The following is an 87875-nucleotide window of genomic DNA, read 5'->3' on the forward strand; positions in this document are numbered from 1 at the left end:
GACAAAACAAACCACAAGATTCAGGAAATGATAGATACTCACGAGATGATAGAGGTTCAAGATCTTCCCCTAGACGGGAATCTGGTAGAGAAAATAATAGAACTAGAAAACCAAGAAATGATAAATTTTTGAGAAAACAAGAGAGTTTCTTTTCAAATGGTTCTGAGAAATTTTATGAAACTATCAAAGAGAAATTATATGAAATTTTAGGTGGAAAAATCTGTTCTAATTGTGGTTTTAAGGATGAAAGAGCTTTAGGAATCAGTCCAATTTCTGAAAATGTAACTTCTGATAATTCCGGTCGTGGTGGTGATGCTGCATCTTGGGGAAAATATATTTCAGCACCAGATCTTGCTAGAGAAGAATTAAAGGTCTTTTGTTTAAATTGTAATCAAATTCGAGAACCTGTACCAAAACAAAAAGACAGAGCAAGACCAAAATCTAAAAAGAGTAAATACTTTCCTAGATAATCCTAGAATCATTTTTGAGAATTTATTAACACTTTAATTATAATTATTTTAGAATAATATTATGGATGGAGATCAAAAGGCTTTGGGAATCGCTATGATCATAATGGTGGGAATAGCTGCTCTATATACTGCATTTGGTTCCTAGATTACCCCTTTACAATTTCTACATTGACATCATTAACTGAGGTAGAAATAATCTTATGTTCCTTGTCAAGTACTGATTGAATAAAATCTGCAAATTCTTCTACATGTCCTTCCTCTTTGAACATAATACTATGAGCTGATTTATCTTTCAACGAAATGACCAACTCATTTTTTATAATGTTGAGAATTGCTGTAATGTATGTCTCTTTTCCTTCTTTAATGAAAATTAAACTAGCAAATTTTTGAGCCTCATAATTATCATCAAATGTGATGCTGAACTTCATTTATTCTCCAAAAGAAATCTGTGAATCTTATCTTTTGCTTTTTCTCTTTTTTCTTGATGAATTAAAAGAAAATTATTAATTTTTTCAATTAGTATTGCTTTTAATTCACCTGATAGTAATTTTCCAGATTTATAATCTTCATAAATTGTTTTTAATTTATTATCATCTGGCTCAAAAAATATTCTTAAATATTGAAATGAAACATCAATGTCTGGATTCCCCCCAATCTTTCTATGCTCCTCAATATCTGGTTGACCTCCAGAAAATGCATGTTTGTTGATTTTCTTCTTTACGACATTTGGTGAATCAGTAGTGTAAATCGTTCCATTTTCATCTGATGCTGACATTTTTCCTCCAGGACCTTTTAATGCAGGAATCATGATGTTGTGAATCAATGCGGGTTTTGGTTTACCAATTTTTGGAGCTATATCTCTTGTTAATCTAAAATGAGGATCTTGATCTACACCTAATGGAATCAAAACCGGTTTATCTTCAATGAAACATGGGGCAGATTGTAATGATGTATAAAAAATCATTCCGATGTTTGTCTCATTTGTAAAACCAAATGTTGCTTTTGTATTAGAAAAATTAATTTTCTTTGCAACTTGAGCTGCAATAGGATAAAGTGTTTGAATATTTTTTGTATTAATAATAATTTTTGTCTTGTCTGGTTTGAAACCTAATGCAATAAAATCAAGAGCATTTTCAAAAGCAAATTTGTTTGTCTCTTCTAAAGTAATATTAGGTTTTGAAAAAAATTTCTCATCATCTGTAAGCTGAAAATACATGTTAACATCAAATTTTTCTTGTAACCATTTTGCAAATACCCATGGAACCAAATGTCCAATATGAGTATGTCCAGATGGGCCCCTTCCAGTATATAGAAAGAATTTGTTCCCTTTTTCATATTCATCAAGAATTCTGCCCATTTCTCTATGAGAGAAGAAAATTCCTCTTCTAAGCATAAAATTGTCTTCTCCTGTAATTTTCTTGATTCTCTCCAAAAGATCTGATGAAATCTTTTCTGTACCAAATTGCTTGATTAATTTGTCATAATCGATATCGCCTTCAACATGCCAAGGAGTTACAATAAAGTCATCAGCTGACATTCATCTTGACTTAGGTTAAGGTTTAAAAAGTCTTTTTCAGATTCTTTGCTGTTGTCGCAAGTTTTTCATGAAATTGAAAAAAAAATTATCATGTCTCTTAGAGATAATCCAAAACAATCTCCTGAAACCCTTGAAAAATCTACACATCTTTCCCCTGATCAAATCCGACGAGGTATTGAATGGCTTCGATTAAAGGATCTAGCAATTGTCACTGAATCAAAATCAAGTATTCTTAGATTAGGAAAAAATGGAATTGAATCATTTCAAAAAGGATTACCTGAAAGAAGACTGTTAAATTTACTTAAGACAGGTCCTAAAAAATTATCTGATTTACAAAAAGAATTGGGATTTGTTTTTGGACCTTCCATGGGTTTAGCAAGAAAAAATAATTGGGTTGAAGCATCATCAGATCAAATCTCGATCAAAAATATTCCTTCAGAACTTCCAGGAGAAAAAACCATCAAACTTGTAGGAGAAAATAAAATATCTAAAGATAAAGTTGACATTAATGATTTATCTGCTCTATTAAAAAGGCCTGATTTTATTATTGAGGATACTATAATTTCTAAAGAGATTAGTTTATCTGATTCTTCAAAATCCATCAAACTCACAGATTCTAGTGGCGAAATTGATGTTGAAGCAAAAGTTCCAGAAACTTTTGTTGCCAGAACTCACCCTCTAAAAGATACTATTGATGAAATTCGTGAAATTTTTGTAACATTAGGGTTTTCTGAAATTCTTGGAAATATGACTCAATCCAGCTTTTGGAATTTTGATGCCTTGTTTACTCCACAAGATCATCCTGCAAGAGAATTACAAGATACATTTTATCTGGAAAAAATAAATGCTAAAAAAATTGGAACACCAGAACAAATTAGAAAAGTTTCTGAATCACACAAAAAAAATTGGCGATATCAGTGGGATATTAATGAAGCAAGAAAAATGGTTCTGAGAACTCACACTACTTGTGTGACAATCAAGCATCTTGCTGAAAATAAACCTGATGAGGCACGTTTTTTCTCCTTAGGACGTGTATTCCGTAATGAAAAGGTAAGTTACAAACATCTTGTCGAATTTAATCAAATTGAAGGGGTTGTTGTTGGAAAAGATGCATCTTTAAGAAATTTAATGGGAATTCAACGAGAGTTTTACAAACGAATTGGTATTACTAAAATAAAATTTTGGCCAACCTTTTTTCCATACACTGAACCATCTCTTCAAACAATGGTATACAATGAAAAATTAGATAAATGGATTGAATTATTTGGAATGGGAATTTTTAGACCTGAAGTAACAAAGCCATTAGGAATTACGAAACCTGTTTTAGCTTGGGGTGGTGGAATTGAAAGAATTGCTATGCTAAAATATGATTTAGATGATGTTAGAGAATTTTACAATAATAATCTTGGTTGGTTAAGGAGTACAACAAAATGCCAGTAGTAGAATTATCTTATTCACGACTTCAAAAATTAGTTGGTAAAGTTTCAAAAAAACAAATTGCTGATTCCTTACCTTTTCTTGGATTGGATATAGAATCTGAAAATAAAGATCTAGTTCGAATTGAATACAGTCCAAATAGACCTGATTATTCAACGGATTTTGGAATTGCACTTGGACTGCAAGGATTACTCGGAATTAAAACCGGTATTGTGAAACTTAATGTGAAAAAATCTAGCAAATACCCAATTATTGTAAAATCTAGCGTATCTAAAATTAGACCGTTTGTAACTGGTATTGTTGCAAAAAATGGAAAAATTGATGATAAAACAATCAAACAATTAATGACTATGCAAGAAGATCTTCATTTTGGGATAGGGAGAAAAAGAAAAAAATCATCCATCGGCATTCATGATTTAGATAAAATTTTATTCCCTTTAGTTTACACCGCTACTAACAGAGATCATAAATTCATTCCACTAAATTCTGAAAAGGAAATTACGATAACTGAAATTCTTTCTAACACAATTGTTGGGAAAGATTATGGTTCTTTACTGGGACAATCCTCTCAAGTACCTCTAATTTTAGATAATAATCAAAAAACTGTATCTTTTCCTCCGATTATTAATGCTGCAGTCACTACAGTTACTACAAAAACAAAAAATCTCTTTGTTGAGGTAACTGGAATCAACAAGGAAGATGCAGAAGATATGCTTTCAGTAGTAGCAACTATTTTACAAACCGCAGGGTTTTCCTTGGAATCTGTAAAAATTTCTGGATCAAATAATTCTACTCCAAAACTAGAACAAAAGAAAATCAAAGTCAGTTCTTCACTGATTAATCAGATTCTTGGCTTGAATTTAACAACATCAAAAATTATTTCATCTTTGAAAAAGTCTAGATTGGATGCATTATCAAAAGGTCCAAACATTACTTGTACTGTTCCTGCATACCGCTTTGACATTTTTGGTCCTATGGATTTGGTAGAAGAAGTAGCTTTGGGATATGGAATTCAAAATCTTGAACCTGCAATCTCTCCATCTCAAACTATAGGAAAAATCAATCCAGTATCAATTCAATTAAAATCATTAGATCAAACTATGATTGGACTAGGATTTCTTGAAGCATTGAATTCTAGTTTGAGTAGTAAACGTGTACTATATGATATGACAAATAGGGATTCTTCAAAAATTATTTCTGTGCTTGATTCAAAAAGTCAGGAGCATACAATACTTAGAGACTCTATACTGCCTGAATTATTGGAAAATCTTTCAAGAAACATTCATGAAACATATCCTCAAAAAATATTTGAAACTGGAACTGTTTTTGGTCTTGATAATCCTATTTCTGAAAAAATTAATTTTTCAGGAATTAGTGCTCATAAAGATGCAAACTTTACTGAAATTAAATCAATATTGCAATCTGCATTAAAAATTAGATTTGGAATAAATATTGAAACTAAGACTACTACAAACCCCACTTTTGAAAATGGCCATTGTGCATCAGTAGTTCTTGATAATTCTCAAATTGGAATTATAGGAAAAATTGATTCAAAAATTATTGAAAATTATAAAATCCGTGTACCTGTTGTGGGATTTGAAATATCCTTATCTGAATCAATCCTAAAACATCGAACTTAATTTATTAAAATTACTATTGTTCATAAATAATTCCTCAATGGTTTTTAGTAGGAGTAGTCCTATAATTAATCGCCCAAGAGCAGGCATGCAGACGGATTAGGATGAGTCGATCGTAATGATACCAGTGATTTCTAATTCACCCAGGTGTGCTACATTATGGGCAACCCCGGTTTCCGAACGCGAGGAGGCGTATGGCTATGTACCAATGATTTTGTGCGAGTCAGAACCGGGGAACATTATTTTTTAAAAAGATAAAACAACCATTGATTCAGAGAAATTGCATGGTAAACTATTGGTTAGCAAAACAAGAACCCAGTGGTCCTAGAGGATATAACTTTGAACAATTAAAGAAAGAAAAAACTACTGTGTGGGATGGAGTTCATAACAATCTTGCATTAAAACATATGAGAGAAATGAGATCTGGTGATCTGGTTTTATTTTATCATACAGGTGATGAGAGGCAAGCTGTTGGAATTATGCAAATTACATCAAAGCCATACCCTAACCCAAAAGAGGATAATGAACGTTTTATTGTAGTTGATGTAAAATATAAAAAAACATTGAAACGTCCTGTTACGCTTGATGAAATGAAAAAAGATAAAAAATTCAAAGACTGGGAATTAATTCGAATATCTAGATTGTCTGTAATGCCTGTTCCAAAGCCACTCTGGGATACTATCTTAAATATTTCTGAAAAGTAACTGTAATCGGTTTATTGATATAGTCGATTTGTTTAATGAAAACATGGCAACAGCTTATGTTTTAATAAACTGTGAACTAGGCTCTGAGGAAGCTATTATTCAGCAACTCAAAGGCTTAGAAGGTGTAAAAGAAGTTCATGGAACTTTTGGTGCATATGATATTTTGGCCAAAATTGAATCTGACACTGTAGAAAAACTAAGAGAAACAATTACTTGGAAGATCAGAAAAATTGAAAAAATTCGTTCAACTCTTACCCTAATGGGTATTGAAGGCCAAACATAAACACCCTTTTTTCTTATTATGATTTTACATTTTATTTTTGTAATAAAAGAAGAAGATCGTGAAAAACGAAAATTCGAATTTGAATATATCAAAAAAATGGGCCAATTTTACAAATTATGGATTAAAGAAAAATTTGGTATTAATTATGAAATTCAATGCGACGAATTAATTACAAAACCAACAAGTATTCTTCAAAGATTAGACACTCATACATTTGTTAGAGATCACAATCAAAGGGGAAAAGACATTTATCACTTTTACCTCACTCATTTCAAACCCTTGTGGACCGATTGCACATGTGACGGATACCATGCTGAAAATTTTGGATTGGTATTTTGGCAACCTCCAAAACAAGCTGATGATACTTTGTTTCTCGCTGAAAAAAACTGTACAACTGTATCGCATATTTTACTGCATGAGTTTTTACGAAAACTTGGACACAAAAAGTTCATTCAAGAGGTTCATGATATTTGGACAAAACATCTCTTTGAACAGTTAGAATTTGAACAATATGGAGATGATTTTCAAAAAACAAATGAAAAGCCTATGTTTTTAACAATTGATACTTCTCAGGTAAATTTGTAAAAATTAACACTTTGTAACTGAATAAATATTATTTTCAAAGTTTGCTGTTTTAAAATCTAATTTATTTTCGGGATCATTTGTTCTTGATTTACTCAAATTCTCAAGCTCAACTAATGCATCTCCTCTAAATCCTACTGAAGAACCATAAATTGCATCAGTTAACATTGTTCCATGATCACCTTTTTTAATATCATCTACCATTTCATAAAATCTAATTGTTTCTTTTTTATTAACTGGGTTTCCAGTTGCTTTGTTATATGCTACTGAAATATACATTCCGTTATTTTTTACTGCAACAGGAATTTTGTGATTCTTACCTGATTCACCTGGAATTGTCTCGTTAACTAAAACTTCACATTTGTGATACATACTTGATACATATGCATAGAATCTATACTGTGCATATTTTCCTGCATCATCTTCTTCGCAACCTACAAAGACTTTGTGTAGTAATTCTAATGCATCATCATTCATACTTTGTAATCTATCATCTATTCTGCCTCTTTCTAGAAGATCTGATTTACACTCTTTAGCAATTAAAACTAGAATAAAATCTGGTAAATTATAATTCTTCAAAGCTGCAACAAAGGCTCCAGCTTGCGACATTCCAAATTTTGGGAAACCTTTATTGACCATTTTTGAAAATCACCCCAAAAAACATACTACTCCCCAACAATGTAGTAAAACATGCCTTTGGCTTATAATTGTTAAGGATTTTGTATGCCTATATTACTATTTTTTCTAAATTTTAAATTGTAAATAATAAATTCAGGAGAAATTCACTGCTTTCTATGGAGATTGATTCCACCCCTGAATTAGTTTCAAATGTTTATTCAAAAATCAAAGAGAATATTGTAAAATATAGAAACGTAGTTGAAAGACCACTTACTCTTACTGAGAAAATTTTATCTGGTCATCTTTATGAGGTTCCTGATAAAACCCTTAATGGCGGAAAAGATTATGTTTTTCTTAAACCTGACAGAGTTGCACTACAAGATGTAACCGGTCAAATGGTAATGCTTCAATTCATGCAAGCTGGATTAAAACAATCTGCCTTACCAACAACTGTACATTGTGATCATCTGATTAGAGCTGAAGTTCAAGGTGATGTTGACATGAAAGTTTCTCTTAATGAAAATAGTGAGGTTTTCAAATTCTTGCAATCCGCATCTGCAAAACATGGATGTGGTTTTTGGAAACCTGGTGCTGGAATCATTCATCAAGTGGTTCTTGAAAATTATGCATTTCCAGGAGGTTTGATGATAGGTACTGATTCTCATACTCCAAATGCTGGTGGTTTGGGAATGATTGCAGTTGGTGTAGGTGGATTAGATGCTGCTGAAACTATGGCTGGACTTCCTTGGGAATTGCTATATCCAAAAAAAATTGGTGTTAAATTAACTGGAGAACTTAATGGTTGGACTGCACCTAAAGATATTATTCTGAAAGTTGCAGAAGAACTAACGGTTTCTGGTGGAACTAATTCTATTGTTGAATACTTTGGACCTGGTACACAATCTATCAGTTGTACTGGTAAAGCAACTATTACAAATATGGGTGCAGAAATTGGTGCAACTTGTTCAATATTCCCATATGATGAGAGAATGGAAACTTATCTAAAATATACAAACAGAGAAAAAATCGCTGAATTAGCAAATCAAAATAAAGAATTACTTGTAGCAGATCCTGAAATTGAATCAAATCCTGAAATCTTTTTTGATAAAGTAATTGAAATCAATTTATCTACATTAGAGCCACATATTGTTGGACCCCATACTCCTGATTTAGCTAGAACAATTTCTGAATTAGGTGAAGATGTAAAATCAAATGATTACATTGATCCAATATCTGTTGCATTGATTGGAAGTTGTACAAATTCATCTTATGAAGACATGTCTAGAGTTGCAAGTATTGCTCTACAAGCAAAAGAAAAAGGAATAAAATCTAAAATCCCTTTGTTAATCACTCCTGGTTCTGAACAAATCCGTGGAACTATAGAAAGAGATGGTCAGATGGATTCTCTTAAAGAAATTGGTGCAACTGTTCTAGCAAATGCATGTGGACCTTGTATAGGACAATGGAACAGACCTGAATTACAAAATGAAGAGAAAAATACAATCGTTACCACATTTAACAGAAATTTCCCAGGAAGAAATGACGGTCATCGTTCTACTTTGAATTTTATTGGTAGTCCTGAGATGATTATAGCGCTAGCATTAGGAGGTCGTTTGTCCTTTAATCCATTAAAAGATGAACTTACTGCTTCAGACGGTACAAAATTTAAACTGCAACCACCTAAACCTGCACCGGAAGTTCCTGAGAGTGGGTTTATGATTCCTGAAGGAATTTACATTGCACCTCCAGAAAACTCTGCAGATGTTGAAGTAATTATTGATCCTAACAGTAAAAGGCTACAACTCTTAGAACCATTTTCAAAATGGGATGGAAAAGACTTTGTTGATTTACCAATTCTGGTAAAAGCTAAAGGAAAATGTACTACTGATCATATCTCACCAGCTGGTGCTTGGTTGTCTCTTAGAGGTCATTTAGATAATTTGAGTGATAACATGCTTTTAGGAGCAGTTAATTCATTTAATGATGAAGTAGGTAAAGGAAAAAATATACTGAATAATCAACTTGAAGGATTTTCAAATATTGCAAGACAGTATAAAGAAAAACAGATGAGATGGGTTATCGTCGGTGATAATAATTACGGTGAAGGTAGCAGCAGAGAACACGCTGCAATGTCCCCTAGATATTTAGGATGTGCAGCGGTAATCACTAAAAGTCTTGCTAGAATTCATGAAACCAATTTGAAAAAACAAGGAATTTTGGCATTAACTTTTAGCAATCCCGATGATTATGAAAAAATTTTAGAAGATGATAAAATCAGTCTTTTAGAATTAAATGAGTTGGAACCCAATAAACAAGTAAAATGTGTTTTAACTCATAAGGATGGAGGTAAAGATGACATTTTACTAAATCATTCTTACAATAAAGCTCAGATTGAGTGGTTTAAAGCTGGTTCGGCACTTAATGTTTTAAGAAATAGATAGTCTCTTTTTACTTAGAACATCTACTATGATTAGAAAGTGGGCTCGGACGGATTTGAACCGACGACCGATGGTTTTGGAGACCATCGTCCTACCTGGCTAGACTACGAACCCACAAGAATCAAAATATTCTGCTTAAATTTTAAGTTACTTTTAATCAAGATTTATTTGAGAATGGTGAAAATTTGTATTTGTTCATAAATCATGGTAAAACCAATCTACTTAGCAATTGGAGCAATTCCTGTAATTGTGGCACTTTTAATTTCTATTCCGCTACTTACTAAAAATGAAATTCCAATGTCTGCAGCAAATTCTGTTGATAAAATTGAAATTGAATATACAAAACATCAATTAAAGAAAATTTCTTATGGAATTACAGAAAGAACTGGATCACAAAAAACTGAAATTCTTTTCATAAAAAATAATGGTGAACTTAAATATTCTGTCACTGAACAAGGATATCTTCAACCTGATATTCGCTCAAAACTAGATGATAAAAAACTAGAAAAACTAAAGGCACTAATTAAAGAAACTGGTTTTATTGCTATTCCCTCAGAATCTTTTTCCATTCTAGAAAATGCAACTGATTATCAGAAATCAAATGTAAAAATTACTCTTAATGGTCGTGTAAATCAAATTCATTGGCCTGAACAAAATGCTACTTCGGATTTCATTCCTCCAATTATTACCATGGTTGAATCTGAACTTGATAAGATTATTTCTGAAATAGGTGAATAGGTACAAATAGTCATTAGTGAAAATTAGAATATGCTTCCATTATCTGGTGAACGATTAGATGCTAAAGGAATAGTTTCTGATTCAATAAACTCTATTGATACTTTACGTGGTTCGTCTACTGTTAAACGAGGATTTGCTCATATGCTTAAAAATGGAGTTGTTATGGATGTAACAACTGTAGAACAAGCTCAAATTGCTGAAGAAGCGGGTGCAGTCTCTGTTATGGTTTTAGATAAACTACCATCTGAAGTGCGCAAAGCTGGTGGTGTTGCCCGTACTGCTAGTATTAGAATTATTGAAGATATTATGGATAATGTTACTATTCCTGTCATGGCTAAATGTAGAATTGGACATGTCAATGAAGCCCTAGTTCTTCAAGAAACTGATGTTGATATGATAGATGAATCTGAAGTTCTTACACCAGCTGATGAATTCCATCATATTTGGAAATGGGATTTTACAACACCTGTTGTAAACGGATCTCGATCTCTTGCAGAAGCTTTGAGAAGAATTGAGGAAGGTGCATCAATGATCCGAACAAAAGGAGAACCCGGAACTGGAAATGTTGCAGAAGCAGTAACTCATATTAAAAAACTAAATGATGAATTAAGAACGATAAAGGCAATTTATGATTCTGGTGATAATCAAGATTTAGTTAGAATTGCACGTGAATTCAAAGTATCTTATGATATTGTTCATCAAACTGCTAAACTTGGAAGACTTCCTGTTGTAAATTTTGCAGCTGGTGGAATTGCAACACCAGCTGACGCTGCATATTTAATGTCTCTTGGATGTGATGGAATTTTTGTAGGTTCTGGAATTTTTAATGCAGATGATGCAAAAGAAAGAGCAAGAGCAATTGTTTTAGCTACAACTTTTTGGAATGAAACTGACAAAGTAAAAGAAGCACAAAAAATGATTGATGAAAGACAATCTATGATAGGTTTGGATGTTAAAACACTAGAATTGCGTATGCAAGATCGTGGTGGTTCATCATGAGCCTTAACGTTGGCGTTTTATCAATCCAAGGAGACGTTCAAGAAAATCTCCTATCTGCCAAAACTGCACTAGAAGAATTAGGTTTAGATGGTAAAGTTAGTGATGTTAAAACTCCCGAGGAAATATCTCATTTAGATGGTTTGATAATTCCTGGCGGTGAAAGTACTACCATAGGGCAACTTTCTTTGGTAAATGGTTCACTTAAAGTTCTAAAGGAAAGAATTGAAAATGGAATGCCCGTACTTGGAATATGTGCTGGGATGATTATGTTATCTAATACTGCTAATGATCGTGTTATGGGTAAAACTGATCAACCTCTTTTGAATATTCTTGATATTAAATTAGAGAGAAATTCATTTGGAAGACAAAAAAAATCCTTCGAAGCTGATATCTCTTTAGATTCCATTGATATTCCAAAATTCAATGGAGTGTTTATCCGAGCACCCTCTGTATCTGATGTAGGTTCAGATGTTGAAGTCTTATCAAAATTCAATAATCGTATTGTTGCAATAAAAAAGGGTAATGTGATTGGAACTGCATTTCATCCTGAACTTACTACTGATACCTCAGTACACAAATATTTCATAAATCTAGTAAAATCTTTTAAAAATTAACTCAAAGTGATGATTCGTAAGCAATTCTTTTTAATCATTATCTAGCCGAGCTTATAAAATGGACAAAAAATTTGTGTTATTTGGCATTTTGACCTCAATATTGTTAGGAGGTATTTTTGGACTATTTTCAATTAACGAATCATTTGCTGATGATAATCTTTCTGTAAGTAGAGAAAATTCTGAAGCATATCAAAAACAAATAACATCTGAAGAAGAAAAACAAAAAGCTGAAGAACGACAACAAAAACTAGATGAAAAAGAACAAGAGAGAAAACAAAAAGCTGAAGAACGACAACAAAAACTAGATGAAAAAGAACAAGAGAGAAAACAAAAAGCTGAAGAACGACAACAAAAACTAGATTCAGATAGAAAAAAACTTGAGGAAAGATTATCTAAGAAAATAAACAAATATGAAGAGAAATTAAAAGAGATTAAAGAAAAATATCAAAATAGAATTGAATCTGAATTTTCAGGAGATGCAGAAAATCTTTCAAATGATATTTCAAAATTACAAGATAAATTAACTAAAAAATCAGAAGATATTCGTAAAAAACTAGAGGCAAAACAACAAACACTAGATTCTAGAACCCAGAAAATTCTTGAAAAAATTAACAATGGAAATTATTTAGGCGATAAAATTGGAACTTCTAACATAATTGAAACATATAGTCTTGTTTTTGATTCCGTTCAGGCTATCGGAATTCACGATAAAACTCAATTATCTACTCTTGAGGGTATTATGAATTTCAATACATTTGATAAGAGTAAATCTAATCTAAAATTGGAATTACAAGATTGTAAAATTTCTGTGGATGGCATTCCTTACAATTGTGGATTTGGAAAAGCTCGATCAACCTCTTCGGGAAATACTGAAGCAAAAGATTCGCTTGTGATTATTGCATTCCTTGAAGATGATGTTATTGAAGAGGTACACTCTACGCTTAAAATTTCATTAAATGCTGATTTTCCTATTGGTGATATCGATGGATCAAGCCAAGTTTCAATTTTGGGACCTCAAAGTAAAATTTCCGGTTTGTGGTTTTTAGATGGAACTGGAACTTTGACTAGAACCGTATCATTAACTGATGATTCAACAGTTGTTTCTAACGGTGATGAAATTACTGTTGAGTTGGATGAAGACATTGGTGTAAGTGGTAATTAATATTGCTAATGAAAAATTTATTTTTCTTATTTGGCTTTGTTTTACCAATTTTTTTAATTTCTTCATCTCCGTCATCTTTTGGTGATGTAGGTTCTGTTTCTGTTGAATCATTTGATGTTGATTATAATATTGAAAATGGAGTTCTTGATTCGATTTTCTTAGATCCTGATTTTATTGAATTAATCATAATGATGGATACTACATCTGATGGAACTATTGAACTTACAATTCCCAGAAATTTGTTAGATGCAAAATTTGATACAACCGATGATGTTTTCTTTATCTTAGTTGATGGTTTTGAAACCGATTATGCAGAAATTAATTCTGATTCTGATTCTAGAACACTTGTAATTCCTTTCTTTTCTGGAGATTCAGTAATTGATATTATTGGAACTGATGCATTAACCACCTTTTCAACAGAATCTCAAATCCCATCATGGATTAAGAACAATGCAGGTTGGTGGGCTGATGGACAAATAGATGATGTTGCATTCATTCAAGGAATACAATATTTGATTACTGAAAATATTATGTTTATTCCTGAAACAGAACCTGGAGAATCCTCTGCAAGTGGAATCCCATCATGGATTAAGAACAATGCAGGTTGGTGGGCTGATGGACAAATAGATGATGTTGCTTTCATTCAAGGAATACAATATTTGATCACAAATGGAATTTTAGAGGTCTAATAGGCTCAATCTATCAGATTGTGCATTGATTTCAAATCTTTTTTGTATGGTTCTAACATAGAAGGAATTTCAATTTTTATTGAATCTTTTAATGATAATCCTTGATCTTTTTTCTCATTCCAAACTTTAGAATTAAATTCAGTGATCTCTTTAGTGATGTTACTTTGTTCTTCAAGATTTTCGGAATCAACTTGTTTTTCTTTATGAATACTTTCTTCTGAATACAAAATCTTCCAAAGATGTTCAGTAATAAAAGGTGTAATTGGCGCTAAAAGTTTTAAAACTGTTGACAATGTTTTATGAAGCGTAAATATTGCACCATCTCTTTCTTCATCAGTAAACTCAATTCCATATGCTCTAGCTTTTACCATCTCAATATAATGTGCTGCAAACAAATTCCAAGTAAATTCTCTTATTGCAATAGCAGGAATGAAAAAGTTGTATTCATCATATCCTTTTTTACATTCTTTTACTAAATTATCTAATTCTGATAAAATCCATTTATCTGATGCTGTAAGATCCCCTGATTTAATCACAGGGAAACTAGACAAAAATCTTGACACATTCCATAACTTACTAAGGAATTTTTTACTTGACTCAATTTTTTGTTCATTACATCTAAAATCATATCCGTGATTAATTTCACTTGCACTCCAGAATCTAAAAGTGTCAGCTCCTAATTTCTCAATTACTGGCAATGGATCTATTGCATTTCCTTTACTCTTACTCATCTTCATTCCTTTTTCGTCTAAACCATATCCCATTATCCATGCTTCAGACCATGGTTTTTCTCCCGTTAATTGCTCACATCTTAATAGAGTGTAGTATAACCATGTTCTAACAATATCTTTTGCTTGAGGTCTAATCGAAGCTGGATACACTTTTTTAAAAAATTCCTCATCTCTGTTAAATTTGCTGATGAAAAGTGGGGATACACTTGAATCCATCCATGTATCAAATGTTCGTTCCTCACCAACAAATTCTGTTGAATTACATTTGGAACAATTACTGATTGGACATTTTTCCTTCCATGGTCTATAGTACTTTCCAGGCTCAGGAACATGAGGTTCTGAGCAGTTTTTGCAGTACCAAATTGGGATTTCAGTACCATAAAATCTTCTTCTTGAAATTGGCCAGTCGATATTGATAGATTCTAACCAATTCATCAAAATCTGTTTATGCATTGATGGGTGGAATGTAATTTCTTGCCCTAAATTTTTGATTTTTACAATTGCGTCTTTTTGTTTTAGATAATATTCTTCCATTGGAATAATTTCAATTGGAATCTTACTTCTCTCTGAAATCGGTGTTCTGTGATTAATTTCTTCAATTTTTTCTAAAAATCCATTTGTTTCTAAATCTTCAATGATTTTTGTTCTTGCTTGTTTTGGTTTTAATCCCACATATTCACCTGCAACCTCAGTCATTCTTCCATCTAATCCAATTGCAACAATCTCTTCTAGTTCTAATTCTCTAAATAATGCTACATCGTTTTGATCACCGTAACTACATACCATAACAGCTCCTGAACCAAATTCTTCTTTTGCAGAATGGTGTGTTTTTAATTCCACTTCCACATTTGTTATTGGAACAATTATTTTTTTTCCAATGTATTTTGTATATCTCTCATCTTCAGGATTGACAATAATAGTTCTACATGCACAAAGTAATTCTGGTCTAGTACTTGCAATAATTATTTCTTGATCCGTATCTTTGATTTTAAATTTCATGTAAACTAGTTTTGTGGGTAAGTCTTGGTATGTAATTTCTGCATCTGCAATAGTTGTACCTGAAACCCAATCATAGTTATTGGGTCGATTTGCTAGATAGACTTGTCCTTTTTTCCATAACTCTATGAATGTTGATTGTGTGAGACTCCTATATTCTTCTGAGTCTGTTCTGTAGTAATTTGCAAAATCCCCACTAATTCCCAAACTTTTCATTATCACAATCATCTCAGCCTCTAAATCATCTAGTGCTTCTCTGCAGAGATTTAGAAATTCACCTCTTTCTGTTTCTCTCATTCTAATATTGTGTTTTTTCTCTGTGTACAGTTCAACTGGTAATCCGTTTCTATCTATTCCAATTGGAAAATACACATTTTTCCCACTCATTCTTGCAGTTCGTGCAATCATGTCTATTTGTGAATAATGAGCAGCTGCTCCAATATGCCATGGTCTTCCTGAAGGATATGGAGGTGGAGTGTCTATTGTATAATTGTCATCTTGTGGTGTAAAATCATAAATCTTTTCATCTTCCCATTTTTTTAGAATTTCTTTCTCTAATTCTGGATTCCATGCTTTTTCTGAAATTTTAGGTTCCATTTCTTAACTATCTTGAAATATTTGAAATAATATGTGAACCCTTGTTGTAGCCTTCATAGATGTATACACCAACTGCTTCTACATTTGATGGCATTTTTGGTGCTAATAATTTTATAATTTCACTTGATAGATTTTCTACGGTAGCTTCTCCTTCTAAAAGATATGTTGTATTTTTGGGAACTTGTAATTCAAACATCCCTTTAGGACCTTCAAATTTAATTTGAAAATGTGAATCATCTTCTTGTTTGAGATATTTTCTATTGATGAAAAATTTATGATCAAATACGTTTACAACTTCTTTGATAATTTTTTTAGCTTCTCCAAAATCCAATAGCAAATTATCTTTCATTTGTCCTACAAGCTCTACCATTACAGAAGATGTATGTCCATGTAATATTGAGCATTTTTCAACTAAAGGCAGTATGTGTGCATAATCAAATGAGAATGATGCATCTTCTAGAAATATTGAACCTGTTTGTGGTGTTTTATCATAAAATACAACATCTTGTAATTCTTTAATTTGTGCGACGTATTTTGCATGCCCTATTGCCATTACTTTATCTTGAGGAAAATCTTCTTTGATTTGTTTATATTTTTCAATATCTCCATCATTATCAATAACTTCGATTAACCCCTTCGCTGTTTTAAAATCAACACTTACTTCATTTCCATTTTTCAATGTGATCTTGTGATTGTATTGATATTCTTGTTCAAGAAATGTTAGCATTTGTGCTACTGTCAATTCTGTTCTGGTTTTGAGTAAATTTCCCTTTTTATCGATATATCTAAAATCTGAATCTAGAATTGTTGGACTTGTTGCCATTTGAAGTCATCTAACTTTGGATATAATATAAATTCTGTAATGAATATGCCTGATTTTTTATTTACAATTATTCCAGAGAATTTAGAATTTTGGCAAGATTGACATCGTTTTTTGTAATGCCTCCAGCGTCGTGAGTTGTCAGCTCTACTGTGATTCTATTGTAAACATTAAACCACTCTGGGTGATGATTCATTTTTTCAATCTCCATAGCTGCTCTGGTCATAAAGCCAAAAGCTTGATTAAAGCTTTCAAATTGAAATTCTTTGTGTAGTTTTTGATTCATAACACTCCAACCTTCCAAGTTCTTTAACTCTTCATCAATATCTGCATCTGATAATTTCATCATATTCATTAAGAAATAGTGTTAAATTAAAAGATTGATTCATTACATTTCTATGGGAATTATGTCGTGAATAATCATGGATAAGGCAAATGAGAAACTGCTTGAAAATATTAAAAATTCTATTTTAGATACAATAAACGAAAAGAAAATTGGAATTGCTTTTTCTGGAGGAGTAGATAGTACATTAATTTCAAAAATATGCTCTGACATGAATTTCGATATTACTTTGTTGACAATTGGATTTCCAGATTCACATGATATTTTGTTTGCAAAACAAGTAAATGAATATCTAAAATACCCTCATCATGTATTAGAGATTGACTCTGAGACTTTTCCTACAATTTCCTCAAAAATAAATGAGAAAATACAAACTGAAAATCTATCTTGGAATGAAAACTGTATTGCATTTTATTATGTTTCTAAACTTGCTAGTAGCTTGGAACTTGATACAGTAATCACAGCTAATGGAATTGATGAATTATTTTGTGGTTATAATGCATACAGAGAAGCATTTTCTGGAGGTGAATCTCAAATTATTGAAGTAATGAAATCTAAATTAGATAATGAATTGAAAATGATGAAGGCCGTTAATCTTATTGCATCAGAATTTGAAGTAAAAATTCTACAACCTCTATTGTCTGAAAAATTTATTGAATATGCAAAAACTATTCCAATATCTGAAAAAATTCATGATTCTGAAGATTTGTATCGTAAGCACATTATACGTAAATTAGCTAGTGACATTAACGTTCCAGAACTTTCATGTACAAAACGAAAGAAGGCGTTACAATATGGTTCTAAAATTCACAAGGCTTTTCTGAAAACTAGATGAATTTTTTTATTGTATTTTGAACAGATTTTTGTACATTTTTAATTATTGCTGAAGATGCACCAAGATGTTTTTCTGGAGAAAATATTGCGCTGATTTCTATATCAGTCAAGTTTGAAGAGAATGCTTTATCATTTTTGATTGCATCGATGTATTGAATTCCTTTATCATTTGCCTCAAATGCAACTCGTTGAACATCTTTGTATGCTACGAATCTTGGGATGCCTTTTTTGATTAGAGCTTCTAAGACGAATTCTGCAAATATCTGTCCCTTTGTAATGTATAGATTCTCTACAATTCTTTTTTCATTTACCATCAAATTTGAAACAATTCTGGTCATGGTTTCAAGCATTTCATCAACTAAAATCGATACTGTTGGGATTACGAATCTCTCGTTAGCTGAATTTGAAAGATCCCGTTCGTGCCATAATGGAATATTTTCAAAGGAAACTGCAACTTGACTTCTTACTAATTTAGATAATGATGATACTCGCTCACTTTTGATTGGGTTTCTTTTAACAGGAACTGCACTACTACCCATTTGTCCTTTCTTAAATTGTTCAGCTACTTCCCCAATTTCAGTTCTTTGCAAGTTTCTAATCTCTATGGCAATCTTTTCTAAAGTAGAACCAATTAATGCCAATTCAAATACGTACTCTGCGTATCTTTCTCTTGGTACCACTTGAGTTGTCACTTCGGCAGGAAATAATTTTAATCGTTTTGATGCTCTTTTTTGCACTTCTAGTGATTTTGCACCCATTAGTGAACCAGTACCTACAACACCTAATGTTTTACAAATTAAAATCCTCTTCTTAATTTCCTCTATTCTTTCTACATGCTTTGCCATTTCAGCTGCCCAATTAGCAAATTTTAATCCAAATGATATGATGCTTGCATGTTGTCCATGAGTTCTACCAACAGCTGGAATCTTTTCATACTTTACAGCTTTTTTTGCAAGAATTGATGCCATCTTTGCAACTTTGGGTTCAATGATTTGTAATGCATCTCTCATTTGCATTGAGTTACTTGTATCTACTAAATCGTTACTTGTTAATCCATAATGAATCCATGGTCTGGCACTTTTACTACATTTCTCACTTAATGATTCTACAAGAGCTGCCGTATCGTGATCACTTTTAGCTTCTAATTGTTTTATTCTTTTAGCAGTAATTTTTCCAGACATTGCTGCTCTGAAGATTTCCTTTCCAACACTTTTTGAGATCATTCCTATCTCGCTTTGAGAAATTGCAGCAGCTCCTTCAATCTCTAATTGATAATCTACTTTTCTCTGCTCACTAAAAATATCCATCATTTCTTTAGTTCCATAACGACCATTATCAATAGGTAAAATTGCCAACATTCTCTCTCTTTTTACACAGAAAATAAATCTACTTGTGAAATTTTAATTAATTCTGTCTCGTAACTCGTGACAATCACATAGACATCCCTTCTGACAATTCATTCTCTTACAGTCTGAGCACACTTTTTTGTTCCAATATGGAGCGGTATTCATACTAGTATCTCTGATTTACCTTGAATGTACCTTTCTTTACTTGAAGAAGAATTTTGATCAAATACAACGTCCAAATCCCTATCAAAATATAATACAAAAAACTAACATCTGGTTTATCTAGAATTTTTTCTGGTTCTTCTTCTACAGGTATGTCAAATGGTGGCATGTACACAATTCCAAGGAAAATTGGAATTCCAACTAGTAAAATAATTGGCATTACCATGACTTTTTAATTATATGGACTATAATTAGAATAAATTTTTGCTACAGAATGAAAGTACATATCTCTAATGTCTTCTTCTACGCTAACTGCCAGTAAATTAACAATATCTGTTGCGGTAATCATTCCAACTACTTTATCATCTTCTAGAACTGGAAGCTTCCTTACTCCACGTTCAAACATTAAATCAGCTGCATTTCTTACTGATTCATCTGAATTTATTGATAATAATGGAGATGACATTATTTGTTTAATTGATGTTGAAATTTCATATGCATGTGCTGCTACTTTTACTGCAAAATCTCTATCTGTGACAATCCCTATTGGAAAATTTTTTTCCATAATGATAACTGCTCCTACTTTAGCATCTTCCATCATTTTTGCAGTTTCATTAATTGTCATTGATGCATCTACAGAAATAACAGATTTTGTCATTACATCTTTAATTGTGATGGTTTTAGCATTACTCATTTTAATATTCAATGTTTTCTTAAATATTTTAGAGTCTTTTAGAATATCAAACTTGAAAATCATATTAGATAATCTAAATCGGCTTTAAATTGAAATTTGATTGATTTTTAACATGACTTTCAAAATTAAGAAAATTCTTGTACCCCTAGATGGCTCACCTAATTCATTTCGAGGTTTTGATGTTGCAGTACAAATGGCAAGAGAGTCACATTCTACAATTACTGGTCTGTATGTTTTAGGAATTGTTAAACCAAGAGCTAGTGACCCAATTACTCCTTTAGAGAAAATTTTATTGGAACATGCTCAAAAAATCATGAAAAAAGCAAAATTACTAGCAGCTAAAAAAGGAATTTTGTTTTTTGATAGAATATCTTATGGCGATGATGGAAAAAGAATTGTTGAAGTGGCAGAAAAACAAAATTTTGATCTAATTGTAATTGGTTCAAGGGGAATGGGTGCTGCAAAAGAGCTATTTCTTGGTAGTACTTCAAATTATGTACTTCATAAATCAAAGAAACCCGTACTGATTGTAAAATAAAGAAAAAACATAGAATTTCCTTGGATTCTAAACATCTGTGCCTGTTGTTACCCATTCTAGCGCCCTGAGAACTCCTTGATAATACTTTATTGCATCCATTGATTTAGTTTCTGTAAGTCTTTTTTCAATCCCTTTTCTGTATTCTTCTATTTCTTTTTCAGTTTTCATGAATAACTAAACAAAATTTAGTAGATTCATTAATCTTTAGATGATGTAGTAGGAATCCATTAAATATTGAATTTTTTTAACTTCTTGATCTTTTTCGTACAGTTGCAATCTTTTTTGATGATCTGGCTTCTTTTGTTTTTGCATTTGATTTTGCTACTTTACCTTCAGTTTTCATACTTTTTCCACTTCTTCTAGCAGCTCTAGATGCATCTGCTCTAATTTTCTGTTCTTCTTTTTGCTTTTCTATTTCTTTATCAGTTAACTTTTTTCTTACCATGTTTGATAAAACTATTTTATCCTAGATAAATTAGATGATAAATTTCTTGTTTGGTAATATTCTGCCAATTTCTTTTTCTATTCTTCTGATGATTTAAATTGGATTGAAGGGATTTTTTACTCATGTCATCTTCTAACCCAAAAAAAATCGGAGAAAACCAATACCAAATTGATGCTGATTCTAGTCTTGGAATGAAGGTACCTGTGAAAATTTATGCTGATGAACCGTTATTACAAAAAATGCTATCTGATAGAACAATTATGCAAGCACGAAATGTTGCATCAATTCCAGGAATAGTCAGTCATAGCGTTGTTTTGCCTGATGGGCATGAGGGTTATGGTTTTCCAGTAGGCGGTGTTGCAGCAATGGATGCTGAAGAAGGAATGATTAGTCCAGGTGGTGTAGGATATGATATCAATTGTGGTGTGAGATTACTTCGTTCAAATTTAGATGAACAAACAGTTCGTTCCAAACTTAAAGAATTAGTCAATGATCTATTTAGCTCAATTCCTTCAGGGGTTGGTTCTAAGGGTGCAGTAAAACTTAGTCATTCAGAACTAGATGAAGTTTTAGTTGAAGGTGTAAACTGGGCAATTGATCATGGATATGGCTCATCAAATGATTCAGATGTTTGTGAGGAAAATGGTCAAATTCAAAACGCTGATCCAAACAAAGTTTCTGATAAAGCAAGAAAGAGAGGTGCTCCTCAACTAGGAAGTTTGGGTTCTGGAAATCATTTTCTAGAAGTACAAAAGGTTGCAGAAATCCATGATGAAGAAGCAGCAAACAGAATGGGAATTAAAGAAGGAACTATTACTGTTTTAATTCACTGTGGCTCCCGAGGTTTTGGTCATCAAGTATGTAGTGATTATCTTAGAGTTTCCGAACAAGCAATGCAAAAATATGATATTGACTTGCCTGATAGAGAACTTGCATGTGTGCCAAACAATTCTGAAGAAGGTGAATCTTATAGAAAAGCAATGTTTGCTGCATTAAATTTTGCATGGAGTAATAGACAAATGCTAACGCATTGGACTAGGAATTCTTTTGAACGTGTTTTTAATCAATCGGAATCTGATCTTGATATGAAATTAGTTTATGATGTTGCCCATAACATTGCCAAAGTAGAAAAACACAAAGTTGATGGTGCAGAAAGAAAATTAGTAGTTCATAGAAAAGGAGCTACTAGAGCATTTCCTGCAAATCGTGATGAAATCCCATCTAAATACCGTGATTTAGGTCAACCTGTCTTGGTACCCGGTTCAATGGGTACTGCAAGCTGGATTTTACTTGGTAAACCCAACTCAATGAATTTGAGTTTTGGCTCTACTGCTCATGGTGCTGGAAGAACAATGTCTAGATCTAAAGCCAGAAGGAATTATTCTGAAAATGATGTAAAAAAATCTCTCAATGATCAAGGAATATTTATCAAAGCATTAACACGGGACGGTGTTGTCGAAGAAACCCCTCAAGCTTACAAAGATGTAGATGCTGTAGTAAATGTGTCTCATAATTTGGGAATAGCCACAAAAGTAGCAAAACTAGTGCCTATTGGTGTGATTAAAGGTTGAGCGAAGAAGATTCTGAACTTGAAAGATTAAAAGCAAAGCGACTAGCTGAAATGCAAAAAAATATTTCTACACGAGAAGAAATCAAAGAATCTACAAAATCTCAAAAAGAAAAAATTCCTGAAAATCCTCGTGCTTCAGTTGTAAAGATTCTTGGATTTCGAGGATTAGAAGTTTTAGAAAATGCTGAATCACAATTTCCAAATGAAACTAAAATAATTATAGACAAAATATTTGAATTAATTAAAACTGGTGAAATTAATGAAACTCTTGATGGGGGGAAGTTGCTGACTCTGTTTCGATCAGTTGGACTCAATGTTCGAATGGAAACTAAAATTAATGTTGAACAAGATGGAAAATTTGTATCCTTAAGTGATAAACTCAGTAAGGGCTCATCTGAAAATAGTGATGAAGAATGAGTATTGTATTAGAAGTTGGGACAAAAAATTATGCTGATGATCTACTATCCATAAAAAAATCACTCTCACATATGGAAAGTCTTCTAGGATGTTATAGTGGATATACTGTTAGTGAACCTTCAACAAAATTTGGATGGACTTTTTTTAAATTATCCTTTAAGCCTGAATTACAGGCCGGAATTGAAGAAAAGTTTTCAGGCATGATAGAGAAATATCGATGGAGTGATCAAACACAAAAATTTGTTAAATTTATGACAGATTATTTCCTTTCTAGAGGTTGTGATGTTAAAATAAAATTGTCTGATTAGACTCTTCTTCCTCTTTTTCCACCTTTCTTTCTAGTGGTGTCATGAGGGATAGGTGTTACATCATCAATTCTTCCAATCTTGAATCCGCCTCTTGCCAAAGCTCTGATTGCAGCTTGTGCTCCTGGACCTGGAACTCTAGAGCCAACTCCTCCTACTGCACGAACTCTGATGTGAAATCCTGTGAATCCTTTTGTTCTTGCAGATTCTACAACTGCATTTGCAGCTTTCATTGCAGCAAATGGTGATGACTCATATCTGTCAGCATTAACGTGGATTCCACCTGAACTAATTGATACAGTCTCTGCACCAGTAAGATCAGTCATATGAATAATTGTATTATTGTAACTACTGTAAATGTGGGCAATTCCCCATTTGTCAGGTCCTTCTTTTTTTGCCTCTGGTTGAGCCTTGGATTCTACTTTAGCTTCAGTTTCTACTTCTTCAACTGGTGTTTCTACCACTTCTGGAACTTCCTTGATTTGGGCTTCAGTTTCTGACAATATCTACTCACACCTTAAAGGGTTTAAAAAACATTGATTTTCTAATTTTGCCTAAATTTGATCACTTGACTTTAAAATGCTGATTGTTCATATACTATTTTAAACTGAATTTCTTTAATGACCTCCATTCTTTTCTTGGCAATTGGAATTGCAGTAGCTGTTGCTTTAGTGGGGTCTGTAGCATTTCAATCTCTATCCCCTACCAATGATGACGTTTTATCTCCACTAGAAAAAAAATGTCAAGAAATTGCTAATGAGGGATACAGAATTCATTCACTTTATCCGGATTCAAACCCTGAAGAACTTCTAGAAGATGATATGAATAGATTACTGTATCTTGATAATTTGTGGATCAAAGATTGTGTTTCTGTACTTCCTGCAGAATCAATTTTTAGTATTGTAAATAATGTAGAGCGTGATTTTTCTTATGGTGAATAATTATCTAAAATGTTTCCATCCCAAGTCTCTAATTTTATTATAATTTCTACCTTCTTTAAGAAATACTCCATTACCTGATTCTACCTGTCCTATTTCTATAATGGGTGTTTTAAGACGTCTAGCATTTTTTTTAATTATTTCTTTATATTTTGGATGTACTGTAAAAACAAATTCATACTCCTCCCCTCCATGAAAAACCAAAGAAATCAAATCAAGCTTATGGATTTTTGCATATTTTTCTAAATCCCTTTTTACAGGCATGTTGCTAATAATGAATTTCTTCTTACTTTGTTTTGACATTTCATTCAGTGTTGTTGATAATCCATCACTCGAATCCATTGATGATGAAAAATATTTTTTATTTTTTAACCCAAAACCAATCTTTGGTTTAGGATTGGTCATTGATTTAATTGATTTTTCAGCAAATTTTCCTTTTTCTTTTCGTTTACCGAGAAGTAAATCTAATCCTATTTTTGTATAGCCGAATGGACCTGTCACAAATATGATGTCCCCTATTTTGGAATCTTTTCTTGTTACTATTTTGTTTGAATTGCCAAAAATACTTACGTTAAAGACTATCTCTTTACCTGAATTAGTATCACCACCTAAAATTGCAATTCCGTACTCTTTAGCAGCTTTTTTGAATCCTTTTGCGATAGATGTGATTTTTGAGTGTGAAATATTATTTGGTAGATTTACTGATATGATACCAAATTCTGGTCTTATCCCTTTTGAAGCAAAATCACTTACACATGCAACAATACTTTTTCTTGCAGCTTCTTCTAACCCCATTTTCTTTGGAATGTCTGTACTTTCTACAAGTGTATCTGTTTTAGCAACAATTTTGATTTTTCCTACATTGAATGTCTCTACATCTTCAGAAACAAATTTCTTATTTCCAAATTCCTTTTGAAAAATTTTGATTATAGTGAATTCATCTAACTTTGTCATAACTTTGTTTCACTACTTCTAAAGTGTCCTTTGTAATTTTTTTACATTTTTCTATGTCATTTGATTCTGCTGAAACTCTAATGATGTCTTCAGTGTTTGATTTCCTAATCAAAACCCAACTGTCATCGTCAATGATTCCTTTAATTCCATCTTGAGAATCGATCTCTGAATATTCTTTTGAAAATTTATTTTTTATCTCTTCTATTACTTTGTCATGAAAATTAGAATTAATTTTAGTTTTCTCTCTAATTTGGAAAAAACTTTTCATGTAATTTAGAATCTCATCAAATTTTGATGTACCTAACATGGATGCAATTAATCCACTGCTAAGAATACCTTCTCTACAATAATTAAACTCAGGTAAAATAAAACCACCACTACTTCCCTCTCCGCCTGCTTGAGCATTTGTCTGAAGCATGAGTTCTATTACATTTGCCTCACCCACCTTTGATCTTTTGATGGTCCCTCCCTTTTCTTTGATGTATTTTTCAATTGATATGCTTGTATCTGCACTCAGAACAAATTTTTTGTAACCTAATTCTAGAGATTTTGCAACTCCTAATCCCAATGTTACATCAGGAGTTTGTTTTTCACCTTTTCTTACCACTACTAAGCGATCTCCATCTAAATCAAATGCAAATCCGATTTCCTTTTTGATTGATGCTGCTCTTAATTCAGATAATTCATCAGATGTAGGATCTGGACCTCTAGAACATTGCGAAAGTTCTTCATTTAATACTTCTACATTACATCCTGATTCTCTCAACAATTCTGGCGCAAATCCCTTTGCAGATCCACCACCAATATCTACTACTATATCTGGATTATTTTGAATATCTCCTATGATTTTTTTTGCATCTTCTATGTATGTTGATGTAATATTAGATTCAGAACCAATTTTTGATTTAATATTTTCTTGATGTTCAACAATTCTGGGTAATTCTTGCTCGTTAATTCCTCTTCCTTCAATTATGAATTTCATCCCATTCCACTCTATTGGATTATGTGAAGAAGATATTACTAATCCTGCTCCATATTTTCTGGCCTCTCTAAAAACTACTGGAGTTGGTACCGTTCCTAAATTAAATACATCTATGCCATTTTTCATTAATTCTGCACTTGCAACATTTTTAATCATATCTCCTGATGGCCTAGTGTCTTTCCCAATTACACATTTTTGTGATTTGATTAAACTCGAAAAATTATTACAAAACTCTAACACGTCTTTTAGGTTTAGATCTTCTCCAAATACTCCTCTAACTCCTGAAATAGTTTTCTTCAATTAATCCAACTCGGAAAGGCTTTTTATTAACTCTGATGGATTTATCCAAAAGTGCCTTGGTAGCTCAGCCTGGTAGAGCGAACGCCTCGTAAGCGTTAGGTCGTGGGTTCGTACCCCATCCAGGGCTTTGATTTGTAAAAATTTTAAAATTATTTAGATTTTTTATTCATCGAAGGTTTCAATATCTATTTCTAATTCTTTTCCTAAACCTTGCCACCATTCTTTTGTTTGATCTGTCATACTCCCCTCATAAATTACCTTGAATCGTCCTTTATAGATCTGTCGGTTCAATGATGATTGATCATTTCATAACAATTTCTAAAAAATCTTTATTCTTCTTTTTCTTCTTGCTTCCTTTTCATTTTTCGGTAAATAATTATCAATAATGTACCTCCTGCACAACCCCAAAATAATTCTGATGTACCATTTCTAATTCCATATGGTTCAAGTAGACCTACAAATCCTAGAGTCATAATTGCTACAAGAACTAAACCTACCATCTCAAGTATTTTTGCCATGATTCTCTATTGCCATCATCTAATTTCAAAAAGATATATGGTTTTGTAAATTAGTTCATTTATGGATAAATATCTTTTAATAATTTTGATTTTTATGGTCGTGACTATTCCTATAGCATTTGTTGAACCCTCATCAGGCGAATTTCGAGATCCTCCACTTATTCCACTATTTTATGCTGCAATTGCAGGAATAATCATCATTTTAGTTTACAGTTCATACAAAGAAAAGAAAGAACGACAGAAAGCAAATGCTAAAAGAAGATCTAGAAAATAGATTTTAAAGTTCTAATCCAAATGATTCTGCAATACTTGAAAAGTTTGCATAAGATTCCAAATACTGTCTTCCTTTTGGTGTAATTACAAAAGTATTCTTTCCATCAAATTCAATTTTGTTAATTAATCCTGCACCGGTTAAATTCTGCAAGAATTTTGATAGTCTTGAATGTGATAAATTAGCCTTTGTTAGAAGTGAAGTTGTTTTGATGCCTTCCTGTCCAGACTGTTCAGTAGCAGTAAGCAAGTCTGCAACTATTTGCATGCTAGTTCTATAGGAAACCATACGTATGATATTTTCAAACTCAGATATAAGGGTATTACCATTCATTCAGATCAGATAAATATGCTCTAGGCTGATCTGTCTGCGTTGTCTTCTCAATCTTCAATTCCTTGGTTTGATGACTTCGTAGGTGTTGCCTACAGATATTATGACCTTAGAATGAATGTGGTTCCTTTGTTTACTGAGCAAAAAGAATCGGCTTCTATTTGGCATGATACTATTCATTGGTGGGTAGATCCATCTATCAAAATCCGATTTGTAGAAATTGATGATAGTTATTGGTTCATCATGGGATCGGATTCCCAAAAACCTGATACCAACTTGTCATTTTTCAAAGTCTTGCCAAAGTCTGAAAATTATGAACGGTTTAAGAAAGGGCATGGTGGAGAAGCATATCTTAGATTAGGAGTGTATACAAAAAAATCACTTAATGATGTAAAAAAAGATGCCTTATGTGATTGTACTCATGAAGCACAAGATCATGATGAAAACGATAATGATGAATGTCTTTTCAAAAGTTGTGATTGCAAACAATTTTCTAGTTTTCAAATAAATTTATTGAAAAGAAAAAAAACTACAACTGACATTAAATTTTTACAAGAAAAAGATGTAAAAGATGATCCGCTTGCATGGAATTGTCTTAATGCAAACAAGTATTCAAAATCAGAAAAACTCTAGTCTAAATGTTTGTTTACTCTTACGTGTTCTCCTGGATAATGTTCATTGATTTTTTTTGAATAACAATCTCCACAAATCGAACCTTTGATTCCCCATTCATCCATTGGATTGTAATGAAGTTTGATTTTTTCACTACAAATAACACATTTTTCTTTTGAAACCAAACTGCTTTTGGTCTTTTTAATCAATATAAAAAACATTCTCGTAGAAAATCAAAATCATAATAATTATGTTAAATATCACTGGGTTTTACTAATTTTGGGTAAGATAGTCTGACCAATGTAAACCTCCTGCAAGATTTTTACTTGGTTGGACTTCTGCCTTTAAAATTAAAATAAACTATTTGCCAGTTTTTTTAAGGATACAATTTCATCATCTTCCTGTCTAATTTTTTTATCAATTACACGCAGCATTGTATCATTCCAAACATGTTGAGAGAAGAAATTGTGCTTTGTGTTTGCCATCTCAATTTCATCATCTACGACTGTATCTTCAAGGAATTTTGTCACAATAATGTCTGTTATCTTTAAAATTCTGGAATTTAATTTGAAACTACGAAAAATAGGCTCTAATTTTCTAATGTCTCCTTTGTAGTCTCCTTTTGATTCGAGAATTTTCTTATGTAATATTCTAAAGTATACTGCAACAAAAAATAATGTTGCATATCTTTTTGTTTTATGTCCTCCTTGTTTTCCATACTTTAATGATTTTTTGGCAAATTCTTTGACAAGATATGGATATAGTAAAAGTCTGTAATCATCTTTTAGATTGTCGTTGAAAATGTCGTCGTATTTACTTCCTCTTGGAAGAAATTGAGCTGGTGAACTATATGCCTCTGTTGGTCTTTGTTCAATTCCTGCAACTAGTGATTGAATTGCATCTTTGGCAACAATTACTTTTTTATGATTATCTGGGAGATAATTATTGTAAATTAAATCACCTTCATATTCACATTGTTTAGATTTTGATTTACTGTCAAAAGAGCCTGCTTGAATTTCATAAAAATAACCACAATTTCTTAACTGTGATTTAATTGATTTGTGAAAATCCATTAAAGAAACAAGATCTTTTCCTCTAACTGAATTTTGAGAATTTCTATATTTAGTAATGTTATTTTGTTCTTGCTCATCATCAGCTTTGATAATAGTAACTGTCATGGAACCGTCCATATTTTTTGTTCTCTTTGAGTGATCAAGAATTGAATTTGATGTTTGAGCACCATTAACTATTTGAGGTGCATGAAGTTCAATCAAATTCTCTCCCAATTCTGTAAAGTCACTAACTACAATTGTAATTCCATTATTATAAAAAAAGAATTTATTTGGATTACTTTGTAATGTTTCTCTTAATCCTTTGTTGACTGTAGTCTTAAACTGCATCCATTGCCTAATGTTTGATTCAAAAACATAATCTCTACTCTTACTTACAAATTCTGTTAATTCTCGTAGTTTTAAAATACCTAGAATGGTATTTTCATGCCTAAGCATTCTCTCTAGTTTGATTGACGATTTTTTTCCTGCAGCTGGTTTTTTGATTCTATCCCATAATTTTTGAATGATTTTTTCTTCATCAATGATTTCAACCATTTCATCTTTGTAATCTACTTTCTGATCAGTTACATAGCAGCATTTTATCTTTAGATTTTTTTCTTTAATTTTTGTAACAAGCTGAGCCAATTCTGGCCTCATTTTTTTAACATCTTTTGCTAGTAATCTCTTTGCATCTTCTTTGAATTTTGCTATTGCTTCTAATGAGTGAGATGTTCCATATTTTGATTGAAATAATCTAATCGTGTTATCTGAAAAATCTACTGGTAAATATGCGTCAATTCCTAGATCGTTTGCACCATCCACAATTGCATCAGCTGCATCGTCTTCAGTGGCCTCAAAAACTCTTGTTAAAACCCATTGAAGAAAATTATTTCCTTTTTCAACCTCACTTTTAGAATTTTCAGCATATTCATGAATACTCCCTCTGATATTCTCAGCAAATCCTTCTAGTGGGGGACTAGAGTTTTTTTGTACTAAAAGTGTATGAGAGCCTGGAATGTACTCTAGCAACCCATTTTCATTTTGCGCCAATCAAAATTTCTGGTATGTTATATATTTAGAGAATTTGGTAATTATGTAATAACTTTGTTGTGGATGTGATATGTTTTGATAAAAAAAATTTCTATTTTAAGCGCAGTCGTAGTAACTGTTATTGTAATTTTGACATTCTCATTAACAAATACTTCTGAAAATAAAACAACAGAAAAAGATGATTTGATTGTTGAAGGTGATGTCATAATGCCTACAAAAGTTTCCCGTCCCGGATGTGAGGTGCAAGATATTTGTTACATTCCATCTTCAATTGTTACGGAAAAAGGGAAACCAGTAACATGGGTAAACCACGATTCTGCATTTCATAGTGTAACTTCTGGCTTTTACGAAGAGCCTACGGATCTTTTTGATAGTGGTCATTTAGATCCGTTTGAATCCTATTCTGTTAGGTTTGATGAATCCGGAACATATGATTATTTTTGCACTCTTCATCCTTGGATGAAGGGCCAAGTGATTGTAAAATAAGGTACCCGAGGGAGTCGAACCCCCTTGTATAAGCTTTGCAGGCTCACGCATAACCGTTCTGCCAGAGTACCGTTTTAAAAAACACAAAATGAACAATTAAACTCTTTAGATTAGAATTTGTTAAATGGTTTTGAAGCCAACTTTACATCTTCTCCTTTTACTGTTTTCCTACCTGCATGAGAAGCCATATCTACTGCACTTTTTGCAATACTGTCTGCAACCTCTTCAATTATTCTTCTTAATTCATCTGCTGATTCATCGCTGACTCTTTCAGCACCAGCTTTTTTCAAAATTCTATACATTGCAGATAATCCAAGTTCTGATGATCTCATGAAATCTATTTTAATTTTTTCCGAAAAAAGATAATGAGTGAAAAAATATCACCAAGGAATCGATTTATACAGACTATTTTAAGAATTGATAAAGAAATGACATGGTATTTTGATTCCCACATACATTTGTCTGATCCTGAATATATCTCTGATATGGAATTTATTTTAAAAGAAATGGAGTATTTGCAAATTAAAGCATGTTGCGTATCTATGGATGTACAAAATTCATTAGAAACTCTAAAGTTAGCAAAAGACAGTGATCTTGTTTTACCATTTATTGGAATTCATCCAGAATGTGCCAATGACAATCTTGAAAATATGATTGCCTTGATAGAAGACAATCATACACATCTTTCAGGAATTGGAGAAATTGGATTAGATCCAACATATGTGAATAATACTGATGATGCTAAAAGACAACGACATGTTTTTGAAACATTATTATCATATGGGGAAAAATTTAACAAACCCGTTTCAATCCATTCAAGAAAAAGTCTTGATGATATTTTTGAAATAATGACATCCTATAGTACTAAACATGCATTGCTTCACTGGTTTGATGGAAGTAAAAAACAGCTACGAAAAGCAATGGATATGGGATTTTTTGTATCTTATGGACCTGTAATGGTTTATGCAAATGATAAACAAACTTTAGTCTCTGTTACAGATGAATCAAAAATCCTTGTTGAAACCGATGGTCCTGTAAAATTTTCTAGATGCTTTGAAATGAAGTCTGGACAAATTACCTTTATCCCTAGTGTGATCTTCTGTGCCTCAAAAATTCTAGGAAAAACGTTTGATGAAATGGCTTTTTCGCTAGAAAAAAACACAAATTCGTTCCTTGGAATATAGGTATAAAATACCCCCATTCTTAAATTGAATATTGGATAGAATCAAGCGTCTTTCATACGAGGTTTTAGTAGATCATAAATCTAAATTTGGTGAAGACTTTGCTAATAACAAAAAAGCCCTTGATCAAATTTCTATAATCCGTTCTAAAGGTTTGAAAAACGAAATAGCTGGATATATCACAAAATTCATTAAAAAAGAGATTCGAGAAGAAAAATTCAAGCAATCTAGAATTGAATCTTCACGAATTGAAGAACAAAGAAATGAAGAGAATCAAGTAACAACACCTGAAACTGTTACAGAAGCAACACCTGAAACTGTTACAGAAGCAACACCTGAAGAAGAGAAAGCAGAATAGAAAATTAAATATTAATTTTATAATTTACAATTAGATTAGAATGATTACTGTAAAACTAGTAGGTGGTGCTAAAAAATCTTTTTTGACTGAAAACTTACAAATTGACAAATCTGATATCCCTATAAAAGAACTATTGAAACTTTTGTTAGAACTAAAACCTGTTGACTCACCAAAATTGGATATTGAAAATATCTTAATTGCAATAAATGGTGTAGATTCGTCTGCAATGGATGGTAAATCTACGATAATAAAAAATAATGATCTTGTAAGTATAATTCCTGTTATTCATGGAGGAGCATCGAAAAAAATTACTTTCAAAATATCCTCAAAACAAATCCAAGTAATTGAAATAAAAGGTCAGCCATCAATAGATGTAAAATTCATTGATAATTTAAGAAACAAATATCCGAAAATTCAGATTCAAGCTGTTTCCAGTAGTTTTATTATGAATTCATATCATTTGAAAAAAATCATATCATTGTCTTTTGAATCTAAAAAAAATAATATTCTGCTATCAAATAAGCTTGAAATAGATATTTTGATGCGTTTTGCATTGACAAAGCAAATATCTGATGCAATATTGACCGTTGGAATAAAACCTAAATCAAATTTTATTCTAATTACCATTGGAGATAAAAAATCCCTAAATTCATTGTATGAAGATTTACTACCTTTATCTGTAAATTTATTTGTAAAGAAAAATGATTCTTTTCTTAAAAAATATTTTAAAATTTCTCAAAAACAATTAGATGTTGTTTATTCTAAAAACCCTTTAGAAGATATTTTGATAGAAAAAGCTGCAATTCTAGTCTGACATACTACGCTTAGTTTTTTCAACACTCAGTATATCTGATTTTTTTAATATGGATACTCCAGTCTTATTTCCTAGTATCTCAATTAAAATAATTTTATCTGGAAATTCTAGTGACACTTTGTTTTTTATTTTATCTGCAATTTTTGCAATTATTTCTTGACTAGATATGTCTGAATTTCTTTTTTCTATTGAAATTCTATATGTCTCATTATCCAAAATCTGATTGGAATTTTCAGCAATTATTTTCTCAATTTCTTCAATATTAGTTTCGACAATATTCTGAATTGGTATCACTCTTAAGCAGTATCTTATACTCCAAGGCTCATCGAGCAACATTTCTTTCATTTTAATTACTACATTGACAGGATCTAGTTTTGTTTTGGCAGTCAAAATCCCTGACATATTAGTAATTATGATATCTGCATCTGAATCTCCAAATTCTTCTAAAATATCTCTTAATTCATCTTCAGTTTCTGGCTCAAGATGTCTAGCACATGTAATGATCAAATTCATCCTTCTAAAATCTCCTCTTTTGTCAAAGAACCTTCTCGAATAATGTTGATCTTTTCATTTTCTATTTCAATAATCGTTGATTCTGCTTTACTTGTTATTGTTCCTCCATCAACAAAAATATCATAATTTTCTAAATTTCTAACACATTCATCCGGATTTGTAAATGATGGATGTCCTGAAATATTTGCACTTGTTCCCACTAGAAAGTTACAACCTTTCAAAATTTCTAAAGTACATTTATGATTTGGCACTCTTATAGCAATTTTCTCATTTAATAATAATGATTTTTTTAAATCATCATCGATTAACTTTAAAATTATTGTAAGTTGCCCTGGCCAAAACTTTGAAACAATTTTTTTTGTAAAATCATCAATATCCACAATTTTTTCTGCAATTTCTGTGGAGTAAGTCAAAACTGGTAATGGTTTGGAACTATCTCTGGATTTTATATCATAAATTTTTTTTACTGCTTCATTATCGTATGGATTACAACCTATTCCATATACGGTATCAGTTGGATAAACTGCAATCCCCCCATGATTGATAACTCCTATAGCTTTTTCAATTCCTCTTTTATCACATTTTACTTTCATAATTGATTCTGCATTTTTTGTTTAATTATCATTTACTTTTGAATACATTTTTAATACTATGATGATTTTTTTGTGAGATATGTCCACTCCTTCTGATTATGAAGACACAGAATTCGAAGATGACTTTGATGATGAATTTGATGATGAATTTGATGAAGAAGACTAGATATTCAATCCAAAATTATCTGCAAAATTTGTAAATGTATTATATGCTTGAAGAAATTCTCTACCTGTTGGACTAATTCTATATTTGTTTGAGCCTTGTGTATCTACTTGTTCTAAAAGTCCTTGCGATACTAAGGTTTTTAGAATTCTAGAAATTCTTGAATGTGAAATATTTGCTTTTCTAATGAGATATGTTACTGTTGCTCCATCTTCATCTTGTAGATCATCTCTAGTTGTTGATAAAATATCGCCAATTATTTTCATATGTGTTCTATACTCTGCCATTTCCTCAATAGAATATCTTTCTAATTTCTATGAGAGTACGTTGATATTTTCCAATATACTAAAAAGACAAAAGAATTTGACACTTTTTTAATTCACAAATTTTTGTGCCTATATCTAAATTATTCAAAATCATCATCAAATTTTATCTTAGTTAATGGGACTTTGCTCACTGGAATGAATAGTGCTATCAATCCTCCAATTTTGATTGTCATCGAAGCTGTGTATAGTACTGATTCTGGAAAAACAAAAGAATACCATCCTAAAAATTCACCCAATGCTAAAAGCCCTAGGCCCACCGCAACAGAAATAGCTCCTTTATTCTTATTTTCAAAATATGATAACATTGTTTCAATTGCACCATACGCTAACAAAATAAATGAAACAGATCTGAAAATATGTTCTAACTGAACTGACGAAACTAAGAATAATGGTAAAATTCCAACTGATCTAAAATAACTTGATTTTGGAAAAAATGATTTTATGCTATGAGAAAATGCAATGAAAAAATAACCTACTGTTTGAATTGCTATTCCTAATGTTTGCACCCATCTTTCTATACTTCCAGATTTTATTACAAAATCTTCTATTGTATATCCCATCCATATGACAAAAAATCCTAAACTGATTGATAAAAATGCAATTGATAATCTAAATAGAGTTGGACTGCCAGTATTTCTAAACCCTATGATTGACATTACTCCAATTGCCAATCCTACTAAAAATCCTACAAGATTAAGTATATTTTCTAATAAAAATTCCAATGATGTTTAGAAACTCTTTGAACTAATTATTTTAATCTGATGAATGATTTCACCATGTTGTTAATCCCATTCATCCAACGATCCTGAAGTGTGACCTTCAGTACTTCCTGTATAATCTCCAAGAATATCAGAATATTTTGATTCATTATGTGCTACAAATTTTACATATTCCCCATAACTCATATCAAAATCACATGAGCCACATTTTACCTCAGAAAAATCCATTGCCAATTCTGCATCTTCTTTACACTTGGGGCATTTTATCTTCATAATGCCATAAAGTCTTTGTTAACTATTATTACTTTAGATTCGAAAAAAGATAAAAGGAGTTCAATATTGATATTTTCTATGACTCGAACATGTACCAAATGTAAAAACTCTATTCCTGATACTGAACAACTTAGTGTTGTAGCTGAAAAATACCCTACATGTAACAAATGTTGGGCTGAATGGAAAGAATATCAAATTATGGTGATGAATGAAATGAAATTAGATATGTCAATGCTTGATCATAGGAAATTATTGAAAAAACATGAGAAGATCTTTGTAGGTGTACTGTCTCCTGAAGGGGAAGTTATAGATTACACAAATGAAGATAATAGAAAACCTGATGAGCCTACAAGCGTCTAAAATTTCAAGTGTTTTTTAGCATTATCTGGTATAATTAACAAAATCCTTCTTTTTGAATTTTCATCCAAATTGTGGATTATTTTTTTTATAGTATCAGCCAGTATTGTTTTTTCATTTTCGTCTAATGTCAAATATACTTCCAAAATTCCATCTAAATTAAATTCAATTAATTTTTGAGGTGACTTTGAGACTTCTATGATATAAGCTGAGAATAATCCCGCCCTTTGTTCTTCTGAAAGTGTGGTTAAAATTTTTAGCCATGTTTTAAAAAGCTTGGAAAAATTAGGAAATGGAATAGTTGGCCCTGCTTCTAGTGCATTGTTTATTACTTCTTTTTGTTCTGGTTCAGATAACGTAAAAAATTCCATCATTCTTTTTTTAAGAATTGGATTTCTAAGAAAATCTGGAAGATTAGCTAAATTAATTATGATATTTCCTGCAAAATTTTCTCCTACCATCGATCTAACCGAATCCATGTTGAATATAAAATCATGTGATAATACTTTAGCTTAAATAAACGAAATAGAAATTGCAATACATGACATCTACTGTAGTTGTTGGAGGATTTTTTGGTGATGAAGGTAAGGGTAAAATTATTTCATATTTGGCAATAAAAGATAATCCTACAATAATAGTTAGAGGTGGAGCTGGTCCAAACGCTGGTCATACAATTAGAGATGGCGATAAAGTGTACAAAGTAAGAATGCTTCCAAGTGGTTTCTTGAATAAAAATTCCAAAGTGATGATTGGACCCGGTGTTGTAATTAATCCTGAAGTTCTTAAAAAAGAAATTAATGATTTTGAAGTTTCCGGACGCGCATTTATTGATAAGCATTGTGGAATTATTGAGGAGACTCATCTGTTAAGAGATTCTAAAGGAGAATTAAAAGAAAAAATTGGTAGCACTGGTTCTGGTACAGGACCTGCTAATGCTGATAGGGCAATGAGAGTTTTAAAACTTGCAAAAGATTTTGATTCACTATCCTCTCTTGTTATCGACGTACCTCTAGAAATTAACAAAGCATTATCTAAAAATGAACATGTTTTAGTAGAGGGTACACAGGGAACCTTCCTTTCTTTGTGGCATGGAACTTATCCTTTTGTTACCTCTAAGGATGTCACCGCTTCTGGAATTTGTGCTGATATTGGACTTGGACCTACAAAGGTGGATGAAGTAATTATTGTCTTCAAATCATATGTTACGCGTGTAGGTACCGGGCCTCTTGAAAAAGAATTATCCATTGAAGAAGCAGAAAAAAAAGGTTGGTCTGAGTTTGGTACTGTCACAGGCCGTCAAAGACGTGCTGCAGATTTTGATTTTGATTTAGCTAGGCGTGCAATCATGCTTAATGGAGCAACACAAATTTCCATTACAAAATTAGATGTTCTTTATTCAGATTGTGCAGGCAAAACTTCCTATGATGACTTGTCTGATGATGCAAAATCATTCATAAAAAATATTGAAACTGAATTGAACACGCCTGTTACAATAATTGGAACAGGTCCAGCTGTTAATGATGTTATTGATAGAAGAAACTAGGCTCCAAAATTTAGGATAAGTTTAATTTGATAATCTACTACAAACATCTGTGGATAAATTACAAGCAACTACAATTGACAAATTCCCACGTTATATTCAGGTACATTCAACTTTAGAATTCACTAGGCTCGTTTGTGCACTTGAGCGTGCACCGCGTGTATCCTTCTTGCATGATCACTTTGGAAAAAAAATATTATCTGTACAAATGGATATTTTAAAAGATAAGCCAATTGTATATTATACTCCATTAGAGCATAATGGACATTATCTTTGTTATGGACTAAAAGGTGGAAAGGAAGAATCTGCAATTGTAGATACTACTTCTGATGCAAGCAAACTTTATTCTCCAATTGTACGAATTAAATCTCTTCCAAAGTCTTTACAACCTGGAAATGGCACTCTAGATAGATATCAGCCCATTGAATTAGAAGACATGTCTAGTCTTGCAAAACTTACTTGGGGTTTTGAAGAAACACCGTTCCCCCTATTCTTATTCCCATGTAATAACAAATGGTTAATTGGAGTTTTTATGAATTTCAACGATGAAGGCACCTCTTATTTCTGTCATGTGGTATTGGATTCTGATCCCCAAAAACCATTTCTAAAATTTTCAACAAGTAATGGGATATTGCCTACCTTTGTAGAAGATCCTTCAGAACACGGTTATTCATATATCAAAATTATAAAATTAAAAGACACACATCCTTTAGTAGATTATGGCCACCTTCAAAACTAGACTTTCCAAGATCGCAAAAACCAATGGAAAAGTAATTCTTGCAAATGATTATGATGGAACTATAAAGAATTTAGAATCTAAAACCATTCAAAATATTCAAAAATTACACCCATATTTATGCGGAATCAAGTTAAATTTCCACTTACTTTTACCTCTTGGAGCTAAAGAGATTCTCAAAATCAATAAAACAGCTCATAGATATGGTTTACAAACAATTGCTGATATCAAACTAAATGATATTGGAAATACAAATCGTGTTACAACTGAACATCTTTGGAATTTAGGATTTGACGCTGTAATTGCCAACCCAATAATGGGTCTTGATAGTTTAAAAAATCTAGTTAAATCATCTCACAAAAATCAAAAGGGTGTTATCACTTTATGCCACATGAGTGCTCCTGAAGCAAAATTATCTTATGATATGGAGATCAAAATGGGAAAGAAACAACAACTTTACCAATTATTTTTGAATTGGGCTGTGACTTCAAAGGTTGATGGGATTGTGGTTGGAGCTACTTTTCCAAAAATTATACAATATTGCTCAAAAAAAGCTGGAAAAAAATTAGACATATTTTCTCCTGGAGTTGGTACTCAAGGCGGTAGTGCAAACCAAGTAATTTCATCTGGAACTGATTATTTGATTGTGGGTAGGACTATCCTAAACTCTAAAAACCCTGTAAGTGTTGCAAAAGAATTACAACTACAAAGTTTTGGAAAGTAGCATTTGGGCTTTTGTTAATACTGTTTTCGCGTTATCAAATGTTGTTTTTTCCATGGCTGTGTTATAATCCATCCATGCGAAGTTTTGATGCTCGTGAGAAATTTCCACATCTTTAGTTTTAGTTTCTGCCAAGAAAAATACAACTTTTTTATGAATTAATTCCCCCTGATATTGAAAATTATATTCAATCCATTCTTCAAAATTTTCTACAAATAAAATATCCGTTATTCCTGTTTCTTCTTTTGTTTCCCTTATTGCTGTTTGATGCGTTGTTTCGTCTTTCTCCATTTTCCCTTTTACAAAATCCCAATGTCCAGATGGATAATGTAATAATAAAAATAATTTTTTTGAATCTTCTTTTCTAAATATTACAATTCCTGCTGATGTCTCTTCAATCATTTTCCTAACCGCCTCTTCCTTTCTTGATATGTTCTGATGGCTCTCATCAAATCAATTTTTCTAAACTCTGGCCAAAAAATATCCATAAACACTAATTCGCTGTATGCACTTTGCCACATAAGGAATCCACTCAATCTTTGTTCACCAGATGTTCTTAGTATCATATCTGGAGATGATTGTGGTAAATGTGATGTATATAGATTTGATTCAATTTCTTTTTTGTTAATATCCTCCACCTTTATTGAACCATCTTTGATTTTTTCTCCTATTTTTTTAACTGCATCTAATAATTCGTATTGTCCACCATATGCTAATGCAATGTTTAGAAAATGATTGTCATAATTTTTTGTAGCATCATCTAATTTTTGTAGAATATCTTTGATAGAATCTGGAAGCAGTTCAATTCTACCAATTCCCTTGACTCTCATTTTACATCGATGAATTCTAGGATCATTGTATAATTTTTCTAATCTCATACGAATTAATTCATAAAGATATTCTAGTTCATCGTCTTTTCTATTCAAATTCTCTGCTGATAATGCATATAGTGTTACAATCTTGATGTCAAATTCCTCACACCAGTCAAGAAGATTTTCAACTGCATCTGCTCCTTTCCAATGTCCTTTTTTTGGCATTGTTAGGTGCCTTTTAGCCCATCTTCTATTACCATCTAAAATTAAGGCAACATGATTTGGAATGTCTCCATTCTGAATTTCTTTTTCTAATCTTTTACCGTATATTTTGTATAGTCCCGATAATTGAAAAACCACTTCTTTTATTTTACTAATATTTGATCACCTTACCATTTTCAAGCAATTGAAGATATCAGTGTTATTCAGAAATTTGACTTTAAAGATACTAAAAATAAGAATTTAGTCTGAAATCATCTCTTGTTCTTTATGCTTTCTATATTTTTTAAAGAGAATTGTGGCTGATACCAAAGTTGCTGCCAACCCTCCCAACAAAGGTGGGATCAGAGTAAATGAACTCTCATCATAAATCATAATGTTGGTAAATTGGGCTACTGTAGGATACAATGCAATTAGAACAATGATTCGCAAACTATCACTAATTTGCCTTGGAATTCCCCCAATCCAATTACTAAGCAAAGTTCCAGCAAAAATTGCTCCAAGACCAATCCATAAAATTGGAAGTGCTCCGGCAACAAATTGTCCAATGATCATCTTGTCTGTAATCTTTGAAATAATTTGTGTATCTGCTTCAATTAACTCTAAATCAACAGCACTTATCCCTGCAGGAATTGATGAAAGCATCAATAGTATTCCAGCAACCATTGTAAACATTCTGATAAAACCCATCGGAGTTGGTTTAGACCAATTTGATAACGCTCTATCAATATCAAATGCTCTGATTAAAAACGCACCTCCCAAAATACTTACAAGAACTGCAAAGATTTCTGCAGTATAGCCAAATGCAGTTGCAATTCCACCAATTAACAAAAGAATTCCTGGAACTCCTAAAAAGAATTTTGAATATTTTGAATCATAAGCAAGCATTTTTAGATATTTTCCAAAAACTGCATAAGAATATTCTACACTTCTACTTACTTTCATAACCACACGTTGAACAGATACAACTGGTAGTACATTTTGAATTACTGGAATTACACTCTCGTCATCTTCACCATCAGAAACAATTACTGCACCATTTGCAGCAAAATTTTCTAAAACTTTTCTTGTCTCAGAAAGGATTTTTTCATCTGCTTGAACTCCTCTATCTTTTACTCCTGCAACAGTTATTACTTCAACTTGATACCCTTTACTGATTAAATCTTCATATGTTTTGATAGCAGCAAAAATTGAATTTGAATCTGCATCTTCAGGATCTTCTAATGCTAATCTTTGAGCTGCTTCTATACATGCATCTCTACCTATGACTGGAGTAGAAATACCTGCTTTTTCTCCTACATCGTTATCTCTATCTATACAAATTACAAGTAATCTGTTGGCTGAAGATGCATTGACATCTTTTTCAACCTTATCTGATTGCTGAGACATTCTTTTTCTATTACAGAATTACTTTTTAACGATTTCCAACAACTATGAATAGTAAAATTGGGTTTTGAGCCTAGTTGGGTCTTTGCTCTTCAGAATTTTTAGCATGTTCTAAAGATTCTTTTTTCATTAATTCAATTTTCTCTATAACTTCATTCAATTCTGTATCTGTGCTTCCTTTTTCAATCAAATTTGCTAGAACTTTTGTTTCACCGATATACGAATTAAATTTCTTTAATGCCTCCATATAGCTAATGTAACTATCTTGCCATATTTCTGGAGGTTTTGATGTAACAAATTCACTTATTTGAGAAGTAACCTGTGATGATGTTACATCAGCTATCACAATATAGTCTTGTGGAGAAATTTTACCGCTGCGGAGATTTTGATACTCTATCTCCATCGATTCCTGTAATACTTCATGGATGTTTTTTACTCCATCAAGATAATTTTCATAATCTGTCACTATGAAAGTTGCATCCTCTTCTTGTGGAACCAACCATAACAAAAAACTTGCACCTGTAATTACTGATAAAATTATGATAGTTGTAACAATTCCTTTTTTTGATGCCATTTTGTAATTTTATCTTCAAGGTGTTTATAATTGGTAATATCTTAAATAATTATGATTTTTATCCAAACGTTTGAAAAAAAATGTAATTACGATAAATTTGACATAATTTTTTTATTAATTTGTTACATTCGATGAATTTTTTAATAATTTTGTCTTTTTGATGCCTAAAAAAATTTACGCACATCTAGTCTATAGTTAAATAAATTTCACAGCCTCTTCCTAAATACCCGTAAGATTGACAAATTTTAGAATGGTTCAAGCATATTGCGTAAAATGCAGAGCAAAAAGGGATATCAAAGATCCCAAAGAAACTAAACTAAAGAATGGACGTCCTGCTGTAAAAGGTACATGTCCTACTTGTGGAACTAATGTATTCCGTATTGGTGCAATGCCAAAAGAATAACTTCTAACAAAAGTCCACACGATTTCTCTTTTTCAAAACCCATATAGGGTCCAGCATTCATAATTTTTTAGTGACTAAAGCAGAATATGAGGGTCTACTGAAACGTATTCAAGATAAACTTGGAGATAATGATGAAGACTCATCAACTAGATTTGAGCTTCCTGTTGTAGATGTAATGTGGGAAGGACAAAAAACTTTTCTACGTAATTTTTCAGAATTCCCAAAAGTTCTTCGTAGGGATCCTGATAAAGTCCTCCAGTATCTATCTAAAGAATTTGCAGTTCCTGCAGAAAGACTAGGTGATAAAGCAATGTTTGTAGGTAGAAGAGCTCCTGATGATTTCACAAGATTATTTCAAATTTATGTAAAAGATTACCTTGAATGTCCAACATGTAAAAGCCCTGATACTAAAATCCTTAAAGAAAATCGTATCTCATTTTTAATTTGCGAAGCATGTGGTGCAAAATCTACTTTAAAGGGTAAATATGCGTAATGAAGTTTTCAGTACGTGTAACTGAATATCAAAAAAATATGATGCTAAATATTTGTGATGCTGAATTATTAGGTAAAAAAATCACTCAAGATGAATTAAACATGCATATCAGTGAGAGCTATTATGGTGAAAGATTTGTTGAGAAAGAAGAAGCACAAGATTTACTAAAACAGTCGTCAATCATTAATATGGTTGGGAAGGAAACCATTTCATTATCCATTGAACTTGGAGTAGGGTCTGAAAATGGAATTAAAACAATTTCAGGTATTCCATTTCTAATTGTTTTTAATATGTAATATTTTGATTATCTTAATTTTTAATTCTTTGATTGTTTTTGATAAAAGAAATCTCTTTTATCTAGTATCTTCAACAAAATCTATTGCGCAATGATATGAATTCTGATGATATTATGTCTGACGATTTACTTTTTGATGATTTAAGTAGAAAGATAGAATCAAAAATTGATAAAAAATTAATTTTCAAATCAAAACGTGGAGGTTTGAAAGATGGATTCAAAAAAGGCAAAGTCATCAATGAAGTTTTGGATAAACCTACTGTCATGACTTTGTATAAAATGATAAAAGATCATATTATTTCATATGTTAATGGGGCAATTAGTGCTGGAAAAGAATCTGTACTTTTTTGGGGTGTTGATAACGACGATGTTGATGTGGCCCTTAAAATTTATCTAATTAGTACCTCTAATTTCAAAAAGAGGGAACCCTATATCTTAGGTGATCCTAGATTCTCTCATATCAAAAAAGGTACAAAAAATTTAGTTCATCTATGGGCCAAAAAAGAATTTCGTAACCTAACTCAATGTTATGAGGCTGGAATCCCTGTTCCCAGACCGCTTCATCTTACAAAAAATGTTCTTGTTATGGAGTTTATTGGTCAAGGCGGAGCTCCTTCAAAATCATTACTAACATCAGAAGTAAACGAAGGTGATTATATTCAAGCAATTACTATCGTCAAGGATCTTTACAATAAAGCAAAATTGGTACATGGTGATTTTTCTGAATATAATATTTTTAAAACAGATAATGGATTGATAGTTTTTGATTTAGGATCTGGAGTTGATCTGAGACATCCTAATGCTCAAGAATTTCTTAAAAGAGATATTAATAACATTACAAAATTCTTTCATAAAAGAGGAATTTCTGTTGAAGATCCAGATGAAATATTTGAGGAAATAGTAAAATGAGTTTTGAAAAACTAATTCGTATTCCAAATGATAGAATAGCCGTTCTAATTGGAAAAGCAGGTAGTGTAAAAACAAAAATTGAAACTACTTGCAATGTATCTTTAGACATTGATGGTGAAACTGGAGAAGTTTTCATAAAAACTCAAGGTGATGTTGAAAAAATTCAACCATTCAAAGCAATGGAAATTGTTACAGCTATTGGTAGGGGTTTCTCACCTGAAAATGCTTTGACTTTACTACAAGGTGAAAATGCATTACATGTAATTGATCTAAGAGAATTTACTGGAAAATCTAATGCAAATGTTGAAAGGATAAAAGGGAGGATCATTGGAGAAGGTGGTAGAGCTAGACGAAACATGGAAAATCTTAGTGGTACTCATATCTCAGTTTATGGAAAAACTGTTTCAATTATTGGTGATTCAAGTAAATTACGATTAGCAGTAGATGCCATATCTTCTATTTCAAGTGGAAGTATGCATGGAGCTGTATACACTAAGTTGGAAGCTGCCAACCGCAGAGATAAACAAGAAAAAATGAAATTATGGGAAGATCAAGATGTCTTTGATTAAAGAAAAATTCAATCAAATATCGCCTAGTGAGTTCTTTTACAGCAATCGTGATTTGGCTGGATTTAGTAACCCTACACGCTCACTATATACTGCTGTTAGAGAATTTGTTGAAAATGCACTAGATGCCTGTGATCAAAAAGGAATTCTTCCAGATGTTCATTTAACAATAAAGGCAGTTGATCCTGATAAATCAGATCCTAAACCTTACATCTTAACTGTAAAAGATAATGGACCTGGAATAGACCCTGAACACATCCCTCTTGCATTTGGAACCGTATTGTATGGTTCAAAATTTGGATTAAAACAAGCTAGAGGAATGTTTGGATTGGGTGCAACCATGGCAATTTTATATGGACAAATTACAACTAACAAACCTGTTACTGTAAAGAGTTCTATCGATGGACAAACTCAAGATGAATTTGAATTGTTACTTGACATTCAAAAAAATAAACCCGTAATTGTAAAGCATAATACGAAACAAGTATCTAAAAAAGGTCTTTCAGTAAGTATTTGTTTAGAAGGTGATTATTCAAAAGCAGGAAATAAAATTAGAGATTATGTCTATGAGACTTCTTTGATTACTCCATATGCATCAATAACTTTTGATGATCCAAAAGGGGAAAAATTCTCACATCCGCGTTTTGTAAAAGATATTCCTCCACCTCCAACAATCATCCGACCTCATCCACATGGAATTGATGTGGAACGAATTCGAAGAATGATTGTTGAATCGCAATTTGAAATTCCTAACATTGATGACGCAATGATTGAAAAAGTTAGAAAAGATTTGGGTCTATCTGTAAAGAATCTAAGTTTTACCTCAATAATGGATAAAGCAAAGAAAAAATGGAAAACACTTTCACGTCAAGTTAGAGTGGTGATTGCTTTGATGTCATTTTTAAAAATGGATTTTGAAAAACTAAACAAAATTAAAATTGAAGACATTGATATGCCAAACAAAAAATTATTCTATTGGGATTTTGGAGATTCTCAATCAAAATCTGTAGAGATGGATCCTGAAAGTCAATATTTTAAACAATTAACCAATACTGTTCAGGGTGAACCCCTTACAACATTTTTGACTAAACGATTTCAAAGAATAGGTCCAACTACTGCACTAAAATTTGCAGAATTTTCAGGATTTAAACCTGAAAAACGAATGGGAACAATGACCAATCAAGAATTAGTTAATCTTAGTGATTCACTTCAAAAATTTGAAGATTTTCTTGCTCCTGATCCTAGTTGCCTTGCACCTTTAGGAGAAGGACCTTTGGAAAAAGGAATTCAAAAATTCTTTAATCCTGATTTTGCTGCTGTAGTTCAGCGTCCTGCATCTGCATATTCTGGATTTCCTTTCATTATTGAGATGGGGATTGCATATGGTGGTGATATTAAGACTGGTGGACCACATGTGTATCGATATGCAAATAGAATTCCATTACTCTATGATGAAGGAAGTGATGTTGTTCTCAAAGTTGTCAATGACACTGATTGGGGTAGATACAAGATTAAAGGTGATCCTCCATTCATCATTGTATCTCATATTTGTTCTACTAGAATTCCGTATAAAACCGCTGGAAAAGAAAATGTTGCAGATAGACCTGAAATAGAAAGAGAATTGAGATTGGGATTACAATACTTGTCTAGAAAATTAGCAGCATACATGTCCAAACGAGGTCAAGCTGACATGGCAAAAAAGAGAGCAAATCTTTATGCAAAATATATTCCATTGATTGCTGAGTTTTGTACAGAGCTATCTGGTAAGAAAAAAGAACCTGATTATAAGAAAGTATTAGAAATTGAAAGTATAGATGAAACTAAAAAACCCGTAGAGGAGGAAAATAAAGTTGAAAACAAATAAAGAAAAAACTAAGATTAAAGAACGAAGCAAAAAAGCTGATGCAAAACAAAAGAACATTCTTGAGATGCTTAAAAGTCATGGTGCAAAAATATATGATGATTTAGATAATGGACAATTTCCAAAATTCTCTATTCCAAGTAGATCTGTGAGTAACATTGTTTATGATAAAAAATTAAGACAATACATTCTAGGAAGTAATTCAGCTATTAGAAGTTCTAGGAACTCCTCTCAGTTACGATCTTTTACACAATTGATGTGGCTTGCATTCTTTGCAAATAGACTTACTAAAGAAAAAAAATCATCTACCTTAAGAGATGTCTATTACTCATCTCAAGCTTTCGCAATTGAATTTGAAGATCAGTCAGAATCTGATAACATTATTGTTGATTTAGAAGCAGTAACTTCAAAACCACGAGAAGATTTTCACATCTTTCCAGAGGAAAGAAGCTCCATCTTTGGTGATTTGAATATTGAATATACTATTCCTGGATATGAAGGAAAAACTATGAACTTATCAAACCACCCTGATGGATATTCAATTGGTCCTAGTTTGACTACTGCAGAATTAGTGGATACTAGTGCTGAAATTGTAATTGCAATTGAAAAAGGTGGTCTCTTTACTAGATTTGTTGAAGAACAAGTTGATAAAAAATTCAAATCCATTATAATTAACACTGGTGGTCAAGCTCCCCGTTCAACTAGAACTTTGCTAAAAAGACTTCATGAAGAAATGAACTTACCTGTAATTGTACTTACAGATGGTGATGTGTATGGGGAACATATTGCAATGGTCATTAAATCTGGTTCTGCAAATGCAGCACATCTAAGAGAGCTAACTGTTCCTGATGCTAAATGGGTTGGTGTTTGGGCTACTGATATTGAAAAATACAAATTACCAACAATTCCTATGACTGAATCTGACATTAAACGATGTTATGATTTGCAAAAAGATCCTAGATATGAAGATGGAATTTGGAAAAAAGAACTTGATGTCTTTTTAAGACTAAAACGAAAAGCAGAATTAGAAGCTTTCTCAAAATACGGTCTTACCAATATTACTGAAAAATATCTGCCACAAAAATTAGAATTAGCAAAAAGTCTATAGCTATTTTATTCGAAGTGTTAACACACCATTTCTATATTTGAAATCAAATATCTGCATGTCGTTTGCTCCTTCAATTGGAACTTCTTTTGAGAATCCTGCAGTTCCGCGAATATATAGAATTCCATCTACTAATCTTACAGCAATTTTATCTTCTGGACCTGGTACTTCTGCAACAAAAACAAATTCTCCTTCTCCTTTTATCAAATCATATACCCAATTCTTTGTTTCTTGTTCTCTTGCTTGAGTGTAAAGTGGTTTTTGATCCTTTGTCATTCTCTTTAGTACTTTAACCCAATAAAACATTGTTAAAGCAGCAGCACCAATTAGGATGAAACTTACAAAACCTGAATCTGCTCTTTGTGTCATGATGTAGATAATTCCCAAAAATAAAATCACAATAATTGGAATAACAAAATTTAATGATTGTTCATTTGAATATGCTCCCTTATAGCTTGCCAAACAGTAAAAATTTGACTTTACCAAATATAAAGTATCTTTGGTATTGCGACAACCATGTCCTTTATCTGTACTTTAATTGTATATCATTCATGGAAATACATCCTGATGAAATCACAAAATCAAAGAACAATCCATTGGAATTATTCTACTCTTCAATGAGGGCTGAGGCTACAAGAGTCGATTATGATAGAAAATTGCGCAAGGTTCTCTGTGAGTTCTTCAAACCCATCCTAAAAGGTGATCCAGAATTAGTCAAAAGAACAGAATCTGAATATCAAACCAAGAAAAGAGGTGTCAAACGAAAGTTTTCAGACGCTGATTTTGAAGTACGTGCTGCAGAGTTTGTCAAAAGAGCAAAAGAAGACACTGATTGGGCAGAAAATGTTTTGATGAAGCTTGGTGAAAAGTTCAAGGAACGTGCAAATTTACCAAAGACTGATCCTAATTACATTAATCCTGTATCTCTAAAGAACTACTTTGTCCCAGTCCAGAAATTACTTGAAATGAATCGTGTAAATCTTGCATGGAAGATGATTCGCTCAACATTTCCTGAAATAGATGGTAAGGATGACACCAGAGAATACACCTATGATGAGATCAGAAAGATGTTAAACCATTGCAAAGTTATGGATAAGGTTCTAGTATTACTTGCAGCATCATCTGGAATCAGAGCAGGTGCCTTTACATTCCAATGGAAACATGTCATTCCAATCTATCTTCATAATGAGAGATATGTTTGGGAAGAACAAGATGTTACTGAATCCGTTACTCAAAATGCACCAATAGTTGCTGCAATGATTAGAATTTATGCTAATTCCAATTCTGAATACATTGCATTTACAACACCTGAATGCTGGAATGCCATACAAGGATATAGACAGCAATGGATTCAAGAAATAAGACATGAACCAAAGCCTGATGATCCTTTCTTTAAGAAAAGCGGACCTTTTGTCAGAGTACTATCTGAGATGGGATTACGAAAAAGACTAGAGAGAATACTAAAGGAATCAGGTATTCGTCCACCATTACCTACTGGAGTGAGACGACATAAGGTTCCTGCATTTAATGGATTTAGAAGGTTCTTCAACAAGGCAAACAAGAAATCACTATCAAACAATTCCCTTTTGGCATCTTTAATTTTCAAGGAAACTATGATGGGACATGGCGGATTAATCCAACTAGACAAGAACTATTTCAAATCCCATATCTACGAGTTAATTGAAGAATACGTTGATGCAGTACCCAACTTGACCATATCTACAGAATTAAGGCTACAAGCAGAAAACAACAAGCTTTCAGAGGAAAAATCAGAACTAGAAGAAAAACTTGAAGTAGATAACAAGCAATTACGAGAAGACAATGCTGACATTAGAGAGAAATTCCAAGAGTTCAAGAAAGAGACTAGTGTGATAATAGATTGGATTCAAAAACAAAAGGACGACAAAGAATAACATCATCATAAAGAATAATCCTTTGAATCTAATTGTTTTAATGAAATTCCCTTATGGCCTTTCATGAACATTACATGCATGTTCTGTACAATGAGATAAAGTAAACTCAAAAAATAGCCTTTTGATTTTTTATAATTTTTAGACTAGTTCCCAATCCTCATTTTCACAAGTGGCCAAATAATATAGGGTTTTGAGGAAAGTGACGATTTTGAGGATTAGTCGTAATTCGTGCCTAAAACCATCTCCTCAGTCCTCACAAATCGTCAAAATGAGGATTAAAGTGGTCAAAATGAGGACAAAATCGTCAAAACGAGGACCATTTTGAGGAATCAAATGACGACATAACGATTTTCCCTTTTGGCATTTTTATTCTGAAATTTTCCCTTATGCTTGATTAATTTTTTAAATTGTATAACGTTTGGACATTAGGGTTTTGAACTCATAAGGAAAATCTCTATGAGAGAATTGAAAAAATATACAGTTACGTATCTATTTTGAAGATATAGGGGGATTTTGCTTTCTTTTTTGAACTTCATGTTTCAAACACATCTCTGCAAAAGCGTTTTCATCAAAATTAATATTTTTTAAAGAATTTCTCTTGTTGATTTCAGGATATTCACTATATTTTCGTCTGTTGATAGTTCTTCCGCCAGATTTAGGTCTAAAGCCTCCCCATTGTTTAAAAAATACTGGTACTTCTTGTTCCTTACATTGATCAATAATTTCTTCAATCCATTCTTTCTTTACTTCTCGGTAATGATGTCCACTTTCTCCTCCAATTATAGCCCAATCAATTCCTTTTAGATTCACTTTTCCAACTGAACCAATTAGTGGTTCAAAACTAATGAATCTTGTATGGCATTTGACTTTTCGTAAGTCTTTGATTCTTGATGCATATTGTTTATTTTCAATACTTGTGCCCATCCACATGAAATTTGGTATTTTATGACCAAAATACTCAAAAAATATCTCTGAAAACTCTGCCATTCTTTTTGGACGCTTAGTTAAGATTTGATAATCATGACGATCTGCTTGGATCATTGTTGCAAAGCATTTCCCTGTGAATTCAAATATTGAATTTTCGTGGAATAAATCGGACATACTATTTACAAAAATTTTCTTAGGTTTTTTCCACGTTAATGGAAGATTGATGTCTGATGGGTGTTCTACATATTGAAATCCTTTCTTGTATTTTTGCTGGCCCATAGCCTTCAATCTTTTTGTTAATGTCTCTGCATAGCAGTTTTTACATCCTGGAGAAATTTTAGTACAACCACTAGTGGGATTCCACGTTGCTTCAGTCCATTCTATTTCCGATCCAATTGCCATGTTCTTAACCAGAATTTCATCCTTAAAATCTTTAAACCTCCCTTTTCATAAAGTATTAACAATTAGTATGCCATGACTCATAAAAAATTACCCACAATATGGCCAATTGGCCCACACACCATAGCCAAACATCAAATCCTTGAAGAGTATCTTAAAGCATGGTTTCCAATTGTTGGGCGGTGGACTGGAAGAATTGTTTATTTGGATGGATTTGCAGGTCCTGGAAAATACAAAGATGGTGAAGATGGGTCTCCCATAATTGCTATGCGAACTGCAGTTGAACATACTATGATAAAACCCACAACAGAAATTGTGTTTGGTTTTATTGAAAATGACAAAAAACGTTCTGAAGTTTTAAAACAAACTTTAGAAGAAAGATTTGAACAATTACCTCAAAATGTAAAGTACAATGTTATTGATTCTAATTTTGAAAAAAGCGTATGTGATATGCTAGATTCCCTAGAAGAAAACGAACAAGTGCTTGCTCCAACTTTTGCATTTATAGATCCGTTTGGTTACTCTGATTTTTCTATGAATCTTGTTAAACGTTTATTGAATTATGATAAATCTGAAGTTCTGATTACGTTTATGACTGGATTCGTAAATAGGTTTTTAGATCCAGTTCATGAAGAAGCAGTTAGTAAATTATACGGTTCTAAAGATTTTCTTGAAGCTAAAGATATCCCAAACACAGAAGAAAGAATTAACTTTTTGTTAAAATTATATGAAAAAAAATTAAAAGAAAACAATGGAGCAAAATATGTTCGTTCGTTCGAAATGGTTGGACATGACAACAATGTTGTTTATCATTTAATTTTTGGTACCAAACATTGGAAAGGTTTGGAAGTTATCAAAAGAGCGATGTTGAAAGTTGATAGTCGTGGAATGTATTCTTTTTCAGATAGAATTGGGTTTGGTCAAACCTTTTTTGTGAATATAAAAGAGGGTGATGATTGGATGCCTGATGCTGCTGAATTAATCTTCAAACACTTTAGAGGCCAATCAATCGAGATTGACAAAATTCATCGCTTTGTAATTACTGACACTCCTTATATGTTCAAGAAAAAAATTCTAACCTGTTTAGAAAAGAAAATACCTTCACAAATACTTCGTGTAACTAACAGAAAAACCAAGACATTGTCTTATCCTGATAGATGTGTTGTAACATTTTCTAAATGATTAATATCAAGAGAGTGTTTAACCAAACAAAAAATTCCCCTTCAGAGATTTAGATATAATTTCAACCAAATTAAAGTACAAAATTGTGACATTCTATTATCAAGTATTAACAAACTGCAAATATTTTATTAAAAATATGGCTGGCCCGATAAGAAAACCAAATATTCTCCTACTGGTAAATTCCATGTTTTTTAATACTTACTTTACCAACAAAATTGGTATCTTGGATTTATGGATTAAATAATTTGAAGTACTGCCAAGAAAAATCTCTTTAATGGAACTCATTCCTCTTGAACCAATAACAATTAGATCAAAGTTTTTGTCTTGTGCAAATTTCAGAATTTTTGGACCTTCGTCTCCATGAAGTATTTTCTTGTATAGCAAAACTCCTTTTTTTGCAGCATCTGTCTCTGCTTTTTTCAAAAAATTGTTTGCATTTTTTAAAAGATGATTTTTGATGTATGCCATTTGTTCCTTTGACATTGGAGGGCTCAGTGGCGTAACATATACTGCAGTAATTATGGCTTGACAATTTCTTGCTATTGTGATAGCTTGATTTAACCCTCTAAATGAATTCCCTGATCCATCTAATGCCACAAGAATTTTCCTGATTTCTGTTTTTATCATAATACTCGATTTAGAATTTTAACCACTTATCATTAAAATAAGAATATCAAAATTGACAATTGAATCATGAAATTAAATACTATATTTTTGTGAATTACCCATGGCTAATTTTCAAAGAATCAAAGAAGAATTGGATAAAAGTGGTGAACTAATGTTAAAACTAGGTTCTGGTGAAAAACTAGAACTTCACAAACACAATGTTTCCTTTGATGAATCCACCCAAGAAATCAAAGTTGATGCGTCCTCTGAGACATATTGGATTTCAGCAGATTCTATAGCATATTACTGGATTCATAGAGAAGGAGTTGAAAAAGAGTAGTTTATTTTGTGAATCAAAATAAAACCTTCCTGCCTATAATCCTGTCTTTGAATCATCTCATCTTTTTTGATTTTTTTACTTGTTATAATATATGGAAAAGTTATAGTAATTGAAAATCATGAATAAAATTATGCAAATCGAAATTAAAGACAAGTAAATGATTTTCAAATTGACTTTTGTGAAGATAATACCAAAATCAAGAATCGTAATTTCATATTTTATATCAAATTAACATATGTAGCCTCATGACAGCCAAAAAAATCACCAATGGGTGATCATCTGAAGAAATAATTTACAAAGATAATTAATTATGATATTATTTCATGATGAAAAGGAATCTTGGGTATAATACTGCATATGTAATTTTTGAATAATATTTTGTATTTTTTGGATGTTGATTATTGTGGGTAATATAATAACAAAATTACTGTGTTCGAGTTTTGTTTCTCTAACATAATTTCAATAGATCATATTCTTCTTTTTCATCTCTGATAATTTCACTTAATGTTAAATCCTTTGAAACATATTGTATGATACTTGCAAAACTCAAATTTCTATACTATTGGTTTATTTTCGGTGTTTGTTGTATCTCTTCTAACAATTATGCAAGATGTGTCTGCAGAGACCTTCGATATAGTTATTCCTGTAGGGTCTGTTGATCCTAAAAGCCCATTTCATTTTATTCCTTCTGAATTAACAGTCTCAGTTGGGGATAAGATAAGATGGATAAACTTTGATGATGTATCACACACCGCTACTTCTGGATCCTTTCAGGGTGGGCCTAATGGGATATTTAATAGCGGATTATTGGAAAATAGCGAGGTGTTCTCCTACCAAACCAAGTCATCAGATATTGGCACTTTGACATATTATTGTACATTGCATCCCTGGATGAACGGAATACTTTGTGTTGGATCCTGAAGGGTTGCCTGTTGGAAGAATATCTGAATCAGGATCAATTAATGCAGCCCACAAATATGCTGAACAAGCAAAATCATCCAAACTGATTGCAGAAGAATTTGTCATATCTTCCAAAAATATGGAATCAGGCGATAGTTTTTCTCTGTCTGCTCACTACTACCATCAGGCAGCAATAGAGTATTCCTTGTTATCCTCCCATGAAAAATCTGCTTTTTATCACCAGGAATCTGCAACTCAACATCACAATGCAGCAATTCAGTATGAAAAATCAGGAAACTTTGAAAAATCCATTACAGAACATTTTGCCGCAGGTGTTCAACATCATTTTGCCGCGCTTCAATACGAAGTCATAGATGATCCAAAAAACATGAGAAAACAACTTTCTGAATCTTTATTGCATAAAAGAATGGCAAAATTTGGCTCAGATTATGTTCTACCTCCAAAACATCAATCAAGATATCTTGATGTGTCTGATATTGTGTGCAAAGAAGGTTTTGAGCTTTTGTTAAAAAATACAACAAAAGAACCAACCTGTATCAAATCATCTCATGTTGCAGAGTTAATTGAACGTGGTTGGGCAAGCCGGATGTTAAATGATTAGTTGTTTCTTACTTTTTTAATTCTGTTTTTTATTTTTAGAATACTGAATAATATGAAATAAATTTGCTTTGACCCTCTATTCTAAGTTAAAACTTTAGAATGAGATAATAGATAACAGTCTTCCAGACATAGAATGATCCAAAGATCAAACGCTGATCCGATTGCTCAAATCATTTTCATTCTGGTTGGCTATTATCCAAATTACACTACGTAAAAATGATATAAACATATGATCAAAATTATCATGTCTGATACTAGGATCAATGATTGAAAATTTTTCAATTATATTGGAATGTCTTAAAAATTATTACATAAATTAAATAATGAAATTTTATTTATTTTCATTAGTGATATTGTCCATAGTTTTATTAGATTAAATGATCATATTGTTTTGGAAGCTGGATAACATCTGAAACTAGATATTCACAATTGATTATTCCCTGACCAAGACATCCTACTCCAAGGAAGGATAATCAATCTGGCTTCCAAAAATAGATAATGTTTTTCTATCTTCAATTCAGATATTTTATTTAATGTTTTTTTATTATGTCTAAATCAAATATTTTTTCCACAATGAGGACATGTTTTTGACATTTCAAGTTTAGCTTCCGATGTCTGGATATCCTCTGATGACAAAGCCAAGCAAATGTCCCATGGACTAACAACAATATCTTTGTATATTACATAAGGATGTTCCATCCTGTCCATCACTGAGCAAAGTTTGTCAAATGAAATATCTTCTGTAAGAACTTTGATATGATCAAATGTAAACTTGTTAATTGGAACATCTAGTAAATTATCTACATCTTTTTGAAATTTAGTGATTCTTGATAATCCTTCAAGAATTGTTCTGTCACTGATAAATTGATTTGATGTTCCCAGTAATAGTTTTCTTGTCTTGTTATCAAACATTAGATCAAGTATGTCCCTTAATGGTTCATCCCCTTGAAATGTAATGATCTTCTTTTTTGGCATTGAAGACACTGAGAGATCCGTTTTGTACTTTTTCCCTACTTCGAGCATTTTTCTTGCAGAAACTGGGGAATAACTTCCAGACTTGTTTTGTATAACTGCAAATGCCCTTCTGCTATTCTTCCAAGTGTCCATAAGATCTTTGAATTTTGTCTGACTACTAACTTGAGGAACGTCTTTGAACATTATCTCTTGAGTTGTATGCTGATATAGGGAATCCCTAGTGGGATTCTTTCGCAAGTGGTCTAAAATGTCATATCCTCCTATAATTCCAATGGATTTACCATTGTCTTGAACCACAAGTGCGTCTATTGTAGATTCTAGATATTGAGCACACATCTCAGTAGCTAACCAAACTTCCCTGTCTTTATCCACAAAGACACAATTTGTATCAGTTAATGTCTCTGGGAATAGTTGCTCTAAAGTTAATTCCAAAATCCCTTCTTTACTTACAGATTCCATTTGTTCTCACTGTCTATGAATGAATTTACTATTTTAACAGATTCTTGATTATTAGATTAGAAAATCATAAAAATTTTAGGTTACTCATTTCATGTCAAATATTTTAGTAAATAATTGGATGCATCTTATCATTTTTGAGAATTGAATATGGTTGCTTTATGCAATATAATCAATAGTAGAATATGTCACAAGACACTCCGATAGCAGAGAGGACTCTGGGTGAACTATTTCCAGAAAGACTGACGTGGTCACTATGCATCCATATTGACAAAGGAAAAGAAGTTTGGGTTGTCACTGGAATGCTAGTGCAATACTTGGAATCTGCAACTGATTCAGTCATGGTGAGAGATGAGAATCATAACCCAATAGGCACAATCGGTGGCAAAGAAATCATGGAGAATCTGTTAAAGAATCCTACTTCGAGTTTGTTCTATGGAACTAAAGTAGAAGACATCATGGAGCCAAACCCTGTAAGAGTTTCCAAGAATACAAGGTACAAGGATCTGATGAATTTTTGGAAAGAGAAGGGTAGAGCATATGCCATAATCCCTAACGAGTGGGGATTTTATTCTGCAATATCTGCACAAAAGATTCTAGAAATTGGCAAGGAATGTAAAACTGATCTTACAATCGAGGATTTGCCAAAAAAGAAACAGGTTACATTCAGGAAAGGAGATACGTTTGGTGATTTGATTAATTCAATGTTCGATAACAAAGCTAGAAAGGTTTTGCTTGAAGGGACTAACAAATATCTTAGTGACAGATTAATTATTGAAGCAATATCAGAAAAAATGAAGCATCTAAAAGAAACAGATGATTTTCTAAATGAATCATCTAATATTGTAGAGTTGGAAGAGGCCAAAATTGTATCAGATAATTTGAAAATTAACGAAATATCATCTATGATGTATGATATGGCTCACCCATTTGTTATTTACAAGGATTGGCTTGTAACGCCTTGGGATATCTGTAATGTGTTGTTATCTAAAGATATTACAAAATATGCTGCAAAATGAAACTTTTTTTATCTTGATTCAAAAAATAAACAAAACTTAGTAAATTGGATCTTAAGACCAAAACCGAATCAGGTACTTGGTGAAAGTTCCAATTGAAAAAATTATTCCATTTTAGTATTTAGGGAATACTGATCATTGTTATGGACCATTTGTTCGTTAGTGTTTTAAGTAAATTTTGTAAATGAAAATCATGTCAACTGATAAAACTGAACCATGGGAGCAAGTACTGGGATTGTCTTGGACAATTCTTGATGAGGAATAATACCTTCATATAGTAAGTATAATTGCATTTTTCTAATTATGGGACAAAATAACTGCAAAAATAAATGCAACACACACGAATCTATCTCAAAGCACAGAGCCTATGAAGAAGGCGGATGCTTTTGCAAAAACTGTGACTATTATTTCAGGGAAAAATTCCTGAGATGTCCATGTTGTAACACTCGAGTTAGGTATTCTACGCGCTCAAATAAGCGGAAATTGGAATCTGAAATAGTGAGAATATGAAAACTAGATTTCAAACCTGTTAGGATTTGCAATTCTTATTTACCTTAAAACCCTGAAATTACTTCCAAGGGTCTGTATCCTCTTTCCATGATTCTGCACCTTTATCTTCTATTGGCTCGCTTGCTTTGATGTCTGCTAAAAGACATTCATCTGAGCAGTGGCTTAATTCTGAATGTTTCATTATTTTACCGCATTTCTAAATAGATTATTTTGTTTTACCTTTCAATTAGAACACAGAATTCGTTTGGGTACTAAATATTCCTGTAATATGCCAATTTATGAAGTTATTACAATACGTGTATGTGCAATTTGAACATTAAGCAATCTTTATTCAAGTAATTTTAAATCTGAACATGCGTAAGTTTCTCGTAAGGAAGAATTTTGATGAGAATAATGATGATCCGCTAAATGCTCCAAACAGAACTGTATTTTATGAAAAAGAGAGAAACCCAAGTGAATCAATTCCGCATAATGATCCTTCAGATAATGATAAAAGCCAAAATGAGGCTGCCAAATTAAATAAAAAAGAAAAACCAATTTCAGATGAAAGCGGAGAAATTCTCAATGTACATGCAAAAAAGATATTCCATGAGTCACTTTCGGCAATAAACGAATATGATAAAAAAAGAATGGACAGCATATACGAACAGCTTGAAAAAGAAAAAAACATCTCCAAAGAACTAAACAAAAAACTGCACTCTAATTTATCAAAAATTGCTAGTGCCGAAGTTGAGCTTGTAAAAAAGAAGAATAACTTAGAAGAGGAATTACATGAGAAAACAAAATAGCTTGTAAATTCTGAAAGAATGGCAGTGATTGGTGAACTGTCAGGGCGTCTTGCCCATGAATTGCGTACCCCGTTGACTGTCATCAAGGGAACAGTTGGAGTTTTACAACTTAGAAAAGGAATGGAGATTGACGATTATGTAATGGAGAGACTGTCTTTGATGAATGAATCGGCAACTAGAATGGCTCAGCAAATTGAGAGGGTTTTGGCTTATGTGCAAAAAGCACCCATAAATAAAAAAGAAACATCACTAAATGAAATAATCCAAAATTCTGCATCAATGCTTGTGGAAAATCCAAACATTACAATTCATACTCCAAAAAATGATGTTCTCTGCAATTGTGATCCGATAAAAATGGAGGCAATGCTGGGAAATCTACTGCTAAATTCGGTTCAGGCAATAGAAGAGTCAGGACAGATAAGTATCAATGTTGATGAATCCTCAGATTCAATTACAATCAAAATACAGGATTCTGGAAACGGGGTGCCTGAGAATTTGGAAGACAAGATATTTGATCCTCTTGTCTCATCAAAAATGGATGGGACTGGACTAGGACTATCCAGTGTAAAAAATATTGTTGAACAACATAATGGCACCATAAGCTTTCAAAACAATCCTACGACATTTACAATCGTTTTGCCAAAAACTTGCCAATAATCTAAAATTCATCTGAAGGGAAATTCTTATTCATCTGAACAAACATTTTCTAAAAAAACCCTCTCAAAGAGAGGGTCAAAAAAGGATTTGACATCCATTTTGAGTCTCGATGGTAATAATACTGGAACAAAATAGTTAATTGAATGTTGTATGTGTGGGATAGTCAATCTGTTTGAATTATTCCATAGTTGACTCAGAGATGAAGATACTCATATTGTTTTCAAATACTTTACAAAAAGACAAATCATTCATGGAGGTTAAATACAAATTTGTCGTAACTAAGATAATATGAAAGCATGGAGATGTTATAGATGTGATTTGACATTTAAGGACGAATCCCATGTTCTCATGCACAAAGACATTTCAAGTCATTCTTCCAGCCAAATAGAAGTAATTGCGGCATAGTGTAATAATTATGCTCGAATCTGGAATTAATTATTCCATCTCATCGTGTGAATAATTTTATTAAAAATATGATTAAAATCTATACTTGCGACAATATTGTATTATGTATTAGCTAATTGCAAATATTTTATTAAAAATGAGGCATCAAACTAAAACTTCAATATCATTTCATAGGTTTTATTCTTCGTTGGTAAAATGAGGATTCTTCGTGGGTAAATTAAGAATTAATTGTTTTCCAACAACAACATTCATCCCAAGTACAATTAGGACAATTTTTAGGAGATTTACTTGCTTTACATTCAGAAGGAAGACATCCACAATCAGCACATTTTACTTGAAACATCAAGGATTTATCATACCGTCATTATTCAAATTTACTTTGCACCCTTTTGTTATTCCCTTAATCATGACAAAGTATGTGCCAGACAATATTGCTATGGCAAGTAATCTAATTGGAATCTCATATTCTGTTAGGAAGGATAGAGATGTAGCACCTGCAACTCCAAATGTGGAGATTATGGTAAATCCTATTTGTCCACAACTAGTACAGATTCCTGCCCCCACACCAATAACAGAACCAACTATTCCGGTCCCAGTTTTCTTAGAATTTGCTTTTATGGTTCTCATTTGAAAAACAGCTAAACTAGTTACTAATGCAACAAGTCCTGAAACTATTATGATTAAAACAAAACTTAGAATCCAATCTACTGGAAGCTGAAATGCAAAAAAGGGTTCAAAGAATAAAAAGTCTCTAGCAGATAACATGAATATGAAAAGAATTGAGAACAAAGAAGCAGAAATTATCCAAGAAGAAATATCTGAGTAAACTAGTTTGAGGGTTTGTTTATGCAAAATCATCACATCTAACAGCTACAGTTACTACTATTACACTTTTTAGGATTACAAATTTTACAATCTAAGAGACATTTGTATTCAGGACAACAATAGCAGAATTGCTTCTTTTTAGATATCAATATTTTCAAAACATCTCCAAATCAGAATAGGGTTTTTCTAGATTAGTCATTTCTTATTTTACTATGGTTACCGGAGCTTTTGCTGCATGTAAAACAAAATTTGATGTGCTTCCAAAAAACAATCCTTTAGGAAATCCCATTCCTCTAGCACCAATTACAATATGAACAATTTTGTTGGCATTGCTATTTGCAAATGTAACTAAATCATGACCAGCATTATATCCTTTAAGCACAACCCCTTCAAAATCAATATCATTTTTTGTTACTAATTTTTTGGCATCTTTGATAATTTCTTTTGCATTTTTTGGCCATTTTTTTTCTGGAATTTTTGAAGGGTTTTCTTTAGCAAATGCTGTATATTTTGTTATGCTATGTATTCCAATAATACATGCATTCATTTTTGTTGCCATGGAAATTGCTACTTTTAAGCCTTTGATGGAATTTTTTGAACCATCAAGACAAACCATGATTCTCTTACCCATACAAACTTGCATCCCATTTTTATCTTTTATAGGCATAAAACAATTCCTCTTTCTGAGAATCATGATCATTTTAATTCAAATTTGAGAAATTCTTTGTATGGCTTTTAAAAATATTCTAGTATCTTATGATGCAACAAATGCATGGTATAATGATGAATGATTCTCAACACATGAACCAAATGATGTATTCTATAGAGTTTTGTCATATTGGTTAAACACTCTCCACTTTTGTTTATATAGAAAAATTAATTCTAAAAATAAATTAGGTACATAAAACTAACTCTAAATTCTTAAAATTTTCTTCAAATCTTTCCAAGTATGTTTTTTCTTTATCTTGAATCTCTAATGGTGAAAGAATCAATACTTTACCATTAATTTCATCTGCAATTATTTGAGACATTTTTGGATTAACATATTCTTCTGTAAAAATTATTTTAATATCTAGATTTTTGGCCAAATTAATAACTTCTTCAATATCTTGAATGGTAGGTTCCATTATTGGATCAGATGATTTGAGCACGGTATATTGATTTAATTCATAATCCTTTGCAAAATAAGTAAAAGCATCATGAAAAGCAATGAAATCTCGTTTTGTGCATTCTTCTAACCTATCTTTAATTTTTGTATCAATAACGTTAATTTTTTGTAAATAAGATTCAGAATTTTTTTTATAAAATTGTAAATTTTGAGGATCTCTTTTTATCAATTCAGCAGTAATGTTTTGAACCTGTTTTTTCATAGAATTTGGATTTAACCAAATATGGGGATCATAGGATATAGTTTGGGATTTAGATTCTGTTTTAATTATGGGTTTTATCCCAACGCTTGAATCGACTATGGACAAATTTTTAAAATTACTTAAATCCCTTACCCATTCCTCGAATCCCAATCCGTTGATTACAACAAAATCTACTTGATTCATTTTTTGAATGTCTTTAATGGTAGGCTCCCAATCATGAGGTTCTATTCCAGGTGGGACCAGAACTTCCACATCAACTTTGTCTCCTCCTATCATTTTTGTAAATTCATACAATGGATAAAATGATGTCAAAACTTGTAATTTTGTTTTTTCTGTTGGTACTGTAAAGTTTTCTTCTGAATCATTCATTACATAAAAAGAGATGAGAGGGATTACAATTATTATTAGTATGGTGGCAACCTTTGTTTGTTTCATTTATCTATAATTAAATCATCTTCAAATCAACCTTTTGATTTACAATTGTAAAATATTTGAAATTTTTTAAGTAACAATAAATAAAAAATATTCATAATAACAAATGTATTCTAATGTCAAAAAATAGATGGGTAATTGTTATTGCAAGTATTGTTTTAGGTACTTTACAAATTGAAATTATGTATGATTGCTCATTACAAGAAAGAAATTTTAATATTTTGAGTTGTACTGAAATTGTTGACATTCCGTCATACATTCAAGATATTGCAACATTATCAATAGACTCTGATAGCACTACAATAGTAATTGATGTGGAAATTGCAGACGATCTTCAAGAACAAATCATAGGATTGATGTTTAGATCTAGTTTAGATTGGAATGATGGTATGTTATTCGTATATGAGAGTGAAAAAAAACGTTCATTTTGGATGAAAAATACACTAATCCCTTTAGATTTGTTGTTTGTTGATACAAACTTTAGAATAATCGACATAAAAGAAAATGTACAACCTTGTTTATCTGATCCTTGTCCAAATTATGTATCTAATATTGCTGCAAAATATGTCTTGGAAGTTAATGCGGGATTTACCAATATGAATAATATCAAAGTTGGAGATTTAGTAATGTGGAATCCTAAAACATAAAAAAATTGTTAGTTTATTTTTCCACAGGATTTCCTATCATGTTGCCCCATTCAGTCCAAGAACCATCATAGTTTCGAACCTGGGGATATCCAAGTAGGTATTTTAGAACAAACCAGCTATGAGAAGATCTTTCTCCAATTCTACAATAACAAATCACATCTTTATCAGGAGTAACACCTTTTGGCTCATAGTTTTGTCTTAGCTCTTCAACTGCTTTGAAGGTTCCATCAGCATCATTGACTACAGTTGCCCATGGAATATTATTTGCTCCAGGAATATGCCCACCTCTTTGTGCATGTTCCATCGGATATTCTGGCGGAGCTGTAATTTGACCAGTAAATTCTGCAGGAGATCTAACATCAACCATTACAGTATCTTCTTTATCTAATGCACGACTTACATCAAATAGATAAGCTCTTAGTCCTTCATCTGGAGGTTGTGCAACATAGTTTGTTGGAGATAATTGTGGTTCATCAGTAGTGTAATCTTTATTTTCTAATTCCCATTTCTTTCTTCCACCATTCATGATTTTGAGATTCTCATGGCCATAAATTTTGAAAACCCAAAAAACAAATGCTGCAAACCAGTTGTTAAAATCACCATATAGAATTACTTCAGTATCTGCAGTTATTCCGTTTTTAGCCATTAAAGCCTCAAATTGTTTTTTATTGATTATATCTCTTGTAACAGGATCATTAATGTCACGTTTCCACCAAATCAGAGTTGCATCTTTAATGTGACCCTTTTGATATCCATTAACGGGATCATAGTCAACTTCTACTAATTTTCTATTTTCATTTGGGGGGTTTTGTGATACCCATTCAGTATCAACTAAAACTTCAGGATGGGCGTAATTAACCATAAAGAACATCAGATTTTATGATATTTAGTTTTTACACTTTACAATTACAAAAATAGAAAAACTCATAATATCTTTTACAATTGTAAACTAAAAGTTATGATAAGTTTCAATACTATTTTTTAATCTGAAAAAATACCTGTGGTGATTTTACTAATAATTTTAGTACTGTTAATATCTATTAGATCATATGCAACAGATTACTTTACAATTGTAAAATACAGTAAATAAATATACAAATTAAAAGTTATTTTACATGATGAGAACTTTTGGAAGAAGAAATTAAAGATAACGTAATTAACAGTCGCAATAATGTGATAATGAAAAAATTAACCTTTGTTGGGTTAGTTGTTGTACTAGTATCCATTGCTTCATTGTCTTCTTTTTTTATAGGGGTATATTCTGCAAATTTCGAATCTAAAGATATACAATTTAACACAAGTGCTGAAATTTTAAAATTAGGATCACAAACTGAAAGTAATCCTGTTGTCGCTGAGGTAAATGGTCAGGAAATAAGATCTGAGGAAGTAAACAATGTCATCAAGTCCGGATTTACTCAAGGACAAACACTAGATAGTAAATCTGCACTAAATTTGGTTATTACAAAGGTTTTACTGCTTGAAGAGGCACAAAAACGAGATATTGTTATAACTATGCTTGATGCCGAAGAAAAATTAACTACATCATATGTTCAACAAGGATTCTCAAAGGAACAATTTGAAGAAAAACTAGGAGAGTTTGGAACAACTTATGATCAAACTTTGGATCGATTCCATGATGAACTTGTCATAAACAAAATGCTAACTGATGAAATTTCAAATATGGACACACAAGTTAGTGATGAGGAAATCAAAATTTTCTTTGATGAAAATAATGATATGATTAAAACTCAAATTGGGAATAATACTGAATTTGATGATGTTACATCTATGATTAAGGAAAATTTATTGCAACAAAAGCAACAACAAATAGCACTAGATTTTGTTGAAAATCTTGAAAGTAAAGCAGTAATTATAATATATGAAGAGAGATTGTAACTGGTTTTCAATTTAAAATTATTTATATAACATTTCCCTTTTATTTTGTTGCAATTTTTTTTAACACTGCATACCTTTTTCATATGATGTGGATTCTATTGGTTTGAAAAACTTTGAAATCTTAAACCCAAAAAAATACAGGATATACGATATATGTTCCAAAATTAAGTGCAATTACAGATATTCCTAGTCCTAAGTCTTTCGTGGATTTAGTGTAATGTATTAAATTGGAGGGATATTTTGAATTTCTTAACTAAAATAAACTCAAAAATTTCACTGAAATAAACTTAAGGATGCAACACAAAAACTCAAATCACATCAAGAGTTAAAAAAATAACTGAAAACTCAGTTGAAATCTGCTGACGATGAATCAAAAATTACTATAAATAAAGAAATTAAAAAACAAACTCAGTTTGTTAATATCTGGAAAAAAATATTGTAAAAATAAATGATGATCTAGAAAAATTATAAAAATTAAAAACTTGGAAAGGGTCAGATTATTCTATTCCATTATCACCTCCTTCCAAAAGTAGTTGTTTTTTGTACACATTTACACAGGTTTGATTTTCGTGCATTGTCTGATTTAGGAATATGGAATACTTAGATTGGTATCTTTACATTTGAAAAAATTCGTTTATGATAAATAAGTTGGAATATTTACAATTGTCAAGAAATTTATTTTGAAAAAAATTCAATTATTGTAATGTAAACATAATGAGAGTTTTACTCTTGAAAGATTAAAATATCTTAAATTAAAATCTAAATAAATTCTCAACAATTCCTATTTGATACATTATGTTAAACCCAATTATCAGACTGAATATTCCTGCTACATACCTGAAAGTTTTTTGAATTATTCCAATTTTGCTTGCAAATACAAGAGGAATTCCCATAAGGCTTCCAACTAGAGCCATTCCAATCATAGAACCAATTCCAAATATCAAAATAAAACTCAATACCATTTCTACATTATCTAAAGTTGCAGCAGTCAATACTACAAAACTTCCACTTCCTGCCAACCCGTGTATCAATCCAATCAGATATGATTTGTGGGTATGCCTATGATCAAAATCATCATGATCATGCTCATCAAGATGGAGGGTTCCATCTTTGTGTTGATGAGGGTGTTTGTGTTTGAATTGAATTTTTTTATTAAGAATTGTGGTGACGCCTAAAAATACAAGCATCACTCCAACTATAATTTCTAGTCCTAAGAAAATTTGATCCTGTATTGTTATTGCAAGAACATATGTCAAAAAACCAATCAAAACAAGCGTAGTAGTGTGTCCAGCACCCCAAACTGCTCCCAATAAAGATGATTTTGTAATAGATTCTCGGATAAGTTGTTTTGAAGAGATTTTCATTAATTTTGATTTTGAAATCTGAGTACTTACTGCAGACATATGATCAGGTTCAAAGGCATGTTGTATGCCAACTACAAGCCCTAACCCCATAACCAATATAGGTGAAATAATTCCAATTTGATCAAGGATTTCTTCAATCATTTCAGATAACCAAGTACTATTTTGTCTGCGTTAACAAGTATAAAGTATGATATAATTGCACCAATAATTATTAGCAAAGAGTACTTTGTATTAGATTTTAGTTTCAATTAGATTAACTGTCTTAATTTTGTTAGAGATAATTATGTTACTTTACAATTGTAAACAAGTATTTCAAATATTCAATAGTTCATTAAATTTAAGACACATAATAAGACACCACAAGTATTGAAAAAATATGTAGTTATTGGAGGACCATCATCAGAAGATTTAGCTCAAAAGATTTCAAAGAAATTAAATGCAAAATTCTTGAAGACAGAATTAAAAATATTTTCTGATGGTGAAAGTAAAATTACAATAAAAAGAATGATAAAAGCTCAAAGAGTAATTGTAGTTCAATCAACACACATGCCAGTAGATAGAAATTTTGTGCAAGCATTTTCATTAATTTATCAGGCAAGAAAAATGTCATCTGAAGTATATGCTGTAATACCATATGTAGGATATGCAAAACAGGACAAAGAATTTTTAAAAGGCGAGATCATTACAATAGCAGTCATTGCAAAACTGTTCAAGGCTGCAGGTGCAACAAAATTAATTGTTGTTGATATCCATAGTGATGAGGAATTAAATTTTTTTAAAATTCCAACAAAGAATTTGTCTGCAGTACCATTACTTGCAGATTACTTTCAAAAGATAAAACTAAAGAATCCATTAATAGTATCGCCTGATCTTTTTTGGAAAAAAAAGGCTAAAGAATTTGCTAAGATATTGAATTGTAATTCAATTGCATTAAACAAACAAAGAAATCGAAATACAGGTAAATTAGTCATTAAATCACCCAAATTTCCCAAGACCAACTTTCAAGATATAATTTTGTTAGATGATATGGTAAGCACTGGAGGTAGCATAGTAAAAGCAATAGAATTTCTTAAAAAGAAAAATCTCGGAAGAATTTATGTTGCATGCACTCATGCTGTACTGGCAGATAATGCCGAAAAGAGGTTAAAAAAGGCAGGAGTATACAAAATTATTAGTACAAATTCTATTTCTGGAAAACATGCATTTGTTGATTTGTCTAGAATTATTTCCAAGACAATCCAAGAATGGTAATTTACCTGTCCAAAACAAAAGATCTTCTTACAACAGGTGGCTCTTTTACTTGATGGATTAGCATTTCCATTTTATCACCTATTCCCATAGGTATTTTTTCATCAAGAATTTGTTCTACTCTTGAGAGTTTCTGAGATTTTTCAGAGTAAACTGTGAAAAGAAGATCATTTTTGGTAACTTTGTCTCCATTTTTCTTGTTAAACATTATTCCAGAACCTTTGTTTTTTGGAGCACCTGCAGCTCTTGCTATTTCTACCATTATGTTGTTATCCATCCATAAAACTTGGCCATCATTCACAGAAGTATATTCAAATGTATTTGTGCCAATAACAAAGTCATCTGGCTTTATTTCAGATTGTCCACCTTGGTAAGAAATTATTTCTCTTAATTTTTTTTCTGCTTTTCCAGAAAGAAGAATATCTTGTGCCAATTCAAACCCATTCTTTTTTCCAGTTATTTCAAAAACAGAACCTGCTACATGACATACTTTATCAAATAGATCAGGGATTTGAGATTTGTTCATAAGAACATTAAGAGCTTCTCTTGCCTCAAGAGATGGACCTATAGTATTTCCAATTGGTTGTTCGCCATAAGTCAATACACAGTGACAGTGCATTCCAAGTCGTTTGCCCAATTCAATTATGTCTTTTGCAAGTAGATCTGCTTCTCCAATTGTTTTCATTTTGGCACCTCGACCCGTGGGGATATCAACTATCAAATGAGTTGCCCCTACGGCTTTCTTTTTACTCATAATAGAAGGTAAGAGCAATGGATCAATGCATAATGAATATTCAGTTTTTACAAAAATATCATCTGCAGGTGCTAAATCTAAAGCTCCTCCCCATACAATACAACCATTAGTTTTTTGAATTACTTTTTTCATTTCAGAAATTTCCAAATTAACCGGCATCAGAGTCTCTGCCCTATCAGCAGTTCCAGCTGCCGATGTAATTGCCCTAGAAGATGTTTTTGGTATGATCAATCCAGATGCTGCAATAATAGGTACAACAAGTAATGTGGTTTTGTCACCAGGAACACCGCCTATACTGTGTTTGTCTACAATTTGTGGGACATTAAGAAAAAGTTGCTTCCCTGTTAGTACCATCGAGGAAGATAAGCTAGTGGCTTCATCAAGACTTAGGCCTTGAATATGCAATGAAGTTACAAAAGCAGATATTTCACTTTCATTGAGATTTCCATTAACAACACCATTTACAATTTCATGAATTTCTCTATCAGTGAGTTTTTTTCCATTTAGTTTGTTACGGATGAATTGTAAAGACTTTGGGAAGGGTGACATCTGAACGTCAACAATAGAATCTTGTTCTAATTTCAAAAATTTTTGTACTTCATCACTAATTCCCAAATATCCTTTTTGAACTGAAACTGACGAAATGTTAACTATCACTGTAAGTTCCCGGTCAGATTTTATTCTTAGTCTTCCAGAAGCAGATACACCTAACTCATCAGCATCAGAAACATTAAGAAATACAAAAGGTTTCCCACCTGATTCAATTCCTAAAATTTTAGTTTTAAGTTCCATGAAAATCTAATTTGTAGCCTCAAGTTTTTGTTGTTGAGATTGATAATTTTTCATTATTTTTTCTTCTCCACTGGTAATTTTGTATCGTTTAAGCATAGAAGAGTTTGCAATGACTGAAATTGAGCTTAGTGCCATTGCGGCTGCAGCAAAAATTGGACTCAGTAACCCTAGAGCAGCAACAGGTATTCCACCAGTATTGTATGCAAATGCCCAGAACAGGTTTTGCTTGATTTTTTTCATAGTTGCTCGACTCAATCGAATTGCACGAGAGACATCCATTAGATCATCTCTAATCAGGATAATTCCACCTGTTTCTTTTGCAATGTCAGATCCACTCCCTATTGCTATCCCTATATCAGCTTGGGCCAAAGCAGGCGCATCGTTGATTCCATCCCCAACCATGGCAACAAATTTTCCTTGTACTTGAAGTTTTTTGATTTCTTTGGCTTTATCTGCAGGTAAAACATTTGCAATAATCTTTTCAATGCCAACTCTTTTTGCTATTGCTTTGGCTGTTTTTTCATTGTCACCTGTAATCATAATTGATTCAATTCCAAGATCTTTGAGTGCAATGATTGCCATCTGAGAAGTTTCCTTTAAAGAATCTGCAACTGCAATTATCCCCTCTATTTTATCATCAATTGCAATCATTATTGCAGTCTTTCCTTCAGATTCCAGTCTTTCCATATTTTGTTCAGCAAAACTAGTATCAATTCCAAACTGTTTCATCATCTGACGGTTTCCGTCATAGATTTTTTCCCCATGAACCTTACCTCTAACTCCCAAACCATTTAATGATTCAAATTCTTCAAGAGTTGTAAGAGGGATTTTCATTTCTTTTACTTTGTTTACAATTGCTTGAGCAATAGGATGTTCTGAACCTGATTCTACGGTTCCACCATATTCAAGAATTTGTCTTTCGCTTAGTTCGTTCAGAGATACAATATCTGTAACATCTGGTTCTCCCTTTGTTATGGTACCTGTTTTATCAAATACTATAGTGTTGATTTTTTGTGAACGTTCCAAGTATTCAGCACCTCGGATTAGAATTCCTGATTCTGCACCCTTTCCAACTCCAACCATCAATGCGGCAGGTGTGGCCACCCCAAGTGCACAAGGACATGCAATAATCATTACGGCAACAAATGCTAGCATTCCTGCAATAAAATCACCCATAACAAAATACCATATCAGAAACGTTACAACAGCAGCACCTATAACGGATGGAACAAATTTTGCTGCAATAGAGTCAGCCATTCGTTGTACTTTGGCAGTAGAAGATTGTGCTTGCTCTACAACATGAACAATTTGAGATAATGCAGTTTCCTTCCCTACTTTGGTTGCTTTGATGTGAAGTAATCCTTGTTTATTTACAGTAGCGCCAATGACTTGGTCACCTGGTTTTTTTCCTACAGGTAGGCTTTCCCCCGTTATCATTTTTTCATCAATTGATGACTCACCACTAATTATAATCCCATCAGTGGGAATTTTCTCTCCAGGCTTTACAATCATTATTTCGTCTAGTTTAATTTGGTTAGAGGGAATTTCAATTTCTGTTCCATCACGAATCACTCTTGCCATGGGCGGACTCAGATCAAGTAATTTTTTTACAGCAGATGAGCTTTTCTTTTTTATTGCCTCTTCCATGTATTTTCCTAAAAGAACAAAGGCAATAATTACAGCAGAAACTTCAAAGTAGACATATTTTTCTTCCCCAGGAATTAGATCAGGGAAAAACAAGACGATTGTACTGTAGATATATGCAGTAAGTGTTCCAATTGAAATTAACAAATCCATGTTTGCAGTTCTTTTAAGAATTGCATGATATCCTCCAACATAGAACGTCCATCCGCCAATGAATTGTACTGGTGTCACAATTATGAACAAAAGTAAACCGTATGAAAGAAATGGTATCTCGGGAAAAGGAACCCATGTGACTGTGATTGCACCAGCGGCAACGCCAAGATAAAGGGCACCACGGATTATTGCAAGAGCTAAAGCTCCAGAGGTGGCCACATAGATTCGCTTCTTCATTCTCGAAAGTTCTTTTTCAGGCTCTGTGAAGGTTTTCTGGCAAGTAGGACTACAAAAGTAGAATTTTTTTCCACCAAAATCAGAAGACAGTCCTGTTTTTTCATTTACAATCATTCCGCATACTGGATCTTTTGCCATTTTAATCTCCGATAATTTTGATCAATATGATTCACCTTTTAACACAAATGATGATTTTCATATTTGATTTCATTTCTAAATTAGAAATTATCATATTTCAATACTGTGTTTTACAATTGTAAAGTTGATTTGATGTCAATGACGATAATCATAAAAGCATTAAATTAACTTCAGACAAAAGCATTCAATCATGTTGTTCCAAAATATTTTAGTGCCATGGGATGGGTCAAAATATTCCAATCATGCATTTAAGATTGCATTAGATGTGGCAAAAAAATATGATTCTAAAATCAATGTGGTTTCATGTCTAAGTCATGCAGATACAGGAGCGAGTTATTTGAATAACGGCATAAATAAAGAAATTTTTAAAACTGCAAAAAATATCATAGGGGATAAAATGTCTGAACTAAAAGATGACGCAAAAAAAGCAGGAATTTCCACTTCTATTGATGTATTCATTACAGATTCAACAGTAAAACAACTAGTTACATATGCAAAAGCAAACAAAGTTGATCTTGTTGTAATGGGATCTCATGGATTAACAGGATGGAAAAAAGTTTTGCTTGGAAGCGTTGCAAATGGGGTTTCACAACAAGTTCATTGCCCAGTGTTAATTGTAAGATAGTTTAAAAAATAATGACCCTTACAAAGAAAACAAAATACGAAGTGTGGAGTTATCAACTTTCAATAATTGCTGGAGTTTTGATTTTACTTTCAGGAATTGTAATATCACAATGGCATTTGGCATTATCATCTAATTTGACTTGGATGTTAGGCCCCACAAAACTTCTCACACCAAATCTTGAAACCATTATTTTAGCCTTGAGTATATGTGGTACTTTTGTCACTGTAGCAGGAATACTAATGAGAAAATTCAAAGTGACAAAAATGTTAGGGGTTATTGTTATTGTTTTTTCTGCAGTTAGCATTATCGAGATGGGGGGATTTTTTGTTGGAGGAGTAATTGGAATAATTGGAGGAATTATCGCATTTAAGGCAGAAACACCAAAGGTTTCTCAATGAAAAAAATTCACATTATTAAGGCAGATGGACGTAGAGTTCTTTTCGATCCTAACAAAATAATCAGAACATGTGTTAGGGCTGGTACAAGTAGAAAAGATGCCAAAAAAATTGCTAATGACACGATGAATTTGATTCATAGTGGATTTAGTACAAAAGATGTGTATAGAATTGTACTGAAAAATATTTCAAAAATTAACAGAGGCAACATTATCAGTCACAAATATAGATTAAAAGAGTCAATAATGAAAATGGGACCAGCAGGTTTTCCTTTTGAGTCATTTATCAGTCAAATTCTTTCAAATTATGGTTATGAAATTGAAGGAGTTCGTAAAGAAATCCATGGAAAATGTGGAAAGCATGAGATAGACGTGATTGCTAAACTAAAAGACAAAAGATTCATGGTAGAATGCAAATATCATCACAGAAGGGGAATACATACAAGCCTAAAGGAGTCTCTTTACACACATGCAAGATTTTTAGACTTACGTGAGAATTTTGATGAAGAGATTCTATCATGTAACACAAAATTATCCGATGATGCACTTGAGTATGCTACTTGCATAGGCCAAAATTTGTTATGTTGGAAACACCCTTCAGGAGAAAGTTTAGAAAAAATGATTGACAAGAAAGGATTGTATCCAATTACACTGTTAAATCTCAATAAAATAGAGTTAAGGGCATTTTCTGACATCAAATTTATGATTGCAAAGGATCTTTTGACTGCTGACTTGAAGCAACTTTCTAGAAAAACACACATTTCCTTACCTAGATTAAAAAGATTGCAAGATTTAGTTGGAGAGATTCTTATTTGACCAAATTTTATTTTTAAAATAAAGTAACCAAATCCCTGCAATACTGGATAGTATTATTCCTAATGTTAGATTAGTAGAATCTTCCATTGTATTGTTTTTTTCAATTTGTTTGATTTGAGATTTTTCATCATAGATCCTACCTGTGATGGGATTTATTAGAACTTCAGATGGATTGTACTGATCAGTTAAAAATGGAACATCTGATGTATCGATAACTCCTTGATAGAAATGTTCTTGTTTGCTTAGCTCATTTACAAGATAATCCGATGGACTGTTTTTTGCTCTATCCAAAAATTCCATCCTATCAAAGAGATATGGATTATTTGATGAAACTATCATTATGTTTTGAACGTTTGTAGGTCTTACTTCTGTTGGGAAAACATATGATACAGGAAATGTTTCTTTCATTGTTTTATAGATAGATCTAATCAATTGAGAATGATTCCCTTCAAGAGAACCAATGAAATTGGATATAATAATACCATCTGATTCAAGTCGATCTTCAATAGTCTCAAAGAATTCACTGGTCATCAAATGATATGGAACATAGTTTGAGGAATATGCATCTAGAATAATCAAATCATATTTCTTGTCAAATGTCGAAAGATGATTTCGTGCATCATCATTGAATATTTGAAGTCTTGAATCATCTTTCAAGTAAAAATATGTCTTTGCGGTCTCAATTACATCTGAATCAATTTCAATGACATCTATTTTTGTATCAGGATATAATTCAAGAAAATTTTTGGGACCTGTAAATCCACCTCCACCAATAAATAGAACATTTGTTGCTGTAGGATTAAACAACATTCCTAGATGAAAATACTCGGTATAATCTATTACCAAATCAAGAGGATCATTCAAATTCATTGAGCTATGTCTCATACCATCAAGATACAAACTCCGATTATCCCCAAATTCTACAACATCTAAATGACTGAAGAGAGTATCTTGTTCATAGATAAGAATACCATTATGTGGAAATGGGTGTACAGATAATGAAGACCAAGGCACAATCAAAACAATTACTATTGCAACTGCAATGATTTTAGGCGTAATTTTTAGACCAATTAATGAGCTTGTAATCAATATAATTCCTAATCCAAAAATTATCTGATTTACTGTAAGACTTGGAATCAAAACAAAGACGGTTACAAATGTACCAAAAATACTGCCTACAGTAGCAAGAGAATAGAGATTGCCTGAAACATTTCCAATGTTTTGTAATGTGTTTGTTCCAAGCTTAATCACATATGGAGAAACAAATCCAAGTAAAACAGATGGAAGCATCAACAACAAAAAGGTTGCAATTAAAGGAGTGTATTGAGTTACAGGGAAAGCAGTCATAGAAAAATCAAGAATAGTGGAAGCAAAAAATGGAATCCCTACAATAAACAATCCAACTGAAAAAACAATTGCACAAATCTTCTCAAGTTTTGGATTATTATCTGATACTCGACCTCCCAAAAAATAACCTAAACTTAAGCCACTCAAAATTATTCCAATAAGACTTCCCCATGTGTAAATGGTACTACCAAAGAAAGGAGTTAGAATTCTACTTGTAACGATCTCCAATGCCATTATGATTGCACCAGAAGTGAATGTGAGAATTTTTAACTTCCACAATACATCTGAAGATGATTTAGAAACAGCAACGGTCATTTTGATTTAATATTGTTCAGACAAAACATAATATCAAGATATATCGGAATTTCTTTATTTGGTTTGAACGCATTTTTAATAACTTTCAATATGTTTTTCACAAAATTAAAAAAACTTTACAATTGTAAAACACAGTATTGAAATATGATAATTTCTAATTTAGAAATGAAATCAAATATGGAAATCATCAGTTGTATTAATTACCAACAGAGAGGATTAATGGATATGTTTGAGGTGCAAATATAATGTTTGGATTCAAAAAACATTGTCCAATATGTGGAATGGATGCAGATGAATCTAGCATCAAAAGATTTAGAAAACATTTTTGTTCAAATACATGTGTTGAAAAATATTTGGAGAAAAAAGCAAAAGAAAAACATGACAAACCTAGGGGTGGTTGTTGTTAGTGCAACATGTATACCCTAAAAATGGATACTGAACATGCAAAAACAGAGCTTCACCACACAATACTATGATTATTTATCAAAGTGGAATACTTTTTCCTTAGAATACTATTCATCTTTTTTTAATTCAATCTCAAAATCATCAAGTTCTATACCAAATAAGAGAATTTCAAAAGAAACAATAGATGTCACACGAAAGTCTTTTGATAAAACCTTACGTGGAGAACTCCGAAAAGAGAAATTTTGTTCTAGTCTTGCAGACTATTTAGATGCCACATTATCCCTCTTCAAATATTTTGGAATAAATCGTTCTTATCAGAATTTTATGGATAATTTTGCAGCTTGGAATAAACTGCTAGAGCCTATGCGTGATAACATCAACAGAAGTCCATCTGAGATAATCAAAATGCATGACGGATTTCAGATTATTCACTACAAACCAATAGTCAAAAAAAGATTTGCAACTCCAATACTTGTTGTGTATTCATTGATTAACAGACATTACATTTTAGATTTATTTCCAAAGGTAAGTGTGATTAAAAATTTGTTGGAACAGGGTTTTGATGTTTATGCTACTGATTGGGCAACGCCTGACTCTTCTATTAAAAAAATGACACTTGAAGATCACATACAACACTGCGTAGATGAATCAGTAAAGAAAGTACTGGAGGTATCTGGTCAACAGAAGATATCTCTTTTTGGTTATTGCTGGGGCGGAATTTTTGCATTAGGTTACGCATCAATACATCCAGAAATAGTAAAGAATTTGATTCTTCATGCCACTCCTATAGATTTTGAAAAATCAGATACTGTCATTGAAAACTTTACAAGACATATTGATGCTGATCATCTTGTAGATACTCTAGGAAATGTGCCAGGATCTTTGATCAACATGGCATTTATTTTAAGAAATCCTGTTGATGCAGTTTTAAAGTACTGGACATTTTTTAGCAAACCACGAAATCCTGAAGAAATAATGCAATTTTTTGCAATTGAAACATGGCTGTATGACAGCAGACCTATCATAGGGGAGATTTACAGGGAGATTGTAAATAAAATTTACAAGAAGAATTTACTGATCAAAAACGAATTAAACGTAGGTTCTGAAAAAATTGACCTAAACAATCTAACTATGCCAGTTCTTAATATTGTTGGATTAAAGGATGACTTGGTGCCTCCGGAATCCAGCAGATCCGTTATGAACAACATCCAAAGTACAGATAAGCAATTAATTGAATTTCCAACAGGGCATGTAGGCTTGTGCATAAGCAAAAAAGCCCATGCGAAATTATGGCCTGATGTAACAAAATGGCTTGGCAAAAGATCCTAGAAATATGATCAATGGAGATATGATAATTTGCACATGTTAGTTCACCTACTTGTAATATCAGCAGGGATACTGCTGATAGGAACTGTAGTGATTTTTCTAATTGAATCGCCACATGAAGATTCAGAGATTAAAACAATGCTTGATGCGATATGGTGGACAGCAGCTACTGTTACTACAGTTGGTTATGGGGATGTGGTCCCAATAACAGATTTGGGAAGAATGATTGGTGTTGTCTTTATGTTTATTGGAATTTCAATATTGGGAATTTTTATTTCTACTATTGGTGCATCATTAATTCGTACACGACTTATTCATGGAAAACAAGACATGACAAACGAAGAACAACATGAAAAGATTATGAAAAGAATTCAAAAATTGGAAGAAACTAGTAAAGAAGACAAAGAAAATATTTTGTCAAAGCTTAAAGAAATCCAAGATTCGATGAAACATACTTCAAAAAATTCTGACTAATTTGTAATAGAAATATCTTCAGATCATAATGAAATTCATAGATACAAGAAATTACAAAACATACAGTAAGACATTATTTTGTTAAAATAATAAACAGAATAATAATGGATAAATCTTCAAAGTACCATCAGTTTTCATTTTTTATATAATAATCAATAGGAATTTCACAAAAACTAGAAAACATAATGTTATTTTTGGACAATTCTTCTATTTCTTGCTCTTACAACTTTGATGTAAGAGGAAATTTGTAAAGCAAGAACAGTAATGCTCATTAGAATAAATGGTATTACAAATGTGCTTTGAGGAGGTACTGTTTTGTGAAAAGATTCTGTATAGTGAATAAAAAGAAAATATGATGTATGAATGGCAACAAGATAAAAAACAATATGCGAGCCAGTGTGAATCCATTTCCAAGATGATGCACCTAACCATTTCATTGCTCTATTGGATGAAGTAATGGCCAGAATTACAATCCACAAAAATGCTACAAATCCTAATGTATTTGCAAGTCCAAACCCAGGTTCTAATCGTGCAATTCTGCCTAATTGAGGAATAAACTCATATCCAAAAAACTTTGCAACATCCCAATTTGCCCATCCATTTGCAATTAAGATGCCATGAATGATTGCCAATACTGCAAACCAGATTCCAATTTCTCTTCTCCATGAAAGTAAAAAAATTGAATGTGACCACAATTTACTTAATGGCCCAATAATCAGAGTCATAAAGAGTAATGAATACCCGGCATCACCAAAAGCACGCCATAATCTCATATCTTCATTCCAGTCATAGTGAGCTAACCAAAAAACAAATGTTAGAGAAATTGCAATTGTCCCTATTAGCAGGTGTCGTGTTACAAAATTATTTTTAATTTTTAATTTATTCATTTTTTAATCAAAACCATAATAATATTTTTTAATTTTTTATGATAGAAATCAATACACTTAAGAAAAAATCAAATCATACTTAATGATGTAAGTTTACAACTGTAAAGAAATCAAGTTGTTAATTCGGGCTTTAGACTCCAAGCAACTCCCAACATTACAAATGGAATAGACATGATTCCAATTATTCCCAATATTGTAAAAAAAGAAGATTCCGAAACGTCAGGATTGTTAACAATCCAAGGTAATGGTAATGTTATGATGAACCAAATTAATCCAAGTAAAATAATTGTTTTTTTATTAATTTTCAATTGTATAATTTATGATTAACATGTATTAATTTAATTCACTTTACAAATGTAACATAGCCTAGTTAAATATCGAAAAAATATCCAAGTAACTATAACATGGTAAGTACATGTAAAGGAATTTGTGTTAAATTCAAAGCTATAGGGTATGAAGGGCGACACAGATATGAAAATGGGCAAAAAATGTGTCCAGTATGTGAAGAATTTCTAACATATGCAGGAGTGAGATGCCCTTGTTGTAGTGTAAAATTACGCATTACACCAAGAGGAAATAAAGCTAGAAGAGAAATACATGAAAAAAGAAACTGTGTTTGGTATTAATCACGTAATCTAAAAATATATTATTGGAATCGGTCTACCGTACTTTCAAAAACATTCTTTGAAAGTCCGCCTTTGAGAATATGTTCATTTCCTTCAAAATTAACAATTTTGAATAATGGGATTTTTTCTACTCCAAAATTTTTTGAATATTCAATGTTTGATGATATATCATTTTCATATTTTCTAGAATCCAAACATTCTTCAAATAATCCCAAATCAAGACCTAATTCCATTGCAAATTCCTTTAATTGTGTAGGTTTTCCCCAACTATCTATTTTTTCTTGTGATGTAAACAATAGTTTTTGATATTCTGAATACATGTTTTGATCATTGGCACAAAGTGTCGCCTCAGACATCAAAATAGAATTACTTCCCAGAGGTAATGAATCTACAAACACAATATTTGCTTTCTGAGTTTCAATCAAAGTTTTTGAAATTTCAGGATAATCATTTTCATACCACAATTTGCAATTTTGACATTGATAGTCATTGAATGCAATTATAGTTACTAATGCGTCAGGAAAGCCAATTACAGGAGAAGTTGTAGAAGATAGAATATCCAAATTTGTCTCTATAGAAATTTTATCAGGTTCACTTTCAGATGTAAATGAAATCGAATATTCAAATGGAAATAAGATCAAAAACATTGCAATCAATATTGCAATAGGGATTACAGTTAAACCAACTTTGGTTGTCTTTTTCATGATTATTTTCTGCTATTTCATTGATTGATGCATAGGTTGTTTAGACATTAGATCTTGCATTTCGTCCATATGTTTTTGCATCAAATCCGTCATTTCTATATTAAATTCTTCATCTGTTAGTTCCAAAGATAGTAAATTTTGCATTTCATTAACATGTGTAGACATTATCTGAATCATTTTTTCTCTTGTTTCTGGATCTTGCATCATTTGCATCATCATGTCTTTATTCATCATACCTTGCATTCCAGAATTCATCATACCTTCAGTCATGCTACTTGTCATCATTCCAGAACCCATCATACCTCTCATTTGTTCCATGGCCTCTTGATTTTCTGTCAAGTGACCTAACATCTGCAATCGTATACTTGGATCTTCAATTATGGTAGACATCATTTGCATAGCAAAATCATGATTTTCCCTCATCATTATTCCCATATCTTCTGCATGCTGAGTATTTTGCATCCATGTTTTCATGGTATCAGAATCCTGCATTATAGAATCCATCATATCCTGTCTAAATTGGGAATCTTGCATCATCATTGTTTGTTGGTTTTGCATTGGCATATTGCCAATATTCATTGTATTTGAAAAAACACCAATTCCAACTACCAAACCCACAAAGAATACGCCAACGGTTATTCCTATCCAAACAGATTGATTTATCATTCTATATTTTTCAATGTATTTTTGATATTAAAAATATATACTTTACAAATGCAAAGTCGAAAAAAGGAAAATTTTGAAGAGGGGAATTCCTTCTAGGACTAGAATTCCATAAAAAATCCCTTCAAAATGTTTTTGCTCAATAACATGTTGAAACGAACAAAGTTACAAAGCATGTAAAGGGTATATCAAAAATATATTTAATGTCTATACTTTACAGTTGTAAAATTATTAACTAATAAAAAATCACAATATTAATTTTCAAAAATAATCCTGAAAAAATTAATGATAAAAATAATTTTTATTGAAAACCATTTGTTGATTAGATTTTTATTCAATCAAATTTGTTCTAGCTTGTGAAGTATCTAANNNCTCCTGCATTTGCACAGGAATTAACAAATCCATCATTACTTATAGATATAATAGATATTCCTTCAGATGAATTCAATCGAATATTGCGAGAAGCACCAGTGATATTCCTTGATGATGTTCATGCTGTTAGCTGGCAAGTAACTATTGATAATAATTTACTATATGCAAATCCAAACGGAAATGCAGTTCTTAGATTATACGATCAAGAGACTCATGATGAATTTATTGAAGTCGGTATGGGATCTCAACCTGACAAAAAGTTTTGGGTAGCTGTTCAAACTCCAAAAGAAGGGTATATTGTAGTTCATAAAGATCTTGATAGAGGCTGGTATCCACAAGCAAAATCTATCATATCATATACTGATAGAGCAGGACTAACAGTCAATAATGGAGCTAGAATTGTAGTAACCAATTTGGATATTGGCACATTTGCAATTGATTCGTATTCAGTTTATGGAAAGGAAGGTTCTACTGATCCTCCTGCAGTAAACTCTGGAAGTATGATTGTAGAATTTCTTTCTGGCAATCCTGCAAAGAACGTATTTGCAATGTTTCCATTTTACATGGCAGCAGGTATTGGAATAATTGTAGGAGTGTTATATCTAACTAAGAAGCGTTCTTAGTTTTATAATATTTACAATTGTAAAGTATTCATATTAAATATATTAGTTTGATAAATTTTGTATTGAATATTCACACTTCAAGTCATGCATATGGTATAGGTGTAATTGCATTAATAATTGGCATGTCAGGTGTTTTTATCTTTTACACTTCATTTTATCTTCCAGAATCATTAGCAAAGCCATCCGTATCTGAAGAAATTTTAAATCCGGATAAAAATTTTGAAATTAAAATTGTTCCTGGTGCTGTTGTTGAAGGAAATGAGAATTATGTTCCAAATAATGCAAATGTGTTATTGGGGATTAGCAACAAAGTAATTTGGCAAAATAATGACAATACAGCGCATACAGTAACTCCTGATCATAGAACTACTGATAGTTACAGTGGAGACTTTGGCTCTAACGGAGTCTTAAAACCAGGGGATACATATGAGTTCTTATTTACTGAACCACAAGAAGTTCCTTATCACTGCCAGCCACATCCATGGATGACAGGAAAAATTATTGTGGAAGTAAGTAGATTCTAAATCAGATTTTCATTTGTAAAGTATGATGATTAAGTATGTCTAGTTTTTTTAAAATATTAAAATGGAGGATTTAGAGAGAAAGTGAAATCTAAACATCTCATTTATGCATCAAGTATAGCTATGATAATAGTAGTTCTTGTTTTATTTTATCAGAACCCTAATTCTGAATCCATAAATCTTGACATGAATAGAAAAATTGGTACTGTTGATACCTCGCTTGCCTCACCAATTATGGGTTCCTCTAATGCACCAATCACCATAATTGAGTTTGGAGATTATCAATGTCCAAATTGTAAAAAATGGTTTCTCAATACAAAACCAGACATCAAATCCAATTACATAGATACAGGAAAAGTGAAATTAGTTTTTGTTGATATTGCATTCTTAGGAAAAGATTCCATACCTGCCTCCATTGCAACTTATTGTGCAGAGGAGCAAGGAAAGTACTGGGAATATCATGGATTTTTGTATTCTAATCAATTATCAATTGATAATGGATGGGCAAATTCAGACAGTTTGAAAGGATATGCCTCAAATCTTGGATTAAACATGGATATGTTTGTCAGTTGTCTTGATTCTGCTAAATATCAGAAACGAGTCGAATTCAACACTAATGAGGCACAAAGAAACGGAGTAATAGGTACTCCAACGTTTTTCATTATAGGGCCAGAAGGTATTCAGGAGAAAGTAAACGGTCCACAACCTTATTCAGTATTTGAAAAAATAATTGAATCCATGTTATAACAAGAAAATAACAGGAATTAATTAGGAAATAGTTATTTGTCATTTGTAAAGTCTACTTGTTAAGTATCAAAATAATGAAATTATGACATGTCTTCAATAGTGATTGCAAAAAAATCAATGGTAATAATTTCATTTGTATTATTTTCATTAATTTTTCTTGGAATTATATTTTCATTAGGAACCGTAATTACTATTGATGGAAAAGAACATGCAACATATCTTTCATGGATAGTGATTGCGTATGTAGCTGGTCTGTCCATGATTGTTTTGCCATGCACATTACCACTTGTTTTCATCATTGTCCCATTGAGTATGGGTAAAGGATACAAGAAGGGATTATCCATGGCACTGCTTTTTGGATTAGGATTAACAATAACTATTGCAGTTTATGGCATAGCAATAGCAGCAATAGGACAAAGTGCATCATTGGATCAAGCATCAACTGTAATGTTTTTGATTGCAGGTATTGCGGCATTTGTTTTTGGATTGTCACAACTAAAAATAATTTCTCTAAAATTACCATCATATTCAGGAACTCCAAAGTTTATTCAAAAGCGTGGAGAATACACTAAATCATTTTTCATGGGTCTTTTGTTAGGTAATGCAGGAGTAGGTTGTCCTAATCCATTATTTTATTGGCTTTTAATTTACATTGCAGGTACTGGTAGTATCGAGATAGGGGCTTCGTTAGGAGTAGTTCATGGAGTAGGACGAGCAATTCCTTTGATACTGATGTCAGTTCTTGCAGTAATCGGAATTAATGCTACAAAGAGTCTCACAGTCAAAAGAGAATCAATTGAGAGGGCATCAGGTTGGATGCTGATAATTATCGGTGCCTTTTTGATTATCAACGGACTACCAGAAGGTCATGAGTGGTACGAGGAAACATTCATCCATAAAGGATGGAACTCACTCATTGAAATGACTCCAATTCCTGCAGAATTTGAGATGGAGGAGCATGAACATGATCATGGACATGTTGAAGGTATTGATCTCAAAATCTTTTACAATGCTTTGTTGGCAATACTGATATTGAGTCCAATTTTTGTACGTTCTGTTCGTAGACTGAAGGGGGTGAATATATGAAAGATCCAGTATGTGGAATGGAAATCGATAAGAAAGGAGAAACATTAACACACAATGGAAAGGAGTATCGATTTTGCTGTGCTAGTTGTAGGTGGGCATTTGAGAATAATCCGGAACAATTTGAAAATGAATCATAAGATAGAGATTCTTACAACGCCATCTTGTGGAAACTGCAAGGTAGTTGAAAAAATGTTCGATGAGATGAAAATACCATATGATATAATTGATGTAACAGAAAAACCAGAATACTTGGAAAAGTATCCAATATTTACTGCACCAGGAATTGTCATTGATGATAGATTAGAATTCACAGGCATTCCAAAAAAAGAGGAATTACTTGAGAAAATTAATTCTGAGGAATAATGAGAATTCCTTGTTTGACTAAATATTGTAGACTTTGGATAAATGTCTGATCATCAATTTTTCCTGCTGCCCACCATTCGGCATTATTTTTAATCCATTGAGGAATTGAATTCTCTTTTGAATTTTGATTAATTTTGTCTAGTGTGACAAATTTAATATTATATTCTTGAATTTCATCTAATAATTCTTTTAATTCAGTTATTTGATCTATGTTAAGTTCATTCACATTTTTCCCATCTTTTATCATAGAGAATTCTTGAGGATGCATAGTTATCACGGCAAAACCGTAATTATCAATACTTTTTTCAATATCTTCTATAACTTTCTCTTTTTTTACTCCTACAAATCTATCTAGATCAAAACTATATTCTCCCAAAGTAGCTGTTTCGGGAAATCTGTAAAAATTAGAATTTTTTAAGGGAAAAGGTGGTTTATCTCCCTTCACAATACTTGAGCTAAGATAAGTCATATTAACAGCCTTCATAGATTGAATTGTCTCATCATCAAAGTTGTTAAATGGTGGGATAAAAATTTCTGGAGATATTCCAAAAAAACTTTGCAATTTTTCATTTGTTTTTTTTAATAGTTTTTTTTGATCATCTGCAGATAATTTTGTAAAGTCTTCATGTTCCCATCCGTGATTTGCTATCTCAAATAAGGAATTTTGTAAGACCATATTGTTGATCTCTAAAATTAATTTTTCATCATTTCCAAAATTTTTTCCTAAAACTCCTAAAGTTAATGGGATTTCTCGTTCGTAAAATATCCTGATTAATTCAATTTGAATATCATCTAACCAATAATCTTGAATATCATCTAGTCTAAAAGCAATGCAATTACATGATATTTCTATAGTATTTTCAAGATTTCCCTCATTCTGTAATTTATTGTCTTGAACTGCTTCTACAAAATCAGATTCTATAAAAAGAATAATAATAAATGAAAAGAATGCCGAGAAAAGTATCATTTTATCAATCATTTATGCATACCTTATTGTTGAATCCTGTTATCCTGAATGCCTCTTCTTTTGCATTATTTCCTTCTCCTGTGAATATGTCAATATGTTTTCCTTTGATGGCAGTTCCTTCATCTGATGCAATAAAGATAGTTTCATTCCAAGGTTCCGGAAGTGATGGAATTGTCACTTTAGCATCATGATAAATTACTGTAGTATCTACTGCTATTTTTCCTACTTTGAGAATTTCTCCATCCAAGTCTAATGCATTATTTGCAATATGAAATGAATCATCATACCATCCCAAATAATCCCCAGAAAGTGTTTTACCCCAGCCCTCTATTTTTATTGTATCGACAAAGTCTTGTCGAAACTCTCTCATTTTTTCATTGATGACAATAGTAATGAATTTCTCAGAAAATTCTTGTTCTAAAGGAATGAAATAACCTGTTACATACCAATCAGAACTACAAGAAGATAATTGTTTTATAGTTTGAGTTTCATTAATGTAGAGTAAAAAATTTGTTGCGATATCGTAGTTTTCATCTAAAGGAAACTCAACTATTCCCCATTTCTCCAAATATGTTAACAGATTAGTAAACTCATTATCTGAAATTTTTTCTTCAGTCCAAAACTCATATGCTGTAAAAACCCATTCAGGAATTCTAACATCATATGCTTGTATATAATTAAAAGGTATTATTAGAAACAAAAAAGAAAATAAAACATAGTACTTGTGTATTACCATTTTATGAGTCAGGTCTCTTTTCAAGAGTTAAAATTACATTAATTGCTTTTCCATCACGCAATATTCCCAAATTCAATGTATCCCCAACATTTTTTTCACGTTGCAGATGAGTTAATATGTCATCAATCTTTCTTACTTCATTTCCATCAATTGATAAAATAATATCTCCACCTACAGTGTATTCAATTCCATCAGCAACAGCAGTTTCTGATGAACCTCTAAGATCAGCTTTGTGTGCAGGACTGTCTTTGACTATTGTTATAACCAAAACTCCTTTTGCATAATCTAAATTCAAAATTTCTGCAAGATCCGGAGTTATGTTTGCAGTTGATATTCCAACCCAAGGATGTTGAAATTCCCCATCTTTGATTAATTTTGGTACAACTTTAAGAACAACATTTGAAGGAATTGAGAATCCAACGCCTGAAAAACTACCATCATTAGAATAAATTGCAGTGTTTATTCCAACTACCTCGCCTCTCATGTTCAATAGTGGTCCACCTGAATTTCCAGGATTTATTGCAGTATCGGTTTGAATAACATCGGGAATTGAGAATCCAGATCCAGAAGGCAGTAACCTGCCTAATTGACTGATAATACCAGAAGTCATCGAGCCTGATAAACCGAAAGGATTTCCTATTGCAGCTATTTGTTCTCCCACTTTAAGGTTTGAGGAATCACCTATAGGTAGTGGATAAAGTTTTTCAGAATTCACATCTAATTTGATTACTGCAATATCAGCATAAGGATCAGTTCCTATAACTTTTGCACGATAAGACGTCCCGTCAATAAAAGTTACAGATATTTTTTTTGCATTTTTTATCACATGATTATTTGTAATAATGTGACCTGCCTTATCAAATACAAAACCAGATCCTACACCGTTAGAATCACCATGTTCATCTGTTTTTGTAACAGATATACTTACCACTCCAAATTCTGAACGCTCAAAAAGTTCAATAAGAGAAAAACTTTTGTCTAAAAGTTCTGGTTCATAAACCATTGAATGGTTCTCAGAGGAGTAGGAGCTGTCTTGTGCTAATACAGGAGACAGAAGGGCTATAGAAATTGCAGCAAACAATACAATGCTAAAAACTACTCCTCCAAGCATAATTTTTGATCTGTTACTAAATGAATAGGACAATCTAATACACAAAGACTGTAATTTCAAGATAGATAACAATAGTGTTTTACAATTGTAAAATTATTCTAGTTATGCCAAGTTTGTTGCAGAGTGAAATATGTGTTCTATTCCGTGATTAATACAAACGCCAGCGCCAATTACTGAAAGTGATGTGATAGAAGCAACAGCTTTTAAGAATTTATTTTTTGACTCTTTTTGGAATTTTTCAGTAATAGATTGAATCCTGCCTTTATTTTTTTCCTTATACTGCGTTTTACAGGTATTGCAACAAAAAAATCTCTCAAAATTTGCAAATTTTAAGATATGAGGTTTTTCACCAATTGGACCATCACACAAATCACATTTTATTTGAACAGACATTCCAGATTTCAAAGACATATCATGGGATCCATGACAGTCACATATCTCAAGTTTCTCTTTTTCTTCAGTGGCAAGATTTGTTGAATCAATTACAGGTGAGATGGATTTGATCAGACCAATATTGACTAATCGCTGATATCTTGCTTGTACTGTAGGAGTACTGATTTGAAGCTCTCTTGCAATTTGTCTAAATGATTTTCTTCCATCTTGTTGTAATGAGGCCACTATTCCGACATCTATTTCATCTAACTCATGAGGCACAAAATATAGTAGAGTCTTTTCCTATTTATCAACTAAACTTTACAAATGTAAACATCAGATAGGTAGGATTTACAATAATTCCTCATCACTAAATTAGAATATCCCTACCTGTTCTTCAATAACAATAATTAGTTTCTCTACGAGTCTAAAAATTTCTTTTTTATCCATCTAATTGTTCATCAATTACTCTCTGAAATGCAGAAAATGGTTGGGCTCCGATGATTTTAGTAAATCCAATTTCCTCATTTCCAACAAAGAATCCGGGAGTTCCAGTTACGCCATATGCACGACCATCATTAAGATCATTTGTAATCTCATCAAGGTATTTTCCAGAGTCTAGGCATGAGTCAAACGCATTTTCATCAAGTCCCAAATTAGATGCATACTGTTTGAAGAGGGCAACAGATTGCAGAATTTCTAGATCTTGCCATATTCTCTGATTTTTGAAAATCTCATCATGCATCTCCCAGAACTTTCCTTGATCATCAGCACATTCTGATGCAAGTGCAGCAGGAATCGCATTTGGGTGAATACTCTGGATTGGAAAGTCTCGGTACACAAAATTTACTTTTCCTGTAGAAATGTAGTTTTCTTCTAGTTGCGGAAGGGTTGTTTCATGAAATTTTGCACAGAATGGGCATTGAAAGTCAGAAAATTCAATAATGTTAATTGATGCGTCAGGGTTTCCTTTCATAGGATCATCATCAATTGAGATATTTCTAATAATTTGAGGTCCAAACTGTTCTTGTGAAGTTGGTTTTGCTTGAGATGTTGGAACGGCTTCTCTAACAATGACTTCTTT

Annotated in this window: 109 protein-coding genes, 2 tRNA genes and 2 pseudogenes; 60 read left to right on the top strand and 53 right to left on the bottom strand. The window is 32.0% G+C overall.

From position 1 onward, the window contains the following. A pseudogene (locus tag C6990_RS10095) lies at positions 1-470 on the top strand (hypothetical protein); the annotation flags it as partial. 146 nt (positions 471-616) lie between these two features. Here the strand turns inward: C6990_RS10095 and C6990_RS10100 are convergent. Beyond that, a complete protein-coding gene (locus C6990_RS10100; protein ID WP_182131037.1) occupies positions 617-898 on the bottom strand; it encodes a hypothetical protein in 282 nt (93 codons plus the stop codon). Continuing rightward, positions 895-2007: a tryptophan--tRNA ligase gene (locus C6990_RS10105; RefSeq protein WP_182131039.1), complete on the bottom strand. Its 1113-nt coding sequence runs from the start codon at positions 2005-2007 to the stop codon at positions 895-897. The genes C6990_RS10100 and C6990_RS10105 overlap by 4 nt, the downstream gene beginning before the upstream one ends. A gap of 51 nt (positions 2008-2058) precedes the next feature. Here C6990_RS10105 and C6990_RS10110 point away from each other — a divergent pair, with 51 nt between their 5' ends. The 5 genes from C6990_RS10110 (at position 2059) to C6990_RS10130 (ending at position 6653) form a co-directional block, all read left to right on the top strand. Next, complete coding sequence (locus C6990_RS10110) at positions 2059-3447, top strand: phenylalanine--tRNA ligase subunit alpha (protein WP_182131041.1); 1389 nt, start codon at positions 2059-2061, stop codon at positions 3445-3447. Then, positions 3438-5084 carry a phenylalanine--tRNA ligase subunit beta gene (gene pheT, locus C6990_RS10115; protein WP_182131043.1) on the top strand — a complete coding sequence of 549 codons (1647 nt, stop codon included), beginning with the start codon at positions 3438-3440 and terminating at the stop codon, positions 5082-5084. Before C6990_RS10110 ends, pheT begins: the two co-directional genes overlap by 10 nt. Before the next feature lie 281 nt (positions 5085-5365). After that, positions 5366-5785 (top strand): EVE domain-containing protein, encoded by a 420-nt coding sequence (locus C6990_RS10120; protein WP_182131045.1) that lies wholly within the window; start codon positions 5366-5368, stop codon positions 5783-5785. Between the two features lie 43 nt (positions 5786-5828). Continuing rightward, entirely contained in the window at positions 5829-6068 is a 240-nt protein-coding gene (locus C6990_RS10125) for an Lrp/AsnC ligand binding domain-containing protein (protein WP_014963852.1), read from the top strand. A gap of 18 nt (positions 6069-6086) precedes the next feature. After that, positions 6087-6653, top strand: a complete 567-nt coding sequence (locus C6990_RS10130; RefSeq protein WP_182131047.1) for a hypothetical protein — start codon at positions 6087-6089, stop codon at positions 6651-6653. Between the two features lie 3 nt (positions 6654-6656). On the opposite strand, the gene C6990_RS10135 is transcribed toward C6990_RS10130, so the two are convergent. Then, positions 6657-7289, bottom strand: coding sequence for a hypothetical protein (locus C6990_RS10135; RefSeq protein ID WP_048115161.1), 633 nt, complete (start codon positions 7287-7289; stop codon positions 6657-6659). Between the two features lie 155 nt (positions 7290-7444). On the opposite strand from C6990_RS10135, the gene C6990_RS10140 reads away from it, so the two are divergent. Continuing rightward, the gene (locus C6990_RS10140) at positions 7445-9709 is read left to right on the top strand and encodes an aconitate hydratase (RefSeq protein WP_182131049.1); all 2265 of its coding nucleotides are present in this window, start codon (positions 7445-7447) and stop codon (positions 9707-9709) included. Between the two features lie 37 nt (positions 9710-9746). Here the strand turns inward: C6990_RS10140 and C6990_RS10145 are convergent. Next, positions 9747-9820: transfer RNA gene (locus C6990_RS10145), tRNA-Trp, on the bottom strand. Between the two features lie 90 nt (positions 9821-9910). Between C6990_RS10145 and C6990_RS10150 the strand changes: the two genes are divergently transcribed. From C6990_RS10150 to C6990_RS11145, 5 genes are read left to right on the top strand one after another with little or no spacing between them, the layout of a single operon-like run. Continuing rightward, on the top strand, positions 9911-10444 hold the full coding sequence (locus tag C6990_RS10150) for a hypothetical protein (protein ID WP_182131051.1): 534 nt from the start codon (positions 9911-9913) through the stop codon (positions 10442-10444). Positions 10445-10474: 30 nt separating this feature from the next. After that, a complete protein-coding gene (gene pdxS / locus C6990_RS10155) occupies positions 10475-11443 on the top strand; it encodes a pyridoxal 5'-phosphate synthase lyase subunit PdxS (protein ID WP_182131053.1) in 969 nt (322 codons plus the stop codon). Then, positions 11440-12057, top strand: coding sequence for a pyridoxal 5'-phosphate synthase glutaminase subunit PdxT (gene pdxT, locus C6990_RS10160; protein ID WP_182131055.1), 618 nt, complete (start codon positions 11440-11442; stop codon positions 12055-12057). The genes pdxS and pdxT overlap by 4 nt, the downstream gene beginning before the upstream one ends. 58 nt (positions 12058-12115) lie before the next feature. Further along, positions 12116-13219, top strand: coding sequence for a hypothetical protein (locus tag C6990_RS10165; protein ID WP_182131057.1), 1104 nt, complete (start codon positions 12116-12118; stop codon positions 13217-13219). An 8-nt stretch (positions 13220-13227) separates the two neighbouring features. Next, entirely contained in the window at positions 13228-13908 is a 681-nt protein-coding gene (locus C6990_RS11145) for a hypothetical protein (protein WP_182131059.1), read from the top strand. Between the two features lie 5 nt (positions 13909-13913). On the opposite strand, the gene C6990_RS10175 is transcribed toward C6990_RS11145, so the two are convergent. The 3 genes from C6990_RS10175 to C6990_RS10185 form a co-directional block, all read right to left on the bottom strand. Then, positions 13914-16232, bottom strand: coding sequence for a valine--tRNA ligase (locus tag C6990_RS10175; protein ID WP_182131061.1), 2319 nt, complete (start codon positions 16230-16232; stop codon positions 13914-13916). Between the two features lie 7 nt (positions 16233-16239). Further along, a complete protein-coding gene (locus C6990_RS10180; protein WP_182131063.1) occupies positions 16240-17055 on the bottom strand; it encodes a 6-pyruvoyl trahydropterin synthase family protein in 816 nt (271 codons plus the stop codon). A gap of 67 nt (positions 17056-17122) precedes the next feature. Then, the gene (locus C6990_RS10185) at positions 17123-17401 is read right to left on the bottom strand and encodes a 4a-hydroxytetrahydrobiopterin dehydratase (RefSeq protein WP_182131065.1); all 279 of its coding nucleotides are present in this window, start codon (positions 17399-17401) and stop codon (positions 17123-17125) included. 73 nt (positions 17402-17474) lie between these two features. Between C6990_RS10185 and C6990_RS10190 the strand changes: the two genes are divergently transcribed. Next, positions 17475-18230 (top strand): asparagine synthase C-terminal domain-containing protein, encoded by a 756-nt coding sequence (locus C6990_RS10190; protein ID WP_182131067.1) that lies wholly within the window; start codon positions 17475-17477, stop codon positions 18228-18230. Here C6990_RS10190 and purB read toward each other — a convergent pair. From purB to C6990_RS10205, 3 genes are all read right to left on the bottom strand, one after another. Further along, positions 18223-19584 (bottom strand): adenylosuccinate lyase, encoded by a 1362-nt coding sequence (gene purB, locus C6990_RS10195; RefSeq protein WP_182131237.1) that lies wholly within the window; start codon positions 19582-19584, stop codon positions 18223-18225. The two genes, C6990_RS10190 and purB, sit on opposite strands and share 8 nt — an antisense overlap. A gap of 157 nt (positions 19585-19741) precedes the next feature. Beyond that, positions 19742-19963 carry a hypothetical protein gene (locus tag C6990_RS10200; protein WP_182131070.1) on the bottom strand — a complete coding sequence of 74 codons (222 nt, stop codon included), beginning with the start codon at positions 19961-19963 and terminating at the stop codon, positions 19742-19744. A 6-nt stretch (positions 19964-19969) separates the two neighbouring features. After that, on the bottom strand, positions 19970-20431 hold the full coding sequence (locus C6990_RS10205; protein ID WP_182131079.1) for a CBS domain-containing protein: 462 nt from the start codon (positions 20429-20431) through the stop codon (positions 19970-19972). A gap of 112 nt (positions 20432-20543) precedes the next feature. On the opposite strand from C6990_RS10205, the gene C6990_RS10210 reads away from it, so the two are divergent. Then, positions 20544-20969, top strand: coding sequence for a universal stress protein (locus tag C6990_RS10210; protein WP_182131081.1), 426 nt, complete (start codon positions 20544-20546; stop codon positions 20967-20969). A gap of 27 nt (positions 20970-20996) precedes the next feature. Here the strand turns inward: C6990_RS10210 and C6990_RS10215 are convergent, their stop codons facing one another. Both C6990_RS10215 and C6990_RS10220 read right to left on the bottom strand, forming a co-directional pair. Next, positions 20997-21137, bottom strand: coding sequence for a hypothetical protein (locus C6990_RS10215; protein WP_182131083.1), 141 nt, complete (start codon positions 21135-21137; stop codon positions 20997-20999). A gap of 76 nt (positions 21138-21213) precedes the next feature. Continuing rightward, positions 21214-21414: a hypothetical protein gene (locus tag C6990_RS10220; RefSeq protein WP_182131085.1), complete on the bottom strand. Its 201-nt coding sequence runs from the start codon at positions 21412-21414 to the stop codon at positions 21214-21216. A gap of 122 nt (positions 21415-21536) precedes the next feature. Here C6990_RS10220 and C6990_RS10225 point away from each other — a divergent pair, with 122 nt between their 5' ends. From C6990_RS10225 to C6990_RS10235, 3 genes are read left to right on the top strand one after another with little or no spacing between them, the layout of a single operon-like run. Continuing rightward, positions 21537-22985: an RtcB family protein gene (locus tag C6990_RS10225; protein ID WP_182131087.1), complete on the top strand. Its 1449-nt coding sequence runs from the start codon at positions 21537-21539 to the stop codon at positions 22983-22985. After that, on the top strand, positions 22982-23401 hold the full coding sequence (locus C6990_RS10230) for a DNA-binding protein (protein ID WP_182131089.1): 420 nt from the start codon (positions 22982-22984) through the stop codon (positions 23399-23401). The genes C6990_RS10225 and C6990_RS10230 overlap by 4 nt, the downstream gene beginning before the upstream one ends. Then, positions 23398-23709, top strand: a complete 312-nt coding sequence (locus C6990_RS10235; protein WP_182131092.1) for a hypothetical protein — start codon at positions 23398-23400, stop codon at positions 23707-23709. The genes C6990_RS10230 and C6990_RS10235 overlap by 4 nt, the downstream gene beginning before the upstream one ends. Here the strand turns inward: C6990_RS10235 and C6990_RS10240 are convergent. Further along, positions 23706-24209 (bottom strand): 30S ribosomal protein S11, encoded by a 504-nt coding sequence (locus tag C6990_RS10240; protein WP_182131094.1) that lies wholly within the window; start codon positions 24207-24209, stop codon positions 23706-23708. The genes C6990_RS10235 and C6990_RS10240 overlap by 4 nt on opposite strands. 117 nt (positions 24210-24326) lie before the next feature. On the opposite strand from C6990_RS10240, the gene C6990_RS10245 reads away from it, so the two are divergent. After that, entirely contained in the window at positions 24327-24647 is a 321-nt protein-coding gene (locus C6990_RS10245; protein ID WP_182131096.1) for a hypothetical protein, read from the top strand. On the opposite strand, the gene thiL is transcribed toward C6990_RS10245, so the two are convergent. Continuing rightward, on the bottom strand, positions 24648-25598 hold the full coding sequence (gene thiL / locus C6990_RS10250; RefSeq protein ID WP_182131098.1) for a thiamine-phosphate kinase: 951 nt from the start codon (positions 25596-25598) through the stop codon (positions 24648-24650). Next, positions 25582-26880, bottom strand: a complete 1299-nt coding sequence (locus C6990_RS10255; protein WP_182131100.1) for a phosphomannomutase — start codon at positions 26878-26880, stop codon at positions 25582-25584. The genes thiL and C6990_RS10255 overlap by 17 nt, the downstream gene beginning before the upstream one ends. Before the next feature lie 53 nt (positions 26881-26933). Here C6990_RS10255 and C6990_RS10260 point away from each other — a divergent pair. Next, positions 26934-27007 (top strand) — tRNA-Thr (locus C6990_RS10260). A gap of 35 nt (positions 27008-27042) precedes the next feature. Here the strand turns inward: C6990_RS10260 and C6990_RS11105 are convergent. Together C6990_RS11105 and C6990_RS10265 are read right to left on the bottom strand one after the other, a co-directional pair. After that, positions 27043-27171 carry a hypothetical protein gene (locus C6990_RS11105; RefSeq protein WP_255465438.1) on the bottom strand — a complete coding sequence of 43 codons (129 nt, stop codon included), beginning with the start codon at positions 27169-27171 and terminating at the stop codon, positions 27043-27045. Positions 27172-27209: 38 nt separating this feature from the next. Then, entirely contained in the window at positions 27210-27398 is a 189-nt protein-coding gene (locus C6990_RS10265) for a hypothetical protein (RefSeq protein WP_182131102.1), read from the bottom strand. A 61-nt stretch (positions 27399-27459) separates the two neighbouring features. Here C6990_RS10265 and C6990_RS10270 point away from each other — a divergent pair, with 61 nt between their 5' ends. Beyond that, on the top strand, positions 27460-27672 hold the full coding sequence (locus C6990_RS10270) for a hypothetical protein (protein ID WP_048115211.1): 213 nt from the start codon (positions 27460-27462) through the stop codon (positions 27670-27672). A 3-nt stretch (positions 27673-27675) separates the two neighbouring features. Here C6990_RS10270 and C6990_RS10275 read toward each other — a convergent pair whose 3' ends face one another. Continuing rightward, positions 27676-27936, bottom strand: coding sequence for a winged helix-turn-helix domain-containing protein (locus C6990_RS10275; RefSeq protein ID WP_048115213.1), 261 nt, complete (start codon positions 27934-27936; stop codon positions 27676-27678). Between the two features lie 105 nt (positions 27937-28041). On the opposite strand from C6990_RS10275, the gene C6990_RS10280 reads away from it, so the two are divergent. Continuing rightward, the gene (locus C6990_RS10280) at positions 28042-28632 is read left to right on the top strand and encodes a hypothetical protein (RefSeq protein WP_182131104.1); all 591 of its coding nucleotides are present in this window, start codon (positions 28042-28044) and stop codon (positions 28630-28632) included. Here the strand turns inward: C6990_RS10280 and C6990_RS10285 are convergent. After that, positions 28629-28796 (bottom strand): hypothetical protein, encoded by a 168-nt coding sequence (locus tag C6990_RS10285; RefSeq protein ID WP_182131106.1) that lies wholly within the window; start codon positions 28794-28796, stop codon positions 28629-28631. The genes C6990_RS10280 and C6990_RS10285 overlap by 4 nt on opposite strands. A 165-nt stretch (positions 28797-28961) precedes the next feature. Then, positions 28962-30713 carry an AIPR family protein gene (locus tag C6990_RS10290; protein ID WP_182131108.1) on the bottom strand — a complete coding sequence of 584 codons (1752 nt, stop codon included), beginning with the start codon at positions 30711-30713 and terminating at the stop codon, positions 28962-28964. Positions 30714-30788: 75 nt separating this feature from the next. Here C6990_RS10290 and C6990_RS10295 point away from each other — a divergent pair, with 75 nt between their 5' ends. After that, positions 30789-31199 carry a cupredoxin domain-containing protein gene (locus C6990_RS10295; RefSeq protein WP_182131110.1) on the top strand — a complete coding sequence of 137 codons (411 nt, stop codon included), beginning with the start codon at positions 30789-30791 and terminating at the stop codon, positions 31197-31199. A gap of 110 nt (positions 31200-31309) precedes the next feature. Here C6990_RS10295 and C6990_RS10300 read toward each other — a convergent pair whose 3' ends face one another. Beyond that, a complete protein-coding gene (locus C6990_RS10300; RefSeq protein ID WP_182131112.1) occupies positions 31310-31531 on the bottom strand; it encodes a histone family protein in 222 nt (73 codons plus the stop codon). Between the two features lie 96 nt (positions 31532-31627). On the opposite strand from C6990_RS10300, the gene C6990_RS10305 reads away from it, so the two are divergent. The 3 genes from C6990_RS10305 to cgi121 are packed head-to-tail and all read left to right on the top strand — an operon-like array spanning position 31628 to position 33552. Beyond that, the gene (locus C6990_RS10305; protein WP_255465454.1) at positions 31628-32383 is read left to right on the top strand and encodes a TatD family hydrolase; all 756 of its coding nucleotides are present in this window, start codon (positions 31628-31630) and stop codon (positions 32381-32383) included. A gap of 31 nt (positions 32384-32414) precedes the next feature. Then, entirely contained in the window at positions 32415-32738 is a 324-nt protein-coding gene (locus tag C6990_RS10310; RefSeq protein ID WP_182131116.1) for a hypothetical protein, read from the top strand. Positions 32739-32778: 40 nt separating this feature from the next. Next, on the top strand, positions 32779-33552 hold the full coding sequence (gene cgi121, locus C6990_RS10315) for a KEOPS complex subunit Cgi121 (protein WP_182131118.1): 774 nt from the start codon (positions 32779-32781) through the stop codon (positions 33550-33552). Here the strand turns inward: cgi121 and C6990_RS10320 are convergent. The 5 genes from C6990_RS10320 to C6990_RS10340 all read right to left on the bottom strand — a co-directional run bounded on the left by C6990_RS10320 (position 33544) and on the right by C6990_RS10340 (position 36139). Continuing rightward, positions 33544-34065 (bottom strand): THUMP domain-containing protein, encoded by a 522-nt coding sequence (locus tag C6990_RS10320; protein WP_182131120.1) that lies wholly within the window; start codon positions 34063-34065, stop codon positions 33544-33546. The two genes, cgi121 and C6990_RS10320, sit on opposite strands and share 9 nt — an antisense overlap. Then, positions 34062-34658 (bottom strand): L-threonylcarbamoyladenylate synthase, encoded by a 597-nt coding sequence (locus tag C6990_RS10325; RefSeq protein ID WP_182131122.1) that lies wholly within the window; start codon positions 34656-34658, stop codon positions 34062-34064. Before C6990_RS10325 ends, C6990_RS10320 begins: the two co-directional genes overlap by 4 nt. Before the next feature lie 162 nt (positions 34659-34820). Next, entirely contained in the window at positions 34821-35108 is a 288-nt protein-coding gene (locus C6990_RS10330) for a winged helix-turn-helix domain-containing protein (protein WP_048115240.1), read from the bottom strand. A 119-nt stretch (positions 35109-35227) separates the two neighbouring features. After that, a complete protein-coding gene (locus C6990_RS10335; protein WP_182131124.1) occupies positions 35228-35869 on the bottom strand; it encodes a hypothetical protein in 642 nt (213 codons plus the stop codon). 60 nt (positions 35870-35929) lie between these two features. After that, entirely contained in the window at positions 35930-36139 is a 210-nt protein-coding gene (locus tag C6990_RS10340) for a hypothetical protein (protein ID WP_048115244.1), read from the bottom strand. A 78-nt stretch (positions 36140-36217) separates the two neighbouring features. Here C6990_RS10340 and C6990_RS10345 point away from each other — a divergent pair, with 78 nt between their 5' ends. Further along, positions 36218-36499, top strand: coding sequence for a Fe(2+)-trafficking protein (locus tag C6990_RS10345; RefSeq protein WP_182131126.1), 282 nt, complete (start codon positions 36218-36220; stop codon positions 36497-36499). On the opposite strand, the gene C6990_RS10350 is transcribed toward C6990_RS10345, so the two are convergent. Continuing rightward, positions 36496-36957 (bottom strand): hypothetical protein, encoded by a 462-nt coding sequence (locus tag C6990_RS10350; RefSeq protein WP_182131128.1) that lies wholly within the window; start codon positions 36955-36957, stop codon positions 36496-36498. The genes C6990_RS10345 and C6990_RS10350 overlap by 4 nt on opposite strands. 80 nt (positions 36958-37037) lie before the next feature. Between C6990_RS10350 and C6990_RS10355 the strand changes: the two genes are divergently transcribed. Genes C6990_RS10355 through C6990_RS10365 form a run of 3 tightly spaced genes read left to right on the top strand, consistent with a single transcriptional unit; the run spans position 37038 to position 39496 of the window. Next, positions 37038-38039 (top strand): adenylosuccinate synthetase, encoded by a 1002-nt coding sequence (locus C6990_RS10355; protein ID WP_182131130.1) that lies wholly within the window; start codon positions 37038-37040, stop codon positions 38037-38039. A 49-nt stretch (positions 38040-38088) separates the two neighbouring features. Then, positions 38089-38775, top strand: coding sequence for a hypothetical protein (locus C6990_RS10360; RefSeq protein WP_182131132.1), 687 nt, complete (start codon positions 38089-38091; stop codon positions 38773-38775). Continuing rightward, the gene (locus tag C6990_RS10365) at positions 38756-39496 is read left to right on the top strand and encodes an orotidine 5'-phosphate decarboxylase (protein ID WP_182131134.1); all 741 of its coding nucleotides are present in this window, start codon (positions 38756-38758) and stop codon (positions 39494-39496) included. Before C6990_RS10360 ends, C6990_RS10365 begins: the two co-directional genes overlap by 20 nt. Here C6990_RS10365 and C6990_RS10370 read toward each other — a convergent pair. The 4 genes from C6990_RS10370 to C6990_RS10385 all read right to left on the bottom strand — a co-directional run bounded on the left by C6990_RS10370 (position 39476) and on the right by C6990_RS10385 (position 42484). Next, on the bottom strand, positions 39476-39895 hold the full coding sequence (locus C6990_RS10370) for a bis(5'-nucleosyl)-tetraphosphatase (RefSeq protein WP_182131136.1): 420 nt from the start codon (positions 39893-39895) through the stop codon (positions 39476-39478). The two genes, C6990_RS10365 and C6990_RS10370, sit on opposite strands and share 21 nt — an antisense overlap. After that, positions 39892-40635, bottom strand: coding sequence for a polyprenyl diphosphate synthase (uppS, locus tag C6990_RS10375; protein ID WP_182131239.1), 744 nt, complete (start codon positions 40633-40635; stop codon positions 39892-39894). Before uppS ends, C6990_RS10370 begins: the two co-directional genes overlap by 4 nt. A gap of 132 nt (positions 40636-40767) precedes the next feature. Then, entirely contained in the window at positions 40768-41913 is a 1146-nt protein-coding gene (locus C6990_RS10380; protein WP_182131138.1) for a DUF373 family protein, read from the bottom strand. Between the two features lie 70 nt (positions 41914-41983). Continuing rightward, positions 41984-42484, bottom strand: coding sequence for a hypothetical protein (locus C6990_RS10385; protein ID WP_182131140.1), 501 nt, complete (start codon positions 42482-42484; stop codon positions 41984-41986). A 250-nt stretch (positions 42485-42734) separates the two neighbouring features. Between C6990_RS10385 and C6990_RS10390 the strand changes: the two genes are divergently transcribed. From C6990_RS10390 to C6990_RS10420, 7 genes are all read left to right on the top strand, one after another. Further along, positions 42735-42887: a DUF5679 domain-containing protein gene (locus tag C6990_RS10390; protein ID WP_048115260.1), complete on the top strand. Its 153-nt coding sequence runs from the start codon at positions 42735-42737 to the stop codon at positions 42885-42887. Positions 42888-42957: 70 nt separating this feature from the next. Next, positions 42958-43380, top strand: coding sequence for a translation initiation factor IF-2 (locus tag C6990_RS10395; protein WP_182131142.1), 423 nt, complete (start codon positions 42958-42960; stop codon positions 43378-43380). After that, entirely contained in the window at positions 43380-43676 is a 297-nt protein-coding gene (locus tag C6990_RS10400; RefSeq protein WP_182131144.1) for a DUF424 domain-containing protein, read from the top strand. The genes C6990_RS10395 and C6990_RS10400 overlap by 1 nt, the downstream gene beginning before the upstream one ends. A 113-nt stretch (positions 43677-43789) precedes the next feature. After that, positions 43790-44584, top strand: coding sequence for a serine protein kinase RIO (locus C6990_RS10405; protein ID WP_255465442.1), 795 nt, complete (start codon positions 43790-43792; stop codon positions 44582-44584). Further along, positions 44581-45153, top strand: coding sequence for a KH domain-containing protein (locus tag C6990_RS10410; protein WP_182131148.1), 573 nt, complete (start codon positions 44581-44583; stop codon positions 45151-45153). The genes C6990_RS10405 and C6990_RS10410 overlap by 4 nt, the downstream gene beginning before the upstream one ends. Next, entirely contained in the window at positions 45140-47014 is a 1875-nt protein-coding gene (locus tag C6990_RS10415; protein WP_182131150.1) for a DNA topoisomerase VI subunit B, read from the top strand. Before C6990_RS10410 ends, C6990_RS10415 begins: the two co-directional genes overlap by 14 nt. Beyond that, on the top strand, positions 47001-48119 hold the full coding sequence (locus C6990_RS10420) for a DNA topoisomerase IV subunit A (protein ID WP_182131152.1): 1119 nt from the start codon (positions 47001-47003) through the stop codon (positions 48117-48119). The genes C6990_RS10415 and C6990_RS10420 overlap by 14 nt, the downstream gene beginning before the upstream one ends. Here the strand turns inward: C6990_RS10420 and C6990_RS10425 are convergent, their stop codons facing one another. Next, complete coding sequence (locus C6990_RS10425) at positions 48120-48578, bottom strand: Hsp20/alpha crystallin family protein (RefSeq protein ID WP_182131154.1); 459 nt, start codon at positions 48576-48578, stop codon at positions 48120-48122. Positions 48579-48667: 89 nt separating this feature from the next. Here C6990_RS10425 and C6990_RS10430 point away from each other — a divergent pair, with 89 nt between their 5' ends. Beyond that, positions 48668-50029, top strand: coding sequence for a site-specific integrase (locus C6990_RS10430; protein WP_182131156.1), 1362 nt, complete (start codon positions 48668-48670; stop codon positions 50027-50029). A 489-nt stretch (positions 50030-50518) separates the two neighbouring features. Here C6990_RS10430 and C6990_RS10435 read toward each other — a convergent pair whose 3' ends face one another. Next, positions 50519-51358, bottom strand: a complete 840-nt coding sequence (locus C6990_RS10435; RefSeq protein WP_182131158.1) for a DUF5131 family protein — start codon at positions 51356-51358, stop codon at positions 50519-50521. Positions 51359-51430: 72 nt separating this feature from the next. Here C6990_RS10435 and C6990_RS10440 point away from each other — a divergent pair, with 72 nt between their 5' ends. Next, entirely contained in the window at positions 51431-52537 is a 1107-nt protein-coding gene (locus C6990_RS10440) for a three-Cys-motif partner protein TcmP (protein WP_182131160.1), read from the top strand. Between the two features lie 198 nt (positions 52538-52735). Here the strand turns inward: C6990_RS10440 and C6990_RS10445 are convergent, their stop codons facing one another. Next, entirely contained in the window at positions 52736-53164 is a 429-nt protein-coding gene (locus tag C6990_RS10445; RefSeq protein WP_182131162.1) for a universal stress protein, read from the bottom strand. Between the two features lie 100 nt (positions 53165-53264). Here C6990_RS10445 and C6990_RS10450 point away from each other — a divergent pair, with 100 nt between their 5' ends. From C6990_RS10450 to C6990_RS10460, 3 genes are all read left to right on the top strand, one after another. Further along, a complete protein-coding gene (locus tag C6990_RS10450) occupies positions 53265-53483 on the top strand; it encodes a hypothetical protein (RefSeq protein WP_182131164.1) in 219 nt (72 codons plus the stop codon). Positions 53484-54020: 537 nt separating this feature from the next. Continuing rightward, a complete protein-coding gene (locus C6990_RS10455; protein ID WP_182131166.1) occupies positions 54021-54404 on the top strand; it encodes a cupredoxin domain-containing protein in 384 nt (127 codons plus the stop codon). Beyond that, positions 54391-55005, top strand: coding sequence for a hypothetical protein (locus tag C6990_RS10460; RefSeq protein WP_182131168.1), 615 nt, complete (start codon positions 54391-54393; stop codon positions 55003-55005). Before C6990_RS10455 ends, C6990_RS10460 begins: the two co-directional genes overlap by 14 nt. 554 nt (positions 55006-55559) lie before the next feature. Here the strand turns inward: C6990_RS10460 and C6990_RS10465 are convergent. Then, positions 55560-56438: a CBS domain-containing protein gene (locus tag C6990_RS10465; RefSeq protein ID WP_182131170.1), complete on the bottom strand. Its 879-nt coding sequence runs from the start codon at positions 56436-56438 to the stop codon at positions 55560-55562. 182 nt (positions 56439-56620) lie between these two features. On the opposite strand from C6990_RS10465, the gene C6990_RS10470 reads away from it, so the two are divergent. Continuing rightward, a complete protein-coding gene (locus tag C6990_RS10470) occupies positions 56621-57454 on the top strand; it encodes a CBS domain-containing protein (RefSeq protein ID WP_182131172.1) in 834 nt (277 codons plus the stop codon). Positions 57455-58019: 565 nt separating this feature from the next. Here C6990_RS10470 and C6990_RS11110 read toward each other — a convergent pair. Next, complete coding sequence (locus tag C6990_RS11110; protein WP_255465444.1) at positions 58020-58142, bottom strand: hypothetical protein; 123 nt, start codon at positions 58140-58142, stop codon at positions 58020-58022. Positions 58143-58314: 172 nt separating this feature from the next. Here C6990_RS11110 and C6990_RS11115 point away from each other — a divergent pair, with 172 nt between their 5' ends. Both C6990_RS11115 and C6990_RS11120 read left to right on the top strand, forming a co-directional pair. Then, positions 58315-58749, top strand: a complete 435-nt coding sequence (locus tag C6990_RS11115; protein WP_255465445.1) for a hypothetical protein — start codon at positions 58315-58317, stop codon at positions 58747-58749. 18 nt (positions 58750-58767) lie between these two features. After that, the gene (locus C6990_RS11120; protein WP_255465446.1) at positions 58768-59406 is read left to right on the top strand and encodes a sensor histidine kinase; all 639 of its coding nucleotides are present in this window, start codon (positions 58768-58770) and stop codon (positions 59404-59406) included. Between the two features lie 747 nt (positions 59407-60153). On the opposite strand, the gene C6990_RS10480 is transcribed toward C6990_RS11120, so the two are convergent. The 3 genes from C6990_RS10480 to C6990_RS10490 all read right to left on the bottom strand — a co-directional run bounded on the left by C6990_RS10480 (position 60154) and on the right by C6990_RS10490 (position 62441). Beyond that, entirely contained in the window at positions 60154-60663 is a 510-nt protein-coding gene (locus tag C6990_RS10480) for a hypothetical protein (RefSeq protein WP_182131174.1), read from the bottom strand. A 175-nt stretch (positions 60664-60838) separates the two neighbouring features. Beyond that, positions 60839-61303 (bottom strand): universal stress protein, encoded by a 465-nt coding sequence (locus tag C6990_RS10485; protein ID WP_182131176.1) that lies wholly within the window; start codon positions 61301-61303, stop codon positions 60839-60841. Positions 61304-61529: 226 nt separating this feature from the next. Then, on the bottom strand, positions 61530-62441 hold the full coding sequence (locus tag C6990_RS10490; RefSeq protein WP_182131178.1) for a metal ABC transporter substrate-binding protein: 912 nt from the start codon (positions 62439-62441) through the stop codon (positions 61530-61532). Positions 62442-62554: 113 nt separating this feature from the next. Between C6990_RS10490 and C6990_RS10495 the strand changes: the two genes are divergently transcribed. Next, entirely contained in the window at positions 62555-63085 is a 531-nt protein-coding gene (locus tag C6990_RS10495; protein WP_182131180.1) for a DUF192 domain-containing protein, read from the top strand. 13 nt (positions 63086-63098) lie between these two features. On the opposite strand, the gene C6990_RS10500 is transcribed toward C6990_RS10495, so the two are convergent. Beyond that, a complete protein-coding gene (locus tag C6990_RS10500) occupies positions 63099-63947 on the bottom strand; it encodes a sulfurtransferase (RefSeq protein WP_182131182.1) in 849 nt (282 codons plus the stop codon). A 266-nt stretch (positions 63948-64213) separates the two neighbouring features. Here C6990_RS10500 and C6990_RS10505 point away from each other — a divergent pair, with 266 nt between their 5' ends. Next, positions 64214-64981: a SurA N-terminal domain-containing protein gene (locus tag C6990_RS10505; RefSeq protein WP_182131184.1), complete on the top strand. Its 768-nt coding sequence runs from the start codon at positions 64214-64216 to the stop codon at positions 64979-64981. Positions 64982-65733: 752 nt separating this feature from the next. Here C6990_RS10505 and C6990_RS10510 read toward each other — a convergent pair. Further along, positions 65734-66486 carry an urease accessory protein UreH domain-containing protein gene (locus C6990_RS10510; RefSeq protein WP_255465447.1) on the bottom strand — a complete coding sequence of 251 codons (753 nt, stop codon included), beginning with the start codon at positions 66484-66486 and terminating at the stop codon, positions 65734-65736. A gap of 225 nt (positions 66487-66711) precedes the next feature. Here C6990_RS10510 and prs point away from each other — a divergent pair, with 225 nt between their 5' ends. Further along, positions 66712-67596 carry a ribose-phosphate diphosphokinase gene (gene prs, locus C6990_RS10515; protein ID WP_182131186.1) on the top strand — a complete coding sequence of 295 codons (885 nt, stop codon included), beginning with the start codon at positions 66712-66714 and terminating at the stop codon, positions 67594-67596. Between the two features lies 1 nt (position 67597). Here the strand turns inward: prs and C6990_RS10520 are convergent, their stop codons facing one another. Together C6990_RS10520 and C6990_RS10525 are read right to left on the bottom strand one after the other, a co-directional pair. After that, positions 67598-69139 carry an AMP phosphorylase gene (locus C6990_RS10520; protein ID WP_182131188.1) on the bottom strand — a complete coding sequence of 514 codons (1542 nt, stop codon included), beginning with the start codon at positions 69137-69139 and terminating at the stop codon, positions 67598-67600. A gap of 6 nt (positions 69140-69145) precedes the next feature. After that, on the bottom strand, positions 69146-71311 hold the full coding sequence (locus C6990_RS10525) for a heavy metal translocating P-type ATPase (RefSeq protein ID WP_182131190.1): 2166 nt from the start codon (positions 71309-71311) through the stop codon (positions 69146-69148). Positions 71312-71501: 190 nt separating this feature from the next. On the opposite strand from C6990_RS10525, the gene C6990_RS10530 reads away from it, so the two are divergent. The 3 genes from C6990_RS10530 to C6990_RS10540 are packed head-to-tail and all read left to right on the top strand — an operon-like array spanning position 71502 to position 73146. Then, on the top strand, positions 71502-71936 hold the full coding sequence (locus tag C6990_RS10530) for a universal stress protein (RefSeq protein ID WP_182131192.1): 435 nt from the start codon (positions 71502-71504) through the stop codon (positions 71934-71936). Between the two features lie 11 nt (positions 71937-71947). Continuing rightward, a complete protein-coding gene (locus tag C6990_RS10535; protein WP_182131194.1) occupies positions 71948-72334 on the top strand; it encodes a DUF6114 domain-containing protein in 387 nt (128 codons plus the stop codon). After that, positions 72331-73146, top strand: a complete 816-nt coding sequence (locus C6990_RS10540) for an ATP cone domain-containing protein (protein WP_220463384.1) — start codon at positions 72331-72333, stop codon at positions 73144-73146. The genes C6990_RS10535 and C6990_RS10540 overlap by 4 nt, the downstream gene beginning before the upstream one ends. On the opposite strand, the gene C6990_RS10545 is transcribed toward C6990_RS10540, so the two are convergent. Then, positions 73123-74808, bottom strand: coding sequence for a spermidine synthase (locus C6990_RS10545; RefSeq protein ID WP_182131196.1), 1686 nt, complete (start codon positions 74806-74808; stop codon positions 73123-73125). The genes C6990_RS10540 and C6990_RS10545 overlap by 24 nt on opposite strands. 245 nt (positions 74809-75053) lie before the next feature. Between C6990_RS10545 and C6990_RS10550 the strand changes: the two genes are divergently transcribed. Genes C6990_RS10550 through C6990_RS10560 form a run of 3 tightly spaced genes read left to right on the top strand, consistent with a single transcriptional unit; the run spans position 75054 to position 77013 of the window. Then, positions 75054-75215, top strand: a complete 162-nt coding sequence (locus C6990_RS10550) for a hypothetical protein (RefSeq protein WP_182131198.1) — start codon at positions 75054-75056, stop codon at positions 75213-75215. Positions 75216-75249: 34 nt separating this feature from the next. After that, the gene (locus tag C6990_RS10555) at positions 75250-76542 is read left to right on the top strand and encodes an alpha/beta fold hydrolase (protein ID WP_182131200.1); all 1293 of its coding nucleotides are present in this window, start codon (positions 75250-75252) and stop codon (positions 76540-76542) included. Positions 76543-76575: 33 nt separating this feature from the next. Then, positions 76576-77013 (top strand): potassium channel family protein, encoded by a 438-nt coding sequence (locus tag C6990_RS10560; protein WP_182131202.1) that lies wholly within the window; start codon positions 76576-76578, stop codon positions 77011-77013. 188 nt (positions 77014-77201) lie between these two features. Here C6990_RS10560 and C6990_RS10565 read toward each other — a convergent pair whose 3' ends face one another. Both C6990_RS10565 and C6990_RS10570 read right to left on the bottom strand, forming a co-directional pair. Then, a complete protein-coding gene (locus tag C6990_RS10565) occupies positions 77202-77900 on the bottom strand; it encodes a ferric reductase-like transmembrane domain-containing protein (protein ID WP_182131209.1) in 699 nt (232 codons plus the stop codon). 110 nt (positions 77901-78010) lie between these two features. Further along, the gene (locus C6990_RS10570; protein ID WP_182131245.1) at positions 78011-78214 is read right to left on the bottom strand and encodes a hypothetical protein; all 204 of its coding nucleotides are present in this window, start codon (positions 78212-78214) and stop codon (positions 78011-78013) included. A gap of 90 nt (positions 78215-78304) precedes the next feature. Here C6990_RS10570 and C6990_RS10575 point away from each other — a divergent pair, with 90 nt between their 5' ends. After that, a complete protein-coding gene (locus C6990_RS10575; protein WP_182131211.1) occupies positions 78305-78526 on the top strand; it encodes a hypothetical protein in 222 nt (73 codons plus the stop codon). Between the two features lie 20 nt (positions 78527-78546). On the opposite strand, the gene C6990_RS10580 is transcribed toward C6990_RS10575, so the two are convergent. Next, a complete protein-coding gene (locus C6990_RS10580) occupies positions 78547-79230 on the bottom strand; it encodes a DsbA family protein (RefSeq protein WP_182131213.1) in 684 nt (227 codons plus the stop codon). A 12-nt stretch (positions 79231-79242) separates the two neighbouring features. Beyond that, positions 79243-79896, bottom strand: coding sequence for a hypothetical protein (locus C6990_RS10585; protein WP_182131215.1), 654 nt, complete (start codon positions 79894-79896; stop codon positions 79243-79245). Between the two features lie 369 nt (positions 79897-80265). Here C6990_RS10585 and C6990_RS11125 point away from each other — a divergent pair. The 6 genes and pseudogenes from C6990_RS11125 to C6990_RS10615 all read left to right on the top strand — a co-directional run. Beyond that, a pseudogene (locus C6990_RS11125) lies at positions 80266-80888 on the top strand (hypothetical protein); the annotation flags it as partial. 62 nt (positions 80889-80950) lie between these two features. Then, positions 80951-81412 carry a cupredoxin domain-containing protein gene (locus tag C6990_RS10595; protein WP_182131219.1) on the top strand — a complete coding sequence of 154 codons (462 nt, stop codon included), beginning with the start codon at positions 80951-80953 and terminating at the stop codon, positions 81410-81412. A gap of 81 nt (positions 81413-81493) precedes the next feature. Then, positions 81494-82156 (top strand): DsbA family protein, encoded by a 663-nt coding sequence (locus C6990_RS10600; protein ID WP_255465450.1) that lies wholly within the window; start codon positions 81494-81496, stop codon positions 82154-82156. Positions 82157-82243: 87 nt separating this feature from the next. Beyond that, on the top strand, positions 82244-83242 hold the full coding sequence (locus C6990_RS10605; protein WP_182131221.1) for a cytochrome c biogenesis CcdA family protein: 999 nt from the start codon (positions 82244-82246) through the stop codon (positions 83240-83242). Then, positions 83239-83379, top strand: coding sequence for a YHS domain-containing protein (locus C6990_RS10610; protein WP_182131223.1), 141 nt, complete (start codon positions 83239-83241; stop codon positions 83377-83379). Before C6990_RS10605 ends, C6990_RS10610 begins: the two co-directional genes overlap by 4 nt. Next, positions 83369-83605, top strand: coding sequence for a glutaredoxin family protein (locus C6990_RS10615; RefSeq protein WP_182131225.1), 237 nt, complete (start codon positions 83369-83371; stop codon positions 83603-83605). Before C6990_RS10610 ends, C6990_RS10615 begins: the two co-directional genes overlap by 11 nt. Here C6990_RS10615 and C6990_RS10620 read toward each other — a convergent pair. The 5 genes from C6990_RS10620 to C6990_RS10640 all read right to left on the bottom strand — a co-directional run. Continuing rightward, a complete protein-coding gene (locus tag C6990_RS10620; RefSeq protein ID WP_182131227.1) occupies positions 83589-84584 on the bottom strand; it encodes a polysaccharide deacetylase family protein in 996 nt (331 codons plus the stop codon). The genes C6990_RS10615 and C6990_RS10620 overlap by 17 nt on opposite strands. Next, positions 84577-85308 carry a 3D domain-containing protein gene (locus tag C6990_RS10625; protein WP_182131229.1) on the bottom strand — a complete coding sequence of 244 codons (732 nt, stop codon included), beginning with the start codon at positions 85306-85308 and terminating at the stop codon, positions 84577-84579. Before C6990_RS10625 ends, C6990_RS10620 begins: the two co-directional genes overlap by 8 nt. Before the next feature lies 1 nt (position 85309). After that, positions 85310-86452, bottom strand: a complete 1143-nt coding sequence (locus tag C6990_RS10630) for a S1C family serine protease (protein ID WP_255465451.1) — start codon at positions 86450-86452, stop codon at positions 85310-85312. A 69-nt stretch (positions 86453-86521) separates the two neighbouring features. Continuing rightward, positions 86522-87073, bottom strand: a complete 552-nt coding sequence (locus C6990_RS10635; protein WP_182131231.1) for an AsnC family transcriptional regulator — start codon at positions 87071-87073, stop codon at positions 86522-86524. Positions 87074-87233: 160 nt separating this feature from the next. Beyond that, positions 87234-87875 (bottom strand): DsbA family protein (locus tag C6990_RS10640; protein ID WP_182131233.1); only part of this gene is annotated, 642 nt, incomplete at its 5' end.

The organism is Nitrosopumilus sp. b3 (assembly GCF_014078525.1).
GTDB lineage: Archaea > Thermoproteota > Nitrososphaeria > Nitrososphaerales > Nitrosopumilaceae > Nitrosopumilus.

What these genes read in the sequence shown, in the direction of transcription:
- C6990_RS10100 (WP_182131037.1), bottom strand. Translation starts at nt 898, where the DNA reads ATGAAGTTCAGCATCACATTTGATGATAATTATGAGGCTCAAAAATTT.
- C6990_RS10105 (WP_182131039.1), bottom strand. Translation starts at nt 2,007, where the DNA reads ATGTCAGCTGATGACTTTATTGTAACTCCTTGGCATGTTGAAGGCGAT.
- pheT (WP_182131043.1), top strand. Translation starts at nt 3,438, where the DNA reads ATGCCAGTAGTAGAATTATCTTATTCACGACTTCAAAAATTAGTTGGT.
- C6990_RS10120 (WP_182131045.1), top strand. Translation starts at nt 5,366, where the DNA reads ATGGTAAACTATTGGTTAGCAAAACAAGAACCCAGTGGTCCTAGAGGA.
- C6990_RS10125 (WP_014963852.1), top strand. Translation starts at nt 5,829, where the DNA reads ATGGCAACAGCTTATGTTTTAATAAACTGTGAACTAGGCTCTGAGGAA.
- C6990_RS10130 (WP_182131047.1), top strand. Translation starts at nt 6,087, where the DNA reads ATGATTTTACATTTTATTTTTGTAATAAAAGAAGAAGATCGTGAAAAA.
- C6990_RS10135 (WP_048115161.1), bottom strand. Translation starts at nt 7,289, where the DNA reads ATGGTCAATAAAGGTTTCCCAAAATTTGGAATGTCGCAAGCTGGAGCC.
- C6990_RS10140 (WP_182131049.1), top strand. Translation starts at nt 7,445, where the DNA reads ATGGAGATTGATTCCACCCCTGAATTAGTTTCAAATGTTTATTCAAAA.
- C6990_RS10150 (WP_182131051.1), top strand. Translation starts at nt 9,911, where the DNA reads ATGGTAAAACCAATCTACTTAGCAATTGGAGCAATTCCTGTAATTGTG.
- pdxS (WP_182131053.1), top strand. Translation starts at nt 10,475, where the DNA reads ATGCTTCCATTATCTGGTGAACGATTAGATGCTAAAGGAATAGTTTCT.
- pdxT (WP_182131055.1), top strand. Translation starts at nt 11,440, where the DNA reads ATGAGCCTTAACGTTGGCGTTTTATCAATCCAAGGAGACGTTCAAGAA.
- C6990_RS10165 (WP_182131057.1), top strand. Translation starts at nt 12,116, where the DNA reads ATGGACAAAAAATTTGTGTTATTTGGCATTTTGACCTCAATATTGTTA.
- C6990_RS11145 (WP_182131059.1), top strand. Translation starts at nt 13,228, where the DNA reads ATGAAAAATTTATTTTTCTTATTTGGCTTTGTTTTACCAATTTTTTTA.
- C6990_RS10175 (WP_182131061.1), bottom strand. Translation starts at nt 16,232, where the DNA reads ATGGAACCTAAAATTTCAGAAAAAGCATGGAATCCAGAATTAGAGAAA.
- C6990_RS10180 (WP_182131063.1), bottom strand. Translation starts at nt 17,055, where the DNA reads ATGGCAACAAGTCCAACAATTCTAGATTCAGATTTTAGATATATCGAT.
- C6990_RS10185 (WP_182131065.1), bottom strand. Translation starts at nt 17,401, where the DNA reads ATGATGAAATTATCAGATGCAGATATTGATGAAGAGTTAAAGAACTTG.
- C6990_RS10190 (WP_182131067.1), top strand. Translation starts at nt 17,475, where the DNA reads ATGGATAAGGCAAATGAGAAACTGCTTGAAAATATTAAAAATTCTATT.
- C6990_RS10200 (WP_182131070.1), bottom strand. Translation starts at nt 19,963, where the DNA reads ATGGTAATGCCAATTATTTTACTAGTTGGAATTCCAATTTTCCTTGGA.
- C6990_RS10205 (WP_182131079.1), bottom strand. Translation starts at nt 20,431, where the DNA reads ATGAGTAATGCTAAAACCATCACAATTAAAGATGTAATGACAAAATCT.
- C6990_RS10210 (WP_182131081.1), top strand. Translation starts at nt 20,544, where the DNA reads ATGACTTTCAAAATTAAGAAAATTCTTGTACCCCTAGATGGCTCACCT.
- C6990_RS10215 (WP_182131083.1), bottom strand. Translation starts at nt 21,137, where the DNA reads ATGAAAACTGAAAAAGAAATAGAAGAATACAGAAAAGGGATTGAAAAA.
- C6990_RS10220 (WP_182131085.1), bottom strand. Translation starts at nt 21,414, where the DNA reads ATGGTAAGAAAAAAGTTAACTGATAAAGAAATAGAAAAGCAAAAAGAA.
- C6990_RS10225 (WP_182131087.1), top strand. Translation starts at nt 21,537, where the DNA reads ATGTCATCTTCTAACCCAAAAAAAATCGGAGAAAACCAATACCAAATT.
- C6990_RS10235 (WP_182131092.1), top strand. Translation starts at nt 23,398, where the DNA reads ATGAGTATTGTATTAGAAGTTGGGACAAAAAATTATGCTGATGATCTA.
- C6990_RS10245 (WP_182131096.1), top strand. Translation starts at nt 24,327, where the DNA reads ATGACCTCCATTCTTTTCTTGGCAATTGGAATTGCAGTAGCTGTTGCT.
- thiL (WP_182131098.1), bottom strand. Translation starts at nt 25,598, where the DNA reads ATGACAAAGTTAGATGAATTCACTATAATCAAAATTTTTCAAAAGGAA.
- C6990_RS10265 (WP_182131102.1), bottom strand. Translation starts at nt 27,398, where the DNA reads ATGGCAAAAATACTTGAGATGGTAGGTTTAGTTCTTGTAGCAATTATG.
- C6990_RS10270 (WP_048115211.1), top strand. Translation starts at nt 27,460, where the DNA reads ATGGATAAATATCTTTTAATAATTTTGATTTTTATGGTCGTGACTATT.
- C6990_RS10275 (WP_048115213.1), bottom strand. Translation starts at nt 27,936, where the DNA reads ATGCAAATAGTTGCAGACTTGCTTACTGCTACTGAACAGTCTGGACAG.
- C6990_RS10300 (WP_182131112.1), bottom strand. Translation starts at nt 31,531, where the DNA reads ATGAGATCATCAGAACTTGGATTATCTGCAATGTATAGAATTTTGAAA.
- C6990_RS10305 (WP_255465454.1), top strand. Translation starts at nt 31,628, where the DNA reads ATGACATGGTATTTTGATTCCCACATACATTTGTCTGATCCTGAATAT.
- cgi121 (WP_182131118.1), top strand. Translation starts at nt 32,779, where the DNA reads ATGATTACTGTAAAACTAGTAGGTGGTGCTAAAAAATCTTTTTTGACT.
- C6990_RS10320 (WP_182131120.1), bottom strand. Translation starts at nt 34,065, where the DNA reads ATGAATTTGATCATTACATGTGCTAGACATCTTGAGCCAGAAACTGAA.
- C6990_RS10325 (WP_182131122.1), bottom strand. Translation starts at nt 34,658, where the DNA reads ATGAAAGTAAAATGTGATAAAAGAGGAATTGAAAAAGCTATAGGAGTT.
- C6990_RS10330 (WP_048115240.1), bottom strand. Translation starts at nt 35,108, where the DNA reads ATGGCAGAGTATAGAACACATATGAAAATAATTGGCGATATTTTATCA.
- C6990_RS10340 (WP_048115244.1), bottom strand. Translation starts at nt 36,139, where the DNA reads ATGAAGATAAAATGCCCCAAGTGTAAAGAAGATGCAGAATTGGCAATG.
- C6990_RS10345 (WP_182131126.1), top strand. Translation starts at nt 36,218, where the DNA reads ATGACTCGAACATGTACCAAATGTAAAAACTCTATTCCTGATACTGAA.
- C6990_RS10350 (WP_182131128.1), bottom strand. Translation starts at nt 36,957, where the DNA reads ATGGTAGGAGAAAATTTTGCAGGAAATATCATAATTAATTTAGCTAAT.
- C6990_RS10355 (WP_182131130.1), top strand. Translation starts at nt 37,038, where the DNA reads ATGACATCTACTGTAGTTGTTGGAGGATTTTTTGGTGATGAAGGTAAG.
- C6990_RS10365 (WP_182131134.1), top strand. Translation starts at nt 38,756, where the DNA reads ATGGCCACCTTCAAAACTAGACTTTCCAAGATCGCAAAAACCAATGGA.
- C6990_RS10370 (WP_182131136.1), bottom strand. Translation starts at nt 39,895, where the DNA reads ATGATTGAAGAGACATCAGCAGGAATTGTAATATTTAGAAAAGAAGAT.
- C6990_RS10380 (WP_182131138.1), bottom strand. Translation starts at nt 41,913, where the DNA reads ATGTCTCAGCAATCAGATAAGGTTGAAAAAGATGTCAATGCATCTTCA.
- C6990_RS10385 (WP_182131140.1), bottom strand. Translation starts at nt 42,484, where the DNA reads ATGGCATCAAAAAAAGGAATTGTTACAACTATCATAATTTTATCAGTA.
- C6990_RS10390 (WP_048115260.1), top strand. Translation starts at nt 42,735, where the DNA reads ATGGTTCAAGCATATTGCGTAAAATGCAGAGCAAAAAGGGATATCAAA.
- C6990_RS10400 (WP_182131144.1), top strand. Translation starts at nt 43,380, where the DNA reads ATGAAGTTTTCAGTACGTGTAACTGAATATCAAAAAAATATGATGCTA.
- C6990_RS10405 (WP_255465442.1), top strand. Translation starts at nt 43,790, where the DNA reads ATGTCTGACGATTTACTTTTTGATGATTTAAGTAGAAAGATAGAATCA.
- C6990_RS10410 (WP_182131148.1), top strand. Translation starts at nt 44,581, where the DNA reads ATGAGTTTTGAAAAACTAATTCGTATTCCAAATGATAGAATAGCCGTT.
- C6990_RS10415 (WP_182131150.1), top strand. Translation starts at nt 45,140, where the DNA reads ATGTCTTTGATTAAAGAAAAATTCAATCAAATATCGCCTAGTGAGTTC.
- C6990_RS10430 (WP_182131156.1), top strand. Translation starts at nt 48,668, where the DNA reads ATGGAAATACATCCTGATGAAATCACAAAATCAAAGAACAATCCATTG.
- C6990_RS10435 (WP_182131158.1), bottom strand. Translation starts at nt 51,358, where the DNA reads ATGGCAATTGGATCGGAAATAGAATGGACTGAAGCAACGTGGAATCCC.
- C6990_RS10440 (WP_182131160.1), top strand. Translation starts at nt 51,431, where the DNA reads ATGACTCATAAAAAATTACCCACAATATGGCCAATTGGCCCACACACC.
- C6990_RS10445 (WP_182131162.1), bottom strand. Translation starts at nt 53,164, where the DNA reads ATGATAAAAACAGAAATCAGGAAAATTCTTGTGGCATTAGATGGATCA.
- C6990_RS10450 (WP_182131164.1), top strand. Translation starts at nt 53,265, where the DNA reads ATGGCTAATTTTCAAAGAATCAAAGAAGAATTGGATAAAAGTGGTGAA.
- C6990_RS10465 (WP_182131170.1), bottom strand. Translation starts at nt 56,438, where the DNA reads ATGGAATCTGTAAGTAAAGAAGGGATTTTGGAATTAACTTTAGAGCAA.
- C6990_RS10470 (WP_182131172.1), top strand. Translation starts at nt 56,621, where the DNA reads ATGTCACAAGACACTCCGATAGCAGAGAGGACTCTGGGTGAACTATTT.
- C6990_RS11110 (WP_255465444.1), bottom strand. Translation starts at nt 58,142, where the DNA reads ATGAAACATTCAGAATTAAGCCACTGCTCAGATGAATGTCTTTTAGCA.
- C6990_RS11115 (WP_255465445.1), top strand. Translation starts at nt 58,315, where the DNA reads ATGCGTAAGTTTCTCGTAAGGAAGAATTTTGATGAGAATAATGATGAT.
- C6990_RS11120 (WP_255465446.1), top strand. Translation starts at nt 58,768, where the DNA reads ATGGCAGTGATTGGTGAACTGTCAGGGCGTCTTGCCCATGAATTGCGT.
- C6990_RS10485 (WP_182131176.1), bottom strand. Translation starts at nt 61,303, where the DNA reads ATGCCTATAAAAGATAAAAATGGGATGCAAGTTTGTATGGGTAAGAGA.
- C6990_RS10490 (WP_182131178.1), bottom strand. Translation starts at nt 62,441, where the DNA reads ATGAAACAAACAAAGGTTGCCACCATACTAATAATAATTGTAATCCCT.
- C6990_RS10495 (WP_182131180.1), top strand. Translation starts at nt 62,555, where the DNA reads ATGTCAAAAAATAGATGGGTAATTGTTATTGCAAGTATTGTTTTAGGT.
- C6990_RS10500 (WP_182131182.1), bottom strand. Translation starts at nt 63,947, where the DNA reads ATGGTTAATTACGCCCATCCTGAAGTTTTAGTTGATACTGAATGGGTA.
- C6990_RS10510 (WP_255465447.1), bottom strand. Translation starts at nt 66,486, where the DNA reads ATGATTGAAGAAATCCTTGATCAAATTGGAATTATTTCACCTATATTG.
- C6990_RS10520 (WP_182131188.1), bottom strand. Translation starts at nt 69,139, where the DNA reads ATGGAACTTAAAACTAAAATTTTAGGAATTGAATCAGGTGGGAAACCT.
- C6990_RS10525 (WP_182131190.1), bottom strand. Translation starts at nt 71,311, where the DNA reads ATGGCAAAAGATCCAGTATGCGGAATGATTGTAAATGAAAAAACAGGA.
- C6990_RS10530 (WP_182131192.1), top strand. Translation starts at nt 71,502, where the DNA reads ATGTTGTTCCAAAATATTTTAGTGCCATGGGATGGGTCAAAATATTCC.
- C6990_RS10535 (WP_182131194.1), top strand. Translation starts at nt 71,948, where the DNA reads ATGACCCTTACAAAGAAAACAAAATACGAAGTGTGGAGTTATCAACTT.
- C6990_RS10540 (WP_220463384.1), top strand. Translation starts at nt 72,331, where the DNA reads ATGAAAAAAATTCACATTATTAAGGCAGATGGACGTAGAGTTCTTTTC.
- C6990_RS10545 (WP_182131196.1), bottom strand. Translation starts at nt 74,808, where the DNA reads ATGACCGTTGCTGTTTCTAAATCATCTTCAGATGTATTGTGGAAGTTA.
- C6990_RS10550 (WP_182131198.1), top strand. Translation starts at nt 75,054, where the DNA reads ATGTTTGGATTCAAAAAACATTGTCCAATATGTGGAATGGATGCAGAT.
- C6990_RS10555 (WP_182131200.1), top strand. Translation starts at nt 75,250, where the DNA reads ATGCAAAAACAGAGCTTCACCACACAATACTATGATTATTTATCAAAG.
- C6990_RS10560 (WP_182131202.1), top strand. Translation starts at nt 76,576, where the DNA reads ATGTTAGTTCACCTACTTGTAATATCAGCAGGGATACTGCTGATAGGA.
- C6990_RS10565 (WP_182131209.1), bottom strand. Translation starts at nt 77,900, where the DNA reads ATGAATAAATTAAAAATTAAAAATAATTTTGTAACACGACACCTGCTA.
- C6990_RS10575 (WP_182131211.1), top strand. Translation starts at nt 78,305, where the DNA reads ATGGTAAGTACATGTAAAGGAATTTGTGTTAAATTCAAAGCTATAGGG.
- C6990_RS10580 (WP_182131213.1), bottom strand. Translation starts at nt 79,230, where the DNA reads ATGAAAAAGACAACCAAAGTTGGTTTAACTGTAATCCCTATTGCAATA.
- C6990_RS10585 (WP_182131215.1), bottom strand. Translation starts at nt 79,896, where the DNA reads ATGATAAATCAATCTGTTTGGATAGGAATAACCGTTGGCGTATTCTTT.
- C6990_RS10605 (WP_182131221.1), top strand. Translation starts at nt 82,244, where the DNA reads ATGTCTTCAATAGTGATTGCAAAAAAATCAATGGTAATAATTTCATTT.
- C6990_RS10610 (WP_182131223.1), top strand. Translation starts at nt 83,239, where the DNA reads ATGAAAGATCCAGTATGTGGAATGGAAATCGATAAGAAAGGAGAAACA.
- C6990_RS10615 (WP_182131225.1), top strand. Translation starts at nt 83,369, where the DNA reads ATGAATCATAAGATAGAGATTCTTACAACGCCATCTTGTGGAAACTGC.
- C6990_RS10620 (WP_182131227.1), bottom strand. Translation starts at nt 84,584, where the DNA reads ATGATTGATAAAATGATACTTTTCTCGGCATTCTTTTCATTTATTATT.
- C6990_RS10625 (WP_182131229.1), bottom strand. Translation starts at nt 85,308, where the DNA reads ATGGTAATACACAAGTACTATGTTTTATTTTCTTTTTTGTTTCTAATA.